The following is a 112,144-nucleotide window of genomic DNA, read 5'->3' on the forward strand; positions in this document are numbered from 1 at the left end:
GAGATCGACCCCGTCGACCACGGCGTGCCGCCCGAATCGCTTGGTGAGCCCGCGCGTACTGATCGCCGCGGTCACGCCGGGCCGATCACGGGGCCGGAGCGACCACCGGGGCCGCCGCGGCGGCGGCCTCCAGCGTGTCGCCGCCGACCGCACCGGCGAACACGCGGCCGTCGTCGGTGAGCAGCACCGACACCAGCGTGGTCTGCAGCAGGCTGCCGCCGTCGACGCGTGTGGTGAGCTGACCGAACAGCGGCGACGACGTGACGTCGCCGAGGTCGGCCGTGCCCAGCGGAACCTCGACCACCGCCCCCCAGCCCTCGCCGGTGACGACGGGCTGCGCGTGGTCGGAGGGTGCGCCCGACCCGGTGTCGTCACGGTTTGCAGAACCCGTGGGGAGCGGCTTCTCCGTGACCGTCGCGCCCTCGGGGGCCGTGAAGTCGAAGAGGTCGGCCGACGGGGTGTCGAGCGAGAGCGACGAGAAGCCCACCTCGAACGCCGGATCGCTCGCCCCGCGCGCCAGCACCTCGACCCGGAGCGGCAGGCCCGTCTCGGAGTCGACGGCGATCGAGACCGACCCCACCAGGGTTTCATCGGTGCGGGGCGTCAACACCAGGTCGTAGGCCTCGCGGCCCGCCACCGTGGTGTCGGCGCCGAGGGAGACATCGGTCGACGGGTCGACGGACTCGAGGAAGCGCTGGGCCACCTCGGCGGGCGTGGGAACGGTGCCGGGGGCGGCCGCTGAGGCTCCGTCGCCGGCGTTCGCGGGGAGCGTGGTGTGCACGGCGGAGTCGTCACTCGAGTCGTAGAGCCAGAGGTCGTCGCCGTTTCGCACCACGTCGCGCTCGGCCAGCTGATCGAGCACCTGCACGCGCAGCTTGTCGCCGCCGTCGGCATAGACCCGAGCCTCGTGGGTGCCGGTGAGCAGTTCGAGAGCGGATGCGGGCGAGAGCCCGGACTCCGCGGCCGAACCGCCGTCGGACGAATCCGCATCCGAAGCCGAACCCGATGACCCGGATCCACTCGCGCTCGACCCGGTGAACCCCGACAGATCGGGCAGGCCCAGATCGGAACTCTGCTCGACGGTGCCGGAGAACGACTGCACGTCGGCCGAGGCCGCCAGCTCGAGCACCTGCTCGGGCGACTTCTCGGGAAGATCGGCCGAGGCGGAGCCCGCGACGAGCGCACCTCCGACGACGACGGCGATCACGGCGGGGGCCGCGACCGCGGGTGCCCAGCGCTGCCAGTTTCGAGCCATCTGCATCACTTCTTTCGACCATCCGGCGGCCGCAGACTGCGGCTCGGTCGGGATGCGTTCACGCTACGCCGCTCACCCGTGAGTTGGCTCCGATCAGCCCGACCTGTGGACGGATCGGCCGCTCCTGCACCTGTGGAGACCCCGGGCCCTCCGCCGCGACCGGTGCGGTACCGCGGGAGGGGCTGGTCGAGCGCTGCGGGCGCGGTCCGCGCACGCAGAACGGCTGCCGACCCCGTGAGGCGGCCGGCGGCCGCGAGGCGTGCGCGAAGCGCACCGGGCGGCCCCGTCACGCGAGGACGGGAGCCGGCGTCGCGGCTAAGAGCCGGCCGGCTCGCCCGCATCCGGGGCGGCGGACCCCGCCTCGCGCGCGGCCAGCTGCTCGGCCGTGAGCCGGTCGCCGGGGTGGGGACGCTGGAACGGCGACTGCTCGGCGTGCAGGCGCTCGCGCGCGGCGGCCTCCTCGGCGTCGGGGTCGTCGAGAGCGGCGGCGTCGTCGGCCCCGGCGCGCTCGGAGAGGTCGGGGAGGTCGGAGAGGTCGGAGGCGGTGTCGTCCTCGGGGTCGTCGCGGAGGTCGCGGACCCTGGCGTCGTCGGCGTCGTCGGCGGGCGGTTCGCCGAAGGGGAGGAAGGGATCAGAAGTCGACATGAGCGGATGCTGTCATCGATCGGTTACCGGACGGTGAACAGATCAGATGCTCAGGCTGCCGCTGCCGGTCGACCGCCCGTGGTGCGCCGCCCCGACGGCCGCCTGCGCGTCGGAGTTGCTGCGGCCGGGCACGTCACGCGGGTCGAGCCGGTCGCTGTAGTCGCCGGCGCGACGCTGACGGATGCCGGTGAGCGCACCGAGCGTCGCGATGAGGGCTCCGAGCCCGCCGAGAATGATGAGGAACCACATGAGGTCTCCGTTCGTCGGTTTCATCAAGGCTAGCCAGGCCACGTCCGGATGCCCGGGGGTCGGAGGGTTTGCCCAGGCTCGATCGGGGCGCACGCCCCGCGAACCCTGCCGGCTCACTCGAGCAGGGTGATCAGTTTCTCGGCCGCATCCCATCGCCGCACCCCCACGACCTGCGCGGCAAGCAGACCACCCACGAGCGGGAGCGCCCGGGGGAGGTCGCCGAGCTTCAGCCGACGCGCGAGCGTGACGTGCGGGGTCCACTCCCCCTGAGCGGTGAACGGCGCATCCTCGCCCGGGCCGAGCCGCTCGTGCAGCGCGGCGTGCAGGCGCAGCAGCGGCATCCCCACCACCACCGAGCGCACGAGCACCCGTCGCTCGCCCGCTCCGAACAGCATCGGCGCGCCCAGCGTCACGGGCAGCGGCAGCATCGCGCGCACCTCGTCGCCCAGGTCGAAGCCGCCCAGCGTCTCGCGCACGGCCACCGTGAGGTGCGGCGCGTTCGAGGGTGCGGTGTGCGCCGCGAGACTCGACAGCCCCGCCTCGGCGAGCGCCACCCACTCGGCCCGCACCTGCGCCTCGGCGACCTCGTCGAGCACGAGCTCGATGCTCACCACGTCGCCCATGGCCCGAGCGTAACCCGGCGCCCCCGGCCCCGCACCACGCCCCCGCGCCGCCCGTACCCACCCGTACCCCGCCTGGGGGAGACCCGCGTGCAGGCAGCCCCCCGCATCCCCTTATTCTCGAACCATGGTCACGATCGTCATCCCGTGGAGGCCGCAGCCCTCCCGCCTGCCCGCGTTCGACGCGGTGGTCGCCTGGTACCGCGAGGCGCTCGGCGACGTGCCGGTGCTGATCGTCGACTCCGACGACGAGGCCTTCAATCTCGCCCGTTGCCGCAACCTGGGCGTGGGGCGGATGAGCGACCCGCACGAGGTGGTCGTGGTGGGCGACGCCGACACCATCCCCGAGCGCGAGCCGCTGCTCGAGGCCATCGCCGCCGCGCGCACCTCGGGGCGGGTGCATCTGCCGTACACCGAGTACCGCTGGCTCGGCGCGGCCGGAACCGCCGAGTTCACCGCGGGCACCCCGCTGAACGGATGCTCGCACGAGATCGTGCGAGGCGCCTGCTCGGGCGTGTACGTCACGACCCCCGAGACGTGGGCGAGCCACGGCGGGCAGGATGAACGGTTCCGCGGCTGGGGCTTCGAGGACGCCGCCTGGCACGTGGCCCACGAGACGCTGCTCGGCGAGCCCCCGCGCCGCCACGCCGGACGGGTCTACGCCCTGCATCACGTGGCCGAGCTCCGCGAGGGCCCGAACTACGACGCGAACGCCGCCCTGATGGAGCAGTACCGTGCGGCCTCCACCCCCGATGCCATGCGCCGCCTCGTGCACGGCGAGCCCCACCCCGAGCCCGAGCCCGCGGCCTGACCCGCCCCGCACCAGGCCCGCAGCAGGGGCCGGGCGCGTCAGCGCGCGGCGGCCGCCGCGAAGGCGCGCGCCGGGCCGGGGGTGGCCCGGAGGGACGCCGCGAGGGCCGCGAGACGGCCCGCCGGCTCGGCCGGGAGCGCCAGAACCTCCGCGACCGCCGCCGCCAGTTCGTGCGGCCCGGCCGTGTTGGGGTCCAGCGCCCGTGCGAAGCCCGCGTCAACGAGCGCCGCCGCCCCCGCGAACTGGTCGGTGGAGAAGGGCAGCACCACGAGCGGCACCCCCGCGCTCATGGCCTCGGTGACGCTGTTGTTGCCCCCGTGCGTGACCGCCGCGGCCGACGCCGCGAGCAGCGCCACCTGCGGCAGGAACTCCTGCACGAGCCACGTCGGCGGCAGCTCGCCGAGGGCGGCGCGGTCGGCCGAGCCGATGGCCAGGGCGACCCGCAGCGGGGTTCCGGATGCCGCGAGTGAGCGGAGCGCATCCGTCACCCGGGCGAGCACGTCGCCGCGCACGGACAGGAAGCTGCCGAAACTCACGTAGACGATGGGTTCGCTCGACGACTCGATCCACGCCGTGACCGGTTCGACCTGCGCCGGATCTTCGGCCCGCACCGCCGAGCCGATGAAGGCCGAGGGACCGTACAGCTCGAGGCGGCGGGCGTCGGCCAGCTCGGCCGGGTAGTTGAACAGCAGGGTGCCGCCGTGCTCCTCGAAGGCGCTCGGCGACGGCGGGAGGGCGGGGTCGAGCTCGGCGAGCGCGCTGTTCCACTCGGCGGTGAAGGTCGCGTCGACCCGCTCGCAGAGCTCCCGGAGGGCCGCGAGCGACGACTCCGACGGCGTGAACACGGCGGGCCAGGCGGGTGGGAAGCCGTAGACCTCCGAGCCCCCCACCGGCAGCGCCGACGGATGCCCCAGCACCACGTCGACGTGCTCGATCCCCGCGGCCACGAGCCCCAGCCGCGCACTGAATGCCAGATGATCCACCAGGATGCGATCGGGCGCCACCTCCCGCACCACCCGTTGCACGGCCCGGGCGGTGCGCACGGGCTCCCACATCAGGTCCGACAACCGGGCCTCGGCCTGGAACGCCAGCGCCTCCACCATGCCCCGGCGGGTGGCGTCGAAGAACCCGCGGAGCGCGTCGTCCTCCCCGGCCGGCTGGTCCTCGGCACGGATGACGCCGGGGTTCGAGCCCTTGCCCAGCTGCAGCTCGACGCGCTCGTAACCGAACGACCGCACGATCGCATCCGTCGCCGGACCCGTGGCCACCACCACCCGCTCGCCCGCCTCGCGCCAGGCCGTGCCGAGCGTGGCCAGCGGCAGCAGGTGCGAGGCGTAGTCGGGGCTGATGATGAGCAGCGTCACAGCGCGCCCACCGGGGCGTTCTCGGTGTGCACCCCGTCGTAGACGCCCACGAGGGCGGTGGCCATCGCCTCGACGGTGAAGCTGCGTTCGACCGTGCTGCGCGAGGCGTCGGGCTGGCCCGGGTTGGCGCACGACTGAGCCAGGGCGAAGGCCTCCCACATGGCGAGTCCCAGCTCCGACACGTTCCAGGTGCGGGTGAGGATGCCGGTGACCCCGCGTTCCACGTAGGTGGCCGGGCCTCCGCCGTCAGGGGCCACGACGAGCAGTCCGGAGGCCATGGCCTCCAGCAGCGCGATGCCGAACTCCTCCTTCACACTGCCGCACACGTAGACGCCGTTCGGCGCCGCCAGCCCCGGCACGCCGAAGCGCGCCGCGGCCACCCAGCGCGCCACGGTGTCGTTCGGCCGGTGGCCGGGCAGCAGCAGACCGCGTTCGAGGCGCCGGGCGGCGGGCACGCGGGCATCCATCAAAGCCAGCTGCTCGCGCTCGTCGACCGAGGGGTTCTCGAGGTCGCCGCCGATCAGCAGCAGGTTCGCCTGGTCGCGGAGCGGGCCGGTGGCCCACGCCTCGACGATGGAGGACATGCCCTTCACCCGGTGGAAGCGCCCCACGCTCACCAGCAGCGGCAGCCCGCGCCGCTCCGGCGCCAGCTGCTCGAGCAGCGCCGTCAGCTCGGCCAGGGGCGGCGTGGCGGGCTGGCCCGAGGCCTGGGCCGCCGCCTCCGCGACCCCGCGGTCGACCACGCCGAGGTCGATGCCCTCGGGCACCACGGTGTGGCGTTCGGGATGCGAGGTGACGTCGATGCCCACCAGCTCGCGCATGTCCTTCTCCAGCTGCGGCCGCGGGAACAGCACGCTGTGGTCGGCGTTCGAGGCCAGCCGCTGCACCAGCCGGGTGCGGAACCAGAAGTGCTCGTTCTCGTCGACCTCGCCGAAGTTGGCGCGGGTGAGCGAGCCTGCCAGGTCCATCGAGCGGATCACCGCGTGCGGGTCGGGCGCCACCGTGAACACCATCGGCACGTCGAGCTCGCGCGCCACGTCGGCGGCCGCCAGGCTGCCGACGTCGGCCATCCGCAGGTGCAGCAGGTCGACCCCGCCCGCCGCCCGCAGCATGCGCCGGATGCCGCGCCGGGCCGCGACCCGCAGGGGCCAGGCGGAGGCGCTGTTCACCGGCGGGCTGAGCAGCGGGATGCGCCCGTAGACGTGCCCTTCGGTACTGGCCCGGATCTCGGCCACGCTGTCGACGGCCCCTGCCACCGAGCCCCGCGACATGGTGATGACCCGCTGCACGCGCTCGACGCTGGACGGGTCGGAGAGCGCGTCGCCGAGCCGCACCAGCAGCGTGGCGATGCCGCCGTTGTCGCCCGAACCCGCGTGGCTGAGGTCGGCGTCGATGTCGGCGTGCAGGAAGAGCTGGGCCACCGTGAGGTCGTCGTGCGGCTCGCGGCGCACGGCGGCCCCGCCCGCGAAGTCGATCAGGGCCAGGCGGGCCACGTCGGCGAGGTAGGAGGTGCCGGCCGTGAGCCCGTCGAGGAAGGAGCGGATCTCGGTGGCCGCGAGGTCGTCGCGCCGCTGGCCGAGCGCCGACACGGCGGCCACGCGCACCTGCTCGGCCTCACCCTCGTCGGCGGCGATCGTGCGCAGCGGAGCCGTGGCGATGCGCCCCCGGACGAGACCGAGCGACTCCACCAGCCGGTAGCGGGCGCCGGAGTCGTGGATGCCGAGGAGCGCACCCTCGAGCCCCACCGCGATGTGCTCGGGGGTGGGGAACGCCCACTGCTCGAGGGTGCGCTGCGCCAGCATGCCGCCGAAGCCGCCCTCGGCGACCATGCCGATCAACCGGCCCACCGCATCCAGCCGCGGGATGCGCGAGCCGATGGCCCACGCTGCATGCTCGCGCAGGAATATACGGTCGCTCGACAGCAGCCGGGAGAGTGCCGCGTCGGCCTGCTCGTCGAACACCTGCGCCAGGGCGTGGGTGGCGGCGATGGCCACGAGCTGATCGGCGTCGTCGAGCGCGGCGATCAGGATGCGGATGGTGCGGGCACCCGGGTCTCGGTTGGCCTCGAAGGCCAGGTCGTCGGCGAGCCGCATGGCGTCGACGATGTGCTCCGCGCCGCGCACGGCGTCCAGCGATGTCTGGATCCCCATGGGAGCCCCCTCGGTCGTGTCTCTCCCAGCTCACGCTGAACACCGTCGATCCTAAGCCGAGGCGGCTGGGAGCGCTCCCTCGATCCGCTACCGTGAATCCGGCGTTCCCGCGCCGTTCACCCGACCCCTCTGGAGACCACATGCGCCTCGTGCTGCTCGGCGACGTCGGAGTGCTCGACGACATGATCCACATCGGCGACGAGGCGATGTTCGACGAGGCGCTGCACCAGCTGCGGCAGCGGGGTGCGACGCAGGTGACCGCGGTGTCGGCGAACCCGGCCGAGACGGCCGAGCGGTACGGCGTCGACTCCGTGGCGCGCATCGGCTTCAGCGCCGGTTCCGCCCACGACCGGGCCGCCGACGGCGAACGGATGCGCCGGGTCGTGCAGACGGCCCGCGGCGAGAGCGGCCTGCTGGCCGCCGGCGACCCGGCGTTCTCGGTGATCGAGGCGGTTCGCGCCGCCGACGGCGTGCTCGTGACCGGCGGTGGCAACATGGCCTCCACCTGGCCGTTGCACGTGTTCGAGCGGGCGACGCTCGGAGCCGTGGCCGAGGCCCTCGGACGGCCCCTCGTGGTGAGCGGGCAGACCATCGGGCCGGAGCTCGGCGACGACGACGCCCGGCTCGTGACGGAGCTGCTCTCCTCGGCGAGACGGGTGGGGTTGCGGGAGCCGGCGTCGTTCGCGCTCTGCCGGCGGCTCGGGGTGCCGGCTGAGGTGCTGCACGCGACGGTCGACGACGCGAGCTTCGTGGGCGACCGGGTGCCGGCCGCACCGGGCTCGGCGGGCCCGGCCGGTCGGGACTACTGCGCCGTCACGTTCTCCACCCACCTGAACGGGCGCGACCCCGACGCCTTCGTGCGGGCGGCAGCCGCACTGCTCGACGACATCGCCGACCGGGGGCTCGACGTGCTGTTCGTGGCGCACTTCGGATCGCTCGTGCCGGGTGCGGTGCGCGGCGACTCCGTGCTGCACGACCGGGTGGCGGCGTCGATGCGGCATCCGTCGACCGCGGTGGTGCCGGGCGACTCCGTCTCGGCGGCTGCCCTCGCCCGCGAGGCGGCGCTCGTGCTGACGAGCCGGTACCACCCGGCCGTCTTCGCCGTGTCGGGCGGCGTGCCCACCATCGGCATCTCGGTGGACGACTACACCTCGGTGAAGCTCACCGGCGCGCTCGGCAACCTCGGGCAGGACGCCGTGCTGCCGCTGGACGACCTGCTCGGGGCGCACGGCGGGGCAGGCGGGGCCGCTGCCGCTCTGCTCGACCGGGTGTGGAGCGACCGGGGGCGCATCCGGGTGGCCGGCCTCGACCGGGCCGAGGCCGCCCGGGCCGACAGCGCCCGCTGGTGGGACGACGTGGCCGCCGCCCTCGCCCCCACCCGCTGACCCCGCCTGACCCGGCCCGACCCGACCCGGCCCGACCGACGACCGGGCGTGACGGTGCATGACCGCCCGCCTCGGCCCACCCCACCACCGGCGTACCCTCGACTCATGCCCGTACCCGGAACCCCGCTGAAGCGCCTGGGATTTCTCACCATCGGCCTGTTCGACCCGGCCGATCCCGCCGCCGGCCACGAGACGACGCTGCAGGTGATCGAGCGCGGCGAGCGCCTCGGCTTCGACAGCGCCTGGCTGCGGCAGCGGCACCTGCAGTACGGCATCTCGTCGCCCACGGCCGTGCTCGCCGCGGCGTCGCAGCGCACCTCGCGCATCGCGCTGGGCACCGCCGTGATCCCGATCGGCGCCGAGAACCCGTTCCGGCTGGCCGAAGACCTCGCCACGGTCGACGTGCTCACCCATGGCCGCCTGAACCCGGGGTTCTCGGCCGGGGTGCCGATGAACCTCGACAGCTACCGCGACGCGATCTACCCGAACACCTTCGAGCAGGAGGACTTCGACTACGGCCGGCTGCTGCGCTTCCGCGACTTCGTGCGGGGCGACGTGGCGGGCACCTTCGCCGGCCGCCAGGGCATCGAGGAGTTCGCCGACACCGTGCAGCCGCACGCCGCGGGGCTCGTCGACCGCCTCTGGTACGGCGGGGGCAGCACCCGCTCGGCGGAGTGGGCCGGCGACAACGGGTTCCACTTCCTCACCTCGAGCGTGGTGCAGGGCGAGAACGGCGACGACTTCGCCACCAACCAGCTGGCGCAGATCCTGAGCTACCGCGAGCACCACACCGACGGCTCGGCGGCGCGGGTGTCGCAGGGCCTCGTGGTCATCCCCACCGACTCGGCGAGCGCCGAGCAGCGCGCCCGGTACGAGGCCTACGCGGCCTCGCGGGCCGGGCGGGTGGGTGTGCCGATGGGCCCGAAACGCATGCTGTTCGCGGCCGACCTGGTGGGCACCTCGGCCGAGATCGCCGGCGCCCTCTATGCCGACATCGCCTTCCGCGAGGTCGACGAGGTGGCGTTCGCGCTGCCCTTCTCGTTCGAGCCCGACGACTACGCGCAGATCCTCACCGACATCGCCGAGAAGCTCGGCCCGGCCCTCGGCTGGGCACCCGAGGCCTGACCCGGGCAGTTCTCCCCATCGCCTCCACGCGGGCCGAGCGGTAGCGTCGTCATCGGCGGGCGACGGATGCGCGCCGGCACGACCCCGCGAGGAGAACCATGAGCGACCCCCAGCACCCCGGTGCCTACCCGCCCCCGCCCGCCGGGCCGCCGACGTATCCGTACCCTCCGGCCGGCGGTTACCCGCCGCCGCCTCAGCCCGGCGGCACCGCGCCCGGCGACTTCCCGGGCCGCACCCTGGGCATCGTGGGCCTGATCGTCTCGATCTTCGCCAACGTGATCGGGCTGATCATCTCGATCGTCGCGCTCAACCAGTCCAAGCAGGCCGGCGTGAAGAACGGTCCGGCACTGGCCGGCGTGATCGTGGGTGCCACGCTCGGCGGTATCGGCCTGTTGATCGGGCTGATCGCCGTGGTGACGAGCTTCCTCGGCATCGCGGTGGCGGGAGCCGCGGGAGCAGCCGGAGCCGGCAGCGCCCCGTACTCGACCTCCGAGCCCGGCCCCGCATCCGGAGACGGCACCGACGTGTTCGACCTGACCGTGGGCGACTGCTTCGACGACTGGTCGGGCGACACCGTGTACGAGGTGCCCGTGGTCGACTGCGCCGCCCCGCACGACTGGGAGGTGTACGACGACTTCGAGGTGCCCGACACCGTCGACGGCGAGTTCCCGGGCGCGGAGGCCGTCGACGCGGTCGCCGACGAGACCTGCCTGGCCTCCTTCGAGACGTTCCTCGGCGCCGAGTACGCCGACACGGTCTACGACTACAACTACCTCGTGCCGACCGAGGAATCGTGGACCGAGTCCGACGACCGGCTGATCAGCTGCGTGATCGGCGACCCCGCCGGTCCGGTGACCGGAACGCTGGAGGGCGCCGGAACCGGAGCGCAGTCGGGAGCCGACAGCACCCTCGCACCGGCCCGGTAGAATCGACGCGCATCCCACCCCGCAACTCAAGGAGTCCTGGCCGCGTGAGCAATGCCGATACCGTCGATAACGCCATCGCGACCCCTGAGCGGGAGCAGCCCTACGACGCCCTCGGTCTGAAGGCCGACGAGTACGCGAAGATCCGCGAGATCCTCGGCCGCCGGCCCACGAGCGGCGAGCTCGCCATGTACTCCGTGATGTGGAGCGAGCACTGCTCCTACAAGTCGTCGAAGATCTACCTGCGCCAGTTCGGCCAGAAGGTCAGCCCGGCCATGAAGAAGAACCTCATGGTGGGCATGGGCGAGAACGCCGGAGTGGTCGACGTGGGCGAGGGCTGGGCCGTGACCTTCAAGGTCGAGAGCCACAACCACCCCTCGTACATCGAGCCGTTCCAGGGTGCCGCCACGGGTGTGGGCGGCATCGTGCGCGACATCATCTCGATGGGCGCACGCCCGGTGGCCGTGATGGACCAGCTGCGCTTCGGCGCCATCGACGAGCCGGACACGGCCCGCGTGGTGCACGGCGTCACCAGCGGCATCTCGTTCTACGGCAACTGCCTCGGTCTGCCCAACATCGGCGGCGAGACCTACTTCGACAAGGTGTACCAGGGCAACCCGCTCGTCAACGCGCTGAGCGTCGGGGTGCTGCGGCACGAAGACCTGCACCTCGCCAACGCCCGCGGGGTGGGCAACAAAGTGGTGCTGTTCGGGGCGCGCACCGGCGGCGACGGCATCGGCGGCGCATCCATTCTCGCCTCCGACACGTTCTCGGCCGGCGGGCCCACCAAGCGCCCCGCGGTGCAGGTGGGCGACCCCTTCGCCGAGAAGGTGCTGATCGAGTGCTGCCTCGAGCTGTTCGCCGGCGACCTCGTCGAGGGCATCCAAGACCTCGGGGCGGCCGGCATCTCGTGTGCCACCTCCGAGCTCGCCTCCAACGGCGACGGCGGCATGTTCATCGAGCTCGACAAGGTGCTGCTGCGCGACCCGTCGCTCACCGCCGAGGAGATCCTCATGTCGGAGAGCCAGGAGCGCATGATGGCGGTCGTGACGCCCGAGAAGCTCGAGGGCTTCCTGGCCGTCACGTCGAAGTGGGATGTCGAGACCAGCGTGCTCGGTGAAGTCACCGACACGGGCCGCCTCGTCATCCACTGGCACGGCGAGGAGATCGTGAACGTCGAGCCCCGCACCGTCGCCGTCGACGGCCCGGTGTACGAACGTCCCGTGGCCTACCCCGCGTGGATCGACGCACTGCAGGCCGACTCGGCCTCGCGCCTGCCCCGCGCCACGTCGGGCGACGACCTGCGCGAGGAGTTCCTGCGCGTGGTGGCCTCGCCCAACATGGCGTCGAAGGAGTGGATCACCAACCAGTACGACCGCTACGTGCTCGGTAACACTGCCCTGTCGTTCCCGGATGACGGCGGCATGATCCGGGTCGACGAGGAGTCGGGCCTCGGCTTCGCCCTGGCCTCCGACGCCAACGGCCGGTACTGCCAGCTCGATCCGTACCGCGGCGCCCAGCTCGCTCTCGCCGAGGCGTACCGCAACGTGGCCGTCACGGGCGCCACGCCCGTGGCCGTCAGCGACTGCCTCAACTTCGGCAGCCCCGAGAACCCCGAGGTGATGTGGCAGTTCTCGAAGGCGGTCGAGGGACTGGCCGACGGATGTCTCGAACTCGAGATCCCGGTCACCGGCGGCAACGTGTCGTTCTACAACCAGACCGGTTCGCAGCCCATCCACCCCACGCCCGTGGTGGCCGTGCTCGGCGTGATCGACGACGTGGCGCGCCGCGTCCCCTCCGGCTGGCAGGACGAGGGGTCGAACCTGTACCTGCTCGGCGTCACCCGCTCGGAGCTCGACGGCTCCGCCTGGTCGGGCGTCATCCACGACCACCTCGGCGGCCTGCCGCCCCAGGTGTCGCTCGCCGACGAGGCCGCGCTGGCCGAACTGCTGCGCGCCGGTGCGCTCGAGGGCCTGATCGACTCCGCGCACGACCTCTCCGACGGCGGGCTCGCCCAGACGCTCGCCGAGGCCGTGCTGCGGTTCGGCATCGGAGCCCGGGTGTGGCTCGACGAGATCATCGAGCGCGACGGGGTGTCGGCATCCGATGCCCTGTTCAGCGAGTCGACCGCCCGCGTGCTCGTGTCGGTGCCGCGCGAAGACGACGTGAAGTTCAAGGGCCTGTGCGCCGGCCGCGACATCCCGGTGCTGCGCATCGGTGTGACGGATGCCGAGTCGGGCTCACTCGAGGTGCAGGGCCTGTTCGAGGTGCCGATCACCGAGCTCTCGGGCGCCCATCGCGAGACGCTTCCGGCGCACTTCGGCCCCGTCGTCGGCGGCTGACGCCCCCGCCTCGACGTCGACCCGTCGCAAACAGCCCTCTGCCTGCCCAGAGAGGGCGGTTTGCGACGGTTCGGCGAAGGTGGGGAGGGTCGAGCGTGGGCTCAGGACTCTTCGGCGGCGATGCGCTCGTGGTGGTGGATGACCTCCGCCACGATGAACTGCAAGAACTTCTCGGCGAAGGCCGGGTCGAGATGCGACTCCTCGGCCAGCCCGCGCAACCGCGTGATCTGGCGCTTCTCGCGCTCGAGGTCGGCCGGCGGCAATCCGTAGTCGGCCTTCAGGCGGCCCACGGTCTGCGTGAACTTGAACCGCTCCGCGAGCATGTGGATGAGGGCCGCGTCGATGTTGTCGATCGACTGGCGGATGCTCTCCAGCCGGTCGTAGACATCCGCCGTGCTGTCGAAACCACCGGATTCGTGCTCGTTCGCCATGCAGAGAACTCTAGCCAGCTTCGGCGGGCGCTTTCTGGGGCGTTGCTGCGACGCGCCGGTGAGGCAGCCGTATGCGCCCCTGGGCCAGCAGGATGCCAGCGAACACGAGCACGGCGCCCACCGGCGCGTTCCAGCTGAGCGTCTCGCCGAGCAGCATGATGCCGAGGGCCACTCCCACCACGGGCGTGAGGTAGGTGACCGTGGAGGTGGCCGTCGGCCCCCATGCGTTCAGGATGTTCATGTACCAGAAGTAGGCCAGCCCCGTGCCGAGCACCCCGAGCAGCACCAGGCTGAGCACGATCGGCAGGTCGAGCGACACCGGGCCGAGGGCCACGAACGGCGTGAGCACCAGAAGGATGGCGGCCCCCATGCCCACCTGCAGGAACGCGGCCGTGAGCCCCGACACGGGGTGGCGGGCCGACACGAAGCGGCGGATGTAGCCGAACGTGAAGCCGTAGCAGACGGCCGCGCCGATGCAGGCGAGCTGCCCCGCCAGCTCGAGCAGCAGATCGCCGTGCGCGGCCTCGTTCGCCACGAAGCTCCACGGCCCGATGATGACGATCACGCCCAGGATGCCGGCCACGACGCCGAGCACCCGCGACCGGTCGAGCCGCTCCACCTTGAAGGCGAGGGTGACCATGAGCGCGGTGGTGATGGGCGTGACGGCGTTGTAGATGCTCGCGAGCCCCGAGGTGACGTACTGCTCGGCCCAGGCGAAGAGCAGGTAGGGGATGGCGCAGCCGAACGCGCCGATCACCACGAAGTGCAGGTAGACGATGCGCTCGCGCGGCAGCTTCGTGCGCAGCACCAGGATCACGACCCCGAGCGTGATGGCCCCGAGCACCAGTCGCGTCCACGCGACCTGGCCGAACGACACCCCGCCGAGGGCGACCTTCATGAACAGGAAGCTCGCCCCCCAGAGCAGGCCGAGCGCGGCGAACTGGAGGGTGGTGGAGAGGCGGCTCGGCGTGGTCACCCTGCGACGATAGCGCCGGGCGCCGACATCCGTCGCCCGACTGCGACCGGGGCGCACGCTTTGGCAGGCGTGCGCCCCGGATCTGGCAGTCTCACGGCGTCAGGCCGCGGAGCGGCGGCTACTCGACGACGTTGACCGTGACCTCGATGTTGCCGCGCGTGGCGTTGGAGTACGGGCAGATGGTGTGCGCTTTGTCGGCGGCCTGGCGGGCCTCCTCGGGCGACAGATTGGGCACGTAGACGTCGAGCTCGACGGCCAGGCCGAAGCCGCCCTCGCCGTTCGAGCCGATGGAGACGCTCGAGGAGACCTCGGCGTCTTTGGTGTCGAGCTTGAACTCGCGGCCCGCGGCGTGCAGGGCGCCGAGGAAACACGCGGAGTAGCCGGCGGCGAAGAGCTGCTCGGGGTTGGTGCCCTCGCCCGAGCCGCCCATCTCCTTGGGCGGGCGGGTGTCGAAGTCGAGACGGTCGTCCTCGCTGCGGACGTGGCCGTCACGGCCCCCACCGGTGGCGTGCGCGATTGCAGTGTAGATAGCTTCCATACCCACTAGTTCACCACTCCTTCGAGGCGCGGGCCAGCGCCTCGCCGCTCTGCAGTGATCATCCGGCGTTTGCTCTACAAGCGCACAGGATGCGCGGAGCCCTGCTGGTCGACCCGGTCGCGCAGAGCGGCCTGCACCGCGGGCCACTCCTCGACGATCACCGAGTACACCGCGGAGTCGCGCCAGGTGCCGTCGGCGCGCGGGCGGTCGCGGCGCACGATGCCCTCGAACGTGGCGCCGAGCTTCGCGATCGCCGCGCGCGACCGCTCGTTCCGCACGTCGGCCTGGATCTTCACGCGACCGAACCCGTGCTCGAACGCGGCGCCGAGCAGCAGCAGCTTGGCCTCGGGGTTCACCACGGTGCCCCACACGCGCGGGTCGTACGCCGTCCAGCCGAGGTGCGCGGCCTCGAAGGCCGGCTCGAAGTCGCCCAGCGTGGTGGTGCCCACCACGCTGCCGGCATCCGCACCCGCGACCAGCCGGATGACGTAGGGGTTGCCGACACCCCACTGGTAGTAGGTCTCGGCGAACGCCACGAAGCCCTCGACCGTGTCGCGGTAGCCCTGCGGCCCGCCGCCGTAGCCTCCGGCGAACACCTCCGGGTGCCCGATGGCGGCGTGCAGCTCGGGCAGAGCCTCCCGGGTGAGCGGTTCGAGCCGCACGAAGCGACCCTCGAGCAGACGGGCGGGATCGGGGCGCACAGCGGTCATGAAAAGAGCATATGGGCGCATCCGTGCCACGATGGGGGCATGGGCAGTGCCGCCGCGTTCTCACATTCCGCCACCGCGTTCCACGATCTCGTCACCCGCATCCCCGACGATGCGTGGGAGAAGATCGCACTCGGGGAGTGGACGCTGCGCTCGCTCGTGGGGCACACCACCCGGGCCATCCTCACGGTGGAGAGCTATCTGGGCCTGGACGACCCCGGGTTCGAGAACGTGCCCGACGCCGAGCACTACTACTCCCGGGTGTACCGCGAGCTCACCGACCCGGCCTCGGTGGCCGCGCGCGGGGTCGAGGCCGGTATCTGGCTGGGTGAGAATCCGGCGCAGGCCGTGGCCGACGCGCTGGCGCGGGCCACGGCCCGGGTGGATGCCGCCCCGGCCGAGCGCATCGTGTCGATCGGCGGGCTCGGCATCGCCCTGCCCGAGTACCTGCGCACCCGGGTGTTCGAGCTCGTGATCCACTCGTTCGACATCTCGCGGGCCACGGGGTTGCCGCACGGACAGCCGCCCGCGGCGATCGCGGCGTGTGTCACGCTCGCGGCGGGCGTGGCCGCGGCCCGAGGCGAGGGCGAACAGGTGCTGCTCGGGCTGACAGGCCGTGCTCCCCTGCCCAACGGCTACTCCATCGTCTGAGCCCAGCGGGGGTGTGGGCCGGGGCGGGGTTCAGGGGCGTTCGATGCTCGCGAGGGCGAGCCTGAGCGAGGCCGCCACCTGGGCGGAGTCACCGGGCGGGATGCCGTCGAGCAACGTGCCCTCGAGCTCGAGCAGCTGCGGGAAGACCTCGTCGATCAGGGCGACCCCGGCTGCGGTGAGTTCGATCAGGGCGCCGCGGCCGTCATCCGGATTCGCGGAGCGCACGATCAGCGCACGTTCGGCCAGCGACCGCAGTCGCTTCGTGGTGGCCGGGCCGGTGGCCAGCGAGACGGTGCGCAGCAACCCGGGCGACTGCGGGGCGTCGTGCCGGCGCAACGCCGACAGGATGTCGAACTCACCGCGGGTGAGCCCGAAACGCGCGAGGAACTCGTCGCCCCGGCGCGTGAGCAGCGCTGCCGCGCGGAGGATGCGGCCCGCCACCTCGATGGCGCTCGTGTCGATCTCGGGCCGGAGCACCCGCCACCCGTCGCGGATCTCATCGACGACGTCGCGCTCGCTCGGGCTGCCGCTTTCCATGCGGTCAGCCTATAGTAGTTCACGAGTAAACTAGTTTTCGGTCGACGGCGACCTCCGCCCTCGTCCGAGAGATGTCATGAGCCTCACCCAGCACCTTCCACACCCGCGCCGCCTGATCGAATTCGGTCCGCACGCCGGAGCACACCGGGTTGCCCTGCGCGCCGCGGTGGCCATCGCCATCCCGCTGCTGGCGCTCACCGCCGCCGGCCGCATCGATCTCTCGCTCTACGCCGTCTTCGGCGCGTTCACCGTGCTCTACGGGCGCTCGCACAGCTACGCGCCTCGGCTCCGGATGCAGGCGACCGCGGCGGTCGCCCTGGTCGGCTCGGTGGTGCTCGGCACGGCGATCGGCGTCTCGCCCCAGCGGGAGTGGCTCGTGGTGCCGATGGTGGCGGTGGTCGCCGCCGCACTCGCCTTCGTGGCCGACGCGCTGGCCTGGCACCCACCAGGATCGCTCTTCTTCGTGTTCGCGCTGGCGGCCTGCGCCTCGGTGCCGGCGGAACCGTCGCGGGTGCTCACCGCGCTTGCGCTCGCGGGGGCCAGCGCGGCACTCGCGATGGTCGTCTCGATGATCGGGGCTGTGGCGCCCTCGGCCCGGCGACGGTCGCGCACGACCTGGGCGGTCTCGTTCCGGGAGGCGGCCGGACGGCGTGGTGAGGCCGTGAAGATCGCGACCGTGGGAATCGCGGTGCTGGTGGCCGGCGGGATCCCGACGGTGAGCGGGCTCGGCCATCCGTATTGGGCGATGGTGGCGGCGGTGGCGGCCCTCGGAGCCGCCGACACGGCCGGGCAGCTCGTGCGGGCCGGGCAGCGGGTGCTCGGAACGTTCGTGGGCCTGGCGCTGGCGGCGCTGCTGTTGCTGGTGGCCGCGGGGGCACCGCTCGTGCTGGTGCTGTTCGTGGTGCTGCTGCAGGCCGGGGCGGAGCTGTTCGTGGGGCGCAACTACGGGGTGACGATGGTGTTCATCACGCCGCTGGCGCTGATCATGGCGCAGCTCGCCCACCCCGTCGACGAGTTCGGCATGCTGCGCGACCGGGGGCTCGAGACCGTTCTGGGTGCGGCCGTGGGGGTGGCGATCAGCCTGGCCGTCGCCGCCCTGTCGGCGCGCCGCGCCCGCGCTCGGGCTCGCGCCGACGGGCCCTCGCCCGCGTGAGCGGACCTGCGCCCGCGCGAGCTGATCTGCGCCCGCGTGAGCGCGACCCCGAGCCCGAGCCCGGACGTGAGCGGTCGGCGCGGCCCTACGACAGCAGGTCGTGCCGCACGATGATGGCGTCGCGGTCGGGGCCGACGCCGATGGCCGAGATGCGCGAGCCGCTCATCTCCTCCAGGGCGAGCACGTACCGCTGAGCCGCCGGGGGCAGGTCGTCGAAGGTGCGGGCGCCGGTGATGTCTTCGCTCCAGCCCTCGAACTCCTCGTAGATGGGCTTGGCGTGGTGGAAGTCGGTCTGCGAGACCGGCACCTCGTCGACCCGCACGCCGTCGACGTCGTAGGCCACGCACACCGGGACGCGCTCGAGGCCGGTCAGCACGTCGAGCTTGGTGAGCACGAAGTCGGTGACGCCGTTGATGCGCGACGTATACCGGGCGATGGGCGCGTCGTACCAGCCGGTGCGGCGGGGGCGGCCCGTGGTGGTGCCGAACTCGAAGCCCTTCGAGCGCAGGAACTCGCCCGACTCGTCGTGCAGCTCGGTGGGGAAGGGGCCGGCTCCCACACGGGTCGTGTACGCCTTCACCACCGCGATCACGCGGTCGATGCGGTTCGGGGCCACGCCCGAGCCCGTCGCCGCGCCGCCCGAGGTGGCGTTCGACGAGGTGACGAACGGGTAGGTGCCGTGATCGACGTCGAGCATGGTGGCCTGGCCGCCCTCGAAGAGCACCGTCTTGCCGTCGCGCAGCGCCCGGTCGAGCACCAGCGACGTGTCGGCCACCATCGGGCGCAGCCGCTCGCGGTACGACAGCAGGTCGTCGACGACCTCTTCGGCCGCGATGGCCCGCCGGTTGTACACCTTCACGAGGATGTGGTTCTTCAGGTCGAGCGCGCCCTCGACCTTCTGCCGCAGGATTCCCTCGTCGAACAGGTCTTGGATGCGGATGCCGACGCGGTTGATCTTGTCGGCGTAGGCCGGGCCGATGCCCCGGCCCGTGGTGCCGATCTGACGCTTGCCGAGGAAGCGCTCGGTGACCTTGTCGATCGTGCGGTGGTACTGGGTGATGACGTGAGCGTTGGCGCTCACCAGCAGCTTGGACACGTCGACCCCGCGGGAGCCGAGGGCCTCGAGCTCGTGGAAGAGCACCTCGACGTCGACGACGACGCCGTTGGCGATGACCGGCGTGACACCGGGGGTGAGGATGCCCGACGGCAGCAGGTGCAGAGCGTACTTCTTGTCGCCCACCACCACGGTGTGGCCGGCGTTGTTGCCGCCGTTGAACTTGACGACGTAGTCGACGCGGCTGCCGAGGAGATCGGTGGCCTTGCCCTTGCCCTCGTCGCCCCATTGGGCGCCGATCAAGACGATCGCTGGCATGTGGATTCCCTCCAGGTTGACGCTCGATTCTATCGTGGGCCGTCACGCGCATCCGTTTCGCCGGCCGCCTGGGGAACAACGTGGGGTCACGCCGAGTTGTGCAGGAGAGGAGGGACCATGCCTGAACTGAGCCTCACGCTCTACTCGTCGAGCTTCTGCGGCGCGTGCTCGAGCACCCGCAGTTCGCTCGAGCAGATCGACCGCCTGCTCGGCGGGCGCATCCGCTGGACCGAGGTGAACGTGGCCGACGACCCGGAGGGCAGCGAGCGCGCGGGCATCGTGAGCACCCCCACCGTCGTGATCACGGGCCCCGACGGCGACGAGCGGATGCGCGCCGCGGGCGTTCCCACCACCGACCAGCTCCTCACCGCGATCGCGTCCGCGCTCCCCGACCGCTGACCCCGGCGTCGACGCCGGTGTGGTCGAATTGCGTCATGTTCATCGCAGGCAACCACGACGCCCACTGGAATCTCGCCCTCTGCGTGAGCTACCGGCGCGACAAACGGGGTGTGCTGCATCTCGTCTTCCCGGTCGACGGCGGCAACGTCACCGTGGGGCCCGAGCACCCGCACTACCGTCAGGTCGAGCAGTACCTCCTGGGGGCCACTCTCGCGCCCGACTCGCGGGGGCCTCAGATCTGACCCGGAGCGGGCCGTCGTCCCGGCTCAGGCGTCCGGCGTCGACCGCTACGCCCCCGGCGCCACCGACACGAGGGCGCCCGTCTCCATCGCCACCCAGACCGTGCCGTCGGCGGCGACCGCGAGCCCGTGCGGCTCCTCGTGCCCCGTCGAGGCGAGCGACACGAACGTGAACGCGCCGTCGAGATCGACGTGCCCGAGCTCGTTCGAGCCCCAGAGCGTGAACCAGGCGCCGGCGTCGGGCCGCGGGTCGCGCACGATCGCGTGCGGCTTCGACCCCGGGTCGGGCAGGGCGAACTCGGTGAACCGACCCGACCGGTCGACCCGGCCGATGGCCCCCGCCAGGATCTCGGTGAACCACGCGGCCCCGTCGTCGCCCACCGTGATGCCCACCGGCCCCGCGGCCTCCGTGGGCAGCGCGAACAACTGCGGCTCCGCATCCCCGCCCCGCACGTAACCGACCGCGTTGGCCCGGTTGGCCGTGAACCAGAGCGAGTCACCGGATGCGGCGATCATCGACACCCCGCCGTCGAGCGTGCCGGTCGCGAACTCCGCCACCGGGCCGAGGATCCCGATCCGGCCGAGCGCGTCGCCGCCCAGCTCGGTGAACCAGGCCGTGCCGTCGTGGAGCGACACCACGCCGTAGGGCTGCGCTGCGGGCGAGGGCGCGTCGACCCGGCGCAGCACGCCCGACGGGCCCACCAGCAGCACCGCGTTCTGCGCCAGGTCGGCCACCCAGACGGCGTCGTCGCCCGCGGTGGCGACCTGCGCGGGCTGCGAGGCACCGGGCCGGCCGGCCGCGAGGTCGACCGTGGTGGTGCTTCCGTCTGGGGCCCGCCGCAACAGCGCACCGGCGTGCACGAGCGAGCACCACACGGCCCCGTCGTCGGTGACGGCGACCGCGTACGGTCCACCCTCCGTGGGAACGACGGGATGCACGCTGACGGAGCTCATGTCCCCGAGCCTAAGCGGCCCCCACCCTCCGCGGGGGGTGAGGAACCCTCGGGTTCGGGTAGGGTCGGGGGATGGACCCGATGGTGCTGCGCCGCATCCTGGGGGCCGCGGTGGCGGGGGTGCTCGTGGCGGCGGCCCTGAGCGGATGCGCGCGGCCGGGGCAGCAGGACGCCGACCGGGTGGCGACCTGGATCGGGAGCCAGGATCAGGTCGTCTCCGCCCGGGCCTCGGCGACGACCGAGACGATGTCGTCTCCCGGCGTCGAGTTCGAGATCGCGGTCGACCCCGCCGTGTCGGACGACGACCTGCGCGACCTCGCCGCGGCCTCCGAGCGTCGGGCCCAGGAGGCCGGCTGGCCCCGGCCCCGGCTGATCTGGCACGTCGGTGAGGGCCGCAGCTTCTCCAACGGCGACCGAGCCGCCTTCGAGGTGTTCACCCGGCTGCGCGACGACCCGCGATGGCTGGAGCTGAGTGCGCGCGGCGACGGAGACTGCGGCGCGTTCTACTGCGTGCGGATCGCCGACACCGATCCCGCATCGTTGCAGCGGGCTGTCGTCGAGCTGCTCGCCCTGGCCGAGGACGCGGGCGGCGTGCAGCAGAACCTCGAGTTCGACGCGGTGAGCGCGGACGGCGACTTCCGGGTGTCGGCACAACCCGCCGCCGGCAGTGAGGCGAGTGTGGCGCTCTGGCAGCGCGTCGCCGCCGACGTGCCTCTCGTGTCGGCGTGGGCCTGGGTGGTGTCGTCGGCGGAGGGGCACCCCGCCACGCTGCTGCTCGACCTCGAGGTGCCCGACGACACCGCGCGCGCCGCCGCCGAGCGCATCGCGGCGACCGAGCCCGGGGTGCAGACCACCGTCACGGTCTCCGGCAGCCCCGCCCGAGGCTGACCCGACCCCGCGGCCGGCCAGGCCCCTGGGCCGAGGCACCCGGGCCGAGGCACCCGGTGGCCGGGTACACTTGAACCCTGCCCTCTCCCCGACCCGAGGAGTCCGCGTGATAGTGGTCCTGCTGATGTTCGCAGGGCTTGCAGCGCTCACTCCGATTCTCACCAGGGCCCTCTCCACCCGCGTCTTCTACCTCGTGGCGGCCCTCCCGGCGGCGGCCTTCGTGTACACGCTCACCCAGAGCGAGACGGTGCTGGGTGGCGGCACGGTCACCCAGAGCGTGGAGTGGATTCCGCAGCTCGGCATCGCCCTGAGCTTCCGGGTCGACACCCTCGGCTGGCTTCTCGCCCTGGTGGTGACGGGAGTCGGCGCCCTCGTGCTGGTCTACTGCGCGCGCTACTTCTCGCCCGACGAGCCGCAGCTCGGGCGCTTCGCGGCCCTGCTGCTGGCGTTCGCCGGCACCATGTACGGTCTCGTCACCGCCGACGACATCTACATCATGTTCATGTTCTGGGAGATCACGAGTGTGCTCTCGTACCTCCTGATCGGCCACTACACCGAGCGCAAGGAGAGCCGCGGCGCGGCGCTCCAGGCCCTGCTCGTCACCACGTTCGGCGGCCTCGCCATGCTCGTGGGCGTCATCCTGCTGAGCACCGCCGCCGGCACCACGTCGATCGCCGGCATCGTGGCCGACCCGCCGGCCGGGGGTGCGCTGGTCACCACCTCGATCATGCTCGTCCTGGCCGGCGCCCTGTCGAAGTCGGCGCTGGTGCCGTTCCACTTCTGGCTGCCCGCGGCCATGGCCGCCCCCACCCCGGTGAGCGCCTACCTGCACGCGGCCGCCATGGTGAAGGCCGGCATCTACCTCATCGCCCGCTTCGCCCCGGGCTACGCCGACACCCCGGGCTGGACCGAGGTGCTCGTGGTGGTGGGCGTCTGGACCATGGTGCTCGGCGCCTGGCGTTCCCTGCGTCAGAACGACCTCAAGCTCCTGCTCGCCTACGGCACCGTGAGCCAGCTCGGCTTCCTCACCGTGGTGGTGGGCTTCGGCAGCCGCGACGCGGCCCTGGCCGGAGCCGCCCTGCTGCTCGCGCACGCCCTGTTCAAGTCGACCCTGTTCCTCGTGGTGGGCATCGTCGACCACGACGAGGGCACCCGCGACCTGCGGCACATCTCGGGCCTCGGGCGTCGTCGCCCGGTGCTCGCGGCCACCGCCGTCGTCGCCGCGGCGTCGATGGCCGGCATCCCGCCCCTGCTCGGCTTCGTGTCGAAGGAGGCGGTGCTCACCTCCTTCCTCGAGGCCGTCGAGCACGGTGAGCCCTGGGGCTGGGTGGCGCTGGTGGGCGTGACCGTCGGTTCGGTGCTCACGGTGGCCTACAGCGCCCGCTTCGTGTGGGGCGCCTTCGCCACCAAACGCGAACCCGCCGCCGTCACCCGCGAACCCGGCGCGTCGGGTGCCGTCAGCGGCAGAGCAGCGGATGCGCATCCCGCCCCCGAGGCCGGCGAGCACGCCCCCGACCGCCTCATCCTCATCGCCCCCGTGGTGCTCACCCTCGCCACCATCGCCGGCGGCATCCTCTCGGCCCCCCTCGGTCACGCCCTGGAGGGCTACGCCGACGAGGTGCCGGGCGGTGGCGACTACCACCTCGCGCTCTGGCACGGGTTCGAGCCGGCGCTGGGCATCTCGGCCCTGGTGATCGCGGCGGGCCTCGCCCTGTTCGCGGCCCGCACGAGCTTCTCGCGGCTGCAGAAGAAGGTGCCGCCGATGGTCGACGCCTCGCGCACCTACTGGGCCATCGTGCGCGGGGTCGACGCGGCCGCCGCCCGCATCACCCTGTTCGCCCAGAAGGGCGGCCTGCCGCAGTACCTCAGCACCATCCTGCTGGTGTTCGTGCTGTGCCTGGGCGCCACCACCGCCTTCAACCGCACCTGGCCAGGCGAGTTCGTGCTGTTCGACTACCCCGCGCAGGTGTTCGTGGCCGCCGCCATGGCCGCCGCCGCGGTGATGGCGGCCCGGGCCACCCACCGTCTGGCCGCGGTGCTGCTCGTGGGCGCCACCGGCTTCGGCCTCGTGGTGCTGTTCGCCTTCCACGGCGCCCCCGACCTGGCGCTCACCCAGGCGCTCGTCGAGACGGTCACGATCGTGGTGTTCGTGCTGGTGCTGCGCCGGCTGCCGCCGCGCATCGCCCAGCACAACACCCCGATGAAGCGCGGTCGCCGACTGCTGATCGGCGCCCTCGTGGGAGCCACTATGGGCGTGGCCGGCCTGGTGGCGCTCGGCGCCCGCCAGGCCGGCACCCTCACCGACGAGCTCGCCCGACTCTCGGTGGAGGAGGGCCACGGCAAGAACATCGTGAACGTGATGCTCGTCGACATCCGCGCCTGGGACACCATGAACGAGCTCTCCGTGCTGATCGTCGTGGCCACCGGAGTCGCGAGCCTGCTGTTCGTCACGGGCCGCAACGTGACGATGCCGCGCCTTCGCGAATCGCGGGGGCAGCGGCAGGGGCGGCGTCGCATCCGGCTCGTCGAAGACCCGCACACCTCGGCGTCGGCTCCGGATGACCGGCAGCACTCGTGGCTGCTCGGCGGGCGCACTCTCGCCCCCGAGAACCGGTCGCTCATCCTCGAGGTGCTGGTGCGCCTGATCTTCCACCCCGCCATCGTGGTGTCGGTGTATCTGCTCTTCGCCGGCCACAACGCACCGGGCGGCGGCTTCGCCGGCGGTCTCGTGGCGGGCCTCGCGCTGATCGCCCGCTACCTCGCGGGTGGTCGCTACGAGATCGGCGAGACCCTGCCGATCGGGCCGGGGGCGCTCCTGGGCGCCGGCATGCTGCTGGCCACGGGCACCGCGGTGGGGAGCCTCTTCCTCGGCACCGACGTGCTCACCTCGGCCTACTTCGAGGCCGACCTGCCGCTGCTCGGGCATCTCTCGTTCGGCACCAGCTCGATCTTCGACATCGGCGTGTACCTCGTGGTGATCGGGCTGGTGCTCGACGTGCTGCGCGCCCTCGGCGGCGAGGTCGACCGTCAGCAGGCCGAGGCCGAGGGCGGCACCGACCGCTCCGACGAGCACTCCGTGACGGCGGAGGAGGCCCGATGAGCGCGTCGATCACCCTCGTGGTGCTGATGGCCGTGATGTACGGCGCCGGCGTGTACGTGATGCTCGAGAAGAGCCTCACGCGCATCCTGATCGGCTTCCTGCTGGTGGGCAACGCCACCAACCTGCTCATCTTCATCATGTCGGGGCGGGCGGGCGACTCGCCCATCGTCGACGGCAACAACGCCGACACCGTCGACCCCGTGCCCCAGGTGCTGATGCTCACGGCCATCGTGATCAACTTCGGCGTGACGGCGTTCATCCTGGCCCTGATCTACCGCTCGTGGTGGCTGTCGAACCTCGGCGACGAGGGCGACGACGTGGCGGCCTCCGAGGAGGAGGACGAGGCGATGGAGATCGACGAGGCCGGGGTGTACCACGCGTCGCTGGAGAGCGACGACGACGCGGTGCGGTCGATCCTGGACGAGGGTGCCGACACGGGCGACCCCGACGACGATCGCGGCGGCGACGGCAGCGACGGCAGCGGCAGCGGCGACCACGACGACCGGAACAGCGACCACGGCACGGGCGACGAGCCCAGCGAACGGGACAGGGATGTGATGCGATGAGCACCCTCGTACCGCTCCTGGTGATCATCCCGCTCGTCGGAGCCGCCGTCACGCTGATCCTCGGCCGCTACCCGCGCCTGCAGATCGCCATCAGCGTGCTGGCGCTCACCGCCGTCACCGTCGCGGCGGCCGTGCTGCTCGCCGCCGTCGACAGCTCCGGCACCGCCGTGGTGGTGCAGGTGGGCGGCTGGCAGCCGCCGTTCGGCATCGTGCTGGTGGTCGACCGGCTGTCGGCCATCATGGTGGTGGTCTCGGCCCTGGTGCTGCTCGGCGTGCTCGTGTTCGCGGTGGGCCAGGGCATCGCCGACCGCGACCGCGACACCCCGGTGTCGATCTTCCACCCCACCTACCTCATCCTGGCCGCGGGGCTGTTCGACGCGTTCATCGCGGGCGACCTGTTCAACATGTACGTGGGCTTCGAGATGCTGCTCGCGGCCAGCTACGTGCTGCTGACGCTCGGCGGAACCGGCTCGCGCATCCGGGCCGGTGTGACCTACATCGTGGTGAGCCTGGTGTCGTCGCTGCTGTTCCTGGGGGCCATCGCCCTCATCTACGGGGCGACGGGCACCGTGACCATGGCGCTCCTGAGCGACCGCATCCGGGAACTGCCGCTGGACGTGCAGGTGATCCTGTGCGCGGCGCTGCTGATCGGCTTCGCGGTGAAGGCGGCCGTGTTCCCGCTGTCGTTCTGGCTGCCGGACTCGTACCCCACCGCCCCCGCGCCGGTGACGGCGGTATTCGCCGGCCTGCTCACGAAGGTGGGCGTGTACGCCATCATCCGCACCGACAAGCTGCTCTTCTTCGACGTGCCGCTGCAGGTTCCGCTGCTGATCGTGGGCGGGTTGACGATGATCGTCGGCATCCTGGGGGCGCTCGCCCAGGCCGACGTGAAGCGACTGCTGTCGTTCACCCTGGTGAGCCACATCGGCTACATGATCTTCGGGGTGGCCATCGGCACCGAGCTCGCCTCCGGCGCCACCATCTACTACATCGTGCACCACATCCTGGTGCAGACCGCCCTGTTCCTCGTGGTGGGGCTGATCGAGCGCAGGGGCGGCTCGACCAGCATCACGAAGCTCGGCGGGCTGCTGAAGAAGGCGCCGTTCGTGGCCGCGCTGTTCTTCATCGGGGCGCTCAATCTGGGCGGCATCCCACCGTTCTCGGGATTCCTCGGCAAAGTGGGACTGTTCGAGGCCGGGGCCGCGAGCCCGAGCCCGCTGGTGTACGTGATGATCGGCGCCGGCATCGTCACCTCGCTGTTGACGCTCTACGCGCTGATGAGGGTGTGGAACATGGCGTTCTGGCGCCCCAAGGCCGACGTGGAGGGCTACGAGTCACCCCTGATCGAGTCGCTGCAGGAGGGCCCCACCGGCTCGGTGGGCACCATGACCGGCACGAAGGCGGGAACCGACACCGGCACGCGCACCTCGCCGCTGATGATCGGCGCGGCCACCGGACTGATGGCGCTCACCCTCGGCCTCACCGTGTTCGCCGGGCCCTTGTTCGACCTCGCACAGCGGGCCGCCGGCAACGTGTCGACCCCCGAGCTCTACATCGAGTCGGTCTTCCCCGGCGGCTCGGTCATCCCCTCCACCGTCGACCAGCCGGGGGGTGGCGGATGATCGCCCGTGTCGTGAGCGGGCTCGTGCCCTTCCTCGGTCTCGTTCTCATCTGGATGCTCATCTGGGGCCAGTTCACGTGGCTCGCCCTGGTGTCGGGCGTGCTGCTGGCGCTGCTGGTGTCCGGCACGTTCTACCTGCCGGCCGTGCGCCTGAGCGGCCGCATCAACCCGTGGTACGCGCTCGTGTTCATCCTCCGGCTCGGCGGTGACATCGTGCTCGCGTCGCTGCAGATCGCCTGGATCGCCCTCGCCCCGGGGTACAAGGCCTCGAACGCCGTGATCACCGTGCCGCTGCGCACCCGCTCCGACCTGATCATGACGTTCACGGCCGAGGCGGTGTCGCTCGTGCCCGGCTCGATCGTGCTCGACATCGACCGCGAGTCGGCCACGCTGTCGCTGCACGCGTTCAACGTGGGCTCGACCGCCGACATCCCGGCCCTCAAGCGCACGGTGCTCGCCACCGAGCGGCGGCTCATCCTCGCGGCCGGGTCGCCCGACGACCTCAAGCGGCTCTCCTCCGACCGGAGCGGGGCGGCCGGGGGCAACGGCTCCGACGGGGGCCACACGCCGACCGAAGGGGGCAGATCGTGATCGTCGTCGTGATCGTGGCCGGACTGCTGATGGGTGCGGGGGCCATCGGGGCCATCGTGCGCATCATCCGCGGACCGTCGGCGCTGGACCGCATCATCGCCTCCGACGTGCTCGTGGCCACCGCCATCTGCGCGATCGGGGCCGAGATGGCCATCAACCGCCACACCGACACCATGCCGGTGCTGCTCGGGCTCGCCCTGTTCGGCATCGTGGGCTCCGTGTCGGTGGCGCGGTTCCTCTCGACGAGGGACGACACATGAGCGCACTGGAGTGGGGCTTCGACGGATTGGGCCTCCGCGAGGTGGTGACCGCGGTGCTGGTGCTGCTCGCCGCGCTGATGTGCTTCGCGGCGGGCGTCGGGCTGCTGCGCTTCCCCGACGTGCTCTCGCGGCTGCACGCGGCGACGAAGCCGCAGATCCTCGGTGTGATCGCGATCGTGGCCGACGTGGCGGTGTCCAACCCCTCCGCGGTCACGATCACCCTGGCGGTGGCCATCGTGTTCTTCCAGAGCCTGACGGCCCCGGTGTCGGCGCACATGGTGGGCCGGGCCGCGTACCGCACCGGGCACTACCTGCCGGAGACGCTGGTGGCCGACGAGATCGCCGAGCGTGACTCGTAGTCCGCAGCCCGTGGCTCGTGGCTCGTGGCTCGTGGCTCGTGGCTCGTAGCTGAGTGCGCGGTGTGCACGCCTTGGCAGCGCGGTGGCACCGTCGTTTGCTGAGAGGAGTCCCACCACGAAGGAGATCTCCCATGGCTCAGATCATCGAAACCGTCGACGTCGACGTTCCCGTGCGCACCGCGTACAACCAGTGGACGCAGTTCGAGTCGTTCCCGAAGTTCCTCGACTTCATCGAGTCGATCGAGCAGCGTGACGACACCCACACCCACTGGACGGTGAACATCGCCGGCCAGCACCGCGAGTTCGACACCGTCATCTCCGAGCAGCACCCCGATGAGCGCGTCGCCTGGACGAGCACGAACGGCGACGTCGACCACGCCGGCGTGGTCACCTTCCACAAGCTCAGCGACACGACCTCGCGCGTGGCCGTGCAGATCGACTGGGAGCCCGAGGGCATTCTCGAGAAGCTGGGTTCGGCCGTCGGCGTTCCGACGCACGCGGTGAAGAAGGACCTCGAGAAGTTCAAGGAGTTCATCGAGTCGCAGGGTTCGGCCGACGGCGCGTGGCGCGGAGACGTGAAGGCCTGACCCGGGCCGCATCTTTCGGGGGTCACCCCGTCACCCCCGAAAGGGGGCAGAACAGTACTCGAATGTGAACGAAAATGGCAGCCTTATATTCGGGGGAAATTCTCGGCATGATCAACGGACATTCACACGTCCGTCGCTTCTACGCCGGACGTTCCTTCGAGAAAGCAGTCCTGCGTGCGCCGAGCCTCCGCGACACCGTCGTTCCGTTCGTATCGTTCTGAGGGGTCCGGAGGCCGAGTAGGCCGACGGATGGCGGCGGTCGTCGCCGTGGCCGGGGTGGTGGCCGCCGGTGCCTTCGCCTTCTCCCCCGCCTCGGCGGCTCCGGCCGGGTCGGCCGTCAAGCCGCCCGCCGGGCCGTCGTCACCCGTGTCGTACAGCGACGGCACCTACATCGTCACCCTGAAGGGCGACCCGGCGGCCACCTACTCCGGCGGCGACCAGCGGTTCGCCCCGACGGCTCCGGAGGAGGGCCGCCAGCTCGAGGCCGGGGCCTCCGAGGTGCAGCTCTACGCCGCGCACCTCGAGAACCGTCAGGATGCGGTGGCTGCGTCGGTCGGCGCATCCGTCGACTACAGCTACACCCTCACGCTCAACGGCTTCTCGGCCCGGCTCTCGGGCGAGCAGGCGGCCGAGCTCGCGCAGAACCGCGACGTGGCCACGGTCACCAAGTCGGAGGTGCGGCACCTCGACAGCGCGGCCGCCGCCCCGGCCGTGACCGCACCGGCGCCGGCGGCACTCACCCCTTTTCCCGACACCGGCCAGGAGTCGTCGATCGACTTCCTCGGGTTGACCGGTGGTGACGGCCTGTGGTCGGAGCTCGGCGGAGCCGACGAGGCCGGCGCCGGGATCGTCGTGGGCGACCTCGACAGCGGCATCGCGCCCGAGAACCCGTCGTTCGCGGGTGACGCGCTCGGCACCACCGCGGGAGCCGAGCCGTACCGCTCGGGCGACGACATCGTGTTCGAGAAGTCCGACGGGCAGCAGTACTCCGGTACCTGCCAGGCCGGCTACGACGCCGACCAGCAGTGGACCGGCGACGAGTGCAACACGAAGCTGATCGGTGCCAGCTGGTTCTTGCCCACCGACCTCTACGGCAAGGTGGGCTCGGCCGACCGGCCGGAGTACCTCTCGCCCCGAGACGGCGACGGGCACGGATCGCACACCACCTCGACCGCGGCGGGCAACGCCGACGTCGACGCGACCATCGGCGACTACGACTTCGGCAGCATCTCGGGCGTCGCCCCGGCCGCGAAGGTGGCCGAGTACAAGGTGTGCTGGAACGGCAACGGCGCAGACGTGGACGACGGCTGCTACACCGAGTCGATCCTCGCCGCGATCGACCAGGCCGTGGCCGACGGTGTCGACGTGATCAACTTCTCGATCGGCGGCGGCTCGGCCACCTCCACCTTCGCCCTCGAAGACCAGGCCTTCTTCGGCGCAGCCGCAGCCGGCGTGTTCGTCTCGGCCTCGGCCGGCAACTCCGGCCCGGACGCCAGCACGCTCGACCACGCCTCCCCCTGGTACACCACGGTGGCCGCCTCCTCCATCCCCACCTACACGGCCACCGCCCAGCTGGGCGACGGTCAGGCCTTCACCGGCTCGTCGATCACCGTACACGACCCGGTGACCGCGCCGATCGCGCTGAGCGCCGACCTGGCCGGAGCCACCGGAGACGCGAAGATCTGCGAGGCCGACAGCCTCTCCCCGGCCCTCACGGCCGGCAAGATCGTGGTGTGCGAGGCCGGTGTCACCGCCCGCGTGTCGAAGTCGGCCGAGGTGGCCAGGGCCGGAGGCGTCGGCATGCTGCTGGTGAACCCGTTCCCGAACGCCGACCACGCCGACGACCACTCGGTGCCGTCGATCCAGATCGACTCCGACGCCTACGACGCCATCTACGCCTACGCGGCGACCCCCGGCGCCACGGCCACGCTCGTGCAGGGCAACACCACGGGTGAGGAGCGACCGGTGCCCCAGGTGGCCGGCTTCTCCTCGCGCGGCCCGGCCGAGGCCGACGGAGCCGACGTGCTGAAGCCCGACATCTCGGCGCCCGGCGTCTCGATCCTCGCCGACGGCGCGAACGCCCAGGGCGACCCGGCGACGTTCCAGTTCGAATCCGGCACCTCGATGTCGGCGCCGCACATCGCCGGCCTCGCCGCCCTGTACCTCACGAAGTACCCGAACGCCTCGGTGTCGACGATCAAGTCGTCCATGATGACCTCGGCGTACGACACCGTGGAGCAGGACGGCTCGGCCTCGGACGACGTGTTCGCCCAGGGTGCCGGTCACGTCGACCCGACCCGGATGCTCGATCCCGGACTGGTGTACGACAGCGGGGTTCCCGACTGGATCGCCTTCCTTCAGGGTGAGGGCTACGTGTTCAGCGAGCCGACGGGCATCGACGCGATCGATCCCTCCGACCTGAACCAGGCGTCGATCGCCATCGGTTCGCTGGCCGGGGCTCAGACCGTCACGCGCACCGTCACCTCGACCGCGGCCGGCGACTACACGGCCTCGCTCGACATCCCCGGTGTCGACACCACAGTGACACCCTCGACGCTGTCGTTCGACGGCCCGGGCGAGACGGCCACCTACACCGTGTCGTTCGACGTGGCCGGCGCCGAGCTCGACGAGTTCGCCACGGGCTACCTCACCTGGACGAGCACCGACGGCGACGAGGTGCGCAGCCCCGTGGCCGTGCGGCCGGTGGCCATCGCCGCTCCCTACGAGGTGAGCGGAACCGGCTTCTCGGGCAGCGTCTCGGTGCCGATCACCTCGGGCGTCGACGGCGCCCTGCCGCTGACCGTGACGGGCCTCGCGCAGGGCACCCTGCTGAAGGATCCGACCGCCGCGGACGGACACTCGGGCACCCTGCCCACCGGTTCGGAGTCGGTCACGACGACGACGGTGGCCGAGGGGGCGACGTTCGCGCGGTTCGATCTCGACTCGCTCGACGACGCAGCCGACCTCGACCTCTACGTCGACCTGCTGGGCCCTGACGGGAGCCCCGTGTCGTCGTACGTCTCGGCCACCGGGTCGGCCGACGAACGGGTCGACATCGAGAACCCCGAGGCCGGCACCTACCGGGTGCGCGTCGACATCTACGCGGTGCCCTCGGGCTCCACGGCGGCGACCTTCGACCTCGTCGACTACGTGCTCGGCGGCGTCACCGCGGGCACGCTCACGGCGCCGGCATCCCTCGACACCGTCTCGGGTGCGGCCACGAGCTACGACGTGGCCTGGAGCGGCCTCGGCGGGCCGGCGAAGTTCCTCGGCAGCGTGTCGTACGGCGACACCGGGGTGTCGACCCTGGTGTCGATCAGCACGCCGACGCCGCCCGACCCCGGTACCGCGCCCGGCCCGGGTGGCGGACCGGGAACCGACCCGCAGCCGCAGCCCCAGCCCGGAACCGTCCCGGCCGGTGACGGCACGGGAGCCCTCGCGGCGACGGGTTCGGGTGGCCTGGGCCTCGGGCTGATCGGGTTCGCCGTGCTGGCCGGCGGGCTCACGACGCTGCTCGTGCTGCGCCGCCGCACCTCCCGCGCCTGACCCCAGGCTCGCAAGACCAGATCCGTCACTTTCGGCCCCAAAAACCTTCGGGTGGGGCGGAAAGTGACGGATCTGGTCTTCGCACGCGTGCAAAAGGTCGGCTCGGCGAATGGGGAGAGCTACCCATCGACACCCGTAGAGCGCACGGCTACCGTGAATGCGACGAGGGAGGTTCGCCATGACTGCAGGCCTGTACGGCGCGGATGTCGCCCAGTTGCGCGAGTTCGCGCGTCTGGCGGCGACGGCGGCCTCCGAAGCGCGGTCGGCCGCATCCGTCGTGGCCACGCAGGTGCAGTCGAGCCCCTGGCGGGGTCCGGATGCGCAGCAGTTCCGCGCGGAGTGGAGCTCGCAGCACGGCCCCCGGCTGCACGCGATCGGCGGGGCTCTCGACGAGGTGGCCCGCGTCATCCGTGGCAATGCCGACGCGCAGGAGACGACGAGCACCGACGACGCCGGCGCGACCGGAGGCCCCGGTGCCGGCTTTCCCGCCAGTACCGCGAGCACGACCCCGGCGGCCCCCGCCGCCGGCACCCCCGACCCGCCCGCGAACGGCTCACCCGACGACGTCACGGCCTGGTGGAACGGTCTCACCGACGCCCAGCGCGCCGCCCTGATCGAGCAGCAGCCCGAGCTCGTGGGTGCGCTCGACGGCGTACCAGGAGCGGCCCGCGACGAGGCCAACCGCATCCTTTTGCAGCAGGAGATCGAGCGCGTCGAGGCGATGCCCGGACTGCCCGACCGCAACGCCGCCGCCGAGCGCGCCCGCCTCCTCGACGCCTTGAACGCCATCGACAAGGCGCTCGACGACAAGCCGGGCACGCAGCTGCTCCTGCTCGACACGCAGAGCGGCGACCAGGTGCACGCCGCCCTCGCGGTGGGCGACGTCGACACCGCCGAGAACGTGGCGGTGTTCACGCAGGGCATGAACTCGGGCACCGAGGTGGAGAACGGGGTGTCGAACTCGGTCAACGACGCTGCCCGGCTGCAGCAGGCATCCGACGCCCAGCTGCGACAGGACGGCGAGGCGGGGTCGACCGCGGTGGTGGTGTGGATGGGCTACGACGCGCCGGGCATCGGCCAGGTGGCCAACCCGATCTACGGGGCGAACGGCGCCCCCGATCTGGCGCAGTTCGCCGAGGGGCTCCGCAGCGTGAACGGCGACGCCCACCTGACGGCGCTCGGACACTCCTACGGTTCGTACGTGACCGGGTCGGCGCTCCGGCTCACCGATGCCTTCGACGACGCCGTGGTGTTCGGGTCGCCCGGGGTCACCACCGGCGACGTCGACAACCTCGAGATCGGCAGCGGCACCCTCTACGTGATCGAGGCCGATGGCGACGCGGTGGCCGACTTCGGCTACTTCGGGCCCGATCCGAACCACATCACCGGGGCCACCAACCTCAGCTCCGACGCCGAGGGTTCGCACCTGGCCTCGTCGGGTCACAGCGAGTACCTGATCGACAAGAGCACCTCGCTCTACAACATCGGAGCGGTCGTGAGCGGCAACGCCGACCGCGCCATCGAGGGCGACAACTCGGGGCTCGGCGACATCCTGCGCGGCTCGCTCGGGCTGAGCGTCGACCTCCCCACCTCGATCATCGGCAAGGTGCTGGGCGTCGAATGAGTCGAGACAGAAGCCGAACCGGTCGGCCCGGAATCCGCCGTACGCTCGGCATCGCCACCATCGTCCTCGCCACGGCAGTGCTCGTGAGCGGATGCGGAAAGGAGTACACAGTGACGCTACCCGGAGAAGGCGGAGCCCCCGCCGCGGATGGGCCCGCATCCGAGGCCGGTGCGGGCACGCCGGCCGCCGCCGACGCCGCCCCCGACGCCACAGCGGAGGAGGCCGCCGCGCGCCTGGACACCATGCTGGCCGAACTGCAGGACGCCCTCGCCTCGGCCGTCCCTGGCGGGGAGTGGACCGTCGACGGCAGCACCCAGGTGCTCGGCGGCAGCGAGCGTGACGGCGTCGAGACCGCCATCGCCGTGTCGGGCATCGCCACCTACGACCAGCCGATGCCGACCGACGACGGCGAGCGCGCGGCCGTGCTCGCCGCGCTGGATGCGGTGGCCGGACGCTATGGCTTCAGCGCCCTGCAGGTGTTCGTGCAGCGCTCCGACGAGGTGCAGGCCACGGCCGACGATGCGGCCGGCAACCAGTACAGCCTCGGGAGCCGCGTGTTCACGACCCTCTCGTACACGACCGTCGAGCTGCCCGACCCCTGAGAACCAGTCCCGCCCGGAGAACCAGTCTCGCCCTGAGAACCAGACCCGTCACTTTCGGCCCCAAAACCCCGCTGGTAGGGCGAAAAGTGACGGATCTGGTCTTCGGGGGGGGTCAGGGGAGGGTGAGCACGCCGTCGAGGCGGCGCGGGATGCCCACGGGCCCGTCGCGGAGCTCGGGCGGCAGCGCCGCCTGCGGCGCGTTCTGCCAGGCGAGCGGCCTGAGGAACCGCCGCACCGCCGTCACCCCCACCGAGGTGTGCTGCGAGTTCGTCGAGGGCCACGGCCCGCCGTGCTGCTGCGCCCATGCCACCCGCACCCCCGTGGGGTACCCGTTGAACACCACCCGGCCCGAGCTCGCCTCGAGCGTCGACGCGAGCTCGGTCACGACGTCGGTCTCGTCGTCCTCGACATGCAGGGTTGCCGTGAGCGAGCGCGGGATGCGGCCGAAGGCCTCGCGCACCTCGTCGAGCGAGTCGTACCTGGCCACCACCACGAGCGGCCCGAAAGCCTCCTCCGCCAGCTCGGCGCCGAGAGCCGCCGCGGTCGTCTCGAGCAGCCGTGGAGCGACGGCGAAACCCTCGGCCCCGTCGTCGGAACCCGACCCCGAGGCCGCGAGCCTCGCCCCGGCCGACTCGAGTCGCTCCGCGATCTCCTCGAACGAACTACGGATGCGCCCGTTCAGCAGCACCTGCGCCGTCGAGGCGGCGGTGAGCGTCTCCAGCGAGTCGACCACCGACTGTCCCTCCGGCCCCGAGGGGATGAAGGCGATGCCGGGCTTCGTGCACAGCTGCCCGGCCGAGCCGGTGAACGACGCGAACAGCCCGTCGGCGATGGCCGCACCGCGCACCGCGGCCGCTCCCGGCGACACCACGAGCGGGTTGATGCTCGACAGCTCGCCGAAGAACGGGATGGGGTCCGGCCGCTGGTCGATCGCGCGCTGGAGGGCCTCGGCCGCACCCAGCGATCCGGTGAAGCCCGCGGCCTTGATCGAGGGCTCCTGCACGAGTGCCACGCCGGCCTGCTGGCCGTAGACGATGCCGAACGTGCCCCGGGGCGCACCCACCGCATCCGCCGCCCGCTGCAGCACCTCGAACGACAGCTTCGAGGTGAGCGGATGGGAGCCGTGCGCCTTCACCACCACGGGCGAGCCGGCCGCGATGGCCGATGCCACGTCGCCGCCGAGCACCGAGAAGGCGAACGGGAAGTTGCTCGAGCCGAACACGGCCACGGGCCCGATCGACACGAGCATGCGCCGCACGTCGGGCGCCGCGCCGAGCGGGGTGTCACCCGCTCGGTCGATCGCGGCCTCGACGAAGCTGCCCTCGCGCACGGCCTCGGCGAAGAGCGAGAACTGAAAGGCGCTGCGTCCGGCCTCGCCGGTGAGGCGGGCGACACCGAGGCCCGTCTCGGCGTCGGCCGTGGCCACGAGCTCGTCGCGGGCGGCCAGCACCCCGGCCGCCATGGCGTCGAGCAGCCGGGCCCGGAACTCCCGCCCGCGCGACTGCAGTTCGTGGGCGGCCCCCTCGGCGCGCAGGGCGATCTCGTGCACGCCGGCGGGGGTGGTCTCGCTCAACTCGGTGGCAGCGCTAACACCGGTACGCGGATCGGTGGTGGTGAGCATGGTGTCTCCTTCGGGGGTGGGGTGGTGGGTCAGGCGCTCTCGCGCGCCACGACCGAGAAGCCGAGGTCGATCTCGGTGGTCTCGCGGGTTCGGCCGGTCATCCGGGCCAGCAGCACCTCGCCCGCCGTGGTGCCGATCTGGCGGTTGGGCACGGCGACGGTGGTGAGGGTGGGCACGAGGTGGCGGCCGATGTCGAAGTCGCCGAAGCCCGTGACCGCGATCTCCCCCGGCACCGAGATGCCCTGGTGCGCGCACTCGAGCACGGCTCCGGCCGCGAACACGTCGCTGGCGAACATCAGCACGTCGGTCTCCGGATGGGCGGCCCTGGCCTCCACCAGCAACCGGCGGCCGGTCTCGTAGTCGACGGTGCCGGTTCCCGAGTCGACCACCCGCACCGGCTCGCCCTCGAAGATCGACGCCACCGCCGACTCGAAGCTGGCGCGCCGCGCGAGCGCGCGGAAGTCTCCGGTCTGGAACGACCCGGCGAACGTGGGATGGCGGTAGCCCCGCTCGCGCGCGAACTCCACCAGGGCCCGGATCGCCGCGCTGTTCGAGAACCCGACCACGCTGTCGATGGGGTGGTCCGAGAGGTCCCAGGCCTCCACCACCGGTACCTTCGACTCCCGCAGCAGGTGGTCGGTGTCGGCGGAGTGGGCCGTGCCCACGATGAAGATGCCGTCGGGTCGCCGCCCGAGGAAGGCGCGCACGAGCTCCTCCTCGTGACCGGGGCGGTACGAGGTGGAGCCGATGAAGAGCTGATAGCCCTCCGGTGCCAGCACGTCCTCCAGGCCCTGCAGGGCGTCGGCGAACACCGAGGCCGACACGGCCGGCACGATGGCCGCCACAGTCATGCTTCGGTTCGACGCCAGGTTCGAGGCGGCGAGGTTGGGTACGTAGCCCGTCTCGCTGATCGACTGGCGCACGCGTTCGAGCGTGAACTCCGACACGAGCTGCGGGCTGCGGATGGAGCGCGAGACGGTCTGCGGCGACACCTGCGCGTGCCGGGCCACGTCTTCCAGCGTGACGCTGTTCGTCGATCGCCGTGACGGCCGCGTCGGCAGCGGAGCGATGATGCCGGTGTCGGCATCGTCACTCGTCGCCGCCGGGCGCTCGGCGACCACGGCGTCGCTCATAGCAGCTTCCGGCCCGCCAGGTTGCGCATCAGGGAGCCGATCCCGAACTCCCACGGTTCGCACCTCTCGCTCGCCTCGACCTGGTTGACCAGACTACCCAGTTCGCCCGCCGAGATCCGCACGATGTCGCCGCGTTTGTGGGTGAATCCCTTGTCGGCGTCGTCGCGGTCGACGATGGGCGCGAACATGGTGCCGAGCATCAGCACGGCGCCGTCCGGGTACCGGTGCTGCGGTCCGGTGAGCTGGGCCACGAGGTCGAGCGGGTCGCGACTGATCCTCGCCATCTCGGAGCGGCCGTCGAGGTGGAAGCCGTCGTCACCGTCGATCTCGAGGGTCACGCTCATCCGCCGCACCGCGTCGAGGTCGAAACCGTCGTCGAACAGGCGCACCAGCGGGCCGAGGGCGCACGAGGCGTTGTTGTCCTTGGCCTTGGGCAGCAGCAGGGCCGACCTCCCCTCGACGTCGCGCAGGTTCACGTCGTTGCCGAGGGTGGCGCCCACGATGCGGCCGGCCGAGTCGATCACGAGCACCACCTCGGGCTCGGGGTTGTTCCAGAGCGAGGTCGAGAGCACGCCCACCTGGCCGGCCGGCCCCACGGCCGCGAGGGTGGGGGCCTTGGTGAAGATCTCGGCGTCGGGGCCGATGCCCACCTCGAGGTACTGGCTCCAGAGCCCCTCGCCCACGAGGTACTCCTTCAGCGCGATCGCGGCTGCCGAGCCGGGCACGATCTCGTTCAGGTCGGCTCCGATCTGCTGCAGGATGCTCTCGCGCATGCGGGCGGCCGCCTCGACGTCGCCGCGCACCCGCTCCTCGATCACCCGCTCGATCATCGAGACCGCGAACGTGACCCCGGCCGCCTTCACGGCCTGCAGGTCGACGGGGGCGAGCAGCCACGGCGCCGAGCGGTCACGGGTGGCCGGGGGCGTGTTGGCGTAGACCTCCTCGAACGAGCCGAGCCGGTCGCCCGCGGCGTCGCGGGCGGCGCGGGCGGGGTCGGCCTGGTCGGCCAGGGCGCTCACCGTGGCGAAGGATGCGCTCAGGTCGAACACGCCGTCGTCGCGCACGAGCACGGGCGACGGGCCGTCGGCGGCCGGGTTCCACACCCGGCCCACCAGGGTGCCGGCACAGCCGTCGGCGGGCAGCGCCTGCGCGGCCGTTCCCGCCCACCCGGGGGCCGGCGCGAGAGGGGTGGTGTCGGTCATGCTCATGAGGTCTCCTGGGTGTGGGGGTGGGATGCGGGTCGCGGGCTCCGGCTCAGCGGCGACGGAAGACGCCCGCCCGCTTCTCGGCGAAGGCGGCGCGCCCCTCCGCGGCATCCTCGGTGGCGAAGGTCACGGTCTGCAGGTCGCGCTCGTAGGCGATCGCCGCATCCTGAGGCAGGTTGTACGCGGCCCGCAGGTTGGCCTTGGCGGTCTCGGCCGCGATCGGGGGGCGGGCGGCGATGGTGCGCCCGAGCTCCACGGCCCGGTCGAGCAGAGCGGATGGCTCCACCAGCTCCGACACCAGCCCCCACGCGAGCGCCCGCTCGGCGTCGATCGGGTCGCCGGTCATCAGCATCAGGGCGGCGTTCGAGGCGCCGATCGAGTGGGCGAGGAACGTGCTCATCCCGCCGCCGCCGATCCAGCCGAGCTTGATCTCGGGCGCCGCGAACGAGGCCGTGGTCGACGCGAGCCGGATGTCGCAGGTCAGCGCCGTCTCGAGCCCGCCGCCGAAGGCGTAGCCGTTGACGGCGGCGATGACGGGCTTCTGCAGCAGGCGCAGGGCGTCGCAGTAGTCGTCGCGGTTCCTGAAGTCCCACGGGGTGGCGTAGGCGTCGAGCGAGCGGATGTCGGAACCCGCGCAGAAGGCTCGCTCGCCGGCGCCCGTGAGCACCACTACGCGCACGTCGTCGCTCCGGTTGGCCCAGTCGGCGATCTCGACGAGCGCATCCGACATCTGCTGCGTGACGGAATTGAGCTTGGCGGGCCGGTTGAGGGTGACCACGGCCACCTGGTCGAGGAGTTCGAGCAGCACCTCGGGGGTGCCGAGCTGCGGAACGGCGGTCGGTTCGGTCATGAGGTGGCTCCTTCGGTGAGGGGGACGGCGCGGGTTCGATCGAACGTCGCCGCGACCGGGCCGCCGACGGCGTCGGTCGCAGCCGGACTCGATCGAACCGACGCGTGGAAGGCGGAGTCCAGGCGCGCGAGCCCCTCGGCCACCGGCAGGACGCCGGCCACCACCTCGCGCACGAGCGCCGAGGCCGCCGACTGGAAGGCGATGTAGCCGGCGTAGCGCGGCCGCACCCACGACGACTCGACGGTGGCGAGCGTGGAGCGGTAGAAACCGGCCGAGGCGCGGTCGACGGCCTCGTCGGTCCAGGCCGAGCGGGCCGAGGGCTGCCCGGCGTGCTCGGGGATGAAGCCGCGCTGCGACCCCTCCGACAGCAGCCCCACGATGTGCGCCACGAGCTGCGGCGTGATCTCGGCGCGGCGGCTCACCGCGATGCCCGTGCCGCCGATGGTCGAACCGCGACGCCCGCCGGGCAGCGCGCTCGGCGCATCCGCGAATCGCAGCACCGGCGAGGAGTAGGTGACGTAGCCGTACACCAGCGGGCAGTAGGCGATCTCGTCGGTGCCGGTCATGCGCTCGAGCAGGGCGATGGGGTTCCAGGTCTCGCTGCCGGCCGGGGCCCGCGAGCCGATCGAGCGCAGGATGTCGAGAGCGAGCGCGCCCGTGATCTCCGAGACGAGAGGCCGAGACGGGCCGGCGGCCGAGGGCTGCGGGTGGTCGGCGACCGGCTCGCCGAGCGCCACGCAGATCGAGACGAAACTGAGGAAGGCGTGCGGCCCGGCCAACGACAGCGCCACCGGGGCCTCGGTGGCGAGCCGCTCGACGTCGGCCCAGGTCTCTGGCACCCGGCCGTCGAGCAGGTCGCGGCGCAGCACGGCCACCTGGGTCGCCGCGTCCAGCGGCAGCGCCCACTGCCGGCCGCGCAGCCGGTACGACTCGAACGACGGGCCCACCGAGGCCTCGGCCCAGCGCTCGAGCAGCTCCTCGCCCACCACCTCGTGCATCGGCCGCAGCGAGCCGTGCTCGAGGGCTTCGCCGAGGTGCGGGTGGTCGAGCACGATCAGGTCGTAGTCGCGGGCGAGCTCGTCGATGGGATGCGACTCGAAGTGCTCGAGGGAGTGGGCGTTCCAGGACAGGTCGATGGCCGCATCCGCCGCCGCCGCCGCACGCAGGGCGTCGCGGCCGCGCGGGTGGTCCCACGTGATGCCGCGGTAGGCGGGCACGGCGGGCACGGCGGGCACGGCGGGCGCGGCGCTCACGCGGGCTCCACGACGGGTGCCGGGGCGCCGGGGGCGGGCCGGCCCGCCCCCGCATCCGAAACCGACTCGGCCGCCACCACGCCCGCGGCGAGCAGTGCGTCGACCCGGGCCGACCCGACGCCGAGCTCGGTGAGGATCTCGCGGGTGTGCTCGCCCGTGAGGGGCGCGCCCCGGTCGATTCGCGGCGGCGTCTCGGAGAGCCGGTACGGGAACCCCGGAGTCTTCACTAGCCCCTCGGTGGGATGCTCGTACTCGATGAAGGTGCCGTTGTGCCTGATCTGCTCGTCGTCGACGAGATCCTGGTAGCCGTACACCGGTCCCGCCCAGATGCCGGCCGCGCCGAGCGCTTCGAGCCAGTGCGCGGTCGACCGGGTGGCCAGACGCTCGGCGGTCTTGGCGTAGATCTCGTCGCGGTGGGTCCAGCTGTCGACCTCGGTGTCCATGCCGAGGAACCAGCTCTCCTCGAGCACCTCGCCGAGGGTGTTCAGGTCGGGCATGGCGAGGGCGATGTACCCGTCGGTGGTGGAGAAGGTGCCGTACGGCGCCCGGATGTAGACGTGCGCGTGCGGCTGCTCGCTGCGGTGCTGACCCACCCCGCCCACGGTGAACACCGAGAGCTCCTGCATCTGCAGTGTGGTGATGGCGTCGAGCATGTTCACCGACACCAACTGGCCCTGCCCGGTGCGCTCCCGGTGGAACAGAGCCGCCAGCACGCCCTCGAACGCCGTCGACGCGGTGACCGCGTCGACGAGGTACTGCCCGGCGGGGGCGGGCGGATGCCCCGCACTGCCCGACGAGAGCATCGCACCGCTCATGGCCTGCAGCAGCAGATCCTGTCCCGGCCGGTTGCGGTAGGGACCGTCTTCGCCGTAGCCCGAGATCGACACGTAGACGATGCCCGGGTTGATGCGGCGCAGGGTCTCGTAGTCGACGCCGAGGCGGGCCGCGACACCCGGCCGGTAGTTCTGCAGGAAGACATCGGCCGTCTTCACCAGGTCGTAGAGGATCTCGCGACCCTCCTCGGCCTTCAGATCGACCCCGATCGAGCGCTTGTTGCGGTTGAGCGACAGGAACGACACGTTGATGCGGTTGCCGGTGGCGCCGCCGGCCGCCGCGTGACGCTGCCACTCGCCGCGCGGCGGCTCGACCTTGATGACGTCGGCGCCGAGGTCGCCCAGCCGCTGGGCCGCGAAGGGCCCGGCCATGGCGATCGAGCAGTCGAGAACCCGGATGCCCGAGAGCACCTCGGGGGCGTCGGCCGCGGCGGCGGGGCTCGGGCGGGTGTCGCTCATCGTGGGCTCCTCGTGGAACGGATGCTGACGATCTGGGAAGAGACTGGCAGCGCTAACATCAGGGTACTCGGCAAGACGGCGGTGAGGGGCACGGGTTTACTCCGGCTGTCCGGCGACGGCCCGGATGGCGTCGTGCGCCGCCCGTGTCTCGGCGGCACCCTCGAGCACGCGCACCGTCGTGGAGTACTCGCGGCGGTCGCCGTGCTCGAGCCAGATCATCGAACCGTCCTCGCGCGCGGCCGCGTCGCCCCCGACGTGGTGGGTGGAGGGCTCGAGCCCCACGGCGTACTGACCGCTGCGGAGGTTCTGCCACTCGAAGAAGTTCGGCATGCCCTCGGCCCGCCAGCTCACCTCGACGCCCCGGGAGTCGTCGGCGGCCAGCAGCGCCACCCGGTGCCGCCCGTCGGGCCCGGCCACCAGCTCGTGCTCGAACACCTGCTCCACGAAGCCGGGCCGCGGGGCGGGCAGCGTGCGGTACGAGACCTGCTGCTCCCCGGCCGAGTCGGATGACCACAGCGTCGACGCGATGGGCGCCACGAACCGGGTGCCCTCGTCGACGAAGGGCCAGCCGACGTTGAGGTGGTAGAGGAACATGTGCGGGGTGGGCTCGAAACCGAGGTTGTCGACCACGTCGTGCAGCCGGATCTCGCGACCCGTGAAGTCGAGCTCGATGGTGCGGGTGAGCCGCAGGTGCTCGCCGAACGAGGTAGCCTGCACCACCTCGCCCACCACGCGCAGCACGGAGTCGCCGGTGCTCTCGTCGACGACCTCCCGGGCCTCGAGCAGCCTCGCCGGAATGGCGGTGAGCCGGCCGTGCAGCCCGTGCGTGACGCTCTGCTTGGGAGGGTAGGCGTACTGCTGCGCATCCACCTCGCCGCCGAACAGGGTGTGGTCGAGGCCGCCGGTGACGAGCAGGCCGTCGAGGGCACGGAGCCAGGAGAGGCCGCCCTCGTCGCTGTGCTCGTGCAGGCCGGGGTGCCGGAAGCCGTTGCCGGAGCGCCAGCCGAAGGGAACGCCGTTCAGTCGCGCCGAGCCGAGGTCGAAGGCGCGGTCGACCAGCACCTCGAGCTCGAGGCCGGCGGCCGTGCGCAGCTGCAGGGCGCGCACGCCGCGCTCCACCCCGTCGTCGAGCACCACGGGGCGGATGCCGGCGACGGCCGAGAGGTCGCCGGTACGTTCGGCGAGCTCGCGCCGGGAGAGCTGCTGACCGAAGATGTGCATCGAGTTCCTCATTCCATGATCCAGCCGCCGTCGACGTTGATGGTCTGGCCCGTCACGAACGACGAGTCGGGGCCCACCAGGAACGAGACCACCGCGGCGAGCTCGGCATCCGAGCCGCGGCGCTTCAGCGCCTGGTGCTCGACCACGTGCGCGGAGTATTCGGCGGCGTCGCCCTGGATCTCCTCGGCCTTGGTGGGGAAGGCGCCGGGCGACACGGCGTTCACCCGCACGCCGTGCTCGCCGAGCTCGCGGGCGAGCGCCCGGGTGAGCGCCACCGCCGCGCCCTTGGTGGAGACGTAGCTGGCCAGGTTCGACCAGCCGCCGTGCCAGGTGATGGAGCCCACGTTCACGATGGCGCCGGAGCGGCGCGCCACCATGGCCCGCGCCGCCACCTGGGCGGCGGCGAAGTAGCCGCGCTGGTTCACCGTGACGACGTCGTCGTACTCCGCGAGCGGGATCTCGAGAAAGGGTGTGCTCGGATAGATGGCAGCGTTGTTGACGAGCGCCTGCACCGGGCCGAACTGCAGCTCGGTGGAGGTGATCGCCGCCTCGATCGCCGATGCGTCGCGCAGGTCGACCTCGAGCACCCGCACGGGCACCCCGTCGGCCTCGAGCTGCGCGGCGGTCTCGGCGAGCTCGGCGCTCGCGCGGCCCAGGGCGCCGATGGCGAAGCCGTCGGCCCCCAACCGCAGCGCCGTCGCCCGCCCGAGCGCGCCGCCCGCGCCGGTGATGATGGCTACCTTCTCGTGCACGTCTCTCCCTCTCGATCCGATCCCGATGACCGCATCGTCAGATGGTGTACTTCTTGAGCGTATCGACGACGAACTGCTTGGCCCGCGGGATGTCGCTCTCGTCGAGGTGCTCGATGATGAGCGGCGCGTTCGGGTTCTGCTCGCTCAGGCGCTGCAGGTAGAGGTCGTAGTCGAGCGAGCCGAGGCCCGCCGCGGGCAGCTCGATCTCGCCCACGCCGCGGAAGGTGTGCGAGGCCAGCGCGTCGTCGTCGCCGATGTCGGCGTGCTTCTCGCTCTTGTCGTCGCCGGCGCGCTTGACGTCTTTGGCGTGGGCCACCCGCACCCGGTCGCCGAGCACGTCGAACACCTCGTTGAGCACACCGGCCTGGTCGTCGATGTTGGTCGCGTCGAAGTAGTTCGTCGGGTCCATCAGCAGCTCGAGGCCGGGGGTGCGGATGTCGTTGAACACCCGCGCGGTCTCGCGCACCGAGCCGATCACGTTGTTCACGTAGGTCTCGAGCAGGAAGGTGGCGCCGTGGTCGTAGGCCTCCTGGGCGAGCTCGGCGAGCACGGTGCGCACCTGGTCGTAGGCGTCCTCGGTGCGGTTGTGGGGGTCGTGGTCCCACTCGCTGTCGGGGTTGAACGTGCCCGACTCCGAGATGACGTACTTCGAGCCGAAGTCGCGCGCGTTGCGGATGATCTCCTTGAGGTACGCCACGTTCGCCGCCCGGTGCTCGGGGTCGGGATGCACGATGTTGGTGTAGCCCGAGATGGCCGAGATGGGCAGGTCGTGGTCACGGAAGGTGTCGCTGACCAGCTTGGCCTTCTCCTTCGTGATCTGGCCCGCGGAGAGGTCGAGGTCTTTGAAGTGCAGGTCGAGCTGCACGGTGTTGAAGCCGTGCGCGCGGATCTTCTCCGCGGTGGTCTTCAGGTCGTAGGGGTAATAGGCGGTGAAGATGCCCAGCTGGATCATGGCGTCATTGCTCCTTGGGTGATTCGGATGGGTGGGGATCGTGGATGAAGCGGGTGAAAGCAAAGAGGGTCAGAGGGCGAACTCGTCGAGCCGCACCGGGCGGCGCTCGGCGATCGAGCGGTAGCCGGCCTCGATCAACGCCATCGTCTTGACGTTGTCGGCCACGCTCAGCTCGGGGGCCGTGGCGGTCTCGACGGCGTGTTGCACCTGCTCCATCACGCCGATGAAGGCGTGCGGGAACCAGTGGGTGTCCCACCGCGGTTCCACCCACTCGCCGCCCGTGGCGATGGTGGAGGCGTAGCGGATGGTCGAGGGCACGCCGTGCGGCCAGCCGATGGTGCCCTGGGCGATGCCCTCGGTGCCCTCGACGCGCCATCTGATGAAGAAGTCGTCGTCGAAGCCCTCCTCGCGGGGGCCGCCCCAGACGTCCTCGACGCTCAGCGCCAGCACGTCGCCGGGAAACCGCAGGGTGCTGACGACGATGCCGTCCTCATGCTCGAACCGGGTGCGCGGGTCGCGGCGGGCCACGGTGCTGATCTCGCTCGGTTCGCCGAACAGGTAGCGCAGGGCGTCGAGGTGGTGCACGCTCATGTTCGCCAGGGTGAGCCGGTCGTAGCCCTCCAGGAAGCCCTGCCAGTGCGGCACGGCGTGCATGTCGATCTGGGCGAACACCGCGTCGCCCAGCACGCCGGCCTCCAGCAGCTGCTTCAGAACGCGGATGGACTGGTCGTACCGCATGTTCTGGTTGACGCTCAGGATCGTGCCGGCGGCCGCGGCCTCGTCGCGGAGCGCGACGGCCTCGTCGAGGTCGAGTGCGAGCGGCTTCTGCGCCAGCACCGCCCTGATGTGCGGCTGCGCGAGCGCGGCCCGGATGATCGCCGGCTGCAGATCGGGCGGGTACGCGATGTCGAGGATCTCGATCTCAGGGTCGGCCAGCAGCGCCTCGACGGTGGGATGCACGGTGGGGATGCCCCACCGCTCGGCCACGGCCCGGGCGTTCGACTCGGTGCGCGAGGCGATGGCGACCACGGGGAACCCGGCCTCGGCGTAGGCGGCGAGGTGCTGATCGGCCATGATGGCGCCGGCTCCGACGCACCCGATGCGGTGGGCCCGGCTGCGGATCTCGACGTCGGGCCTGAGCCGCTCGTCGACCGCGGCGGGTGCCGGTGTCGTGGATGTCACGTGGGTCTCCTATCGCGTCGTTGCGACCTGTGGTTCGTGGGTCCATTGGATCATAGTCCGAAATGCTAGCGCTACTGGTAGCGCTGCCATTTTTGCGCTACTGTGCCGAGCACCCCACTCGATTTCAAAGGAGAAATCATGCACACAGCACAGCGCACCCGCTTCTACGCTCGGGGAGCGGCCGTTCTCGCCGTGGCCTCGTCGTTCGCCCTGGTCGCCGGCTGCACCAGCGCCCCGGCCGAGGGCGGCGGCGGCTCCGACGCCGCCTCCGACGGAAAGTTCGTGATCGGCTTCGAGCAGCCCCTGGGCGGTCAGGCCTGGCGCGAGATGGGGCTGGCATCGCTGCAGGCGCTCGCGAACTCGCCCGAGTACAAAGACAAGGTCGAGCTCAAGATCGTGCGCACCAACGACAACGACGCGGCCCAGCAGAACGCGGCCATGCAGAACCTCATCGCCGACGGCGTCGACCTCATCCTGTTCGACCCCGCCTCGTCGTCGGGCGCCGACGCCGCCATCACGCAGGCCTCTGCCCAGGGCATCCCGGTGATCGCCAACGGCGGCCCGTACGACAGCGACGACGTGTACGTGGTGTCGACCGACTGGGCGAACGCCGGCACCATCGGCGCCGACTGGCTGCTGAAGAACCTCGGCTCCGACAAGAACATCGCCGTGCTGGAGGGCCTGGCCGGGGTACCGCTGAACGAGGGCACCATGCCCGGCGTGCTGGAGACGCTCGAGGGCGGCGGCGCCACCGTCGTGGCGCAGGACACCAACGGCTGGAACGAGGCCACCGCGCAGGAGGCGATGTCGAACATCCTGCGCTCGAACCCCGACGTGGGCGGCGTGTACTCCTTCCTCACCGGCGGCCAGGGCGTACCGGAGGCCTTCAAGGCGGCCGGCCTGCCCTTCGTTCCCGTGGTGGGGGGCTCGGGCTACAACGGCGAGGCGTGCACGCTGGCCAAGTACGCCCCCGAGGGCCTCACGGGCAACATGGTGTTCGGTCAGCCTGCGATCTACGCGAAGGGCCTCGAGCAGGCGGTGGCGCTCCTCGAGGGCCAGGAGATCGAGAAGGAGCAGTACTTCCCGCCGCTGGAGATCACCGAGGAGAACGCGGCCGACTACTGCCTCGACGACAAGCCGAACAACTTCCAGCTCGGCTACGACTTCCCGGGTCTCGACCTCACGCTCGACGACGTGATGACCTACTACTCGGGCTCGTAGGGGTCACCCGTGACCGACCTCCCCACGGGTGCCGCGGCCTCGGCTGCGGCACCCTCCCCCCGCCCGGGCGCGGCGTACGCACCGACCCCCGCTCCCGCCGGTGCACTGCTCGTGGCCACCGACCTGGTGAAGAGCTACGGGCCGGTGAAGGCCGTGCGCTCGGCCACCTTCCACTGCCTCCCCGGCGAGGTGCTCGCCCTCGTGGGCGAGAACGGCGCCGGCAAGAGCACCGTGGCCAAGATGCTCGCCGGTGCGGTGCCGCCCACCTCGGGCCGCATCACGGTGGGCGGCGAGCCGCTCGCCTCCGGCAGCGTGAAGCAGTCCCGACTGTCGGGCGTGCGCTGCGCCTTCCAGGAGCTCGCCCTGGTGCCCGACTGGACGGTGGCCGAGAACCTGTCGCTGCCCGACGGGGCCCCGCTGCGCGGCTTCTCGCAGAAGAAGTCGGTGGCCGCCGCCCAGGAGCTGCTCGACCGCTTCCACCTCGGCCGCATCGATCCGCGCGCCGCCGTGGGCACGCTCTCGCTGGCCGACCGTCAGCTCGTCGAGATCGCCCGCGCCCTGGCCGGAGACCCCCGGCTGCTCATCCTCGACGAGGCCTCCTCGGCGCTCACTCCCCCGGGTGTGCAGTGGCTGTTCGAGCGCATCCGCGAGCTCACCGCCCGCGGCGGCAGCGTGATCTACGTCTCGCACCGCCTGGGCGAGATCGCCGAGATCGCCGACCGCGGCACCGTGCTCCGCGACGGCGAGGTGGTGGGCGAGTTCCACCGCGGCGGCTGGACCGACGACGAACTCATCTCGATGATGGCCGGCCGCGAGGCCGAGCGCTTCTTCCCCGACCCGCCCGCACGAACCACGGATGCGACGGCCCTGTCGGTCGAGAATCTGCGGTCGGCTGGCCTCGCCGGGGTGAGCCTCACGCTGGGTGCCGGCGAGATCCTCGGGGTGGGCGGTCTGCAGGGCCACGGCCAGGCCGAGCTCCTGCGGGCGCTCTTCGGCGCCGCCCCGGCCACCGCCGACTCCTGGACGATCGGCTCCCGCCGCATCTCGCGCACCGACCCGGTGCGCTCGGTGCGCCGTGGCCTCGGCTACGTGCCGGAAGACCGCAAGAAGGAGGGGCTCGCGCTCGAGATGAGCGTGGGCGAGAACCTGCTCGCGCCCTGGTTCAGAGCCGCTCAGCTCGGCGGGCGACCCCGCCTGGCCCGCGAGCGGGGCTGGATCGACGGCATCCTGAGCGCCCTCTCGGTGCGTACCCGCGGGGCAGGCGAGCTCGCGGGCGCGCTCTCGGGCGGCAACCAGCAGAAGCTCGTGTTCGGGCGGTGGCTGAACCGCGACCGCACGATCATCCTGCTGCACGACCCCACCCGCGGCATCGACGTGCGTGCGAAGCAGGAGCTGTACGGCGCCATCGTGCAGCTCGCCCAGCAGGGGGTGGGCATCATCTGGTTCTCGACCGAGGTCGAGGAGCTCGTGCACGTGTGCCACCGCGCGATCGTGCTCTACCAGGGCTCCGTCGCCGACGAGCTCGTGGGCGACCGGCTCACCGCCGACGCCGTGGTGGGGGCCGCCGTCGGCTCCACCGGCAGCATCGCCCTCACCACCGACTCCGTTCCCACCGGGAGGACCTCGTGACCACCACCGCACCCCCGGCCGCCCCGCCCGCACGCGGCGTGCAGCCGGCATCCCGAACCCGCCCGTGGAACAGCACGGGCATCACCCGCCTTCGCCGCGAGGGCGCCATCGCTCCGATCATCGCCTTCGTGGTGTTCTTCGTGGTGTACGTGATCATCAACCCCGAGCTGCTCACCCGGTTCCAGCTGCAGACCGCCTCGAACCTCGTGGTGCCGCTCGCCCTGGTGGCGCTCGGGCAGCTGGTGGTGGTGCTCGTGGGCGGCATCGACATCTCCATCGGCGCCATCATGAGCCTGTGCAACGTGGTGTTCGCCACCCAGCTGCTCACGCTGCCCGTGCCCGTGGCCGTGCTGCTCGCACTGCTGGTGGGCCTCGCCTGCGGGCTGTTCAACGGCTTCCTGGTGGCCTACGCCGGGCTGCCGGCCATCGCGGTGACCCTGGCGAGCGCCTTCATCTTCGGCTCCATAGCCCGCGAGGTGCTCGACCGGCCGGGCGGCGGGGTGACCAAGGAGATCTACCTGGCCACGAGCGGCGAGCTGCTGCCCTTCGTGCCCGTGGCACTGGTGTGGCTCGCGGTGATCGCGGTGGGCCTGTGGCTGCTGCTGCAGCGCACCGCTCTCGGCCGGCACATCTACGGCGTCGGCTCGAACATGGAGAGTGTGCGCGCGGCGGGGCTGAACGCCCGGCTCACCAAGCTGCTCGCCTTCGGGCTGGCCGGCGTGCTCACCTCGTTCGGGGCCATGATGCTCGCCTCGTCGACCGTCACGGGCGACCCGCGCTCGGGCGACCCGTACCTGCTGTCGTCGATCGCGGCCGTGGCCTTGGCCGGCGCCGCGTTCACCGGCGGGCGCGGCAGCATCATCGGCACCATCCTGGCCGCCTGCACCCTCGGACTGATCGGCAACCTGCTGTTCTTCGCCGGCGTCAACTCGTACTGGCAGTACGTCATCAGCGCGCTCATCATCGTGGCCGTGGTGGGCCTGCCGGTGGTGTGGCGCCGGGTGGCGTTCCGCGTGAAGGGAAACCGCTCATGAGCTCCGTCACCGAATCCGACGTCGTCACCGGCCCCGAGGCGGGCCCCGACACCGGCGCCACCGGCCGGGCCTCGGTGGGCTCCGTGCTCGCCCGCGTGCCCCGGGCGGCGTGGCCGTTGCTGGCGTTCCTGGTGCTGTTCGCCGTGGGCGGGCTGATCCGGCCGAATCTCATCACGGTCGACGCGCTGATCGGCACCGCCACCTTCGCGATCATCCTGGCCATCGCCTCGTTCGGGCAGACCATCGCCGTCATCCAGGCCGGCATCGACCTCTCGGTGCCGAACACCATCGGGTTCAGCGCACTGGCCTTCCTCTCGCTGGTGGGCCCGCTCGGGCCCGGCGGCGCGTTCGTGGCCGCGCTCGGGGCGGGGGCGCTGGTCGGAGTGCTCAACGGAGTGGTGATCGCGAAGCTCGGGCTCACGCCCATCGTCACCACCATCGCCATGAACGGGCTGCTGTTCGGCGTGATCCTGCTGGCGTTCAACTTCTCGGAGCTCACCGTCACGCCCGACTTCGTGATCGCCATCACCTCGGCCAAGCTCTCGGTGCTCGGCATCACCATGCCGGCCGTGCTGCCGCTCGGGCTCGCGCTGATGGTGGTGCTGCAGCTGCTGCTGAGCTACACCGGATGGGGGCGGTCGCTCTTCGTGGTGGGTTCGGCCGCCGAGACGGCGCGGCTCGCGGGCCTGCCGGTCGACCGCATCCGCATCACCGGCTACCTGCTCAGCGGAGTGCTCGCGGCCTTCGCCGGAATCGTGATCGTGGGCTACTACCAGCAGGCCTCGGCCACCATGGGGGCGAGCTACCTGCTGGCCTCGGTGGCGGCCGTGGTGGTGGGCGGCGCGTCGATCTTCGGCGGGCGCGGCTCGGTGGTGGGCACGGTGGGTGGGGCGCTCGTGCTCGGTCAGGTGTCGACGCTGGTGACCGTGCTGAACCTCGGCGCGAACATCCAGCAGCTCATCTACGGGGCCATCATCCTGATCGTGATCTCGCTCTACGGCCGCCGCCGCACAGCCTGACACCAGATCCGTCACTTTTCGCCCCAAAATCCCGCGGGTAGGGCGAAAAGTGACGGGTCTGGTCTCCGTGGGCGGCGAGACCGTCCACGGACGGCGCGAGGTTCGAAACCCAGTTGTTCACAGGCTGTGGACAGATCTGTGGAAACTCCCGTGCACAAGCCCGCGAACCCGGCTGGCCGGGTCGTCATTGTGGGCGAGGGGCTGGGGAAACCGCGGCTCCCGGGCCTGTGAATACCGCCGGGGCGCATCGAACGAATCACACCCGTGTGGTTTCGAAGATGCGTTCGCCGGATGCCGCACGGGATGCCGCGCCGGATGCCGCAGGCCGGCGCTACCCGTCGAGCAGCGGCACCCACACGAAGCTCGTCAGCCACACCGAGGCGAACGTGACCACGAGGCTCACCAGCACCCAGACGATCAGCGCCCCCAGCGGCACCAGAACGGCGATCAGCACGCCGAGGCTCACCCCCGCCTGGGCCGCCCGCAGTCCCGGACGCTCGTCGACCTCGGTCTCGCCCTCGGCCAGCAGCCGGGCGAGCTCGTCGGGGTCGGATGCGCTCGGCTGCTCCATGGGCCTCATCCTACGGAGGAGGACCATGTCCCGCCGCAGGTCACCGCGCGAGTGCCGCCATCCACTCCTCGATGCCCTCCGGCGTGCGGGGCATGCCCTCCGAGAGGTTGATCGACGAGGTCTCGGTGACCACCAGGTCGTCCTCGATGCGGATGCCGAGCCCCCGCAGCTCCGCCGGCACCGTGAGGTCGTTCACCTGGAAGTACAGGCCAGGCTCCACCGTGAGCGTGTGCCCCGCGGCGAGCACTCCGCCGAGGTAGGACTCCTGCGGCGCGTGGTTGCAGTCGTGGATGTCCATGCCGAGCATGTGACCCGCTCTCGAGATGCTCCACCGGCGGTGGTGCAGCGCATCCGGGGCCATCGCCTCGTCGAGCGAGCACCGGATGAGCCCCAGCTCGATCAGGCCCTCGGTGAGCGAGCGGCCGCACGCGTCCTGGTAGTCCTGGAACCGCACCCCCGCCCGAAGGGTGTCGATGCCCGCCTGCTGGGCGCGCAGCACGATGGCGTACACGTCGCGCTGCAGGGGGGTGAAGGTACCGTTCACGGGCACCGTGCGCGTGATGTCGGCCGAGTAGAGCGACTGCAGCTCCACGCCCATGTCCATCAGCACGAGCGCGCCGTCGGGCAGGTTGCCGGTGTTGCGCGTCCAGTGCAGGGTGGTGGCGTGGCTGCCGGCCGCCACGATCGATCCGTAGGCCGGCCCCTCACCCTCGAGGCGGGACCGGCGGGCGAACGTTCCCTCGATGTAGCGTTCGCCGCGCGCGCTGGCGCGGGCGGCATCCCACTCGGCGAGGCAGTCGTCGAACCCGCGCGCGGTGGCGTCGACCGCGAGCTGCAGCTGGCCGATCTCCCAGTCGTTCTTGATCAGCCGCAGCTCGTCGAGCGCGGTCTTGAGCGCGAGGTGCGGGGCGAACGCCGGGCCGCACACCTGCCGCACGAGCTCGTCGACCGTCTCGTCGAGACGAGGCAGCACCCGGATGCGCCGGGCCCGGCGGGCGGCGCGTTCGAAGTCGCGGCGGAAGTCGGCGAGGGGCCGGGTCTCGATGCCGAGCGCATCCTGCGTCTCCTGCAGGGTGGGGCGGGCGCCCACCCAGAGATCGCCCAGGGCGTCGTTCTGCCAGAACTCGTCGCCGCTGCGGCCCGAGGGCCCGCGCAGGTAGAGGATCGAGCCGGCCTCGCCGCCCGTGGTGTCGACCACGAGCACGCTCTCGGCCACGTCGTTGCCGGTGAGCCAGACGTGGTCGGTGCCCGGCCGGAAGGTGTGGTCGGTGTCGTTCGAGCGCACGCGCGGCTGCCCGGCCGGGATGACCAGCAGCTCGGCGGGCAGGGCCTGCGCGAGGCGGGCACGCCGCTCGGCGGTGTAGGCGAGCACCGGGTTGTCAGGGTCGAGTACGGGCGCCGGGTCGGCCCAGCCGGCCGTCATGAAGGCGCCGTCTCCCGGCAGCGGGGAGCGGTTGGCGGCGCGCGGCATGGCCCAGGAGGTGGTGTCGTGCGCGGGGATCGCGTGGGTGTCGTGCGCGCTCATGCCGTGGTCCGCTCGAGGGCGGCGGGCACGTCGACGAGCCAGCCCGCGCGGTCGGCCTCCGCGGGGGCGACCGGCAGCCGGCCCGCGCCGTCGGGCAGCGGGATGGCGGCCAGCAGCGCCCGTGTATAGGGGTGCAGCGGGTTCTGCCAGACCGTCTCGGTGACGCCCGACTCCACCACGCGCCCGCGGTACATCACCAGCACCCGGTCGGCGATGCGCCGCACCACCGAGAGGTCGTGCGAGATGAAGAGCATGCCGGCTCCGGCCTCGACGCTGAGCGAGCGCATCAGGGCCGCCACGCTCGTCTGGGTGGAGGCGTCGAGCGCCGAGATGGGCTCGTCGGCCACGAGCATGCCGGGCCGCGCCGCCAGCGCCCGCGCAATGGCGATGCGCTGCTTCTGGCCGCCCGAGAACTCGTGCGGGTAGCGGCTCACCATCGCGGGGTCGAGTCCCACCCGGCGCAGCCAGTCCGCGGGGTCGGAGCCCTGGTCGCCGCGCGCGAGCGCCGCGCGTACGCCGTCGCCGATCTGGTCGCCGATGCGGCGGCGGGGGTTGAGCGAGGAGTTCGGGTCCTGGAAGACCATCTGCATGCCGGTCATGGCCGCCGAGCGACGGCGGAGCCCCAGCGTCGGAACGTCGTCGCCGTTCAGGCGCACCGCCCCCGCCGTGCGCTTCTCGATGCCCACGATCGCGCGGGCGAGGCTCGACTTGCCACAGCCGCTCTCGCCCACGAGAGCGACGACCTCTCCGGCGGCCACCGTGAAGCCCACGCCGTCGACGGCGCGCAGTGCCGGCCGGCGACCGTACTCCACCACGATGCCCTCGGCCTCGAGCACGGTGCGTTCGCCCGCGGCCCGCTCGGCCGGCTGGTGCTCGGTCATCGTGCGTCCTCCCCCGTGTCGACGGCTCCGGATGCGCCGGGCGTGTCTGCTGCTCCCGCGGCGTCGGCGGCCCCGGTGCCCGCTCCGGCCGCACCCGAGCCGGGCTCGCGCCCCTCGAGCAGCTCCTCGGCCAGCACCTCGGGGCTCTCCTCGAAGCTCGAGCCGGGCAGCGCCGCCAGCAGCGACCGCGTGTAGTCGTCCTGAGGTGCCGTGAACAGCTGCTGCCGCGGCGCCGACTCCACCACGAGCCCCTGCCGCATCACGGTCACCTCGTCGGCCACGGCGCTCATCACGCCGAGGTCGTGCGTCACCAGCAGGATGCTCAGGTCGCCGCCGTCCACCAGCTCCCGCAAGAGCTGCAGCACCCCCGCCTGCACCGTCACGTCGAGGGCGGTGGTGGGTTCGTCGGCCAGCAGCACGGTGGGGTCGCAGGCCAGGGCCACCGCGATGGCGATGCGCTGCCGCTGCCCGCCCGAGAACTGGTGCGGGTACTTCGAGAGCGCACCCCGCGCATCCGGAACCCGCACCCGGTCGAGCAGCGCTTCGGCCTTCTGCCGGGCCTCGGCCTTGCCGAGCCCCAGGTGGTGGCGCATGTGGTCGGTGAGCTGGCGGCCCACGGGCAGCTGCGGGTGCAGGCTCGTCGACGGGTCTTGGAACACCATCGCCACGCGTCGCCCGCGCACGCCCTGCAGCACCCCGCGCGAGGCGCCGACGAGCTCGGTCGAGCCGGAGCCCTCGGCGTCGGCCAGCCGGATGCTGCCGCTCGCGGTCATGCCGCCGGGCAGCAGCCCCAGCACGGCCAGCGCCGTCATGGTCTTGCCCGAGCCCGACTCGCCGGCGAGCCCGTGGATGCCGCCGCGCTCGAGCGCGAGGTCGATGCCGCCCACGATGGTGTGGGTGCGGGTGGCGATGCGCAGCCCTTCGATGGTCAGAGCGCTCACAGCGTGGTGCCTCCCCCTCGGATGGTGGCCGACTTCGGGTCGAGGGCGTCGCGCAGGGCGTCGCCCACGAAATTGAACGCGATCACCACGGTGAGGATGGCGAGGCCGGGGAAGACCCCGATCCACCACGAGTCGAAGTTCTGGATGGCGTCGGACACCATCGAGCCCCACTCCGCGGTGGGCGGCTTCGCGCCGAGCCCGAGGAACGACAGGCCCGACAGCAGCAGGATGGCCGTGCCGATGTCCAGGCTCGCCAGCACGAGCACCGGGCCCACGATGTTCGGCGCGATGTCGCGGCCGAGCGAGCGCAGCGGCGAGAAGCCCAGCAGCTGGCCAGACACCACGTAGTTCGACGAGCGCAGCCCGAGCACGAGGCCGCGGGTGAGCCGGGCGTACGACGGCCACGACACGATCAGCGCCGCGAGCACCGCGTTGATCAGCGAGGCGCCGAGCGCCGCCGCGATCACCATGGCCAGGATGACGGTGGGGAACGCCATCACCAGGTCGGTGATGCGCATGGCCACCTCGTCGACCGCGCGGCCGAAGAACCCGGCCACCGAGCCCACGATCGCGCCGATCAGCACCGAGAGCACCACGAGCAGCAGGGCCAGCGGGATGGTGACCCTGGCGCCCCAGAGCACGCGCGAGAACACGTCACGGCCGAGCGCATCGGTGCCCATCAGGGTGCCCTGGCCCGGCGCCTGCAGAATCGGGAGATCCTGCGCGAGCGGGTCGTGCGGCGCGATCACGGGGGCGAGAACGGCCACCACGATCCAGAGCACGGCCACGGCCGCACCGAGGATGCCGAGGGGCGCCGACCACCGGCCGAGCCGCAGGCGGGGTCGCCGCCAGCGCGGGGTTCGCGGATCGCTCACGAGGCCAACCTCACTCTCGGGTCGAGCACGCCGTAGAGCAGGTCGACGATCAGGTTCACCAGCAGGTACATCACGCCGATCAGGAGGCCCACGCCCATGATGCCGGGCAGGTCGAGGTGCGACGCGGCCTGGTAGGCGTACGAGCCGATGCCGGGCCAGGCGAAGATCGCCTCCACGAGCACCGTGCCGCTGAGCAGGCTGCCGAAGGCGAGCCCCACCACGGTGAGGATCGGGATGCTCGCGCCGCGCAGCACGTACGACCAGATCACCGTGCGGGTGGGCAGGCCCTTGGCGCGGGCGGCGCGCACGTAGTCCTGGTCGAGGATCTCGAGCACCGCGGTGCGCACGAACCGGGTGAGCAGCCCCACCGTGTAGAGGGTGAGCACCAGCACCGGGAGGAACAGGTGCGAGGCCGCGTCGAGGAAGGTGTCCAGCTGGCCGGCCAGCAGCGCATCCACCGTGTAGAGGCCGGTGATGCGCGGAGGCGTGGCGAAGTCGCTGCTCAGCCGGCCGGAGCCGGGCGCGATGTGCAGCTGGAAGTAGAAGACGTAGTAGAGCACCAGCGCGAGCCAGAAGGTGGGCACGCTGAGGCCGGCGAGCGACACCACGCGCAGCACGTGGTCGGAGGCCTTGCCGCGCCGGTAGGCCGCGACGGTGCCGAGCACCACGCCGATGACCACGCTGAGCACGATGGCGCCGAGCGCGATCTCGAGCGTGGCCGGCAGCGCCTTGGCCAGGTCGTCGGCCACCGGGTTGTGGGTGGTGGTCGAGACGCCGAGGTCGCCGTGCAGCAGGTTGCCGAGATAGGTGAAGTACTGCACCACCAGCGGCTGGTCGAGCCCGTAGGTGGCCCGGAACTGGGCGACGATGGCCGGGTCCTCCGCGGCGCGCTGGCCGAGGGCCGCGGCCACCGGGTCGCCCGGCACGAGGTTCGTCAAGACGAACGTGACGAGGGTCACACCCACCACGAGCAGCAGCGAGGTGAGCACGCGGCGCAGGGCGTAGCGGAGAAAGGGATGGGCCGTCCGGCCCCCGCGCGAACGCGGGGGCCGGACGGCCGGGGTGCTGCTGTTCACGAGGGGCTGCTCGCTACTTGGCCGACAGAGCCGCGATGTCGATGGTCCACACCGCGTTGTACACGACTCCGGTCACGTCCGTCGCCGCGGCGATGTTGTTGCCGGGCTGGAGCAGCGGGATGAACGGGCCGTCTGCGTTGAGCGCCTTCTGCAGGTCTTCGAAGCGGATCTGCCGCTCCTCGTCGCTGCCGCCGGCCGCCGCCGCGTCGGCCAGGGTCGAGATGGCGGGGTTCGCGCCCTCGGCCCAGCCGGAGCGCAGGCCCACCACGTTGCCGGGCGTGAACACGAGGTAGTCGCTCGGGTCGGGGTAGTCGGGGCCCCAGTACCACAGGCCCATGGTCTCGGTGCCGTTGCGGTAGGCGTCGAGCTCGGTGGCGACGGGCGCCGGGGCGAGGTCGACCGTGATGCCCACCTCCTTGAGCTGCGACTGGATGCGCTGCGCGATGGTTGGGAAGTCGATGCCGTTCAGGCTGATGTCGCTCGGGAAGTTCAGCGTCACCGACTCGCCGGCGTAGCCGCTCTTCGCGAGGTCGGCCTTGGCGGCGTCGAGGTCCTGCGTGAGGGCGTCGCTCGCGGGCAGGGCGCCGAGCAGCATGCTGGGCACGACGCCCGAGGCCTGCGCGGTGCCGGTTCCGGCGATCGACACGAGGTCGTCGTAGTCGATGGCCTCCTTGACGGCCTTCACGAAGTCGGGGTTCGACGTGACGGTCGAGACGCTCGGGTTCTGGTTGAGCAGCAGGAAGATCACGTTCGCCGACGGGTCGCTGGTGACGGCGACCGAGTCGCCGAGCGCCGAGGCCTGGGTGCCGGAGAGGTCGAGCGCCACATCGGCGCTGCCACCCTCGACGTTGATCTTCTGGGTGGCGCCCTCGACGTTCTGGATGACCACGCGGCCGTAGCCGGGAGCGGTGCCGTCGTAGTTCTCGTTCGCCGTGAGCACCACCTGCGAGGCGAGGTCGAGCGTGTCGAGCACGTACGGGCCCGAACCGGCCGACGTCGTGTTGAGGAACTTCTCGGCGGTGTCGGTCTCGTCGGTGGTGCCGCCGTTCTCCTTCACGACCTTGGAGTTCAGGATGCCGAGGGCCGGGTTCGCGAGGATGGCCGGCAGGGCGGGCGTCGGGGTCGCGGTGGTGAGCACGACCGTCGTGTCGTCCTTCTTCGTGACGGTGACCCCGTCGAGGAGGAACGAGGGGTTGCCCTTCAGGCCGATCACGCGCTGCAGCGAGAACACCACGTCGTCGGCGGTCATCTTCGTGCCGTCGGAGAAGGTGTGCTCGCCCTTGAGCGTGAGCGTGAAGGTCTTCGCGTCGTCGGACTGCTCGAGGCTGGCGAGACCGTCGACGACCTTCGAGACGTCGCCGCCCTCGAAGGTGAGCAGGGTCTCGTAGAGCGCCTTGTCGACCAGCTGGCCGGTGGGCTCGTACATGCGGCCCGGGTCGGCCGTCTTGAGGTCGAAGGCCTTGTTGATCGTGAGCGTCTTGGTGCCGCTGTCGGCGGTGTCGGTGCGGCCCGAGGAGCAGCCGGCGACGAGAAGGGTGAGCGAGACGGCGGCGGCCGCGATCGCGATCCGGGTTCTGGTGCGTGTGGAGCGGGCTGTGCGTGTGGAGCGGAAAACCATGGCGGCCTCCTGGCAAGGGTTCGTCTGGACGGTGTGGAGGTACTTTGGCACAATTCCGAGCACTCCTTTTTCACGAAGGCGCTATCGTGGACGAATTGCAGCCCCACCCGATGAAGGAGCCGGAAATGTCGATCATCGATCAGGCGGCGACCCCGCCCGCTGGACAAAGCGCAGCCGGTCTCGACGAGGTGAATCTGCGCATCCTGAGCATTCTGCGCGAGAACGGGCGCATCTCGATGTCGGCTCTGGCCGAGCGGGTCAACGTCTCGCGCGCGAGTGTCTACAACCGGGTCGAGCAGCTCACGGCGGCGGGGGTGATCACCGGATTCTCGGCCCAGGTCGACCCGGGCAAGGTGGGGCTCGACGTGTGCGCACTGGTGTTCGTGACCGTGCATCCGCAGTCGTGGCACCGCTTCCGCGAGGGCATCCTGCAGATGCCGGATGTCGAGTACTGCTGCATCACCACCGGCGAGCACGACGCCATGCTGCTGGTGCGCTCGCTCGACATCGGGGGCGTGCACGACTTCGTCACCGGCGTGGTGGCCGCGCGGCCCGAGGTGAAGTCGGTGGTGTCGGTGGTGGTGCTCGACGAGGTGGTACGCAAGGCCTACCTGCTGCCCTCCGACATCCCCGACCGCTCGGGATCGACCAACCGCCTGGGCATGACGCGCTTCACCACGGCGGGCAACGGCCGCGACGCGGCCCGCTGACCCGAGTCGCGGGGGTGGGTCAGACCTCGACGCAGATGCTCACGTGGTCGACGCCGTCGATCTCGAAGTCCTCCACCAAGCGCACGCGGCCCTCGCCGTCGACCTCGACGCGGCTCGCGCCGGTGCCGCCCACGACCGTGCCGTCGGCGAGCATCACGTGCACGAAGGTGACCGACAGTCGATCGCCCTCGCGCGTTCCCACGAAGCGGCCGAACGTGACCGTGTCACCCTCGTAGTCGCCCCAGATCACGCCGTCGCGCTCGGAGTACCGGAAGCGCGAGGGCGACTCGGGATCGACCGCGCTGTTGGTCGAGGACTCCATCACGAACTCGAGGCCGTCGAGCGTGGGAGCGGTGCGCAGGGCTTCAGTCACAGTCGATGAGTATGCAGTACTTCGTCACCTGTCCGGCACGACCCGTCGATTCGTCGATTCTTTCGGCTCTGAAGCGCGGCATTCTGGACGAATGCACGACTCGGAGGCACCGGGCGTGGCATCGCGTCTACGGAGCCTCCTGCCTAGAGGGCGGCGACCAGGGCCGCGAGGGCCCGGTCGGGGGTGCCGAAGCGGTGGGCCGTGATCGACACCGCCTGCTCGCGCAGGAACGGCAGCAGCTCGAGCCGTCCGGCCTCGGTGACCGGGCCGCCCCACACGGCCACGTCGGGGCGGCCGCCGGTGGCTGAGACGATCTCCGCCGCCTCCGGCGAGGCGCCGGGCGCGCCGGCGGCGACGAGCCGGATGCGCGCGGGCGGGTTCTGCGCGAGCGACGAGCGCCACTCCTCAGGCGTCTCGACCCGCACCGGCAGCGGCACACCGTCGAGCAGCCCGGCGAGCTCCGGTGTCGCCACGCTCACCTCGGCGGCCGAGCCGCTCCGCAGTGCCGCGGCCAGCACGCGCAGCAACTCCGCCGGCACTGCCGACGCCGCGGCACGCACCACGACGCCGTCGAACGCCCGGTACCGGAACACGTTGTGCTCGGCCGCCACCTGCGACACGTCGACGGCCACGCCGAAGCGCTCGGCCCAGGCCCGGGCGTCGCTCTGCACCGCGCGGGCGAGCGATGCGCGCTCGGCCTCGCCGACCAGGGCGGAGCCGGCGGCCGCCCGCAGCAGCCCGGCCACTGCGGGCTGCAGCGCATCCGTCGCCACCGGCTGCGACCCGGCGTGCTGCGACACGGCCGGCCGCCACGACCCCAGGTTCACCAGGTAGTTCGGCCCACCGGCCTTCGCCCCGGCCCCCACCGACGACTTCTTCCAGCCGCCGAACGGCTGGCGCTCGACGATGGCTCCGGTGATGCCGCGGTTGACGTAGAGGTTGCCCGCCTCGATGGTGTCGAGCCAGGTGGAGATCTCGGTGCGGTCGAGGGCGTGCAGGCCCGAGGTGAGGCCGTAGTCGACCTCGTTCACGATGGCGATCGCCTCCTCGAGCGTGCCGGCGGTCATGATGCCGAGCACCGGGCCGAAGTACTCGGTGCGGTGGAAGGCCGAGCCGCGGACCACGTGGTCGCGCAGGCCCGGGCTCCACAGCCGGTCGGTGTCGTCGAGGGGCTTCGGCTCGATCAGCCAGCGCTCGCCCGCGCCGAGGGTGGTCAGGCCCTCGCGCAGCTTCGCGCCCGGCGCCTCGATCAGCGGGCCCATGCGGGTCGACGCGTCGTCGGGATAGCCGACCGTGAGCGACGTGATCGCATCCATCAGCTGCGACCGGAAGCGCGGCGACGAGGCCACCGAACCCACCAGCACCACCAGCGACGCGGCCGAGCACTTCTGGCCCGCGTGCCCGAAGGCCGAGGCCACGACGTCTTTCACCGCGAGGTCGAGGTCGGCCGACGGGGTGACGATCACGGCGTTCTTGCCGCTGGTCTCGGCGAGCAGCGGCAGGTCGGGGCGGAAGGAGCGGAACAGCTCGGCCGTCTCGAAGGCCCCCGTGAGGATGACGCGCTCGACGGCGGGGTGCGACACGAGCTGGCGGCCGAGCGCCTGCTCGTCGACGTCGACCAGCCTCAGCACGTCGGCGGGAACGCCGGCCTGCCAGAGCGCCTCGGCCACGAGCGCGCCGCTGCGGGCGGTGAGGCCGGCGGGCTTGAACACCACGGCCGAGCCGGCGGCGAGTGCCGCGAGCGCCGAGCCGGCGGGGATGGCGACCGGAAAGTTCCACGGCGGTGTCACCAGCGTGAGGCCGGCCGGCACGAACCGGGCACCGTCGACGGCTTCGAGCTCGAGGCCGAGCTCGGCGTAGTAGTGCGCGAAGTCCACGGCCTCCGACACCTCGGGGTCGGCCTGGTCGACGGTCTTGCCCGCCTCGGCGGCCATCACCTCGATCAGCTCCGCACGGCGCGCCTCGAGGGTGTCGCCCGCCCGGTGCAGGATGGCGCCGCGCTCGGCGGCTCCCCGCTCGGCCCAGGCGCGGCCGGCTTCGATGGTGGCCGCCATGAGGGCTTCGAGCTCGGCCTCGTCGCGCACCGCCGCCGCCCGCACCGACGACTCGCCGAGCGTGGAGGACGGCACGCGCTTCAGGATGCCGGCGGCCCAGGCGCGGTTCGACTCCACCGACGGGTCGGTGTCGGGCGTGTTCTCGAACCGTCCGGGCTCCGACCGCGGCACGGCCGTGTACCGGTCGGCCACCCGGCGAGCCGGCGGAACGGCCTCGTCGAGCGCCTCCAGCGACGCCAGGAACCGGTTCTTCTCCCGCTCGAACAGCTCCGGCCGGTCGTTCAGTTCGAACACGGCCGACATGAAGTTGTCCTGCGACGCCCCCTCCTCCAGCCGGCGGATGAGGTAGGCGATCGCCACGTCGAACTCCTTCGGCGACACCACGGGCGTGTAGAGCAGCAGCGAGCCCACCTCGCGCTTCACGGCTTCGGCCTGGCCCTGCGCCATGCCGAGCAGCATCTCGAACTCGAGCCCCTCGCGCACGCCTCGACGGCCCGCGACGATCCAGGCGTAGGCGAGGTCGAAGAGGTTGTGGCCCGCGACCCCGAGCCGCACGTTTCCGATGCGATCGGGGTGCAGGGCGTAGTCGAGCACCCGCTTGTAGTTGGTGTCGGAGTCCTGCTTGGTGCCCCAGGTGGCGAGCGGCCAGCCGTGCAGCGAGGCCTCCACCTGCTCCATCGGCAGGTTCGCGCCCTTCACCAGGCGCACCTTCACCCCGGCGCCGCCCGAGGCCCGGCGGGCGGCCGCCCAGGCCTGCAGCCGCATCATGGCGCCCAGGGCGTCGGGCAGGTAGGCCTGCAGCACGATGCCCGCCTCCAGCCGGTGGAACTCCGGCCGGTCGAGGATGCGCATGAACACCGCGAGCGTGAGGTCGAGGTCTTTGTACTCCTCCATGTCGAGGTTGATGAACTTGGCGGGCTGGCCGCTGAGCGTCGGCTTCACGGCCGCGCTGAACAGCGGGATGAGCTTCGCCACCACGTCGGCCACCGAGTCGTCGAAGGCCCAGGGGGCGTGCGGCGCCACGGTCGACGACACCTTGATCGACACGTAGTCGACGTCGTCGCGCCCGAGCAGGCGCACGGTTCCGCCGAGCCGCCGGCCCGCCTCCTGCTCGCCCAGCACGGCCTCGCCCAGCAGGTTGACGTTGAGCCGGGTGCCCGGCCGGCGGATCTTCGCGATCGCGGGCCCGAGCTTGCGGTCGGTGGCGTCGATGACGAGGTGACCCACCATCTGCCGCAGCACCCGCCGGGCGATCGGAACCACGACCCCCGGGAGCACCGGTGCCAGCACGCCGCCCAGCCGCACCGCCGCCCGCAGCGGCAGCGGCAGGAAGGCCGGCACGTCGGGCGCGATGCGCGCCAGGGTGGCCGCGGCCACCGTGAGGTCTTCGGGGCGCACCACGCCGTCGACGAAGCCCACCGTGAAGTCCAGCCCCTTCGGGTCGGCCAGCACGCCCGCGAGGCGTGTGGCCGAGGCGTCGGCCTCGTGGCTGGCGGCCTCGGTGAGCCAGCGGCGAACCAGGGCGACGACCTCGTCGGCGAGGCCCGCGCCGTCGCCGGCGCCGGAGTCGATGCGGTCGAGGTGGGTGAGATCGGTCATATGCCCATCGTCAGGCTCCACAACACCTCAGCAAAAGCAATGCTTTCTGACGCATACTGCTAAGACGAACTGACGAAAGCGAGAAACAGCGGATGCTCGATGTGCGAAAGCTCGTGCTGCTGCGTGAGCTCGCCATCCGAGGCACCATCGCCGCCGTGGCCGAGGCGCTCAGCTTCAGCCCCTCCGCAGTGTCGCAGCAGCTGAGCGCACTGGAGCGCGAGACCGGCGTAGAACTCCTCCGCAAGGCCGGCCGCCGGGTGCAGCTCACGCCGCAGGCCGAGGTGCTCGTGGCGTCGGCCGGCGAGCTGCTCGACACGCTCGAGCGCGCCGACGTGGCACTGCAGGCCTCGCTCAGCACGGTGAGCGGAACCGTGCGGGTGGCGGTGTTCCAGTCGGCGGCGCTCACCCTCATGCCCGCCGCGCTCCGCTCGATGACCGACGAGCATCCTGCCGTTCGCATCGAGATGGCCCAGCAGGAGCCGGGGCAGGCGCTGCACGACACCTGGGCGCGGGAGTTCGACCTCGTGGTGGGCGAGGAGTACCCGGCGCACTCCGCGCCGTGGCTCGACGGCCTGGAGCGGCACGACCTCACCAGCGACGCGATCGAGCTGGCGCTGCCGGGCGACCGCGAGAGCCCGCATCCGCTCACCGGGTTCGCCGACGCGCGCAGCATGCCCTGGGTGATGGAGCCGCGCGGCACCGCGAGCCGGCACTTCGCCGAACAGCTCTGCCGCACCGCGGGGTTCGAGCCCGACGTGCGCTACGAGACGGCCGACCTGCAGACCCAGATCAGGCTGATCGAGACGGGCAACGCGGTGGCGTTCATGCCCGAACTGGTGTGGGCGGGTCGGCCCACCACCTGCCGGCTCGTGGTGCCGCCAGGCGCGCCCCGGCGCACGATCTTCACCGCGCACCGGGCCTCGGCATCCGGATCGGCGGCCATCACCGCGGTGCGCGCCGCCCTCGCGGCGTCGGCGGCCGCGTGGCGGGCTGGGGGTTCCCCGAACTAACTTGCACAGTGGTGTGCAAGTTCGTAGAATCGGGGGCGTGACATCCACTCTCTCCTCCCGCGCCCCCCGGCGCGACGCCCTCGAGAACCGCGAGGCCATCGTGCTCGCGGCCTCCGCCGTCTTCCGCCGCGACCCCGAGGCGTCGCTCGACGCCGTCGCCGGCGAGGCCGGCCTCTCGCGCCGCGCCCTCTACGGCCACTTCTCCTCGCGCGACGAGCTGCTCGCCGAGCTGCTCACCCGCGGCGGCGCCCGCATCTCCACCGCCCTGGCCGACGTGCAGCACGCCGACCCGCGCATCCACCTCGCTCTCATCGGCGCCGCCATCTGGGCCGAGGTGCAGCAGGTGCGCGTGCTCGCCCAGCTGGCGCTGCACGGCCCGCTCGAGAAGACGGTGGCGGATGCGCTGTCGCCGGTTCGCGCCTCGGTTCGCCGGGCGACCCGCGCAGGGGTGGAGCAGGGCTGGTTCCGGGCGAGCGTGCCCGTGGAGACGCTGGCGCACCTGATCGAAGACGCGGCCATCGGGGTGCTCGACGAGGCGGTGCGCGGCGACCTCGGCTACGACGAGGGGCGCCGGCTCGTGATGACCGTGGGGTTGTCGGTGGCCGGGCTGTCGTGGCGGGACGCGGATGCGCTCGTGGAGTCGATTCCCGCCGAGCTGCTGCGGCAGCCGGAAGCGGCCGAGGGCAGCTCCGTCGAGCGCACCGGGGAGGTCTCGTCATGAGGGTCGTCGTCGACCGCGTGAGCAAGGGCAGCGCCGGAGTGCCGCTCGGCGAGACCTCGCTCGAGTACGAGACCGGCGACATCACCGTGGTGGAGGGCGAGGTGGGCGACCAGCCCACCGTGCTCGCCCTCATCGCGAGCGGGCGCATGGTGCCCGACAGCGGTTCGGTCACCATCGACGGGGCGGATGACGCGGCGCTCATCCGCGAGTCGGTTGCCCTGGTCGACGCGCCCGACGTGAGTTCGCCCGCCGCCGACCTGCGGCTGCGCGACGTGGTGCGCGAAGAGCTGATGTACGCCGACCGCTCGACCTCTCGGGCCACCGTGGCCCAGACGCTGGCCGACGCCGGGGCCGGCGACTACGCGAACGTGCGGATGGCCGACGTGCCCGCCGCGCTGCGCGTGCGGCTGCTGGCCGAGCTGGCCGCCTTCCGACGCGGGGTGCGGGCCGTGGTGCTCGCGTCGCCCGACCGGCACGGCGGCGACCCCCGCGAGTGGTTCGACGTGGCGGCCGACCTCGCGGCACGCGACTTCGCGGTGCTCGTGGTGTGCGGGGCGCCGTCGGCGCTGCTCGTGCAGCCGCTGCTCGACGAGCGGGCCGAGGCCACTGCGGCCGTTGCGCCCGCCGCACTCCCGGCGCCCGCCGCGCCCGCTGCCGCTGCGGCGCCCGCTGCACCTGCGTCCACGGAGGCCGCCCCCGCGCATCCCGCGCACGCCCGGCCCACCGAGGCCACCGACCCGGCCGACGCCGGGGCCGCCCCCACCGCTTCCTCTGACGACCTGAACCCGGAGCCTCTCGCGTGAAGATCTACCACCTCGTCGCATCCGAGCTGAAACGGCTCACGGCGACCGGCATGGCCAAGCTCGCCCTCGTGGCGCTGATGCTCGTGCCCGTGCTCTACGCCGGCCTCTACCTCTGGGCCAACAACGACCCCTACGGCAACCTCAAAGACGTGCCCGTGGCACTCGTGGTCGAGGACACCGGCGCCACCCTCGACGGCGAGGAGGTCGACTACGGCACCCAGGTGCGCGACCAGCTGCTCGAGGACGACTCGGTGGGCTGGATCGTCACCGACGCCGACACCGCCGAACGCGGCGTGCGCGACGGCACCTTCGACTTCATCCTGCGGCTCGGCCCGGACTTCTCCCAGGCCCTCACCTCGGCCAGCGGCAACGAGCCGCAGCAGGCCGTGGTGGAGCTCACCACGAACGACACCAACAGCTTCCTCGCCACCACGATCGCCGGGCAGGTGGCCGAGAAGGTGCGCGCCAGCATCACCGAGCAGGTGGGCAAGGAGGCCGCGCTGAAGCTGCTGGACGGCTTCGCCACCGTGCGCAGCAACCTCAGCACCGCCGTCGACGGCGCCACCACGCTCGCCGACGGCACCTCGACGGCAGCGTCCGGCGCCGGTGACCTGGCCTCGGGGGCGGGAACCGCCAACGTCGGCGCCGCACAGCTGGCCGACGGGCTGCAGCAGCTGCAGGCCGGTTCGGCCGACCTGCCCGCCCAGGCGAGCACGCTGAACGACGGCGCCCAGCAGCTGTCGAGCGGTCTCGGCCAGCTGCAGGCCGGTTCGGCCGACCTGCCCGCGCAGGCGAACGCGCTGAACGACGGCGCCCAGAAGGTGGCGGCGGGCAATGCCGCGCTCTCGGAGAAGGCCACCGGTCTCGCATCGACCGTTCAGGACGCGGTGAACCAGGCCGCCGCCGCCCGCGCCCAGGCCGAGAAGGACATCACCGACAGCGCACTGCTGACCCCCGAGCAGAAGCAGGCGCTGCTCGCCGACATCGCGCAGATCGCCACGGCCGTCGACGACGGCAATGCCCAGGTGCAGCAGGCGAACACCGACATCGCCACCCTCGCCGCCGGGAGCGCGGAGCTCGCGGCCGGAACCCAGAAGCTGGCCGACTCGGCGCCGACGCTGTCGAACGGGATCGCCTCCGCCGCATCCGGAGCCGCCCAGGTGGCCGCCGGAACGCAGCAGCTCGCCGACAACGCCCCCACGCTCGCGAACGGCATCGCCTCGGCGGCGTCGGGCGCCACGACGCTCGCGGGCGGCACCCGGCAGCTCGCCGAGGGCTCGCTCAGCCTCGCCGACGGCGTGCAGAAGCTCGACAGCGGAGCCGACCAGCTGCGCGACGGGCTCGCATCCGGGCTCGACGACGTGCCGAACCAGACCGCCGACCAGCGTGAGGCGGCCGCCCAGACCATCAGCGACCCGGTGGCGGTGGACACCAGCGCGGTCACCAAGGCGAGCAACTACGGGGCCGGGATGGCGCCGTTCTTCATCAGCCTGGCCGCGTGGATCGGCATCTACGCACTGTTCCTGATCGTGAAGCCGCTGTCACGGCGGGCCCTCACCGCCATGAAGAAGCCGTTCGTGGCCACCACCGCGGGCTGGGCGGCGCCGGCGGTTCTCGGGGCGCTGCAGATGGCGGCCGTGTTCGGCATCGTCACGCTCGCGCTCGGCTACCAGGTGGAGCACCCGTGGGGCATGTTCGGGTTCATGGTGCTCACCTCGGCGACGTTCGCCACCATCATCCTGGCGCTGAACATCCTGCTGGGCAGTGTGGGGCAGTTCCTCGGGCTCGTGCTGATGGTGCTGCAGCTCGTGACGGCGGGCGGCACGTTCCCGTGGCAGACGCTGCCGGGGCCGCTTCAGGTGCTGCACCAGGTGCTGCCGATGAGTCATGCCGTCGACGGCATACGACAGCTGATGTACGGCGGTGACGTCACGCTCGCCGGCGGCGACGCCGGGGCGCTGTTCTTCTGGCTGGTGGGCGCCCTGCTGGTGTCGTACCTCGGCGCACGACGGATGACGCGTCACCGCACCCTGCGCGACCTGCGCCCCTCCCTCATCGGCTGACCCGCCGCGCGCCCGCCCTCGGACTTCGCCGAGTTGCGCCAAATCGCCCTCTCCCGCGCCGGGAAGGGGCGATTTGGCGCAACCCCCCCCCCCCCCCCCCCCCCCCCCCCCCCCCCCCCCCCCCCCCCCCCCCCCCCCCCCCCCCCCCCAACTCGGCGGGATACGGGCGGGCGGGATCCGGGTCAGGAGACCGTGATGGTGCGGGTGTGCCAGCCCGTGGCCCCGTCGGGGGCGGGGGGCGCCTCGTCGGAGGTCTGCGTGTAGCCCGAGAGGTCGGTGGCACGCACCGCGATCGTGTGATCGCCGGAGGTGGCCTGCCACTCGTAGACCCACTGCACCCACGTGTCGATGCCGGCCGTGTCGGCGAGCCGGGCATCCGCCCACGCCCCGCCGTCGACCTGCACCTCCACCTTGGCGATGCCGGTGTGCTGGGCCCAGGCCACGCCTGCCACGGCGACGGTTCCGGATGCGACGGCGGCACCCCGCCGCGGCACGTCGATGCGCGACTCGGTCTTCACTGGGCCGAGGGCCGTCCAGCCGCGCGGGGTCCAGTAGCCCTGGGAGTCGGCGAACGTGGTGACCTCGAGCTCGGTGACCCACTTCGTCGCCGACACGTAGCCGAAGAGCCCCGCCACCACCACGCGCACCGGGAAGCCGTGCTCCACCGGCAGCGGCTCGCCGTTCATGCCCACGGCCAGGATGCCGACGCGGTCGGCGTCCTGCAGCACGTCGAGCGGGGTTCCGGCGGTGAAGCCGTCGATGCTGCGGCCGAGCACCATGTCGGCGCCCGCGGTGGGCTTGGCCCGGGCGAGCAGCTCACGGATGGGGTAGCCGAGCCAGCGGGCGTTGCCGATGAGATCGCCGCCCACCTCGTTCGAGACGCAGGCGAGGGTGACGAGGTGCTCCTCGAGGGGCAGGGCGAGCAGCTCGTCCCAGGTGATCTCGACCTCCTGCTCGACCATGCCCGTGATCTTCAGCGACCAGGTGGCGGCGTCGACGTTGGGCACCTGCAGGGCGGTGTCGATGCGGTAGAAGTCGGCGTTGGGGGTGATGTAGGGGGCGAGGCCGTCGAGCCCGAGGTCGGCGCCGGCCGGAACCGGGGCGGCGGGCGCGGCGGCCGCGGGCAGCGTGATGGCGGCGCGCGCGGCGCTCACGGCCGAGGCGGCGGCGTTCATCGAGCGGGCCACGACGCCGGCCACCACGGCCACCACGGCGGTGACACCGGTGGCGACGAGGAAGCTGCGGCGCTCGACGGCGCCGCGCGCGCGGGCGCCCGGGGCGGGCACGGGAGTGAGGGGGTCGGATGCGCGGGGGCGGGTTGTGGCGGGGGCCGCGGCGGGGGCGGGGGCCGAGGCGTCTCGCCAGGCGCGGAGGCGGGTCACCAGCATCCGGAGCAGCACGGCGCCGACGATCATGCCCACCACCGTCGGCAGGCCCGAGAGCCCGCCCGCGCCCGAACGGGTCGTGACCGCCACGACGGCGACGCCCGAGACGAGCACCAGCACAGCCACGCCGAACGGGGTGCGGCGCAGCTCGAGCAGGCCGGCCACCGCGGCGAGCGCCACCACGAGCACCCCGAGGATGGTGAGCAGCGCGGCCTTGTCGCCGGTTCCGAAGAGCTGGATGGTGAGGTCTTTCACGCCCGGCGGAGCGAGGTCGATCACGAGCGAACCCACGGCGAAGAGCGGGCTCGTGGAGGCGCCGGCGAACACGGCGATCACCTCGGCCGTGGCGAGCACGGCGGCGGCCGAGGCGATTCCGGCGGCGGCGGCCCAGAGTTTCCAGCGCATGTGCTCAGCGTAGGCACGCGGGGCTGGCAGCGGGGTGTCAGTCGGGGGATGGCGCGGGGCCCCGGGTGGTGGCCAGGGCCAGAGCGTGTCGGTGCGGGACCCGGGTCGTCAGGTGCCGGACGGTCGGTCGCTCACGCCCGGTGCGCGCGGGCGCGGGCCCGGCGGCGCACGACCAGCGCCGCGATGGCGCGCCAGCCCAGGAGGAACGCGGCGAGCACGAGGGTCGTCACGATCACGAAACTGAGCTGCACACCCTGACCGCTCGCCGCGCGCAGCAGCATGCCCAGCACCACCGACGCGATCCACACCACGACTCCCGTGGGCCATACCCGGAGGGGTCGGCGCCACGCGCGGGAGGCGAGCCAGCCCACGAGCGCGCCCGTGAGGAACGGCCAGGCGGTGGTGGCGAAGCCGAGGAGCGCGCTGTCCTCGTCGTGGCTGCGGCGGCCGATCGCCACGAACAGCAGCACGAGGGCGGTGTCGGCCGCAGCGGCGAGAACGGTGGAACGTGTGGTCACCTGTCCCACCCTATGCGGGGGTACCCCCTCCTCCTCCCCTCCCCCCTCCCCCCGGCGACGCCCCAACCGTCGCAGATCGCCCTCCGACCGCCGCGAGAGGGCGGTTTGCGACGGATGGCGGGGCCTGGCGGGGCCGCGCGGGGTGGGGCGCATCCGGATAGCGTGGCCGGCATGAGCGCAGACACAGGCCGGAGCCAGGGGCCGCCCCAGAACGAGACCAGCCCACGTGGCGGGTGGGTCGAGGTGGGTGACGGCGTGTTCCAGCGGCGGTACGAGCCGCTCGACGTGTCGGTCGGCGCCGTCGTGGGGCCCACCGGCGTCACCATCGTCGACACCCGCACCAATCCTGCCGAGGCCGACGAGATCCTGCGTGACGCCGTGGCCGAGTTCCGCCGCCCCGTGATCGCGGCCGTCAACACCCATGCCCACTACGACCACACCTTCGGCAACGAGCGCTTCGCCGCCAACCACGTGGCGATCTACGGCCACACGCTGCTCCCCCGGCACTTCGACGAGCACGAGGCGCCGCGCCTCGCCGCCGCGCAGGCCGACCCCTCGCGCGAACCCGACAGGCAGTGGGCCGACGTGCACCTCACCCCGCCCTCGGTGCTCGTCGACGCGCCGCTCACGCTCGAGCTGGGCGGGCGCACCGTCGAGCTCATCCCGATCGAGCGCGGCCACACCGACACCGACCTGGCCGTGTTCGTTCCGGATGCGCGGGTGTGGTTCCTCGGCGACGTCGTCGAGCAGTCGGGGCCGCCGATGTTCGGTTCCGGCTCGTTCCCGCTCGACTGGCCGGCAGCCCTGCGCACGGTGCTCGGTCGCGTGGACCCCTCCGACGTGATCGTGCCCGGACACGGCGCGCCCGTCGACCGCGCGTTCGCCGAGCGTCAGGCCGACCAGCTCGAGTCGGTGGCCGCTCTCGTTCGCGAGTCGTACGCTGCGGGCGCATCCGCCGACGCCGCGGTGCTGCCGGCCGAACTGCTCGCCCTGTGGCCCGAGGCGTACCTGCGCTCGGCCCTGCGGGCGGGCCACGCCCAGCTCACCGCCCCCTGACACACCAGATCCGTCACTTTTCGCCCTACCCGAGGGTTTTTAGGGCGGAAAGTGACGGATCTGGTCTGCGCGGCGGGGGTGCCCGTTACTCGGGCAGGAACTCGCCCGCGACAATGGCGTCGGCATACTTGCGCACGTCAGGCCCCGGCTCATAGTCGATGAAGCGGTCTTTCAGGCGGCTGTTGAGCTCGGCGTAGGCCTCGTCGGAGGTGGCGTCGGCGTGCGAGCGGGCGACGTCCTCGACGGCCTCCCGCAGCACCGCGTCGGCGTCGTCGAGGATCTTGGCGCGGGCTTCGTCGTTCCAGCGGATGTCGGATTTCTGCATACGCCTCACGCTAGGCCGGTCATCGGAAGCCGCAAGGGGCCTGGGGCCGCCGCATCCGCTCTGTCACACCTCTATCGCACCGCTGCCCGCTGAGCGAGGATGGACGGGTGACCCACACCGAAATCACCGTGCTGAACTACACCGTCAACGCCGATGTCTACGCCCGCTACGGCGCCGACTTCGACCCCGAGGCGGTGAACGACGAGATCCTGCGCATCGTCAACGCCGAAGCGCCCGCGGGCGTGACCGTGTCGCGCAACGGCAAGGTGCTCGCCGAAGACGACGCCATCGAGGCGGCCCGCGCGTTCGACTGGGCCGGGCTGCTGAAGCGCATCGACCTCGACACCATCCTCGCCGAGCACGGGCGCTGACCCGGGGCGAGCACCCAAGGGCGAGCACCCGCCCGCAGTCTGCCCCCCCCCCCCCGAACGCCGCTTCACGGGGCCGCCGCAAAGCGTTCGGGGGGCAGAAGCGGGGGCGCCGTGAGCGCGCCCAGGCCTCAGCTCGCCGCGAGAAGCTCGAGGGTGTCGATCACCCGGTTCGAGAACCCCCACTCGTTGTCGTACCAGGCCACCACCTTCACGTGCCGCCCCTCGACCCGCGTGAGCGCCGAGTCGAAGATCGACGACGCCGGGTTGCCCGTGATGTCCGACGACACGAGCGCGTCGTCGCTGTACTCCAGGATGCCCGCGAGCGGCCCCTCGGCAGCGGTCCGGTAGGCCTCGAGCACCGCCTCACGGGTGACCTCGCGCGCCACGGTCGCGTTCAGCTCGACGATCGAGCCCACCGGCACCGGCACACGGATCGAGTCGCCCGAGAGCTTGCCGTCGAGCTGCGGCAGCACGAGCCCGATCGCCTTGGCCGCCCCGGTGGTGGTGGGCACGATGTTCACGGCGGCCGCGCGGGCGCGCCGGGCGTCGCGGTGCGGGGCGTCCTGCAGGTTCTGCTCCTGCGTGTAGGCGTGCACCGTGGTCATGAACGCGTGCTCGATGCCCGCCAGGGCGTCGAGCACCGCCGCCAGCGGGGCGAGGGCGTTCGTGGTGCACGAGGCGTTCGACACGATGCGGTGCAGAGCCGGGTCGTAGGCGTCGGTGTTCACCCCGAGGGCGAGCGTGACGTCGGCCCCGTCGGAGGGAGCACTGACGAGCACCCGGCCGGCCCCGGCGTCGAGGTGCGCACGGGCGGCCGACGCCGCGGTGAAGCGGCCGGTGGCCTCGAGTACGAGGTCGATGCCGAGTTCGGCCCAGGGCAGCTCGGCGGGGTCGCGCTCGGCGAGCACCCGGATGCGCCGCCCGTCGACCACGAGCACGTCACCCTCGACCGAGACGGGCCGGCCGAGCCGCCCGGCGGTGGTGTCGAAGGCGAGCAGCCGCGCGAGGGCGGCGGGCTCGGTGAGGTCGTTCACGGCGACCACCTCGAGGTCGGAGTCGCGCTCGAGCAGGGCGCGGAGGGCGTTGCGGCCGATGCGGCCGAATCCGTTGATGGCGATGCGGGTCATGGGGTTTCCTTTCGTCGACCCCAGATTCGCCGAGCCGACGGATGCGCGACAGCGGCGCCGAAGACACGGTGCGCAAGGATCGTGCCAGCCGTGCGGGCGTACCCCGCGCATCCGAACGGGCGCGCCCACCGCCCACTCCCCGGGCGCCCCGCGCCCACCGCCCGCTCCCTGGGCGCCCCTACGTGCCGCGCGAGAAGGTGCGCCGGTACTCGCTCGGTGTCGTGCCGAGGATGCGCTGGAAGTGCATCCTCAGGTTCGCCCCGGTGCCGAGCCCGACGTCGCCCGCGATCTGCTCGACGCTGCGCTCCGAGCGCTCGAGCAGTTCGCGCGCCACGTCGATGCGCGCCCGCAGAACCCACTGCATCGGTGTGTACCCGGTGTCGTCGGCGAACCGCCGCGAGAAGGTGCGAGGCGACACCGCCGCGTGCCGCGCGAGCGCCTCGAGACCGAGCGGCTCGTGCAGCCGCCGCAGCGCCCACTCCCGGGTGGCGGCGAAGCGTTCGCCGAGCGGCTCGGGAACGCTCCGCGGCACGTACTGCGCCTGCCCGCCACTGCGGTACGGCGCGGCCACCAGCCTCCTGGCCGCGTGGTTCGACGCCGCCACCCCCAGGTCGCCCCGCAGCACGTGCAGGCAGAGATCGAGGCCCGAGGCGGCGCCCGCCGAGGTGAGCACGCTGCCCTCGTCGACGAACAGCACGTTCTCGTCGACCTCGATGAGCGGATGCCGGGCGGCCAGCGCCCGGGTGTAGTGCCAGTGGGTGGTGGCCCGCCGCCCGTCGAGCAGCCCGGTCGCCGCCAGGGCGAAGGCGCCCGTGGAGATGGCAGCCAGCCGGGCACCGCGCGCATGGGCCGCCTGCAGCGCCTCGACCACGGCGGGCGGCGGGTCGTCGCGGTCGGGGTGCCGGTACCCCGGGATGAACACGATCTCGGCCCACTCCAGCGCCTCGAGCCCGTGCTGGACGTGCCACGACAGCCCGTCGCCTCCGGTCACGAGCCCCGGAGCCGCCCCGCACACGCGCACCTCGTAGGGCATGCTCGCCCGCGTCGTGAACACCTGCGCCGGAATGCCGACGTCGAGCGGTTTGGCCCCCTCGAGCACGAGCACGGCGACGCGGTGAAGAGCGGATGCGGCCACGTCACCCAGGCTACAAGCGGCGGGCGGAGCATCCGGAGCATTGTGAACCGCTGCCACCGCCTGGGTGAAGCGATGCTCGCTTGTGCGCGCGGCGGCGCGGCGCGAGGCTGAGCAGGTGCCCACCCGCGACCGCCTCCTCGCCGCCCTCGTGGCCGTGCTGTGGGGTGTGAACTTCGTGGCCATCCACTTCTCGCTCGAGCACTTCCCGCCGTTCTTCCTGGTGGCGCTGCGCTTTCTCGTGCTCGCCGTGCCGACGGTGCTGTTCGTGAAGTGGCCGGGCGTGAAGGTGCGCTGGCTGCTCGGCTACGGGCTGGGGTTCGGCATCCTGCAGTTCGCATTCCTCTACGCGGGCATGGCAGCCGGGATGCCGCCGGGCCTCGCCTCGCTCGTGCTGCAGGCGTCGGCGCCGTTCACCGTGGTGCTGGCCGCGGTGTGGCTGCGCGAGAAGCTCACGCTCGTGCAAGGGGTCGGCATCCTGATCGCGGTGGCGGGGCTCGGGGTGATCGCGGCGGAACGGGCCGGGGTGTCGGCGCTGCTGCCCGTCATCCTCACGCTCTGCGGGGCACTCGGCTGGGCGTTCGGCAACATCTGCAGCCGGCAGGCGAAGCCCGTGAGCCCGCTGGGCCTGACGATGTGGATGTCGGTGGTGCCGCCCATCCCGTTGCTGGCCCTCTCGCTCGCGGTCGAGGGCCCGGAGCGCATCGGCGAGTCGCTCGCCACCGCCTTCACCCTCGAGGCGCTGCCCGCCCTGCTCGGACTCGTGTACACGGTGCTGCTGGGCACCGTGGTGGGCTCGGGCATCTGGGTGACGCTGATGAAGCGCAACCCGTCGAGCCGCGTGGCGCCGTTCTCGATGCTCGTGCCGGTGGCGGGGTTCACGAGTGCGTGGCTGGTGCTGGGCGAGGTGCCGAACGTGGGCGACCTCGTGGGGGGCGCGATCGTGATCGTGGGAGTGTTCGTCGCGACGGCGGGATGGCCGCGGCGCCGGAGTCGTCGGTCACCGGCCAACCCGGTCGGGGCGCCCGACCGTGCGGCGGCGGCGCCGGTACCGGCAACGACGGAGATTCGGGCCGAAACCCGGTAACGACGGAGAACCTGCGGCGTGTCGCCGGGAGACTCCGTCGTTCGCCACGGGGCCGGTCCGGCCCGGCCCGACGGGTCAGAACGTGACGTGCTGGGTGATCCAGGCGTGCATCGCCACGGCCGCCGCCGCCGAGGCGTTGATCGAGCGGGTCGAGCCGAACTGCGAGATCTCCACCACCGCATCCGCCGCCGCGAGCGCCTCGGGCGAGAGTCCCGGCCCCTCCTGCCCGAATAGCAGCACGCAGCGCTCCGGGAACGCGAAGGTCTCGATGATCACCGACCCCGGCACGTTGTCGATGGCGATCACCGCCAGCGACGCGGCCCGCGCGAAATCGACGAAGCTCGCGACATCCGGATGATTCTGCACGTGCTGGTAGCGGTCGGTCACCATCGCGCCGCGCTTGTTCCAGCGGCGGCGGCCGATGATGTGCACGGTGTCGGCCGCGAAGGCGTTGGCGCTGCGCACGATCGAGCCGATGTTCATGTCGTGCTGCCAGTTCTCGATGGCCACGTGGAACGGATGCCGGTGCTCGTCGAGATCGGCCACGATCGCCGACATGCTCCAGTACCGGTAGCGGTCGATCACGTTGCGGGTGTCGCCCGCGGCGAGCAGCTCCGGGTCGTACCAGGGCGCATCCGGATGCTCGCCCACCCACGGCCCCACGCCGCCCGCGCTCAGCTCGTGGCTGGGGTTTCCGGATGCCGGTGCCGGCGCCTCACCGCCCGCCATCGCCTCCGCATCCGTCACCCGCCAAGGCTACCGTCGCCGCGAGCACTGCACCGGAGACCTACAGCCACCGGTTGCGCTTGAACACCCCGTACAGGATGCCGCCCATCGCCAGCATGCCCAGGATGGCGAGCGGGTAGCCGAACTCCCAGTGCAACTCGGGCATGTCGTCGAAGTTCATGCCGTAGATGGTGCCGATGAGGGTGGGAGCGAACAGGATGGCGGCCCACGCGGAGATCTTCTTCACCTCGTCGCCCTGCTTGATGCTCGTCTCCGAGAGCTTCCGGGTGTCGTCGGCGAGGGCGAGGCTCGCCTCGGAGATGCGGCGCATCTCGTCGTTCTGCTTCTGCGTGGTGAGCGTCGAGTGCACCGTGAGCGCGTTCTGCAACGTCGCCCGGAAGGCGTCGGCCTGGCCCGCCACGGAGAGCACGTGGTCGAGCACGTCGCGGAGCCCCCGCTGCACCTCGAGGTCGACCCCGTACTTGTCGGCACCGCGCAGCAAGGCCTCGAGCATCACGATCAGCGGATGCACGGCGCGCTGGAAGTCCATCACCTCGCCGAGCAGGTCGTAGATGCGGCGCGACACGTCGGGGTCGCCGCCGAAGAGCTGCTTCTCGATCTCGTCGATGTCGTTCTGCAGCCCGTGCACCACGGGGGTGTACTCGTCCACCACCTCGTCGACGATGGCGTACAGCACCGCCTCGGGGCCGAGCGCCAGCAGCTGGGGGTTCGTCTCGAGCCGGTGCCGCACAGCGGCGAGGTTCGGCGACTCGGCGTGCCGCACCGTCACCACGAAGCCGGGGCCGATGAACACGTGCACCTCGCCGAACTCGACCTCCTCGCTCTTGTCGACGTAGCGGGCGGGGCGCAGCACCACGAACAGGGTGTCACCGTAGCGTTCGAGCTTGGCGCGCTGGTGCCCGGTGAGCGCGTCTTCGACGGCGAGGTGGTGCAGACCGAACTCGGTCTCGAGCGAGTGCACCTCCTGCTCGTCGGGCCGGTAGAGGCCGATCCACGCCATGCCACCCGATTCGCGCATCAGCGCGTAGGTGTCGTCGAGGCTCTTCGGGGCGCGGGCACGCCGGCCGTCGACGTAGACGGCGTTGTCGATCAGGGGCATGGGTGAACCCTACGACGGCCGGGTGAACGTTCGTGGCGGGGCGGGGCGACGGATGCGCGGGGGCGGGGCCGCGGGGCCCGGCCGACAGCGGGCACCCCGCATCCCTCGGCGAACCGCCCCGCACCCGTCAGTGCAGCACCTTCAGCCCGATCACGCACCCCACGATCCCGAGCACCAGCAGCACGCGCGCGAGCGAGAACCCCTCGCCCCCGAACGCCATGCCGTAGATCACGGTGAGCGACGCGCCGATGCCCACCCACACGGCGTACGCGGTGCCCGTGGGCAGCTCACGCATGGCGAAGGCGAGCCCCGCCATGCTGGCCACGAGCCCGGCGCCGAACACCACCGTGGGCCAGAGCCTCGTGAGGCCCTCCGACTTGCCGAGTGCGGTGGCCCACACGGCTTCGAGCACTCCGGATGCGATCAGAACGATCCATGACATGACTGCAGACTCCTTCGAGTCAGTCTTGTCGCTGTCCGGGTACTGCTCCCTCGTCCGGGTGCCTTCGCTGGCCCTGCCATCCTGTCAGCCGCCCCTGCGCACCCCCTGTGCACCCGCCCCTCGGCCCGCGGTTGGGTCGCAAAAAGACGTGTTCAGCGCCGCATCAGCACGACTTTTCGCGACGCACCGGCGGGGTCAGGCGCCCGTGATGGTCAGCGCGATGAGCAGCACGTTGAGGGCCACGATGAGGGCGGCGACCGTCCACGAGACGATTCGCACCGGCATCCGATCGGCGAAGTCGCCCATCACGCGTGCATCGCCGGTGAGACGGATGAGGGGGATCAACGCGAACGGGATGCCGACCGACAGCAGCACCTGACTCAGCACCAGGGCCCAGGTGGGGTCGATGCCGGCCGCCAGCACGGCGAGCGCGGGGATGAGCGTGACCACGCGGCGCACCAGGATGGGCACCCGGACGGTGAGCAGCCCCTTCATGATCACCGAGCCGGCGTAGGCGCCCACGCTGGTCGACGCGAGTCCGGATGCGAGCAGCCCGATGGCGAAGATCGTCGCGATCACGGGGCCGAGGGCGGCGTCGATGGCGGTGTACGCGCCGGGGATGGTGTCGGTTCCGGCGACTCCGCGCAGGCTCGCGGCGGCCAGCAGCAGCATGGCGATGTTCACCACCCCCGCGATGAACAGGGCGATCAGCACGTCACCCCGGGTGGCCCGCAGCAGCGTGCGCAGCCGAGACGGCGACGGCGCGAACGTGCCGGAACCGACGTCGGGTACCGACGGGGTTTCGGGGCCGATCACGGGAACGACGGAGGCCCGATCCGCCATCGCCCAGAACATCCGTCGTTGCCGGGGCGACGGCGGGGTCGGGTGGGGGCCGGTCGTGAAGTCCGTGAGCTCCGCCACTCGGGCGTAGGCCGCGTGGTGGCGGTCTCGGGCGAGCGCCGAGTGCAGGTAGATGGCGTGCGGCATCACGGTCGCCCCGAGCATGCTCGCCGCCAGCAGCACGGTCGGCGCGCCCTCGAACCGCGGCACCAGCCCGCCCGCGGCCTCGGGCCAGTCGATCGGCGACACCACCGTTCCCGCGAGGAAGCCGATCGCGATCACCGCCAACAGCCCCATGATCACGAACTCGAAGGTGCGCTGCCGCCGCGACGACTGCACCAGCAGCAGCCCCATCGACACCACGCCCACGATCAGCCCGCCCACCACCAGCGGCAGCCCGAACAGCAGGTTCAGCGCGAGCGCCCCGCCGATCACCTCGGCGATGTCGGTGGCCGCCGCCACCACCTCGGCCTGCACCCAGTACGCCCGCCGCGTGGCCGGCCGCGCCCGGGCCCCCACGTGCTCGGGCAGCGTGCGCCCGGTGACGATGCCGAGCTTCGCCGACTGGAACTGGATCAGCATGGCCATCAGGTTGGCCAGCACCAGCACCCAGACCAGCAGGTACCCGTACTGGGCGCCCGAGGTGAGGTTCGCGGCGACGTTTCCCGGATCGACGTAGGCGATCGACGCCACGAACGCCGGCCCGAGCATGGCCGCCGCGTGCCACCACCGGGGCCGGGCGACGGATGCGCCCGCGCCGTCGGCCGGCCGGTTCCCCGAAGCGGCCCCCGCACTCCCCGCGCGTCCTCGCACCTGATTTTTAGGCATGCCTAAAAATTAGCACGATCGTCGAACCTGTCCAGGGGTTGCGCGGATGACGTGCGCAACCCCGTTCGCTCAGGTCGGCCGGAAGCGACAATGGAGCATGACCACTGCCCCGACATCCGTGCTTCCACCCCTGCTCTGGGCCGGCGGCTACACGCCCGAGTTCGGCGGGCGCGGGCGGGGGCTGACGCCGCTCGCACCGGTTCCGCCGGCCACCGCTGCCACGCCCGGCACCGATGCGGGAGGTGGGCTGCGGGTGGCGGCAGACGCTCTGCAGGTGCCGTCGCCGAGCTTCGTGGTGGCGCATCCGTCGTCGCCCGTGCTATACACCGCCGACGAGTCGCGCGCGACGGTGTCGGCGTTCGCGGTCACCCCGGGTCGCCCGACCGGGCTCGCCGCCCTCGGACCGTCGCGGGACGCCGGTCCGGCGGTGTGCCACGTGGCGGTCGATCCGGAGGGGCGGTTCGTCACCGCCGCCTGCTGGGGCGACGGGAGCGTGCTGCTGTACCCCGTGGCATCCGACGGCTCGCTGATCGAGCCCCGGCGGGCGCCCGCCGCCGCCGACCCGCACGCCGCGACCCGCCCGCCGTTCGATGCCCGCACCGACGGCCCGCCCTCCAGCCGCGCCCATCTGACGCTCGCGCTCGGCCGCACCGCCGGCGGCGACCGCCTCGTGGTGTCGACCGACCTCGGCTACGACCTGCTGCGCTTCTGGACGGTGGCCGACGGCCGGCTCGAGCTCGTGCCGGCCGGCGAGGTGGTGCTGCCGCTCGGCTGCGGTCCGCGGCATCTGGTGCGGCTGCCCGACGAGCGGCTGCTCGTGGTCACCGAGTACTCCGTGCAGGTGCTGGTGCTCGAACCGGTTCCGGCGGGCGACCGCGACCGCGCATCCGCCCCCTATCGCCTCGCGGGCGCGGTGCCCGTGCTCGCCGCGGGGCCCGCCGAGGGCGACACCGGCGCCGAGATCGCCCTGTCGACGGATGCGCGCCACGCCTACGTGGGCATTCGCGGCAGCGACCGCATCGTGACCCTGGGTGTCGACGGCCCCGAGCCCCGGCTGCTCGGTGACGTCGCGAGCGGCGGACGCACCCCCCGCCACCATCTCGTCGTGGGCGACCGCCTGCACGTGGCGCACCAGGACTCCGACGAGATCACCACCCACCACCTGGGCCCCGACGGCCTGCCCGCCGGCATCGTCGCCCGCCTGCCGCTGGGCTCGCCCACCGTGCTGGCGGTGGCTCCCACCCCCTGACCGCCCGTGCAGCCTGCAGGCACCGCGCAGCCCGCGGCTACGCCCGCGTCGGCACCGCCTCGACCACCCGCCCGTCGACGATCGTCACCACCCCGTGCATGCGCGGCAGGTGCGCCCGGTCGTGCGTCACCAGCAGCGTCGACGTGCTCCGCTCCGCCGTGAGCCGCAGGATGAGCTCCATGATCTCCGCGCCCCGCTCCTGATCGAGCGCGCTCGTGGGCTCATCGATCAGCAGCACGCTCGGGTCGTTCATCAGGGCCCGCGCGATGTTCACGCGCTGGCGCTGGCCGCCCGAGAGCTGGTGGGGCCGCTTGCCGGCGTGGTCGGCGAGACCGACAGCCTCCAGCAGCTCTCCGGCCCGTGCCGATGCCACCCTCCGGCCCCGACGGCCGCCCCCGCCGAGCTCCCGCATCACGGCAAGCTGCTCCTCCGCGGTGAGCGACGGGATGAGGTTCGGCTGCTGGAAGACGATCCCCACGCTGCGCCGCCGCAGCTCGGTCGCCTCGCCCGCGCTGAGAGCCGTCGCATCCGTGCCGTCGATGAGCACCCGCCCGGAGTCGGGCCGGATGAGCGTGGCGGCGACGGCCAGCAGGCTCGACTTGCCCGAGCCGCTCGGCCCCACGATGCCGGTGACGGTGCCCGGCCGTGCCGTGAGGGTGACGTGGTCGACGGCGGTGAGCCGCGCATCCCCGTCGGGAAAGGTGAGGGTGACGTCGTCGAGTCGGATCATCGGGTGCTCCCCAGAGCGGTCAGCGGGTCGGCGGAGGTGACGGAACGAAGAGCGGATGCGGCGCCGATCAGCCCGAGCAGCACCATCAGCCCGCCCGGCAGCAGCGTGGTGAGCGGGCTGAGCAAGAAGGGCAGCGCCGTGCCGGCGAGCGCCCCGAAGAGCACTACCAGCCCGAGCCCCGCGCCGATGCCGGCGAGAAGAACGACGAGGGCCTGCCCGAGCGCGTCGCGCACGAGCCAGCCCGTGCCGGCCCCGAGCGCCTTGAGCACGGCGATGTCGCCCTTGCGCTGCATGGTCCACACGGTGAAGAAGGCACCGATCACGAGCCCGGAGATGCCGAAGAGCAGCGTCACCATGAGCAGCAGCGATCCGATCTCCGACCGGAAGGCGCTCAACGCGGTGAGCGAGCCGAGCTGCGTCTCGGAGACGGTTGCGTTCGCGGCGTCAGCGGCCGCCCAGTCGGCGCTGCCGGTGACGGCGAGCACGGTGGCGTAGGCGTCGGGCGTGCCGGTGGCCGCGGCGGAGGCCTGCCAGTCGTGCAGCGTCATCTCGACGACGGGGGTGTGGCTGTACCAGGCCTCGCCGCCGACGCTCTCGACGGTGTAGGCGGTACCGGCGATGGTGACGCTGTCGCCCACCCCCACCGCGAGTTCGAAGGCTGCCGTGGCCGAGAGTCCGAGGCGGCCGTTCCGGGTGGGGGCGCCGGCGTCGAAGCCGGGCTCGACGCCGAACACGGCCACCGCGGTGCGGGCGGCGCGGCCGGTTCCGGCGTCGGCACCGGCGGCACCCTCGGCCTCGGTGTCGTCTCCGGCCTGAGCTCCATCACCGGCCTGGGCCCGGGTCTGGCTGATGCCGACGGGCCGCACCGCGGTGATGCCCGCGGTCGACGCCCATCCGGCCGCCTGCTGCGGGCTGATCGACGAGTCGGAGAAGCTCGCGCTGCCGCCCTCGGTGGGGGCCGAGAACACGATCCGGTCGCCCGGGATCGCCAGCACGGCCGAGATGTTCTGCGTGGCGAGCCCGCCGGTGAGGCCGCTGAGAAAGCCGACGAGCACGGTGATCAGCGCCACCACCGAGCCGATCAGGATGAAGCGCCCCCGGGCGAAGCGCAGGTCGCGGAGTGCGACGAACATGAGTGGTCCTCTCCCGCCACCTGGTCGGCGGCAGGTTCCACTCTTCCGGCGTGAGCGACGGACATCATCGGCCGCCCGGACGGCGTTCGGCGGCCGGATGGCGGGTGACCGATTCGTTCTTTCGGACGATGCCTCCCGCGGGGCGGCGCGTAAAATTCCGACCATGGCCCATACCCCGCTGACCCCGGTGTTCGTGGGGTTGCGCACGGGGTTGCACGTGCTGTTCGTGGGGCTCGCGGGGCTCGCGATCGTGCGGGGAGCGCTCGCCCCCGGCGGGTCGGGCGGGGTGGTGGTGGGGCTCGGCGTGCTGCTGCTCGTCACCTACGCGGCCGGCGGGATGCTCGCCCGACGGGGCGCGGCGCCGACCCAGCGCGAAGCGGCGGTCCCCGGGCGTCCAAGCGCGGCGCCTGCCAGGCGCAGCGGCACGGCGCGCCTGCGGAGCCTCCTCTGGCTCGGCGCCATCACGCTCGAGTGGATGGCGCTCGTCTGGCTCACGCCCGAGGCGGCCTACCTCGTCTTCCCCCTGTTCTTCCTCTACCTGCACCTGCTCGGCCGGTGGTGGGGCCCGGCGGCCATCGTCGCGTCGACCGCGGTCGCCATCGTGGCCCTCGGACTGCACGGCGGGTGGAGCGTGGGCGGGGTGGTCGGCCCGCTCGTGGGAGCCGGCGTCGCCCTCCTCATCGGACTGGGCTACCAGGCGCTCGCCCGCGAGGCCGAACAGCGCGAGGCCCTGATGCAGACCCTCCTGCTCACCCAGAGCCGGCTCGCCGCCACCGAGCACGAGTCGGGCGTGCTCGCCGAACGCGCGCGGCTGGCCCGCGAGATCCACGACACCCTGGCCCAGGGCCTGTCCAGCATCCAGATGCTGCTGCACGCGGCCGAACGCGCCGACCCCGAGCGGCCGGGGGTCGAGCACATCCGACTGGCCCGCGAGACGGCGGCCGCCAATCTGGCCGACGCCCGCCGCTTCATCCGCGAGCTCACGCCGCCCGACCTCGACGACCGGGGGCTCGGCGGCGCCCTCCGGCAGCTCGCCGCCGAGCAGTGGGCCGCGCAGAACCTGCGCGTCGAGGTGCGGGTCTCCGACACCCTCGATCTGCCGATGCCCGTGCAGACCGCCCTGCTGCGCATCGCCCAGGGCGCGATCGCCAACGTCATCCAGCACGCCGACGCCTCGGGCGCCACCATCACCCTCACCACCGATCCCGCGGGCCTGCGCTTCACCGTCGCCGACGACGGCCGCGGTTTCGACCCCCGGGAGGCGTCAGGGCCACGCAGCACCTCCGACTCGTTCGGGCTGCGCGCCACCCGAGAGCGCGTCGACCAGCTCGGCGGCACACTCACCGTGGAGTCGTCGCCCGGCCACGGAACCTCGCTCGTCGTCGACCTCGCTGCCGAGAGGGTCTCATGATCCGGCTCGTGATCGCCGACGACCACCCCATCGTGCGGGCCGGCCTCGTGGCCCTGTTCGCCCTCGAGCACGACTTCGAGGTCGTGGGCCAGGCCGCGACGCCCGACGAGGCGGTGGCCGTGGTCGAGCGTGAGAACCCCGACGTGGTGCTGATGGACCTGCAGTTCGGGGCCTCGGTCTCGGCGACCGGGGCCGACGCCACCCGCCGCATCCGGGCCCTGGATGCCGCGCCCTACGTGCTGGTGCTCACCAACTACGACTCCGACGCCGACATCCTGAGCGCCGTGGGCGCCGGTGCGAGCGGGTATCTGCTGAAGGATGCGCCGCCGCACGAGCTCAGCGCCGCCGTGCGCGCGGCCGCCGGTGGCGAGAGCGCGCTCGCCCCCGTGATCGCCTCGCGCCTGCTCGACCGGATGCGGGCACCGCAGGCGAGCCTCAGCGCCCGCGAGACCGAGGTGCTCGAGCTGGTGGCGGCCGGCCGCTCGAACACCGAGGCGGCCGCCGACCTGTTCGTGAGCGAGACGACGGTGAAATCGCACCTGGCCCACATCTTCACCAAGCTCGGGGTGTCCTCGCGCACGGCCGCGGTGTCGGCGGCGCGGCGACGCGGCATCCTGCGCTGACGCGGCGCACGGCGAGCCCGCTTAGGGTTGAGGCGTGACCTCTGCCGCCCCGCTGAACGCCGCCTCGCTCGAATTCGTGACCGTGCGCCACCTGGCCACGCTGACCACGCTGCTCGCCGACGGGTTCCCGCACGTGGTGCCGGTGGGCTTCACGTTCGAACCCGCCCCGGCCACCGACGGCGACCGGGGCGCCGACGCTCCGACGGCGGGCGGCATCGGCACGGTGCGCATCATCACGAACGGCCCGTCGCAGAAGGTGCTCAACGTGCGCCGCGACGGCCGCGCGAGCGTCTGCCAGGTCGACGGTGCGCGCTGGATCACCCTTGCCGGCACCGCCCGCATCCTCGACGACCCGGCCGATGTGGCCGACGCCGTCGCCCGCTACGCCGAGCGGTACCGCACCCCGCGCGAGAACCCCGAGCGCGTCGTGATCGCCATCGACGTCGACCGCGTGATGACCTCGAGCCTCCTCACCGCCTGACCCGCCCGGCAGCCGACCCGCCCGGAAGTCGACCCACCCGAGGTCGACCCGCCCCGAGGTCGACCCGCCCCACGCCCACGGAGCGCGAACGCGCCCCCGGGCGCGCACGCACCACCCGATCGCGCTACCCGGCCGGGCGCGGGGCGCCCGCCACACCCTCGAGCAGCCCGCGCACGCGGTGCGGCATCGCCTCGACCAGTGACAGCGCCGTGTTCGTGCGCATCACCCCCTCCACCCGCAGCATGCGGCTGGTGAGACTGTGCAGGTGCTGCGGGTCGCGCGCCACCACCTTCGCGAGCAGGTCGGCGTCGCCGGTGGTGGCGTGCATCTCCACGATCTCGGGGATCTCGGCCAGACTCGCCATCGCCTCATGGTCCGACGCCTGGCTGATGGCGATCCACACGAACGCCACCAGCGGGTACCCGAGTGCTGCCGGCGCCACCCGCTTGCTGAACGAGCCGAGGGCCCCGCTCGTGGTCATCCGTCGCAGCCGCGCGTGAACGGTGTTGCGCGCCACTCCGAGGGTCTGCGCCAGGTGCAGCACCGAGGCGTCGGGGTTCTCGTCGAGGGCGAGCAGGATGCGGGCGTCGAGATCGTCGAGCTGGGTCACGCTGGTCATTCTGCCAGCTCAGCGCCCCGGATGACGCAATCTGCTCAATGGGAGCGAGGCGATTTGTGCGCGTGCACATCCGTTCGCACACTGGCATCATGCCCACCCACGACCTGCCCCGCCCGCGCGCCTCGGTTCTCGACCTGCCCGCCTACGTCGCCGGCCGCCGAGCCGAGTCGGAGCTCACCGCCGCCCTCGCCTCGAACGAGAGCCACCACCCGCCCCTGCCCGCCGTGCTCGACGTGCTCGCGCACTCGAGCGCGAGCGTGAACCGCTACCCCGATCCGTCCGCGACCGCCCTGCGGGAACGCCTCGCCGAGACCCTCGGGGTGTCGGTCGACGAGACGGTGGTGGGGCCGGGCAGCACGGGGGTGCTGCAGCAGATCGTCACCTCGCTCTGCGACCCGGGCGACGAGGTGGTGTTCGCCTGGCGCTCGTTCGAGGCCTACCCGATTCTCACGCGGCTGGCCGGCGCGGTGCCGGTGCCCGTGCCGCTGCTCGCCGACGAGGGGCACGACCTCGACGCCATGGCCGCCGCCGTCACCGAGCGCACCCGCGTGGTGCTGCTGTGCAGCCCGAACAACCCCACGGGGGTGTCGCTCGGCGCGAAGGCCGTGGAGTGGTTCCTGCAGCGGGTTCCGTCGTCGGTGCTCGTGGTGATCGACGAGGCGTACGTGGAGTACTCCGAGGGCGGTGCCGCGGGCCGGGTCGACTCGATCGCGCTCTTCCACCGCCATCCCAACGTGTGCGTGCTGCGCACCTTCTCGAAGGCCTACGGTCTGGCCGGCCTGCGCGTGGGCTACGCCGTCGCGGCACCCCTCGTCGCCGACGGACTCCGCCGCTCCGGCATGCCCTTCGCCGTCAGCGCGCTCGCCCAGCGGGCGGCCCTCGTCTCGCTCACCGCCGAGGCCTCGGCCCAGATGCGCGCCCGCGTGGCCGAGGTGGTCGCCGAGCGCGGCCGCGTGGTGGCCGTGCTGCGCGACCGCGGGTGGCGCGTGCCCGACAGCAGTGCCAACTTCGTCTGGCTGCGCATGCCCGACGCCGCTCGCGAGGCCCTCGTCGAGCTGCTCGCCGCCCACCACATCCTCGTGCGCGGCTACCCGGGCGACGGCGTGCGCATCTCGCTGGCCGACCGCGCCTCGAACGACCGGGTGCTGGCGGTGCTCGCCGGTCTCGATCCGCACGCCACCCAGACGACGGATGCGCCCGCAGCCGTGCCGGCCGCCGGCGAACCCTCGGCGGCGGAGGTTCTGGCGTGACGACGTCGGGGCCCACCACGGGTGCCGACCCGCACGGCCCCGCCGCGGCATCCGCCCCCGTCGCGAAGCGCGGCCCCCTGGCGCACTCCCCCGCCGAAGACGTGCTCGGCGTGCTGACCGGAACGTTCACGGCCTCGCTCGGCCTGTTCCTGCTCAAGTCGAGCGGGGCCGTCACCGGCGGCACCGCCGGCTTCGCCCTGCTGCTCAGCTACGTGCTGCCGCTGCCCTTCGGCGTCGTGTTCTTCGCCGTGAACGTGCCCTTCTTCGCCCTCGCCGCCTGGAAGAAGGGCTGGAGCTTCACCCTCCGCACCGCCGCCAGCGTGGCGCTGCTGTCGGTGTTCTCGCTGGTGAACCCGCTCGCCATCGGACTCGACCGGCTCGACCCGGTGTTCGCAGTGCTGGCCGGAAACCTGCTCGCAGGCATCGGGCTGCTGGTGCTGTTCCGGCACCGATCGAGTCTCGGCGGGTTCAACATCCTCGCGCTGATCGCGCAGGAGAAGCTCGGCTGGCGCGCGGGCTACGTGCAGATGGCGCTCGATCTCGCGGTGGTGCTGTGCGCCTTCGCGGTGGTTCCGCCGCTGACGGTGCTGCTGTCGGCCGCGGGCGCGGTGCTGCTCAACCTCGTGCTCGCCCTCAACCACCGCCCCGGCCGGTACACGGGCGCCTGATCCGATCCCGCAACGCCCGCCCGAGGTCGCCGCTGACCGCGGCGCGCGCATCCGGAGCCCCCGTCACGACCAGCAGGTAGGTCTGCTCGCCGGCTTCGGCCGGGCCGGGCCCCGTGCCGGCCGCCGAGCCGGGCGTCACCTTCCACCCCAGGCGCGCCTCCTCGACCTCCGGATGCCCGCCGAACACGTCGGCGAGCGCCTGCTCCATGCCCGGCGGAACGTGCGCGGGGCGACCCACCAGAACCTGCGTCTCCTTCTCGATGACGATGGGGTCGAGCGTCGCGGCGCCGTCGAGCAGCTGGCCGATCTCGCCGGGGAGGAACATCTTGCCGTGCGCGGAGTGCGGGTTGAGCACGAGGGTGGCGCCGCGGGTCATCTGCCACAGGATGCGGCACGGCAGGGCGATGAACCGCGCCTGGAAGCCGGGCACGGCGGCGATGGTCTCCTGCAGGCGGGCTTCCGAGGTGTAGAACGGCTGGGCGCGGGATCCGTCGGCGTCGAGCAGATCGGCGAGATCGGCCACCTGACCCGATCCGTCGGGGCCGGGGGCGATCGTGCCGGGCACCAGCACCGTCGACTCGAGCAGCTCGGTGACGAAACGGGGCGCGGCCGTCGGGTCGTTCGCGGCGGCGGCCAGCAGGGCCTCGATCTCGGCGGCGTCGGCCGCTGCCCGGCCCGGGTCTCCAGTGGCATCGTCCATCCCCCGACCCTACCCAGGCCCTCGCCGAGCGCTCCCGCACAACCCGCGCCGCGCCCACGCACGACCCGCCGAGTTGCGCCAAATCGCCATCACAACGCGCCCGAGCGGGCATTTCGGCGCAACTCGGCGAGACCCCACCCCTCGCTAGGCTGGTGCATCATGAGCCAGGACACGGCCACCGAGAACTATCTCAAGGCCATCTACGCCCACACCGAGTGGCAGCCCGTGCCCATCAGCCCCTCGGTTCTCGCGGGGCGGCTCGGGGTGGCACCCTCGTCGGTGACCGAGATGGTGAAGAAGCTGGCGGCGGGCGGGCTGCTCACGCACGTGCCCTACGGTCCGCTCACGCTGACCCCCGAAGGGCGCCGCCGCGCGGTGGGCGTGGTGCGCCGGCACCGGCTGATCGAGACCTGGCTCGTGCGCGAGATGGGCTACGACTGGGACGAGGTGCACGACGAGGCCGAGGTGCTCGAGCACGCCCTCAGCGACCGCCTGCTCGACGCCATCGACGACCGCCTCGGTCACCCGGCGCAAGACCCGCACGGCGACCCCATTCCCTCTGCGCTCGGCGTGGTCCCCTCGTTCGACGCGCTGCTGCTCGCCGATGCCCGGCCCGGCCACGAGGGCCGCGTCGTGCGCATCAGCGATCGCGACCCGGCGCTCCTTCGGGCCCTGGCGGCCGACGGCATCGGTCCGGGGTCGGCGGTGCGGGTGGTCTCGGGTGAGCGTCCCGCCACAGCTCCGGATGCGCCGGAGCCCGTGCGCCTCGCCCTGGTCGAGCGGCCCCCGTCGGCCGCCCCCGGCTCCGCCGGGGCGTCCACCACCGCCACAGCGGCCGCCCCCGGCAGCGTCGTGCCGCCTGAGGCGCTCGACGCCATCTGGCTCACGCCCTGACCGTGACCGGAGTCCCGTCCGGCTTGTCGCCATCGGGGGAGCGCAGTGCGCGGCGGCCCGGCCGGATGCGCAGCACGTCGCGCTGCCCCGACCGACCAGGGACGCGGCATCCGTCGACCTGCGCCGGAGACGAGCGGCGTCAGCGGCGTCAGCGGCGCACGGCCGCCTCGACCACCGACAACCGGCCGAGGTTCGCCGCGTACTCGGCCGCCGCGTGCCCGACGATCTCGTCGACCCGGTCGATCTGGCCGGCCACGAAGTACAGCCCCCGGCCCGGAACGATCGCGCCGAGCTCCACGAGCAGCGGCGCCAGGGTGACGGTGGGCGCGAGCGAGTGCGTGAGGTCGCCGCCGGTGTGCACGGGGATGGCGGTGACCCCGGCCAAGCCGTTCGCCGGGTACCGGTCGAGGAACGCCTTGAGCAGGCCGGTGTACGACGCCTTGTAGGTGGGGGTCGCGAACACGGCGAGATCGCTCGCCGCCACGCGATCGTTGAGGGCCCGAACCTCGGCCGACGCCCAATCGAACACCGATCCGCTGTGGTCGGCGAGCTCGACGACCTCGAGCTCGTACCCGCCCGGCTCGAGCAGCTTCTGCACGAGGGTCTCGGCCACGGTCCGCGTGCGCGACCCCGCTCGCGGATTGCCGACCACGATCGTCACCTGCAGCACCATCCCGCACTCCCTCTGGCGCCCTTGCGCCGCTCGCCCGCCCAGTATCCCCGCCCGACCCCGGGCCCACGGGGGTTGAGTCGCAAAAAGTCGTGCTCACGCCCCCGTGAAGACGACTCTGCGCGACGCAACACGCGCGTCAGCGTGGGGAGGGGCGTCAGCGCAGGGAGGTGAGGGCTGTCACGCTGGCTTCCAGGGCGTCGGCCGCCGCTGCCAGGTCGGCCGGGGACGTGTCGGCAGAGAACGTGAAGCGCACCGCGGTCTGCGCCACGGCCGGGGGCAGCCCGATCGCGAGCAGCACCGGAGAGGGCTCGTCGTCGCCCGCCGCGCACGCCGAGCCGCTCGACACGGTCACGCCGCGCTCCTCGAGCCCCAGCAGCACCGCCTCCCCGGCCGTCCCCGGAAACACGAACGACGCGTGCGACGGCAGCCGCCGCTCGGGGTGCCCGGTCAGTCGCGCGCCCTCGACGCGGGTCAGCACGTCCCGGATGAACGCGTCGCGACGAGCCGCGACCCGTTCGATCCCCCGGGCATCCGGCGTCGGGGCCGCGCCCGCCCCCGCCTCTGCCGCAGCCGCGCGCACATCGGCACCCGACGCCGCGCCTGCAGCCGAACCCGACGCCGCGCCTGCATCCGGGCCGGCCCTCGAACCGGCCACCGACGCCAGCTCCACCGCCCGCGCCAGCCCCACCGCGAACGCCACGTTCTCGGTGCCCGACCGCCGCCCGCGCTCCTGACCGCCCCCGTGCAGCACCGGCTCCAACGGATGACGCTGCCGCACGACGAGCGCCCCCACCCCCTTCGGGGCCCCGAGCTTGTGCCCCGAGATGCTCACCGCGTCGACGCCGAGCGAGCCCGGCCGCACGTCGAGCCAGCCCGCGGCCTGCACCGCATCCGTGTGCACGGGGATGCCGTGCAGATGCGCGAGTCCGGCCAGCTCGCCGACAGGCTGCACCACGCCGATCTCGTTGTTGGCGAGCATCACGCTGGCGAGGGTGGTGTCGGGGCGGAGGGCCGCGGCGAACGCGTCGGGCTGCACGAGCCCGTCACCGTCGACGGGCACCACCGAGAGCTCGAAGCCGTGCACGCGGTGCAGATACTCGGCCGACTCGACCACCGCCGGATGCTCGATGGCGCTCAGCACGAGGTGCCGGCCCCGGGGGTTCCCGAGCGCGAGCCCCTTCACGGCGAGGTTGGCGGCCTCGGTTCCGCCCGAGGTGAAGATCACCTCCGCGGGGCGGCAGTCGAACCATTCCGCCACCGTGCTGCGGGCGGCGGCGAGCGCCCGCGCGGCCGAGCGACCGGCGGCGTGCTGGCTCGAGGGGTTGCCGAACTCGCCCGTGAGGTAGGGCCACATGGCCTCGAGCACCTCGCGGCGCACGGGGGTGGTGGAGGCGGCGTCGAGGTAGATCACGGGCGGCCCACGCGGCCCGGGGGGGTGTCGGGGCCGGTGTCGGGGCCGGGGCCTGCCGGGCCGTCCGCCGCATCCCCGAACCGAGCGTCGAACCGCACGTCGAGCCCCAGGTCCAGCGCCCGGACGCTGTGCGTCAGCGCTCCCACTGAGATCAGATCAACCCCGGTGCGCGCGATGTCCCCCACCGTCGCGAGGTTCACCCCGCCGCTCGCGTCGACGAGCGCCCGGCCGCCCACCAGCGCCACCCCGGCCCGCAGCTCGTCGATCGAGAAGTTGTCGAGCAGCACCGTGTCCACCCCGCCGGCGAGCACGGGCTCGATCTGGTCGAGGCGGTCCACCTCCACCTCGAGGTGCGTGGTGTGCGACAGCTGCGCCCGCACCGCACGGATGGCGGCCCCCAGATCACCCCGGTGCCGTCGGGCCAGCACGGCGAGGTGGTTGTCCTTCGCCAGCACCGCATCCGACAACGAGAACCGGTGGTTGTGTCCGCCCCCCGCCCGCACGGCCGCACGGTCGAACGCCCGCAGCCCGGGAACCGTCTTGCGCGTGTCGACGATGCGCGCCGACGTGCCGGCCACGGCGGCCACGTATCGGGCGGTCTCGGTGGCGATGCCGCACATCCGCTGCACGAAGTTCAGGGCCACCCGCTCGGCCCGCAGCACCCCGCGCGCCGGCCCCGACACCTCGGCGAGCACGTCTCCGGCGTCGAACCGAGCGCCCTCGGGCACCAGAACCGACGAACGGATGCGCGGGTCGACCAGCCGCATCGTCGCCTGCCACACCTCGCCCCCGCTGAACACGCCGGGCTCACGCGCCACCAGCACCGCGTCGACGCCGGCATCGTCGGGGATGAGCAGCTCCGAGGTGAGGTCGCCCCACGGCGCGTCCTCGGCAAGCGCGCGGGTGACGACGTCGTCGATGATCTGGGTGGTGAGCATCAGGCGTGCACCTCGTGTTCTCTCTGATGGGTGGTGCCGGTCGAGTCGATGGCGGATGCCGTCACCGCGCCCGCGGTCGCGCCGCCGGACCTCTCCGGGTGGCCTGACTCCCGGGCCACCGCCCCACCGGTCGCGCTCGCCGCGCTCTCGGGGGAGGCAGCGCTCCGGGCGGCGACCACCGCGGCGACGGTCGGATGGCGGGACACCGTCAGCTCGCCGTCCGCACCCGCCGTCACGGCGAGGTGCTCGGCGAAGAGCGGCGACGTCTCCGGGAAGTCGAGGCGCGAGTGCGCCCCGCGCGACTCCTCTCGGGCCAAGGCGGCCTCCACGATCGCCCGCGCGACGAGCACCATCCCGGCCGTCTCGAGCCGCTCGACGTCGGTGATCCCCGCCGTGGGAACCTCATAGGCCGCCAGCCGCTCCCGCGCCGCGCGCAGCCCCTCGGCACTGCGCACCAGCCCCACCTGCCGCCAGAGCAGCTCCTGCAGAGCCTGCCGCGTCGGCACGTCCGGCGCCGCCTCCGACCGCACCTCCGACCGCGTCGTCTCCGACCTCCGGCCCGCCCGTTGCGCCCCTGCCCTGGGATGCCGGACCGCACCCGTTCCCGCTCCCATACCGGAAGTCGACGCGCCCTCCCCGGCGGCCGCCGCATCCGCCTCTGGGCCTGCGCCCGCCACACCCGTCTCGGGCTCCTCGCCCGCCGCCGCATCCGCCCACGCCACGCCGCCCGCCGCCCCGGCCACCGGCGCGAGCGCGAGCTCACCCCGCAACACCACCTCACCCCGCAACGCCACCTCACCCCGCAGCGCCGCCGCGCACCGGTGCGCGAACACCGCGGCCTCGAGCAGCGAGTTCGACGCGAGCCGGTTCGCCCCGTGCGCGCCCGTGCACGCCGTCTCCCCCACCGCGAACAGGCCCGGCAGCGACGTGCGGCCGTCGAGGTCGGTGGCCACGCCGCCCATCCAGTAGTGCGCGGCCGGGGTCACGGGAACGGGTTCGCGGGTCCAGTCGTAACCCGCCTCCCGGCACGCCGCCGTGATGGTCGGGAACCGCTCCGCGAGCCCCTCGATCCCCGTCGCGTCGAGCTCGACCGGCGCCCCGGTGGCGAGCATCTCGGCGGCGATCGCCCGGGCCAGCACGTCACGGGGCGCGAGCTCGGCGAGCGGATGCACGCCCACCATGAACCGCTCCCCGCGGCTGTTGCGCAGCACGGCCCCCTCGCCGCGCACCGCCTCCGACACCAGGAACGCCCCCGGCGCCGCCAACGCCGTCGGGTGGAACTGCACGAACTCCGCGTCGGCCAACGCGGCCCCCGCCCGCAGCGCCGCCGCCGCTCCGTCGCCGGTGCTCACGGCCGGGTTCGTCGTCATCGGGTACACCTGACCCAGGCCCCCGCTCGCCAGCACGACGGCGGCGGCCTCGATCTCCTCGACGCCCCCCGCCCGCAGCACCCGAACCCCCACCACCCCGGCCGCTGAGTCGCGCCGGACTGCGACATCACGGCGCGACTCAGCGCCCAGACCAGCACCACGGCGCGACTCAGCGGCACCGCTCGACGAGGGCGAACCGAGCAGCAGGTCGAGCAGCATCGTGTTCTCGAGCACCCGCACCCTGGTGCGCCGCACCGCGCGCACGAGCGCGGTCTCCACCGCGAGCCCCGTGGCGTCGCCGCCCGCGTGCAGGATGCGCCGGAACGAGTGCGCCCCCTCGAGCCCCGCATCGAGCCCGCCCTCCGCGTCGCGATCGAACTCCACGCCGCGGGCGATCAGCTCGCGGATGCGGTCGGGCCCCTCCGCACAGAGCACCTCCACCGCCGCGGGATCGGAGAGACCCGCGCCCGCGTCGAGCGTGTCCCGGATGTGCGCGGCCACCGAGTCACCCGGCATCACCGCCGCAGCGATCCCGCCCTGCGCCCACGGTGTGCTCCCCTGGTCGATGCGCCCTTTGGTCACCATCACGACCTCGAACTCCTCGGCCAGCTCCAGCGCCAGGCTCAACCCGGCGATGCCGCTCCCCACCACCACGACCCGCGCCCGCGCCCCCGCGCCCCGAACCCCCGAGGACTCCCAGCCCGGAGAAGCCGCAGAGCCTCGCGCCGGCGAAGCGCCCCTCTCGCCCGACGGCCTCATGGCCGGGCCGCGAGCATCCGCTCGAGGGCCACCCGCGCCGGAACCGCCACCGCGTCGTCGACCGTGATCTGGTTGAGCACCACCCCGTCCACCAGCGATTCGAGCACCCAGGCCAGGTACCCGGGGTGGATGCGGTACATGGTCGAGCACGGGCAGATCACGTCGTCGAGGCAGAAGATGGTGTGCTGCGGGTACTCGTTGGCCAGTCGCTGCACGAGGTTGATCTCAGTGCCGATGGCGAAGGTCGAGCCGGCCGGAGCCGCCGCGATGGCCTTCACGATGTAGTCGGTCGAGCCGGCGCCGTCGGCCGCGTCGACGACGGGCATCGGGCACTCGGGGTGCACGATCACGCGCACGTCGGGGTGGGCCGCCCGGGCGCGCTCGATCTGGGCGACCGTGAACCGCTTGTGCACCGAGCAGAACCCGTGCCACAGGATGACCTGCGCCTCCCGCAGCGCGTCCGCGGTGTTGCCGCCGAGCGCCTTCCGCGGGTTCCACATCGGCATCCGCTCCAGCGGCACCCCCATGGCCTTCGCGGTGTTGCGCCCGAGGTGCTGATCGGGAAAGAAGAGCACCCGCTGCCCGCGCTCGAACGCCCACTCGAGCACCGTCGCCGCGTTCGACGAGGTGCACACGATGCCGCCGTTGCGCCCGCAGAAGCCCTTGAGCGCCGCCGAGGAGTTCATGTACGTGACCGGGATGACGGGCACGCGACCGGATGCGTCGGGCTCGGTTCCGTAGAGCTCGCCCAGCTGCGCCCAGGCCTCCTCCACCGAGTCGATGTCGGCCATGTCGGCCATCGAGCAGCCCGCGGCGAGGTTGGGCAGGATGACGGACTGCCCCGGCCGCGCCAGGATGTCGGCCGTCTCGGCCATGAAATGCACCCCGCAGAACACGATCGCCTCCGCCTCGGGCACGGTGAGCGCGGCGTTCGCGAGCTGGAAGGAGTCGCCCACGAAGTCGGCGTACTGCACCACCTCGTCGCGCTGGTAGAAGTGGCCGAGCACCACCACCCGGTCGCCGAGGGTGGCCTTCGCGGCCCGGATGCGCGCATCCAGCTCGCTCTTCGAGGCGCGCGTGTACTGCTCGGGCAAGGTGCCCTGGCGGGGTGCGTCGGCCGGGATCGGGTCGGCCATCGACGCACCCGGGCCGTACGACGGCGCCTGCGGGTCGAACACCCAGGGGCCGTCGGCCAGCTCGGGGGCGCACACGGCGCCGGATGCCGCAGCCGGGTCGCCGGCCGGCACCGCGGCCGTGCCCGCCGCGATCAGCTGGATCTCGTCGTCGACGGAGAGGAGGGCCGGGGTGGCGGAGCCGACAACGGGCAGGGAGGGGTTGGTGACGGTCATGGGCGCGGCTTTCTGCTGAGTCGGTCGAGCGGCCCGCGATCGACCGGAGCGACGGAGGTGTTGTAGCGGTAGAGCTTGGGCGGCCGGTAGCTCGTGCCGAGCACGCGCTTGCCGGTGGGCACCACCGAGTTCGACGACTCGATCTGGCGCCGGAAGTTGGCCGGGTCGAGCAACCGCCCGAGCACCGCCTCGTGCACCTCGCGCAGTTCGGCGAGGGTGAACGTGTCGCCGAGGAAGGCGTGCGCGATGCGGCTGTACTCCACCTTGTTGCGCAGCCGCCACAGGGCGTACTCGATGATCACGTCGTGGTCGAAGGCGAGGTCGGGCAGGTCGTCCACCGAGAACCAGCTCACGTTCTCGGGGTTGGCGCCCACGCTCGTGGCCACCTCGTCGGAGCTCACCAGCGCCCAGTACACGATCGAGACCACCCGGTTCTTGGCCCCCTCGGGCGAGCGGTCGAGGGTGCCGAAGGCGTAGAGCTGCTCGAGGTAGCCGGGTTCGAGGGCGGTGGTGGTGGCGAGGGTGCGCGCAGCGGCGGCCTCGAGGTCTTCATCGAGCTGCAGGGGCCCGCCCGGCAGCGCCCAGTCACCCTCGTACGGCGGCCGGATGCGCCGTACCAGCGGCAACCACAGCCCGGGAGGCGCATCCGGCTCATCGGGTCGCAGCGCGAAGATCACGGTCGACACCGCCAGGGCGATCCCGGGCCGATGGCCCTCGGTCTGCTCGCTCATCGCCGTCTCCGCTCGCCGCCGGCGGGTGCCGGACCAAAAGGTGATGTTGACTATAACCCTTAAGGTTCGAACTACCTAAACCCGGTTCCGTGCAGGCGGCGGCAAGGCGTGTTCGCTAGCCTGGGGCTGACGCACGAAGGAAGGTACCGCATGCCCGGCCGCGACGACATCGAATGCTGGCTCACCGACATGGACGGCGTGCTGGTGCACGAGAACCACCCCATCCCCGGCGCCGCCGAGCTGCTGCAGCAGTGGCGCGACCAGGGCAAGCCCTACCTGGTGCTCACGAACAACTCCATCTTCACGCCGCGCGACCTCAGCGCCCGCCTCAGGGCGAGCGGCCTCGAGGTGCCCGAGGAGTTCATCTGGACGAGCGCGCTCGCGACCGCCGCCTTCCTGAAAGACCAGATGCCGGGCGGCAGCGCCTTCGTCATCGGCGAGGCCGGCATCACCACGGCCCTGCACGAGGCCGGCTTCATCATGACCGAGACCGCACCCGACTACGTGGTGATCGGCGAGACCCGCAACTACTCCTTCGAGGCCATCACGAAGGCGGTGCGGCTCATCGGCGCCGGGTCGCGCTTCATCGTCACGAATCCGGATGCGACGGGGCCGAGTGCCGAGGGTCCGCTCCCGGCCACGGGCGCCATCGCCGCCATGATCACCAAGGCCACCGGCAAGGAGCCCTACGTGGTGGGCAAGCCGAACCCGATGATGTTCCGCTCGGCCATGAACCGCATCGGCGCCCACTCCGAGAACACCGGCATGATCGGCGACCGCATGGACACCGACGTGGTGGCCGGCATCGAGGCGGGCCTGCACACCATCCTGGTGATGACGGGCATCAGCGACGAGTCCGAGATCGCGAAGTACCCGTTCCGGCCCGACGAGATCCTCTCCTCCGTGGCCGAGCTGCTCGTCACCGAGCCCTTCGAGACCGAGCTCTAGCCGGTGCCCGCGCGCACCTGGGCCCTCTCGGGCGTACTCCTGGCCGGTCTCGTGCTCCTGACGATGAGCGGATGCTCGCCCACCGGCGACGAGACCCTCTTCACCAAGAGTCCCTCCCCCAGCGCCGCTCCTCCCGCCTCGGCGGCGCCGGCTCCTGAGGTTCCCGAAGCCGCGCCGACCGTGGCGGCCCCCACCGAGATCGCGGTGCCCACCGGTCTCGCGCTCGTGGTGGTGCTGCCCGGCGCCGGAACCGCGGGCGCCGACCAGGCCGACGCGGCGCGCGACGCGCTGACGGTGTTCGCGAGCGCGAATGCCGCATCCGTCACCCTGCTGGATGTGGGGCAGACCACCGATGCGAACGTGGTCTACCAGCGCGCGCTCGACTCCGACCCCGACGTGGTGGTGACCGTGGGGCCGGCCGGGCTCGACGGCCTGCAGAAGGTGGCGGCCGACCACCCGGAGCGCGAGTTCCTGGTGCTGGGTGCGAAGCCCAACGCCCCCACGGCGAACATCACCGCGGTGGTGTGGCCGGGGTCGGACGCGTCACCGGTGGCGGCCGACCTCGCGGCCCGCGTGCCGTCGGCCGTGGCCGCGGGCATCAGCGAGATCACGGCGGCCCGCACGGGCCTCGTGATCGCCCTCCCCTAGCCCCTCAGGCCCGCCCGGCTCAGGCGATGCGGATGAGCTTCTTGTTCACGAACTCCTCCACCGCGAACCGGCCCATCTCGCGGCCCGAGCCCGAGCGCTTCACGCCACCGAAGGGCAGCTCGGCCGCGTCGCCGAGCACGAGGTTCACCCACACCATGCCCGCGTCGATGCCGTCGGCCACCCGCAGGGCCTGCTCCTGGTCGGTGGTGTACACGTACGAGCCGAGGCCGAACGGGGTGTCGTTGGCCAGCAGCACGGCCTCCTCTTCCGAGCCCACCTTGTAGAGCGCGGCGACGGGGCCGAAGAACTCCTCGCGGTACGCATCCATCTCGTCGGTGACGTCGGCGAGCACGGCGGGCGGGAAGAAATTGCCCGAGGGGGTGCCCGACGCGAGCACTGTCGCGCCCTGCCGACGGGCCCGGTGCAGCTGCTCCTCGAGCCGCTCGGTGGCGGCCTTCGACGAGAGCGGGCCGAGCAGGGTGCCCTCGGCCAGCGGGTCGGCCGGCTGGGCCGCCGTGAACACCTCGACGAACTTCGACGCGAACTCCTCGTAGAGGTCGTCGATCACGATGAAGCGCTTGGCCGCGTTGCAGGACTGGCCGTTGTTGTCCAGGCGGGCGTTCACGGCGTCCTGCACCGCGGCATCCAGGTCGTCGGTCGAGAGCAGGATGAACGGGTCGGAGCCGCCGAGCTCGAGCACCACCTTCTTGAGGTGCTTGCCGGCGAGCTGCGCCACCGCTGCGCCCGCGCGCTCGGAGCCGGTGACCGAGACGCCCTGCACCCTCGGGTCGGCGATCACGGTCTCGATCTGCTCGTTGCTGGCGTAGATGTTCACGTACACCGAGTCGTGAGCGCCCAGCGAGGCCTCCGCGTCGTCGAAGATCTGCGCGATGGCCGCGGCCGACTCGGGGCACTGCGGCGCGTGCTTGAGCAGGATGGTGTTGCCCACCACGATGTTCGGGCCGGCGAACCGGGCCACCTGGTAGTACGGGAAGTTCCACGGCATGATGCCCAGCAGCACGCCGAGGCCGGCGCGGCGCACGAAGGCCTGGCCGGTGCCGTCGGTGAGGGCGATCGGCTCGTCGGCGAGGAACTCCTCGGCGTGGTCGGCGTAGTACTGGTAGATCGCCGCGGCGAACTCCACCTCGCCCACCGCCTGGTCCAGCGGCTTGCCCATCTCGCGCACGGCGATCTCGGCGAGCGCCTCCTTGCGCTCGGTGTGCAGCGCGGCCACGCGGGCGATCAGCGCGGCGCGGTCGGCGACGGATGCGCGTCGTGACCAGCCTTCGAACGCATCGGAAGCGGCGTCGATCGCATCCTGCAGCGCGCCGTCGGTGATGGTGGGGTACTCGGCGAGGGTCTCGCCCGTGGCGGGGTTCACGACGGCGTAGTGGGTGCTCATGCTGAGGCTCCTTCGATGGGGGCGGTGACGGATGCGGGGGAGGCGGCGGAGACCGGGGCCTGGTCGCCCGACTCGGCGAGGATCTCGGCCGCGAGGCGCCGGCCCACGCGGATGGCGCCGTCGACGTGCTGGTACCCCTCCGCCGCGAGGTCGCTCGATCCGAAGCGGATCGGCCCGACCGGCTCGAGCTGCAGCGCGCCGTAGCGGGTGAGCCCACCGAGGTCGAAACTCGCGGCGTACGCGCCCTGGGTCCACTCCTCGGCAGCCCAGTCGCTCTCGTAGTACACGACGGGTTCGAGGGCCTTCGGGCCGTAGTACGCAGCCAGCGACTCGAGCACGGCACGGCGCCGCTCGTCCGCCGACAGGCGGAAGAGCGCATCCGCCTTCTCGTCGGAGACGAAACCCACGAGGGTGCCGCGGGTCTCGCCGTGGTTGGAGTTGTCGTAGGCCTCGTGCACCACCTGGTACGGGCTGAAGGCGGTGCCCGAGAGCCCGTCTTCGCGCCAGAACGGCGTCTCGTAGCTGGCGTGCACCTTGATCACGAGGCCGAGCGACTGGTGCTGCTGCAGCTGCTGGCGCAGGCGCGGCAGGGCGGGCACGTAGTCGATGCGCTCGTACAGGTTCGGTGGAACCGCCACGATCACGTGCCGGGCGGACACGGTGAGCGCATCCGTCGACACCCTGACGCCGGTGTCGCCCCACTGGATGGTGCGCACCGGCTGCCCGAGCACCACGTCGTCGCCGAGCGCCTCCGCCAGGCGCAGGGGAACCTGCTGCAGGCCGCCCACCACCCGGCGGTCGAGGATGAAGTCGGCGTCGACGAGGTTGCTGAAGCTGCCCGCGCTCGCGGCCATGAGCAGCGCCTGCAGCAGCGAGAAGGCGTGGGCCGGTTTGGTGAGCATGGCGTCGGCGATGAAGAGGGCGATGTTCTCGATGGCCTCGGAGTCGTCGGTCTGCTGCTCGAGCCAGGCGCGGAACGAGATGCGGTCGAACTCGGCGGCGCGCGGGTGCTCCCAGGGCGCGGCGGGGTCGGTCTGGGCCACGAGCTCGTCGAGCACGCCGATGAGGCGCTCGAGCTCGGCCTGGGTGGCGTCGGAGGCGGGGAAGATGTCGCCCGTGAAGCGCGCGGAGACTCCGCCGGGGCCGACGTAGACGCTCTCGCCGTCGCGGTAGCGCTCGTAGGTGTCCAGGCCCAGGGTGTCGAGGGTCTCGAGCAGGGCGGTCTGGTCGGGCGAGACCCATTGGCCGCCGACCTCGTACATCTGCCCCTCGATGTGGTCGGTGTGCAGGCGCCCGCCGACCCGGTCGCGGGCCTCGAGCACGACCACCGAACGGCCGGCCTTCGCCAGCTCGGTGGCGGCGGTGAGGCCGGTGGCGCCGGCTCCCACGATGACGACGTCTCTCTCGAGGTGGTGCATACGACTCTTTCCGCAGTGAATCCGGCCCTCTGATGAGGTTTCACGAACCATCGTGCCACGTCGGCAGTCGATCTCGATAGCTCTTCGGCGCAGTTCCCACCTGCCATGCCGCCGCGCGCACCATGGGGGCAGGATGGGGGGATGAGCTATGTCGCCGATCCCGCCCGTTACGAGTCGTTCCCCTACCGGCGGGTGGGGCGGAGCGGATTGCAGCTGCCGGCCGTGTCGCTCGGGCTCTGGCAGAACTTCGGCGACGACAAGCCCATCGAGACCCAACGCGCCATCCTGCGCCGCGCCTTCGACACGGGTGTGACGCACTTCGACCTCGCCAACAACTACGGCCCGCCCTACGGCAGCGCCGAGACGAACTTCGGCCGCATCTTCGCCGAGGACTTCGCCTCCCACCGCGACGAGATCGTGCTCTCGACCAAGGCCGGTTACGACATGTGGCCCGGCCCCTACGGCAACTGGGGCTCGCGCAAGTACCTGCTGGCCTCGCTCGACCAGTCGCTCGAACGGATGGGGGTCGACTACGTCGACGTGTTCTACTCGCATCGGGCCGACCCCGACACCCCGCTCGAGGAGACGATGGGGGCGCTGCACACCGCGGTGCAGTCCGGCCGCGCGCTGTACGCCGGCATCTCGAGCTACTCGCCGGAGCGCACCCGGGAGGCGGCACGCATCCTGAGCGACCTGGGCACGCCGCTGCTCATCCATCAGCCCTCGTACTCGATGTTCAACCGCTGGATCGAGGACGGGTTGCTCGACACGCTCGGCGAGCTCGGCGTGGGGTGCATCGCTTTCTCGCCGCTCGCCCAGGGCCTGCTCACCTCGCGCTACCTCGACGGGGTGCCGGCCGACTCGCGGGCGGCCCGGGAGGGGTCGATGTCGGAGGACATGCTCACGAACGACACGCTGGCGCGCGTACGCGGCCTGAACGCCATCGCGGCCTCGCGCGGGCAGACCCTGGCGCAGCTGGCGCTCTCGTGGGCGTTGCGCGACGGCCGGGTGAGCTCGGTGCTGATCGGGGCGTCGTCGGTGCAGCAGCTCGACGACAACCTGGCCGCCGTGAACCACCTCGGCTTCACGGCCGAGGAGCTCGAACGCATCGACGGCTTCGCGGGCGACCGCGACCTCAACCTCTGGGCCTCCTCCTCCGCGGTGGCCTGACGCCCCGCGACCCCGGGGGCCGGGTCAGGCGGGGGTGGCGTCGGTGTCGTGGGCGGGCACGAGGGGCAGTGCCGCCAGGGGTGTGAGCGCCACCAGCGCGAACGCGAGGGGGTAGCCCACGAGGCCGATCAGGGCTCCCACGGCAGGGCCCACCGCCGAGGCCGCGAGGAACTGGCCCGTGTTCTGGATGCCGAGCGCCCGCCCCGACCACGCCGGCCCCGCGGCCTCGGCCACCGAGGTGAAGGCCAGCCCGTTGTCGGCGACGCTGACGGATGTGGCCAGCACGAACACCACCACGGCCGCCACGGCCCAGTGCGCCGCCGCCAGCCCGGCGGTCGCCAGCAGCAGCACCACGCCCGCGACGCAGACCATCCGGAGCACGCCCACCCGGGTGCCGACGCGATCGCTCACCGCCCCGATCACGATGCGCCCGCCGGCGCCGACGAACTGCGACACCGACACCACGAGCCCGGCCAGCACCGCGTCGAGCCCGAGGCCGGCGATCAGCCACACCAGCCCGAAGGTCGACAGTGTGAACTGCGGCACCACCAGCAGCAGCGACACCGCGTGGATGCGCGCGAGGAAGCGGTCGCGCCGGTAGGGGTTGGCGTGCGGGGTCGCCGACCCGGCGGCCGGCACGGATGCAGCGGCAGCGGGAGTCGCCGCGGGCGCGGGCGCACCGAGCGGGGGCGCACCGTGCTGGGGCACCGACGTCGACGGTACCGGCGCCGACGGCCGCGGCGGGTTGCGGATGCCGAGCGCGCAGCCCACCGCCAGCACCCCCGTGACCACCGCCGACACGACGAGCGGCGCCCCCACGCCCGATCCCGCGGCGAGCGCCGGCACCACCAACGCCGCCACCGCGACGCCGAGCGGCTGCGACATCTGGCGGATGCCCATGGCGAGCCCCCGCCGCGACCGCGGGAACCAGCCCACCACCACCCGGCCGCTCGCCGCATTGGTGCTGGCCGCGGCGGCTCCCGCGAGCACCAGGCCGATCGTGAGCAGCACGGGGTCGGCGGCCACGGCGGCCGCACTCGCGCCGAACAGGGCGGTGAGGGCCAGTCCGCCGGCGATCACCCAGCGCTCGCCCACCCGGTCGGCCAGAGCGCCCCAGGCCACCAGGGTGAGCACCATGCCGATCGTCGGGGCGGCCGCGAGCCAGCCGGCGGTGGCGAGGTCGACGCCGCGATCGACGTGCAGGAACGGGATGAGGAACGCCGGGGTGCTCACCAGGAACGTACCGGCCGCCTGCGCGGCCACGCCGAGCCCGAGCATCCGCCACGCGGCGCGCGGAACGGAGGTGCGAGGCGGGGCGGTGGTCATGGACGTCTCCGATCGAAAGGGATACCATGCTGGTATACCACGAAGGAGCACCAATGACGAAAGGCGTCGAGAGCCCGTACGAGCTGCTGCGCGGAGGCATCCTGCGACTCGATTTCGTTCCGGGGGAGCGCTTGAGCGAGCGGGGCCTCGAGCAGGTGCTCGGCGCATCCCGCACCCCCATCCGGGCCGCTCTGATGCGCTTGGAGACCGAGGGGCTCACCCGGCGCACCGACCGCGGCTGGCAGGTGACGCCGATCGACCTCGCCGAGGTGCGCGCGGTGGCCGAGTACCGCGAGGCGGTGGAGGGCGCGGTCGCGGCCCTCGCCGTGCAACGGGCGAGCGACGACGAGCTGGCCGCCCTCGCCGAGCTCGCCCGGCGCCACGACGAGCGCGACGACGAGGAGGCCGGCGTGCGCGGGGGCGACGAGTTCCACCTGGCACTGGCGGCGCTCAGCGGCAACGCCTTCCTGGTGCAGGGGATGCGCGACGTGCTGACGAGGCTCAGCCGCACCCGCTGGCTCGACGTGCGCACCGCGGCCTCGCGCGAGTCGGCCCGCGACGAGCACCTCGCCATCGTGGCGGCCCTGCGCTCGCGCGACGCCGACCACGCCCGCGCCCTCGTGCTGGCTCACGGGCGCGGCACCCGCGACCGCATCCTCACCCACCTCACCGAGGAGCACCGCCGCCTGCGCGGCCGGGGCTTCGCGATCGTGGAGACGGCCCCCTGAACCCCTCGTGGCTGGCGTGACCCCTCTCGCCGCTACCCGCCCGCCCGAACCGCCAGCACGAACGCCGTCGCGTGCTGCCGGAGAGCCGCGATGCGCTGCAGCCGAGCCGCCTCGCGGTCGAAACCCGGATAGGCCAGCGGCGGGAGCTTCCGCACGTTGGCCGAGCACTCGAACTCCGAGCACACCAGCGCGCCCACGGTGTCGCCGTTGCGGCCCGCCTGCCCGGCACGCTTGGCGCCGAAGAACACCACGTCGTTGGGCAGGGTGACGTCGTCGCACCAGGAGCACTGCGGGCGGCTGCGCGCCCGGGCCTCGGTCTGCCGCAGCATCACCCCGACGAACCCACCGCCGCCGTCCGCGTCCGCAGCGCCATCGCCCCCGCCCAGCTCCACGACGACGTACCCCACGTTCGGCTGCCGCCGGTCGCGCCAGCCCAGGTAGTCCAGCTCGCTCCATCGGAGCGCATCCAGCCCGGCCGGCGGCACGATGGCGGCCCGCTCGCGCTGGGAGGTGTTGATGAAGGCAGCCCGCAGCTGCTTCTCGGTCAGAGGTCGCATGTCGATCCACTCGTTCGTGCCCCGCGCGGATGCGCGCCGGGGCGGTTCTCAGAAGGCGACCGGCGCCGGCAGACTGCGGGCAGATCGGTCGCGAGCGCGCACGGGGCGCGAGACATCATCGAGCGAGAACGGCTCTATCTACCGCCGGCTGAGGCGCCGACGACCTCCGACCGGCCGACGGCCATCGAGAGCGAGAAGAACGGATGCACGCGAGCAGTTTACGCCGTACCGCTCCACTTCCGGTCGGGGCAGGTGTCGCGCGCCGGCCGGCGGGGCACCTGACGGTAGCCGTCACGAGCCATCACGAGCACCGAGCCGACCACGGCGAGAAGGGCGAGAACGAGCAGGGACACGAGGAAAAGGGTCATGGCAGTAAATGTAGGGATGGGGCAATCCCGCCACGAGTGGCAGGACTGCCCCATCCCATCGACTTACTGCCAACGACAGCGCGGTGCCGGCGTCAGCGCGGCGTCGGCGGCAGCGCGGCGTCGGCGGCAGCGCGGTGCCGGCGTCAGCGCGGTGCCGGCGTCAACCCAGCGCCAGCGCGAACCCTCCCGCCGGCACCGACACACTCGTCGGCCCGTCGATCGACCGGCTGCCCACCAGCGCACCCCCGCCGTCGTACACGCTCAGGGTCTGAGCCGACCCGGCCGAGCCGAGCGTCGCATCCTGAGCGCAGTCGAGCGAGTTCTGCACGAGCTGCGCGGTCGCCGCCTCGGGCCCGGAGGCCGTCAGGGTCGACAGCACCGGCCGCACCAGCAGCGCGTCGATCTTCGTCTCCCCGGCGACGCCGCGAACCGTCACGCCGGAGGCACCCGCCGGCACGACCCGGTCGAGACTCTGCGGCAGCAGGGCGCCGGGCACCGCGGTGATGCCCTGCTCCCCCACCTCCGACTTCAGCACGCCGAGGGGAGTGCGGCCGGCCTTCCACTGCGTCTTCGGCGTGGTCTCTGAGCCCTTCTGCACCTGCCAGACCACCGGTTCCACGATGCGGTCGGCGGATGCCGCGTCCCCACCCGGGAGGGCGAGCGACGCGGTCTGGCCCTTGCCCACCGAGAGGTACGAGCCGCTCCACGACGACTCGCCCGTCCAGCTCGACTCCGGCGTCACCACCGTGCCCTCACCCGTGAACGCGGACTCCGCCTCCACCACGGTGAGGCCGTCGCGCCCGTCGAGGGTGGTGAGCGAGGTCGCGATCCGGGCGACGTCGGGATGCGCATCCAGCGCCAGCATCGACAGCAGCCCGTGGATGGTCGACTCGGCCCCCGAGTTGCGGTTGATCGAACCGTCGGGCTGGATGCCGTCGTAGGTCACGCCGGTGGCCGGGTCGTACATCGGCTCGGCTGCCGGGTTGAGGCCGAAGAACCAGGCCGCCTGCAGCCCCGCGAGGTCGGCGAGGCCCGGCAGCCCGGCCGCATCGGCGGTGGCGAGCAGGTTCTGCACCCGGGAGTCGGCGCCGTAGGCGATCTGCACCCGCTCGGTGGGCGAGGGGTACCAGCCGTTGTCGGGCCCGCCCGCCGTGAGCAGGGTGGGGGCGAATCGTGCGCCCTCCACCACGGCGGGGCCGCGCAGGCTCTCGTCGTCGAGGGCGACGGATGCGCGGGCGAGCGCTCCCGACATCTGTGACGACCACGCGTGCCACATCGACCGCGACTCGGCCCACGGCAGGATGGCGCCGTACGGCCACGAGGCCGCCGCGTCGGAGCCCGAGCCGGAGCCCCCGGTGGTCGTCGCCGCGAACTCCGCGATCCCGTCCGCGAGCTTCGCGGTCGACGCCCGCACCGCGTCGTCATCCGGCGCGGCCTCGACGTAGGCCGAGAGACCGAGCACGGCCTCGGCCGTCGCATCCGCCCCGTTCACGATCAGCCAGGCCGGCACCTGCACGCCGTCGGCCTGCTCGTACTCGCCGTAGCGGTCGAGCACCTCGCGATCGACCGCCGCGACCCCGAGCCGCAACCTCTCCTGCAGGAAGGCGGCGAACGCCGGATCGCTGTCGCGGAACGCCGCGTACCCCTCACCGAACGCCCAGAGCGATCGCGCCAGCCAGTAGCTCTCGGCCGAGTCGCTCGGGTCGGGCAGCTCCACGGGTTCGGCGCTCGGGTTGAGCTCGCCGTCGGGCTGCATCCACAGCACCACGTTGCCGGCGTCGTCGCCCGTGGTGGTCTGGAAGTAGGCAAGAGCCCGCAGCACCTCGTAGGCCTTGCTGCGGCTGGCCTCGTCTCCGGTCTGCTGCCAGTGCCGCAGGTACACCACGGCGGTGCGCGACACGTCGTCGCTGTTGAAGGCGCCCTGGCCGTAGTCGCCGGTGGCGGGGTCGAGCGGGCCGCCGCCCACGCGCTCGAACGTGCCGCCGTCGCGCGCATCCGCGTAGGTCCAGGGCAGCGTGAGCTCCGGCTCGGTGTCGAGCCGGTAGCTCGTGTGCCCGGCGACCGCTGCCGGTGTCACCTCGTCGAGCAGGAAGTCGAGGTGCGCGAGGTTCGTCAACGCCTCCCCGTCGGGTTGCTGCGGCGCCGGGGCGGCGAAGGCGGGCGCCGCGACGCCCGCACCCCCCGACACCAGGGCCAGGGCCGCCAGCAGGGCGACCGTCCGTCTCGTTCTCAGCGTGCTCGTCATCGAACTCACCTTTCGCATCGGGGGTTTAGGTGTGCACCAGGCGGGCCACGCCGATCTTGGAGTCGGCCATGCCGTAGAACACGTAGTGCGTGCCGTCGATCTCCTCGATGGCCGTGGGGAACACCACGTTGGGCACGATGCCGCTGCGCTCCTCCTCGGTCTCCGGGGCGAGCAGCGGCACGGCCGTGCGGGCGATCACCCGCGACGGGTCGTCTCCGTCGAGCAGGATGGCGCCGGCCGCGTAGTTCACCCGCTGCTGCTGCGCGAACGCGTTGTCGATCACCCCGGTCACCCCGTGGTGGATGAGCAGCCAGCCCTCCGGCACCCGCAGGGGTGCCGGGCCGCCGCCGATCTTCACGGCCTCGAAGTCGAACTCCGGGCCCGCGAGGAAGCGGTGGCGCGTCCAGCGGGTGAGGTTCGCGAGGTCGCGCTCGACCTCGGCCACCGGCACGTAGCTGATCCAGATGCTCTGACGTGCATCCGTCACGCCCGCCGGCAGGCGCACGCCCTCGCCGGGACGGGTCTCACTGAGATCCCACATCGGCCGGTGCAGCACCGCGTACGACGGCGTGCCGTCGGGTGCCCGCACCTGCTCGGGGAAGAACACCGTGTCCTTGTTGTGGAAGAGCCCGAGGTCGATGTCGAGCGCGTCGTCGTAGGCGAAGGTCACGGGCCCGAGCCGACGCCACTCGCGCAGGTCGTCGCTCACGGCGAGCGCCGTGCGCGGCCCGAGCGGCCCGTAGGCCACGTAGGTCATCACGTGCAGGCCGTGCTCGCCGAGCGAGGGGATGAACGTGACCCGCGGGTCCTCCACTCCCGCATTGTGGGCCCCGCGTTCGAAGCCGCGGTCGGGGGCCAGCACCACGCCCTCCCGCTCGACCCCGATCGGCACGCCGTCATCCGACAGCACCACGCGGGCGAGCCCCACGCGCGACACGTTGCCGGTGGCCACGAGCCGGGGCAGCAGGTAGAGCGCCCCGTCGGGGGTGTGCCCCGAACCGGGGTTGAGCACCCCCTCGGCCTCGAGGTCGTTGCCGGGCTCCGGCTCCATCACGATGCCGGCGCGCTCGAGGCGGTACGGCACCTCCGTGCTGACGGTGGGGCTGGTGTTCTCGTTGCTGGGCATGGTCATCCTTTCACTCCCGATCCGAGGTCGCTCGACACGAAGTACCGCTGGAACACGATGAACAGCACGACCACCGGGGCCGCGAGCACCACTGCACCGGCGAGGATCGCGCCGAAGGGGTTGTCGGTCGACGCTGCGACCGTGGAGATGTAGTTGGCGAGGGACACGGCGAGCGGCTGCAACGACGCGTCTTTGGTGATGAGGAACGGCCAGAGGAACTCGTTCCACGGGCCGATGAAGGTCAGCAGCACCGCGGTGACGAGGGCCGGCCGCACGAGCGGCAGCGCCACGCTCCAGAGCAGACGCAACTCGCCCGCCCCGTCGATGCGGGCCGCCTCGAAGAGCTCTTTCGGCAGCTGCAGGAAGTACTGCCGGAAGATGATCACCGCCGTGGAGTTGATGGCGAACGGCAGGATCATGCCCACGTGCGTGTCGGCGAGACCGTAGTCGCGGGCGATCAGCACGTAGAGCGGGATCTGCAGCAGCTGGAACGGGATGACCTGCACCAGCAGCACCAGGGCGAACGTCGCCGATCGCCCGCGCCACTGCAGCATGGCGAGCGCGTAGCCCACCAGCACCCCGAACACCACGGTGCACAGCAGCACGCCGCCGGTGAAGATGCCCGAGTTGATCAGCCCGCTGGCCAGGTTGATGCGCTCGTTCACGTTCACGAAGTTGTCCAGCGAGAGGTTCGCCGGGTTCGGGAACGCCCCCGCCAGGGTGGGGTCGGGCTTGGTCTGCAGTGCCCCCACCACCATGTAGTAGAAGGGGAACAGGAACACGACGGCACCGACCGCGAGCACCACCCCGCGCAGGATGGACTGGAAGCGGCTGAGACCGCTCACCCGGTGGCGGCGTTCGACCCGCTTCGCGGGCGCTCCGGCCGGCTTCTCGATGGTGCTCATGATTCCCTCTCCCCGACGAAGCGGTTCTGAATGAACGCGATGATCAGCACGCCGATCACCAGCACGATGCCGATGGCCGAGGCCACGTCGGGCTGGCCCTGCTGGATGCCGAGCTGGTACATCATCAGCACCGGCGACGCGGAGGCGCCGTTCGGCCCCCCACCCGCGGTGAGCAGGTAGGGCTCGGTGAACAGGTTCGCTCCCGTGACGGTGGAGATCAGCAGCACCAGCAGGGTGGCGGGCCGCACCCCCGGCACGGTGACCGAGAAGAACTGCCGCACCTTGCCTGCGCCGTCGGTGGCCGCCGACTCGTAGAGCTCCTTCGGCACGTTCTGCAGCGCCGCGAGGTAGAGCAGGATGTAGAACCCCAGCTGCTTCCAGGTGACGTACAGGGCGATGATGGGCATCGCCAGCCGCTCGTTGATGAGCCACGACGGATCGGGCGCGAGCTGCCCGAGCAGGCTGTTCACCAGCCCGTTGCCGTTGAACAGGAACAGCCACACGGCCACCACCGCCACGCTCGCCGACACGTACGGCACGTAGTAGCTCACCCGCAGGAAGGTGCGGGCGTGCACCGCCTTGTTGAGTGCTGTCGCCAGGATCAGCGACAGCACCACGGTGAGCGGGACGTTGATGATCAAGAAGATGCCCACGTTGCCGAACGACCGGATGACCGCGGGGTTCGAGAAGGCAGCGATGTAGTTGTCGAACCCCACGAAGGGCCGGGGCGGGTTCGCCCCGGGAGCGGCGAAGAAGAAGTCGTGGAACGAGATCCACACCGCGTACACGATGGGGAAGGCGAACACGACCAGCACGAACGCCAGGTAGGGCGAGCTGAACAGGAGGCCGAGCGGCTGCCGGCCGAAGATGCGCTTCACGAGCGCCTCCTACGGCTGGGTGGCGAGGCCGTCGATGGTGGAGGCCGCGCCGTCCAGAGCCTCCTGCACGTCACCCTCGCCGAAGATGACCGACTTGCTCCACGCGTCGCGGAAGGTCTGCATCATCTGCACGGTGTTGGGGCCAGAGGGCACCTCGACGGTGCGGCTGGCCTGGTCGCCGAAGGCGACGTAGGCCGGGTTGGCGGCGAAGTAGTCGGCGTAGACGGTCGGCAGGTCCTGGCGCAGCGGCATCTGGCCGGTCGCCTCGAGGAACTTCCCGTCCTGCTCCTGGCTGGTGGCGAACTTCAGCACCTCCCAGGCCGTGCCCTTGTTCTCGCAGGCCGAGAACAGGCCCACGTTCTTGGCGTCGCTGAACGTCCAGGTCTGGTCGGCGGGGGTTCCGTCGGGAGTGGGCACGGGCACCGAACCGAAGTTCAGGCCCTTGTACACCGAGATGGCCCACGGGCCCACGATGGCCATGGCGGCCTGCCCGTCGGCGAAGGCGTCGCCCTGGTACTGCTCCTGGCCGGCGAGCTTCTGCGCGTACAGGTCACGCCAGAACTGCGCCACCTCCACGCCCTTGTCGTCGGCGAAGGTGGCCTTGCCGTCTTCGACCAGCTGGGTCCCCCCGGTGGCCGCCGCGTAGAGCGGGTAGAAGTCGAACTGCATCTGGTAGAACTCGCTCGTCGGCGCGGGCTGGATGGCGTAGGGCGAGACGCCCGCATCCACCAGCTTCTTCGAGGTGGCGAGGAAGTCGTCGTAGGTCGACAGCGGCGGGTTCTCGGCGTCGATGCCGGCCTTGGCGAAGAGGTCTTTGTTGTAGAAGATCACCACCGGGTTCGACTTCCACGGCAGCTGGAAGTACTGGCCGTCGGCGTTCTGGTACTGCTTGGCGAGATCGCCGGAGCGCTCCTCGATGTACGAGGCCCCGTCGGGGAACGACGACAGGTCGACGAGGCCCCCCTGCTTCTCGAACTGACCCACGGCACTGGGAGCGGTGTTGAACACCAGGCAGGGGGCGTTGCCGGCGGTGATGGCGGCGCCGATCACCTCTTCGCTGGACTTGCCGGCGGGGATCTCCTGCGCGGTGACCTGCTCATCCGGATGCTCGGCGTTCCACGCCTCGACCATCTGCTTCCCCCAGCCCACCTCGGCCTCGTTGTTGGAGTACCAGATGGTGATGGGGCCGGTGGCGGTGAGGTCGGTGGAGGCGGCGCCCCCGCCCGAACAGGCGGCAAGGCCCAGGCCCGCCACGACGGTGATGGCGAGGGCTGCGATTCGGCGGCCCGCCCTGACGGGCGCTCGGCCGGGCTGCCTCGACACTGAGGTGATCTTCACGATGTGCTCCTTTCGGTGGCGGCGTCGTCGCCGCGGTCGTTCGGTTCGGTGCTGCGGATGGGTCAGTGGGCCCGCACGGGGCCGGTGGAGGCCCGCTCGACGAGTCGGGCGGGCGGGAGTTCGAGGTCGTCGGCGGAGCCGGTGGCGATCAGCTCGAGCAGCGTGCGCGCGGCCTGCTCACCCCAGACCAGCGGGTCGGAGCGCACCGACGTGACCGAGGGGAACACGTACCGGGCGAGCTCGGAGTCGTCGAAGCCGGCGATCGACAGATCGCGGGGCACCTGGAGGCCCCGCTCGTGCGCCACCCCGATGCCGGCGATGGCCATCGGGTCGTTGCTGAACACGATGGCGGTGGGCGGCTCGGCCAGGGCGAGCAACCGGTCGGTGGCCGCGGCCCCCTCGGCGGCGGTGAAGTCGGTCTCCACCACGAGGGGAGCCGGCACGCCGGAGGCGTCCAGCGTGGCCGCGAACGCCGCGTCGCGCCGGGTGGCGTGCATCATGCGGCGCGGGCCGATCACGTGGGCGATGCGGCGGTGGCCGAGGCCCACGAGGTGGTGCGCCAGCGCGACGACGCCGGGGGTGTCGTCGAGGACGACCGACGGATACGGGTGGCCGTCGCGCGCGGGGCCGCCCGCATCGGGGTCGCCCGCAGCCGGGTCGCCGAGCGTGACGGCGGGCATGCCGAGCGACTGCAGCAACGGGATGCGCGGGTCGTCGTGCCGCAGGTCGGTGAGGAACATGCCGTCGACCCGGGAGTCGGAGGCGAAGGTGCGGTACACCGTCTCCTCGTGGGCGTCGTCGCCCACCACGCTCAGCACGAGCGCGCGGCCCTCGGCGGAGAGCACCCGCTCCACCCCGGCGATGAACGACGGGAAGAAGGGGTCGGCGCCGAGGATCTCGGGGTCGCGGGCGATCACGAGGCCGAGCGCGTAGGAGGTGCGGGTCGACAGCGAACGGGCGCTGAGGCTGGGGCGGTAGTCGAG

Annotated in this window: 106 protein-coding genes and 1 riboswitch (2 of these 107 running past the window's edge); of the genes, 43 read left to right on the forward strand and 63 right to left on the reverse strand. The window is 72.2% G+C overall.

From position 1 onward, the window contains the following. The 5 genes from ACEXOR_RS08230 to ACEXOR_RS08250 form a co-directional block, all read right to left on the reverse strand. Positions 1-75, reverse strand: partial view of an ABC transporter ATP-binding protein gene (locus ACEXOR_RS08230; RefSeq protein ID WP_374849064.1) — the start only. 996 nt of this gene lie to the left of the window's left edge; the window shows 75 of its 1,071 coding nt (coding positions 1-75); its start codon is at positions 73-75; the stop codon falls past the left edge of the window. A gap of 10 nt (positions 76-85) precedes the next feature. Continuing rightward, on the reverse strand, positions 86-1,255 hold the full coding sequence (locus ACEXOR_RS08235; RefSeq protein ID WP_374849065.1) for a LolA family protein: 1,170 nt from the start codon (positions 1,253-1,255) through the stop codon (positions 86-88). A gap of 315 nt (positions 1,256-1,570) precedes the next feature. After that, positions 1,571-1,900 (reverse strand): hypothetical protein, encoded by a 330-nt coding sequence (locus ACEXOR_RS08240; protein ID WP_374849066.1) that lies wholly within the window; start codon positions 1,898-1,900, stop codon positions 1,571-1,573. Between the two features lie 42 nt (positions 1,901-1,942). After that, entirely contained in the window at positions 1,943-2,173 is a 231-nt protein-coding gene (locus tag ACEXOR_RS08245) for a hypothetical protein (protein ID WP_374849067.1), read from the reverse strand. Positions 2,174-2,262: 89 nt separating this feature from the next. Further along, positions 2,263-2,772, reverse strand: a complete 510-nt coding sequence (locus ACEXOR_RS08250; protein WP_374849068.1) for a 2'-5' RNA ligase family protein — start codon at positions 2,770-2,772, stop codon at positions 2,263-2,265. Positions 2,773-2,896: 124 nt separating this feature from the next. Between ACEXOR_RS08250 and ACEXOR_RS08255 the strand changes: the two genes are divergently transcribed. Further along, complete coding sequence (locus tag ACEXOR_RS08255; protein WP_374849069.1) at positions 2,897-3,580, forward strand: hypothetical protein; 684 nt, start codon at positions 2,897-2,899, stop codon at positions 3,578-3,580. 38 nt (positions 3,581-3,618) lie between these two features. On the opposite strand, the gene ACEXOR_RS08260 is transcribed toward ACEXOR_RS08255, so the two are convergent. Together ACEXOR_RS08260 and ACEXOR_RS08265 are read right to left on the reverse strand one after the other, a co-directional pair. After that, complete coding sequence (locus ACEXOR_RS08260; protein ID WP_374849070.1) at positions 3,619-4,944, reverse strand: glycosyltransferase; 1,326 nt, start codon at positions 4,942-4,944, stop codon at positions 3,619-3,621. Further along, entirely contained in the window at positions 4,941-7,094 is a 2,154-nt protein-coding gene (locus ACEXOR_RS08265; protein ID WP_374849071.1) for a glycosyltransferase, read from the reverse strand. Before ACEXOR_RS08265 ends, ACEXOR_RS08260 begins: the two co-directional genes overlap by 4 nt. 140 nt (positions 7,095-7,234) lie before the next feature. Here ACEXOR_RS08265 and ACEXOR_RS08270 point away from each other — a divergent pair, with 140 nt between their 5' ends. The 4 genes from ACEXOR_RS08270 (at position 7,235) to purL (ending at position 12,869) form a co-directional block, all read left to right on the forward strand. Continuing rightward, positions 7,235-8,479, forward strand: a complete 1,245-nt coding sequence (locus ACEXOR_RS08270) for a polysaccharide pyruvyl transferase family protein (RefSeq protein ID WP_374849072.1) — start codon at positions 7,235-7,237, stop codon at positions 8,477-8,479. Between the two features lie 105 nt (positions 8,480-8,584). Then, the gene (locus tag ACEXOR_RS08275) at positions 8,585-9,604 is read left to right on the forward strand and encodes an LLM class flavin-dependent oxidoreductase (protein ID WP_374849073.1); all 1,020 of its coding nucleotides are present in this window, start codon (positions 8,585-8,587) and stop codon (positions 9,602-9,604) included. A gap of 98 nt (positions 9,605-9,702) precedes the next feature. Further along, positions 9,703-10,530 (forward strand): DUF4190 domain-containing protein, encoded by an 828-nt coding sequence (locus ACEXOR_RS08280; protein ID WP_374849074.1) that lies wholly within the window; start codon positions 9,703-9,705, stop codon positions 10,528-10,530. Positions 10,531-10,574: 44 nt separating this feature from the next. Then, positions 10,575-12,869 carry a phosphoribosylformylglycinamidine synthase subunit PurL gene (gene purL / locus ACEXOR_RS08285; RefSeq protein ID WP_374849075.1) on the forward strand — a complete coding sequence of 765 codons (2,295 nt, stop codon included), beginning with the start codon at positions 10,575-10,577 and terminating at the stop codon, positions 12,867-12,869. Positions 12,870-12,970: 101 nt separating this feature from the next. On the opposite strand, the gene ACEXOR_RS08290 is transcribed toward purL, so the two are convergent. The 4 genes from ACEXOR_RS08290 to ACEXOR_RS08305 form a co-directional block, all read right to left on the reverse strand. Continuing rightward, positions 12,971-13,300, reverse strand: a complete 330-nt coding sequence (locus ACEXOR_RS08290) for a chorismate mutase (protein ID WP_374849076.1) — start codon at positions 13,298-13,300, stop codon at positions 12,971-12,973. A 10-nt stretch (positions 13,301-13,310) separates the two neighbouring features. Next, complete coding sequence (locus tag ACEXOR_RS08295; RefSeq protein ID WP_374849077.1) at positions 13,311-14,276, reverse strand: DMT family transporter; 966 nt, start codon at positions 14,274-14,276, stop codon at positions 13,311-13,313. A 118-nt stretch (positions 14,277-14,394) separates the two neighbouring features. Further along, positions 14,395-14,814 carry an organic hydroperoxide resistance protein gene (locus tag ACEXOR_RS08300; RefSeq protein ID WP_374849078.1) on the reverse strand — a complete coding sequence of 140 codons (420 nt, stop codon included), beginning with the start codon at positions 14,812-14,814 and terminating at the stop codon, positions 14,395-14,397. A 74-nt stretch (positions 14,815-14,888) separates the two neighbouring features. Beyond that, positions 14,889-15,524 carry a GNAT family N-acetyltransferase gene (locus ACEXOR_RS08305; RefSeq protein WP_374849079.1) on the reverse strand — a complete coding sequence of 212 codons (636 nt, stop codon included), beginning with the start codon at positions 15,522-15,524 and terminating at the stop codon, positions 14,889-14,891. 39 nt (positions 15,525-15,563) lie between these two features. Between ACEXOR_RS08305 and ACEXOR_RS08310 the strand changes: the two genes are divergently transcribed. Next, positions 15,564-16,172, forward strand: a complete 609-nt coding sequence (locus ACEXOR_RS08310) for a maleylpyruvate isomerase family mycothiol-dependent enzyme (protein ID WP_374849080.1) — start codon at positions 15,564-15,566, stop codon at positions 16,170-16,172. A gap of 30 nt (positions 16,173-16,202) precedes the next feature. Here the strand turns inward: ACEXOR_RS08310 and ACEXOR_RS08315 are convergent, their stop codons facing one another. Then, entirely contained in the window at positions 16,203-16,709 is a 507-nt protein-coding gene (locus ACEXOR_RS08315) for a MarR family winged helix-turn-helix transcriptional regulator (RefSeq protein ID WP_374849082.1), read from the reverse strand. A gap of 76 nt (positions 16,710-16,785) precedes the next feature. Here ACEXOR_RS08315 and ACEXOR_RS08320 point away from each other — a divergent pair, with 76 nt between their 5' ends. Further along, a complete protein-coding gene (locus ACEXOR_RS08320; protein WP_374849084.1) occupies positions 16,786-17,862 on the forward strand; it encodes an FUSC family protein in 1,077 nt (358 codons plus the stop codon). 85 nt (positions 17,863-17,947) lie between these two features. On the opposite strand, the gene ACEXOR_RS08325 is transcribed toward ACEXOR_RS08320, so the two are convergent. After that, positions 17,948-19,234: an adenylosuccinate synthase gene (locus ACEXOR_RS08325; protein ID WP_374849086.1), complete on the reverse strand. Its 1,287-nt coding sequence runs from the start codon at positions 19,232-19,234 to the stop codon at positions 17,948-17,950. A gap of 117 nt (positions 19,235-19,351) precedes the next feature. Between ACEXOR_RS08325 and ACEXOR_RS08330 the strand changes: the two genes are divergently transcribed. Beyond that, a complete protein-coding gene (locus tag ACEXOR_RS08330) occupies positions 19,352-19,633 on the forward strand; it encodes a thioredoxin family protein (RefSeq protein ID WP_374849087.1) in 282 nt (93 codons plus the stop codon). A gap of 35 nt (positions 19,634-19,668) precedes the next feature. Further along, complete coding sequence (locus tag ACEXOR_RS08335; RefSeq protein WP_374849088.1) at positions 19,669-19,875, forward strand: hypothetical protein; 207 nt, start codon at positions 19,669-19,671, stop codon at positions 19,873-19,875. A 45-nt stretch (positions 19,876-19,920) separates the two neighbouring features. Here the strand turns inward: ACEXOR_RS08335 and ACEXOR_RS08340 are convergent, their stop codons facing one another. Further along, entirely contained in the window at positions 19,921-20,826 is a 906-nt protein-coding gene (locus tag ACEXOR_RS08340) for a Vgb family protein (protein ID WP_374849089.1), read from the reverse strand. A 71-nt stretch (positions 20,827-20,897) separates the two neighbouring features. Between ACEXOR_RS08340 and ACEXOR_RS08345 the strand changes: the two genes are divergently transcribed. The 11 genes from ACEXOR_RS08345 (at position 20,898) to ACEXOR_RS08395 (ending at position 34,569) form a co-directional block, all read left to right on the forward strand. Next, complete coding sequence (locus tag ACEXOR_RS08345) at positions 20,898-21,713, forward strand: hypothetical protein (protein ID WP_374849090.1); 816 nt, start codon at positions 20,898-20,900, stop codon at positions 21,711-21,713. A gap of 106 nt (positions 21,714-21,819) precedes the next feature. Beyond that, entirely contained in the window at positions 21,820-24,813 is a 2,994-nt protein-coding gene (locus ACEXOR_RS08350) for a Na+/H+ antiporter subunit A (protein ID WP_374849092.1), read from the forward strand. Next, positions 24,810-25,379 (forward strand): NADH-quinone oxidoreductase subunit K, encoded by a 570-nt coding sequence (locus tag ACEXOR_RS08355; protein ID WP_374849093.1) that lies wholly within the window; start codon positions 24,810-24,812, stop codon positions 25,377-25,379. Before ACEXOR_RS08350 ends, ACEXOR_RS08355 begins: the two co-directional genes overlap by 4 nt. Further along, positions 25,376-27,001: a Na+/H+ antiporter subunit D gene (locus ACEXOR_RS08360; RefSeq protein ID WP_374849094.1), complete on the forward strand. Its 1,626-nt coding sequence runs from the start codon at positions 25,376-25,378 to the stop codon at positions 26,999-27,001. The genes ACEXOR_RS08355 and ACEXOR_RS08360 overlap by 4 nt, the downstream gene beginning before the upstream one ends. Continuing rightward, positions 26,998-27,591 (forward strand): Na+/H+ antiporter subunit E, encoded by a 594-nt coding sequence (locus tag ACEXOR_RS08365; protein ID WP_374849095.1) that lies wholly within the window; start codon positions 26,998-27,000, stop codon positions 27,589-27,591. The genes ACEXOR_RS08360 and ACEXOR_RS08365 overlap by 4 nt, the downstream gene beginning before the upstream one ends. Then, positions 27,588-27,851, forward strand: coding sequence for an MrpF/PhaF family protein (locus ACEXOR_RS08370; protein ID WP_374849096.1), 264 nt, complete (start codon positions 27,588-27,590; stop codon positions 27,849-27,851). The genes ACEXOR_RS08365 and ACEXOR_RS08370 overlap by 4 nt, the downstream gene beginning before the upstream one ends. Beyond that, positions 27,848-28,210, forward strand: a complete 363-nt coding sequence (gene mnhG / locus ACEXOR_RS08375; RefSeq protein ID WP_374849097.1) for a monovalent cation/H(+) antiporter subunit G — start codon at positions 27,848-27,850, stop codon at positions 28,208-28,210. Before ACEXOR_RS08370 ends, mnhG begins: the two co-directional genes overlap by 4 nt. A 131-nt stretch (positions 28,211-28,341) precedes the next feature. Further along, positions 28,342-28,797: an SRPBCC family protein gene (locus ACEXOR_RS08380; RefSeq protein WP_374849098.1), complete on the forward strand. Its 456-nt coding sequence runs from the start codon at positions 28,342-28,344 to the stop codon at positions 28,795-28,797. A gap of 249 nt (positions 28,798-29,046) precedes the next feature. Beyond that, complete coding sequence (locus tag ACEXOR_RS08385; protein ID WP_374849099.1) at positions 29,047-32,343, forward strand: S8 family serine peptidase; 3,297 nt, start codon at positions 29,047-29,049, stop codon at positions 32,341-32,343. Positions 32,344-32,521: 178 nt separating this feature from the next. Beyond that, entirely contained in the window at positions 32,522-33,967 is a 1,446-nt protein-coding gene (locus tag ACEXOR_RS08390) for an alpha/beta hydrolase (RefSeq protein WP_374849100.1), read from the forward strand. Between the two features lie 110 nt (positions 33,968-34,077). After that, entirely contained in the window at positions 34,078-34,569 is a 492-nt protein-coding gene (locus ACEXOR_RS08395; protein WP_374849101.1) for an LppA family lipoprotein, read from the forward strand. Between the two features lie 112 nt (positions 34,570-34,681). On the opposite strand, the gene ACEXOR_RS08400 is transcribed toward ACEXOR_RS08395, so the two are convergent. The 10 genes from ACEXOR_RS08400 to ACEXOR_RS08445 all read right to left on the reverse strand — a co-directional run bounded on the left by ACEXOR_RS08400 (position 34,682) and on the right by ACEXOR_RS08445 (position 46,030). Beyond that, a complete protein-coding gene (locus tag ACEXOR_RS08400) occupies positions 34,682-36,190 on the reverse strand; it encodes an aldehyde dehydrogenase family protein (protein ID WP_374849102.1) in 1,509 nt (502 codons plus the stop codon). A 29-nt stretch (positions 36,191-36,219) separates the two neighbouring features. Further along, positions 36,220-37,323, reverse strand: coding sequence for a LacI family DNA-binding transcriptional regulator (locus ACEXOR_RS08405; protein WP_374849103.1), 1,104 nt, complete (start codon positions 37,321-37,323; stop codon positions 36,220-36,222). Next, positions 37,320-38,531 carry a fumarylacetoacetate hydrolase family protein gene (locus tag ACEXOR_RS08410; protein WP_374849104.1) on the reverse strand — a complete coding sequence of 404 codons (1,212 nt, stop codon included), beginning with the start codon at positions 38,529-38,531 and terminating at the stop codon, positions 37,320-37,322. The genes ACEXOR_RS08405 and ACEXOR_RS08410 overlap by 4 nt, the downstream gene beginning before the upstream one ends. 46 nt (positions 38,532-38,577) lie before the next feature. Continuing rightward, the gene (locus ACEXOR_RS08415; RefSeq protein ID WP_374849105.1) at positions 38,578-39,378 is read right to left on the reverse strand and encodes an enoyl-CoA hydratase/isomerase family protein; all 801 of its coding nucleotides are present in this window, start codon (positions 39,376-39,378) and stop codon (positions 38,578-38,580) included. After that, positions 39,375-40,631: a type 2 periplasmic-binding domain-containing protein gene (locus ACEXOR_RS08420; RefSeq protein ID WP_374849106.1), complete on the reverse strand. Its 1,257-nt coding sequence runs from the start codon at positions 40,629-40,631 to the stop codon at positions 39,375-39,377. The genes ACEXOR_RS08415 and ACEXOR_RS08420 overlap by 4 nt, the downstream gene beginning before the upstream one ends. After that, positions 40,628-41,923, reverse strand: coding sequence for a CaiB/BaiF CoA transferase family protein (locus ACEXOR_RS08425; RefSeq protein WP_374849107.1), 1,296 nt, complete (start codon positions 41,921-41,923; stop codon positions 40,628-40,630). Before ACEXOR_RS08425 ends, ACEXOR_RS08420 begins: the two co-directional genes overlap by 4 nt. Positions 41,924-42,019: 96 nt before the next feature. Next, on the reverse strand, positions 42,020-43,156 hold the full coding sequence (locus tag ACEXOR_RS08430) for an aldose 1-epimerase family protein (protein WP_374849109.1): 1,137 nt from the start codon (positions 43,154-43,156) through the stop codon (positions 42,020-42,022). Next, positions 43,153-43,896: an SDR family NAD(P)-dependent oxidoreductase gene (locus ACEXOR_RS08435; protein ID WP_374849110.1), complete on the reverse strand. Its 744-nt coding sequence runs from the start codon at positions 43,894-43,896 to the stop codon at positions 43,153-43,155. The genes ACEXOR_RS08430 and ACEXOR_RS08435 overlap by 4 nt, the downstream gene beginning before the upstream one ends. A gap of 37 nt (positions 43,897-43,933) precedes the next feature. Then, positions 43,934-44,848 (reverse strand): sugar phosphate isomerase/epimerase family protein, encoded by a 915-nt coding sequence (locus ACEXOR_RS08440; RefSeq protein WP_374849111.1) that lies wholly within the window; start codon positions 44,846-44,848, stop codon positions 43,934-43,936. Between the two features lie 69 nt (positions 44,849-44,917). Then, positions 44,918-46,030: a Gfo/Idh/MocA family protein gene (locus ACEXOR_RS08445; RefSeq protein ID WP_374849112.1), complete on the reverse strand. Its 1,113-nt coding sequence runs from the start codon at positions 46,028-46,030 to the stop codon at positions 44,918-44,920. A gap of 138 nt (positions 46,031-46,168) precedes the next feature. Between ACEXOR_RS08445 and ACEXOR_RS08450 the strand changes: the two genes are divergently transcribed. From ACEXOR_RS08450 to ACEXOR_RS08465, 4 genes are read left to right on the forward strand one after another with little or no spacing between them, the layout of a single operon-like run. Further along, positions 46,169-47,251, forward strand: coding sequence for an ABC transporter substrate-binding protein (locus tag ACEXOR_RS08450; RefSeq protein ID WP_374849114.1), 1,083 nt, complete (start codon positions 46,169-46,171; stop codon positions 47,249-47,251). A 9-nt stretch (positions 47,252-47,260) separates the two neighbouring features. Beyond that, positions 47,261-48,880, forward strand: a complete 1,620-nt coding sequence (locus tag ACEXOR_RS08455) for a sugar ABC transporter ATP-binding protein (RefSeq protein WP_374849115.1) — start codon at positions 47,261-47,263, stop codon at positions 48,878-48,880. Further along, positions 48,877-49,914, forward strand: a complete 1,038-nt coding sequence (locus tag ACEXOR_RS08460) for an ABC transporter permease (protein ID WP_374849117.1) — start codon at positions 48,877-48,879, stop codon at positions 49,912-49,914. Before ACEXOR_RS08455 ends, ACEXOR_RS08460 begins: the two co-directional genes overlap by 4 nt. Beyond that, the gene (locus tag ACEXOR_RS08465) at positions 49,911-50,933 is read left to right on the forward strand and encodes an ABC transporter permease (RefSeq protein ID WP_374849118.1); all 1,023 of its coding nucleotides are present in this window, start codon (positions 49,911-49,913) and stop codon (positions 50,931-50,933) included. The genes ACEXOR_RS08460 and ACEXOR_RS08465 overlap by 4 nt, the downstream gene beginning before the upstream one ends. 331 nt (positions 50,934-51,264) lie before the next feature. On the opposite strand, the gene ACEXOR_RS08470 is transcribed toward ACEXOR_RS08465, so the two are convergent. The 7 genes from ACEXOR_RS08470 to ACEXOR_RS08500 are packed head-to-tail and all read right to left on the reverse strand — an operon-like array spanning position 51,265 to position 58,420. Further along, positions 51,265-51,504, reverse strand: a complete 240-nt coding sequence (locus ACEXOR_RS08470; protein WP_374849119.1) for a hypothetical protein — start codon at positions 51,502-51,504, stop codon at positions 51,265-51,267. 40 nt (positions 51,505-51,544) lie between these two features. Continuing rightward, positions 51,545-53,029 (reverse strand): aminopeptidase P family protein, encoded by a 1,485-nt coding sequence (locus ACEXOR_RS08475; protein WP_374849120.1) that lies wholly within the window; start codon positions 53,027-53,029, stop codon positions 51,545-51,547. Further along, entirely contained in the window at positions 53,026-53,910 is an 885-nt protein-coding gene (locus ACEXOR_RS08480; protein WP_374849121.1) for an ATP-binding cassette domain-containing protein, read from the reverse strand. The genes ACEXOR_RS08475 and ACEXOR_RS08480 overlap by 4 nt, the downstream gene beginning before the upstream one ends. Beyond that, positions 53,907-54,851, reverse strand: coding sequence for an ATP-binding cassette domain-containing protein (locus tag ACEXOR_RS08485; protein WP_374849122.1), 945 nt, complete (start codon positions 54,849-54,851; stop codon positions 53,907-53,909). The genes ACEXOR_RS08480 and ACEXOR_RS08485 overlap by 4 nt, the downstream gene beginning before the upstream one ends. After that, positions 54,848-55,726: an ABC transporter permease gene (locus ACEXOR_RS08490; RefSeq protein ID WP_374849123.1), complete on the reverse strand. Its 879-nt coding sequence runs from the start codon at positions 55,724-55,726 to the stop codon at positions 54,848-54,850. Before ACEXOR_RS08490 ends, ACEXOR_RS08485 begins: the two co-directional genes overlap by 4 nt. Beyond that, entirely contained in the window at positions 55,723-56,802 is a 1,080-nt protein-coding gene (locus ACEXOR_RS08495) for an ABC transporter permease (RefSeq protein WP_374849124.1), read from the reverse strand. The genes ACEXOR_RS08490 and ACEXOR_RS08495 overlap by 4 nt, the downstream gene beginning before the upstream one ends. 13 nt (positions 56,803-56,815) lie before the next feature. Beyond that, on the reverse strand, positions 56,816-58,420 hold the full coding sequence (locus ACEXOR_RS08500; protein ID WP_374849125.1) for an ABC transporter substrate-binding protein: 1,605 nt from the start codon (positions 58,418-58,420) through the stop codon (positions 56,816-56,818). A gap of 125 nt (positions 58,421-58,545) precedes the next feature. Between ACEXOR_RS08500 and ACEXOR_RS08505 the strand changes: the two genes are divergently transcribed. Further along, positions 58,546-59,130: an Lrp/AsnC family transcriptional regulator gene (locus ACEXOR_RS08505; RefSeq protein WP_374849126.1), complete on the forward strand. Its 585-nt coding sequence runs from the start codon at positions 58,546-58,548 to the stop codon at positions 59,128-59,130. A 19-nt stretch (positions 59,131-59,149) separates the two neighbouring features. On the opposite strand, the gene ACEXOR_RS08510 is transcribed toward ACEXOR_RS08505, so the two are convergent. Both ACEXOR_RS08510 and ACEXOR_RS08515 read right to left on the reverse strand, forming a co-directional pair. Beyond that, the gene (locus tag ACEXOR_RS08510; protein ID WP_374849127.1) at positions 59,150-59,503 is read right to left on the reverse strand and encodes an avidin-fold protein; all 354 of its coding nucleotides are present in this window, start codon (positions 59,501-59,503) and stop codon (positions 59,150-59,152) included. A 143-nt stretch (positions 59,504-59,646) separates the two neighbouring features. Further along, on the reverse strand, positions 59,647-63,156 hold the full coding sequence (locus tag ACEXOR_RS08515) for a bifunctional proline dehydrogenase/L-glutamate gamma-semialdehyde dehydrogenase (RefSeq protein WP_374849128.1): 3,510 nt from the start codon (positions 63,154-63,156) through the stop codon (positions 59,647-59,649). A gap of 92 nt (positions 63,157-63,248) precedes the next feature. Between ACEXOR_RS08515 and ACEXOR_RS08520 the strand changes: the two genes are divergently transcribed. The 4 genes from ACEXOR_RS08520 to ACEXOR_RS08535 are packed head-to-tail and all read left to right on the forward strand — an operon-like array spanning position 63,249 to position 67,753. After that, positions 63,249-64,166 (forward strand): LysR family transcriptional regulator, encoded by a 918-nt coding sequence (locus ACEXOR_RS08520; protein ID WP_374849129.1) that lies wholly within the window; start codon positions 63,249-63,251, stop codon positions 64,164-64,166. Positions 64,167-64,203: 37 nt separating this feature from the next. After that, positions 64,204-64,887 carry a TetR/AcrR family transcriptional regulator gene (locus ACEXOR_RS08525; protein WP_374849130.1) on the forward strand — a complete coding sequence of 228 codons (684 nt, stop codon included), beginning with the start codon at positions 64,204-64,206 and terminating at the stop codon, positions 64,885-64,887. Then, positions 64,884-65,690 carry a hypothetical protein gene (locus ACEXOR_RS08530; protein WP_374849131.1) on the forward strand — a complete coding sequence of 269 codons (807 nt, stop codon included), beginning with the start codon at positions 64,884-64,886 and terminating at the stop codon, positions 65,688-65,690. Before ACEXOR_RS08525 ends, ACEXOR_RS08530 begins: the two co-directional genes overlap by 4 nt. Continuing rightward, complete coding sequence (locus ACEXOR_RS08535) at positions 65,687-67,753, forward strand: YhgE/Pip family protein (protein ID WP_374849132.1); 2,067 nt, start codon at positions 65,687-65,689, stop codon at positions 67,751-67,753. The genes ACEXOR_RS08530 and ACEXOR_RS08535 overlap by 4 nt, the downstream gene beginning before the upstream one ends. 182 nt (positions 67,754-67,935) lie before the next feature. Here the strand turns inward: ACEXOR_RS08535 and ACEXOR_RS08540 are convergent, their stop codons facing one another. Both ACEXOR_RS08540 and ACEXOR_RS08545 read right to left on the reverse strand, forming a co-directional pair. Continuing rightward, the gene (locus ACEXOR_RS08540) at positions 67,936-69,543 is read right to left on the reverse strand and encodes a molybdopterin-dependent oxidoreductase (RefSeq protein ID WP_374849133.1); all 1,608 of its coding nucleotides are present in this window, start codon (positions 69,541-69,543) and stop codon (positions 67,936-67,938) included. 131 nt (positions 69,544-69,674) lie between these two features. Next, entirely contained in the window at positions 69,675-70,061 is a 387-nt protein-coding gene (locus ACEXOR_RS08545) for a DUF3054 domain-containing protein (protein WP_374849134.1), read from the reverse strand. A gap of 171 nt (positions 70,062-70,232) precedes the next feature. Between ACEXOR_RS08545 and ACEXOR_RS08550 the strand changes: the two genes are divergently transcribed. Beyond that, positions 70,233-71,117 carry an MBL fold metallo-hydrolase gene (locus tag ACEXOR_RS08550; protein ID WP_374849136.1) on the forward strand — a complete coding sequence of 295 codons (885 nt, stop codon included), beginning with the start codon at positions 70,233-70,235 and terminating at the stop codon, positions 71,115-71,117. A gap of 85 nt (positions 71,118-71,202) precedes the next feature. Here the strand turns inward: ACEXOR_RS08550 and ACEXOR_RS08555 are convergent, their stop codons facing one another. Continuing rightward, positions 71,203-71,442, reverse strand: a complete 240-nt coding sequence (locus tag ACEXOR_RS08555; RefSeq protein WP_374849137.1) for a hypothetical protein — start codon at positions 71,440-71,442, stop codon at positions 71,203-71,205. 107 nt (positions 71,443-71,549) lie between these two features. On the opposite strand from ACEXOR_RS08555, the gene ACEXOR_RS08560 reads away from it, so the two are divergent. Continuing rightward, positions 71,550-71,813, forward strand: coding sequence for a hypothetical protein (locus tag ACEXOR_RS08560; protein WP_374849138.1), 264 nt, complete (start codon positions 71,550-71,552; stop codon positions 71,811-71,813). Between the two features lie 128 nt (positions 71,814-71,941). On the opposite strand, the gene gap is transcribed toward ACEXOR_RS08560, so the two are convergent. Further along, positions 71,942-72,940, reverse strand: a complete 999-nt coding sequence (gap, locus tag ACEXOR_RS08565) for a type I glyceraldehyde-3-phosphate dehydrogenase (protein WP_374849139.1) — start codon at positions 72,938-72,940, stop codon at positions 71,942-71,944. A 178-nt stretch (positions 72,941-73,118) separates the two neighbouring features. After that, positions 73,119-74,045, reverse strand: a complete 927-nt coding sequence (locus ACEXOR_RS08570; protein ID WP_374849215.1) for a GlxA family transcriptional regulator — start codon at positions 74,043-74,045, stop codon at positions 73,119-73,121. Between the two features lie 145 nt (positions 74,046-74,190). Between ACEXOR_RS08570 and ACEXOR_RS08575 the strand changes: the two genes are divergently transcribed. Continuing rightward, positions 74,191-75,159 (forward strand): EamA family transporter, encoded by a 969-nt coding sequence (locus tag ACEXOR_RS08575; protein ID WP_374849140.1) that lies wholly within the window; start codon positions 74,191-74,193, stop codon positions 75,157-75,159. A gap of 75 nt (positions 75,160-75,234) precedes the next feature. Here ACEXOR_RS08575 and ACEXOR_RS08580 read toward each other — a convergent pair whose 3' ends face one another. The 4 genes from ACEXOR_RS08580 to ACEXOR_RS08595 form a co-directional block, all read right to left on the reverse strand. Next, positions 75,235-75,888 carry a TrmH family RNA methyltransferase gene (locus tag ACEXOR_RS08580; RefSeq protein ID WP_374849216.1) on the reverse strand — a complete coding sequence of 218 codons (654 nt, stop codon included), beginning with the start codon at positions 75,886-75,888 and terminating at the stop codon, positions 75,235-75,237. A 58-nt stretch (positions 75,889-75,946) separates the two neighbouring features. Further along, a complete protein-coding gene (locus tag ACEXOR_RS08585; protein ID WP_374849142.1) occupies positions 75,947-77,005 on the reverse strand; it encodes a magnesium and cobalt transport protein CorA in 1,059 nt (352 codons plus the stop codon). Positions 77,006-77,132: 127 nt separating this feature from the next. Next, a complete protein-coding gene (locus ACEXOR_RS08590; protein WP_374849144.1) occupies positions 77,133-77,447 on the reverse strand; it encodes a DMT family transporter in 315 nt (104 codons plus the stop codon). A gap of 13 nt (positions 77,448-77,460) precedes the next feature. After that, positions 77,461-77,524: riboswitch (guanidine-III (ykkC-III) riboswitch) on the reverse strand. A gap of 118 nt (positions 77,525-77,642) precedes the next feature. Then, positions 77,643-78,998, reverse strand: coding sequence for an Nramp family divalent metal transporter (locus tag ACEXOR_RS08595; RefSeq protein ID WP_374849218.1), 1,356 nt, complete (start codon positions 78,996-78,998; stop codon positions 77,643-77,645). 214 nt (positions 78,999-79,212) lie between these two features. Here ACEXOR_RS08595 and ACEXOR_RS08600 point away from each other — a divergent pair, with 214 nt between their 5' ends. Continuing rightward, entirely contained in the window at positions 79,213-80,364 is a 1,152-nt protein-coding gene (locus ACEXOR_RS08600; protein WP_374849145.1) for a lactonase family protein, read from the forward strand. A 37-nt stretch (positions 80,365-80,401) separates the two neighbouring features. On the opposite strand, the gene ACEXOR_RS08605 is transcribed toward ACEXOR_RS08600, so the two are convergent. Further along, entirely contained in the window at positions 80,402-81,094 is a 693-nt protein-coding gene (locus ACEXOR_RS08605; RefSeq protein ID WP_374849146.1) for an ABC transporter ATP-binding protein, read from the reverse strand. Beyond that, positions 81,091-82,227, reverse strand: coding sequence for an ABC transporter permease (locus ACEXOR_RS08610; protein ID WP_374849147.1), 1,137 nt, complete (start codon positions 82,225-82,227; stop codon positions 81,091-81,093). The genes ACEXOR_RS08605 and ACEXOR_RS08610 overlap by 4 nt, the downstream gene beginning before the upstream one ends. 163 nt (positions 82,228-82,390) lie before the next feature. Here ACEXOR_RS08610 and ACEXOR_RS08615 point away from each other — a divergent pair, with 163 nt between their 5' ends. From ACEXOR_RS08615 to ACEXOR_RS08625, 3 genes are read left to right on the forward strand one after another with little or no spacing between them, the layout of a single operon-like run. After that, a complete protein-coding gene (locus ACEXOR_RS08615; RefSeq protein WP_374849148.1) occupies positions 82,391-83,638 on the forward strand; it encodes a sensor histidine kinase in 1,248 nt (415 codons plus the stop codon). After that, positions 83,635-84,261, forward strand: coding sequence for a response regulator (locus ACEXOR_RS08620; protein WP_374849150.1), 627 nt, complete (start codon positions 83,635-83,637; stop codon positions 84,259-84,261). The genes ACEXOR_RS08615 and ACEXOR_RS08620 overlap by 4 nt, the downstream gene beginning before the upstream one ends. Before the next feature lie 34 nt (positions 84,262-84,295). After that, positions 84,296-84,742 (forward strand): pyridoxamine 5'-phosphate oxidase family protein, encoded by a 447-nt coding sequence (locus ACEXOR_RS08625; RefSeq protein ID WP_374849151.1) that lies wholly within the window; start codon positions 84,296-84,298, stop codon positions 84,740-84,742. A gap of 124 nt (positions 84,743-84,866) precedes the next feature. Here the strand turns inward: ACEXOR_RS08625 and ACEXOR_RS08630 are convergent, their stop codons facing one another. Next, entirely contained in the window at positions 84,867-85,361 is a 495-nt protein-coding gene (locus ACEXOR_RS08630; protein ID WP_374849152.1) for an Lrp/AsnC family transcriptional regulator, read from the reverse strand. Positions 85,362-85,450: 89 nt separating this feature from the next. Between ACEXOR_RS08630 and hisC the strand changes: the two genes are divergently transcribed. Beyond that, positions 85,451-86,611: a histidinol-phosphate transaminase gene (gene hisC, locus ACEXOR_RS08635; protein WP_374849153.1), complete on the forward strand. Its 1,161-nt coding sequence runs from the start codon at positions 85,451-85,453 to the stop codon at positions 86,609-86,611. After that, the gene (locus ACEXOR_RS08640) at positions 86,608-87,279 is read left to right on the forward strand and encodes a YitT family protein (RefSeq protein ID WP_374849154.1); all 672 of its coding nucleotides are present in this window, start codon (positions 86,608-86,610) and stop codon (positions 87,277-87,279) included. The genes hisC and ACEXOR_RS08640 overlap by 4 nt, the downstream gene beginning before the upstream one ends. Here ACEXOR_RS08640 and ACEXOR_RS08645 read toward each other — a convergent pair. Further along, positions 87,245-87,979 (reverse strand): SseB family protein, encoded by a 735-nt coding sequence (locus tag ACEXOR_RS08645; RefSeq protein ID WP_374849155.1) that lies wholly within the window; start codon positions 87,977-87,979, stop codon positions 87,245-87,247. The genes ACEXOR_RS08640 and ACEXOR_RS08645 overlap by 35 nt on opposite strands. A gap of 159 nt (positions 87,980-88,138) precedes the next feature. On the opposite strand from ACEXOR_RS08645, the gene ACEXOR_RS08650 reads away from it, so the two are divergent. After that, positions 88,139-88,873 carry a metal-dependent transcriptional regulator gene (locus ACEXOR_RS08650; protein WP_374849156.1) on the forward strand — a complete coding sequence of 245 codons (735 nt, stop codon included), beginning with the start codon at positions 88,139-88,141 and terminating at the stop codon, positions 88,871-88,873. Positions 88,874-89,021: 148 nt separating this feature from the next. On the opposite strand, the gene ACEXOR_RS08655 is transcribed toward ACEXOR_RS08650, so the two are convergent. From ACEXOR_RS08655 to ACEXOR_RS08680, 6 genes are all read right to left on the reverse strand, one after another. Beyond that, on the reverse strand, positions 89,022-89,546 hold the full coding sequence (locus ACEXOR_RS08655; RefSeq protein WP_374849157.1) for an NADPH-dependent FMN reductase: 525 nt from the start codon (positions 89,544-89,546) through the stop codon (positions 89,022-89,024). Between the two features lie 154 nt (positions 89,547-89,700). Continuing rightward, entirely contained in the window at positions 89,701-90,957 is a 1,257-nt protein-coding gene (locus ACEXOR_RS08660; RefSeq protein ID WP_374849158.1) for a cysteine desulfurase family protein, read from the reverse strand. After that, the gene (nadC, locus tag ACEXOR_RS08665; RefSeq protein WP_374849159.1) at positions 90,954-91,895 is read right to left on the reverse strand and encodes a carboxylating nicotinate-nucleotide diphosphorylase; all 942 of its coding nucleotides are present in this window, start codon (positions 91,893-91,895) and stop codon (positions 90,954-90,956) included. The genes ACEXOR_RS08660 and nadC overlap by 4 nt, the downstream gene beginning before the upstream one ends. Then, positions 91,895-93,919 (reverse strand): L-aspartate oxidase, encoded by a 2,025-nt coding sequence (gene nadB, locus ACEXOR_RS08670; protein ID WP_374849161.1) that lies wholly within the window; start codon positions 93,917-93,919, stop codon positions 91,895-91,897. Before nadB ends, nadC begins: the two co-directional genes overlap by 1 nt. A 101-nt stretch (positions 93,920-94,020) precedes the next feature. Further along, positions 94,021-95,373 carry a quinolinate synthase NadA gene (nadA, locus tag ACEXOR_RS08675; RefSeq protein WP_374849162.1) on the reverse strand — a complete coding sequence of 451 codons (1,353 nt, stop codon included), beginning with the start codon at positions 95,371-95,373 and terminating at the stop codon, positions 94,021-94,023. Next, positions 95,370-96,104 (reverse strand): NUDIX hydrolase, encoded by a 735-nt coding sequence (locus ACEXOR_RS08680; RefSeq protein ID WP_374849163.1) that lies wholly within the window; start codon positions 96,102-96,104, stop codon positions 95,370-95,372. The genes nadA and ACEXOR_RS08680 overlap by 4 nt, the downstream gene beginning before the upstream one ends. Positions 96,105-96,254: 150 nt before the next feature. Here ACEXOR_RS08680 and ACEXOR_RS08685 point away from each other — a divergent pair, with 150 nt between their 5' ends. Both ACEXOR_RS08685 and ACEXOR_RS08690 read left to right on the forward strand, forming a co-directional pair. Then, positions 96,255-97,052, forward strand: a complete 798-nt coding sequence (locus tag ACEXOR_RS08685; RefSeq protein ID WP_374849165.1) for an HAD-IIA family hydrolase — start codon at positions 96,255-96,257, stop codon at positions 97,050-97,052. A 3-nt stretch (positions 97,053-97,055) separates the two neighbouring features. Continuing rightward, positions 97,056-97,700, forward strand: a complete 645-nt coding sequence (locus ACEXOR_RS08690; protein ID WP_374849166.1) for a type 1 periplasmic-binding domain-containing protein — start codon at positions 97,056-97,058, stop codon at positions 97,698-97,700. A gap of 19 nt (positions 97,701-97,719) precedes the next feature. On the opposite strand, the gene ACEXOR_RS08695 is transcribed toward ACEXOR_RS08690, so the two are convergent. Both ACEXOR_RS08695 and ACEXOR_RS08700 read right to left on the reverse strand, forming a co-directional pair. Beyond that, on the reverse strand, positions 97,720-99,102 hold the full coding sequence (locus tag ACEXOR_RS08695; protein ID WP_374849168.1) for an NAD-dependent succinate-semialdehyde dehydrogenase: 1,383 nt from the start codon (positions 99,100-99,102) through the stop codon (positions 97,720-97,722). Further along, the gene (locus ACEXOR_RS08700) at positions 99,099-100,571 is read right to left on the reverse strand and encodes a flavin monoamine oxidase family protein (protein WP_374849169.1); all 1,473 of its coding nucleotides are present in this window, start codon (positions 100,569-100,571) and stop codon (positions 99,099-99,101) included. Before ACEXOR_RS08700 ends, ACEXOR_RS08695 begins: the two co-directional genes overlap by 4 nt. Positions 100,572-100,661: 90 nt before the next feature. Between ACEXOR_RS08700 and mgrA the strand changes: the two genes are divergently transcribed. Next, entirely contained in the window at positions 100,662-101,690 is a 1,029-nt protein-coding gene (gene mgrA, locus ACEXOR_RS08705) for an L-glyceraldehyde 3-phosphate reductase (RefSeq protein ID WP_374849170.1), read from the forward strand. Between the two features lie 24 nt (positions 101,691-101,714). Here the strand turns inward: mgrA and ACEXOR_RS08710 are convergent, their stop codons facing one another. After that, entirely contained in the window at positions 101,715-103,016 is a 1,302-nt protein-coding gene (locus ACEXOR_RS08710) for an MFS transporter (RefSeq protein WP_374849171.1), read from the reverse strand. Positions 103,017-103,069: 53 nt separating this feature from the next. On the opposite strand from ACEXOR_RS08710, the gene ACEXOR_RS08715 reads away from it, so the two are divergent. Then, positions 103,070-103,744 (forward strand): GntR family transcriptional regulator, encoded by a 675-nt coding sequence (locus ACEXOR_RS08715; RefSeq protein ID WP_374849172.1) that lies wholly within the window; start codon positions 103,070-103,072, stop codon positions 103,742-103,744. A gap of 32 nt (positions 103,745-103,776) precedes the next feature. Here ACEXOR_RS08715 and ACEXOR_RS08720 read toward each other — a convergent pair whose 3' ends face one another. The 8 genes from ACEXOR_RS08720 to ACEXOR_RS08755 all read right to left on the reverse strand — a co-directional run. Continuing rightward, positions 103,777-104,301: an FBP domain-containing protein gene (locus tag ACEXOR_RS08720; RefSeq protein ID WP_374849173.1), complete on the reverse strand. Its 525-nt coding sequence runs from the start codon at positions 104,299-104,301 to the stop codon at positions 103,777-103,779. Between the two features lie 218 nt (positions 104,302-104,519). Beyond that, complete coding sequence (locus tag ACEXOR_RS08725; RefSeq protein WP_374849174.1) at positions 104,520-104,669, reverse strand: hypothetical protein; 150 nt, start codon at positions 104,667-104,669, stop codon at positions 104,520-104,522. A 160-nt stretch (positions 104,670-104,829) separates the two neighbouring features. Then, a complete protein-coding gene (locus ACEXOR_RS08730) occupies positions 104,830-106,914 on the reverse strand; it encodes a hypothetical protein (RefSeq protein WP_374849175.1) in 2,085 nt (694 codons plus the stop codon). Positions 106,915-106,939: 25 nt separating this feature from the next. Further along, positions 106,940-108,040, reverse strand: coding sequence for a glycoside hydrolase family 130 protein (locus tag ACEXOR_RS08735; protein ID WP_374849176.1), 1,101 nt, complete (start codon positions 108,038-108,040; stop codon positions 106,940-106,942). A 2-nt stretch (positions 108,041-108,042) separates the two neighbouring features. Beyond that, on the reverse strand, positions 108,043-108,945 hold the full coding sequence (locus ACEXOR_RS08740; RefSeq protein ID WP_374849178.1) for a carbohydrate ABC transporter permease: 903 nt from the start codon (positions 108,943-108,945) through the stop codon (positions 108,043-108,045). Then, the gene (locus tag ACEXOR_RS08745; RefSeq protein WP_374849179.1) at positions 108,942-109,823 is read right to left on the reverse strand and encodes a carbohydrate ABC transporter permease; all 882 of its coding nucleotides are present in this window, start codon (positions 109,821-109,823) and stop codon (positions 108,942-108,944) included. The genes ACEXOR_RS08740 and ACEXOR_RS08745 overlap by 4 nt, the downstream gene beginning before the upstream one ends. A 9-nt stretch (positions 109,824-109,832) precedes the next feature. After that, positions 109,833-111,155: an extracellular solute-binding protein gene (locus ACEXOR_RS08750; protein WP_374849219.1), complete on the reverse strand. Its 1,323-nt coding sequence runs from the start codon at positions 111,153-111,155 to the stop codon at positions 109,833-109,835. 68 nt (positions 111,156-111,223) lie between these two features. Beyond that, positions 111,224-112,144, reverse strand: the 3' portion of a protein-coding gene (locus ACEXOR_RS08755; protein WP_374849180.1) for a LacI family DNA-binding transcriptional regulator. 135 nt of this gene lie beyond the right edge of the window; the window shows 921 of its 1,056 coding nt (coding positions 136-1,056); its start codon lies off the right edge, out of view; its stop codon occupies positions 111,224-111,226.

It is taken from the genome of Herbiconiux liangxiaofengii (assembly GCF_041927335.1).
GTDB lineage: Bacteria > Actinomycetota > Actinomycetes > Actinomycetales > Microbacteriaceae > Herbiconiux > Herbiconiux liangxiaofengii.

What these genes read in the sequence shown, in the direction of transcription:
- ACEXOR_RS08585 (WP_374849142.1), bottom strand. Translation starts at nt 77,005, where the DNA reads ATGCCCCTGATCGACAACGCCGTCTACGTCGACGGCCGGCGTGCCCGC.
- ACEXOR_RS08390 (WP_374849100.1), top strand. Translation starts at nt 32,522, where the DNA reads ATGACTGCAGGCCTGTACGGCGCGGATGTCGCCCAGTTGCGCGAGTTC.
- ACEXOR_RS08480 (WP_374849121.1), bottom strand. Translation starts at nt 53,910, where the DNA reads ATGACCGAGCACCAGCCGGCCGAGCGGGCCGCGGGCGAACGCACCGTG.
- ACEXOR_RS08450 (WP_374849114.1), top strand. Translation starts at nt 46,169, where the DNA reads ATGCACACAGCACAGCGCACCCGCTTCTACGCTCGGGGAGCGGCCGTT.
- hisC (WP_374849153.1), top strand. Translation starts at nt 85,451, where the DNA reads ATGCCCACCCACGACCTGCCCCGCCCGCGCGCCTCGGTTCTCGACCTG.
- ACEXOR_RS08710 (WP_374849171.1), bottom strand. Translation starts at nt 103,016, where the DNA reads ATGACCACCGCCCCGCCTCGCACCTCCGTTCCGCGCGCCGCGTGGCGG.
- ACEXOR_RS08725 (WP_374849174.1), bottom strand. Translation starts at nt 104,669, where the DNA reads ATGACCCTTTTCCTCGTGTCCCTGCTCGTTCTCGCCCTTCTCGCCGTG.
- nadC (WP_374849159.1), bottom strand. Translation starts at nt 91,895, where the DNA reads ATGCTCACCACCCAGATCATCGACGACGTCGTCACCCGCGCGCTTGCC.
- ACEXOR_RS08265 (WP_374849071.1), bottom strand. Translation starts at nt 7,094, where the DNA reads ATGGGGATCCAGACATCGCTGGACGCCGTGCGCGGCGCGGAGCACATC.
- ACEXOR_RS08380 (WP_374849098.1), top strand. Translation starts at nt 28,342, where the DNA reads ATGGCTCAGATCATCGAAACCGTCGACGTCGACGTTCCCGTGCGCACC.
- ACEXOR_RS08685 (WP_374849165.1), top strand. Translation starts at nt 96,255, where the DNA reads ATGCCCGGCCGCGACGACATCGAATGCTGGCTCACCGACATGGACGGC.
- ACEXOR_RS08630 (WP_374849152.1), bottom strand. Translation starts at nt 85,361, where the DNA reads ATGACCAGCGTGACCCAGCTCGACGATCTCGACGCCCGCATCCTGCTC.
- ACEXOR_RS08235 (WP_374849065.1), bottom strand. Translation starts at nt 1,255, where the DNA reads ATGGCTCGAAACTGGCAGCGCTGGGCACCCGCGGTCGCGGCCCCCGCC.
- ACEXOR_RS08465 (WP_374849118.1), top strand. Translation starts at nt 49,911, where the DNA reads ATGAGCTCCGTCACCGAATCCGACGTCGTCACCGGCCCCGAGGCGGGC.
- ACEXOR_RS08410 (WP_374849104.1), bottom strand. Translation starts at nt 38,531, where the DNA reads ATGAGCATGACCGACACCACCCCTCTCGCGCCGGCCCCCGGGTGGGCG.
- mgrA (WP_374849170.1), top strand. Translation starts at nt 100,662, where the DNA reads ATGAGCTATGTCGCCGATCCCGCCCGTTACGAGTCGTTCCCCTACCGG.
- ACEXOR_RS08655 (WP_374849157.1), bottom strand. Translation starts at nt 89,546, where the DNA reads ATGGTGCTGCAGGTGACGATCGTGGTCGGCAATCCGCGAGCGGGGTCG.
- ACEXOR_RS08425 (WP_374849107.1), bottom strand. Translation starts at nt 41,923, where the DNA reads ATGAGCGACACCCGCCCGAGCCCCGCCGCCGCGGCCGACGCCCCCGAG.
- ACEXOR_RS08240 (WP_374849066.1), bottom strand. Translation starts at nt 1,900, where the DNA reads ATGTCGACTTCTGATCCCTTCCTCCCCTTCGGCGAACCGCCCGCCGAC.
- ACEXOR_RS08550 (WP_374849136.1), top strand. Translation starts at nt 70,233, where the DNA reads ATGAGCGCAGACACAGGCCGGAGCCAGGGGCCGCCCCAGAACGAGACC.
- ACEXOR_RS08300 (WP_374849078.1), bottom strand. Translation starts at nt 14,814, where the DNA reads ATGGAAGCTATCTACACTGCAATCGCGCACGCCACCGGTGGGGGCCGT.
- ACEXOR_RS08720 (WP_374849173.1), bottom strand. Translation starts at nt 104,301, where the DNA reads ATGCGACCTCTGACCGAGAAGCAGCTGCGGGCTGCCTTCATCAACACC.
- ACEXOR_RS08430 (WP_374849109.1), bottom strand. Translation starts at nt 43,156, where the DNA reads ATGAGGAACTCGATGCACATCTTCGGTCAGCAGCTCTCCCGGCGCGAG.
- ACEXOR_RS08740 (WP_374849178.1), bottom strand. Translation starts at nt 108,945, where the DNA reads ATGAGCACCATCGAGAAGCCGGCCGGAGCGCCCGCGAAGCGGGTCGAA.
- ACEXOR_RS08520 (WP_374849129.1), top strand. Translation starts at nt 63,249, where the DNA reads ATGCTCGATGTGCGAAAGCTCGTGCTGCTGCGTGAGCTCGCCATCCGA.
- ACEXOR_RS08365 (WP_374849095.1), top strand. Translation starts at nt 26,998, where the DNA reads ATGATCGCCCGTGTCGTGAGCGGGCTCGTGCCCTTCCTCGGTCTCGTT.
- ACEXOR_RS08345 (WP_374849090.1), top strand. Translation starts at nt 20,898, where the DNA reads ATGGACCCGATGGTGCTGCGCCGCATCCTGGGGGCCGCGGTGGCGGGG.
- ACEXOR_RS08320 (WP_374849084.1), top strand. Translation starts at nt 16,786, where the DNA reads ATGAGCCTCACCCAGCACCTTCCACACCCGCGCCGCCTGATCGAATTC.
- ACEXOR_RS08275 (WP_374849073.1), top strand. Translation starts at nt 8,585, where the DNA reads ATGCCCGTACCCGGAACCCCGCTGAAGCGCCTGGGATTTCTCACCATC.
- ACEXOR_RS08470 (WP_374849119.1), bottom strand. Translation starts at nt 51,504, where the DNA reads ATGGAGCAGCCGAGCGCATCCGACCCCGACGAGCTCGCCCGGCTGCTG.
- ACEXOR_RS08250 (WP_374849068.1), bottom strand. Translation starts at nt 2,772, where the DNA reads ATGGGCGACGTGGTGAGCATCGAGCTCGTGCTCGACGAGGTCGCCGAG.
- ACEXOR_RS08305 (WP_374849079.1), bottom strand. Translation starts at nt 15,524, where the DNA reads ATGACCGCTGTGCGCCCCGATCCCGCCCGTCTGCTCGAGGGTCGCTTC.
- ACEXOR_RS08255 (WP_374849069.1), top strand. Translation starts at nt 2,897, where the DNA reads ATGGTCACGATCGTCATCCCGTGGAGGCCGCAGCCCTCCCGCCTGCCC.
- ACEXOR_RS08620 (WP_374849150.1), top strand. Translation starts at nt 83,635, where the DNA reads ATGATCCGGCTCGTGATCGCCGACGACCACCCCATCGTGCGGGCCGGC.
- ACEXOR_RS08540 (WP_374849133.1), bottom strand. Translation starts at nt 69,543, where the DNA reads ATGCGCTGGAAACTCTGGGCCGCCGCCGCCGGAATCGCCTCGGCCGCC.
- ACEXOR_RS08500 (WP_374849125.1), bottom strand. Translation starts at nt 58,420, where the DNA reads ATGGTTTTCCGCTCCACACGCACAGCCCGCTCCACACGCACCAGAACC.
- ACEXOR_RS08340 (WP_374849089.1), bottom strand. Translation starts at nt 20,826, where the DNA reads ATGAGCTCCGTCAGCGTGCATCCCGTCGTTCCCACGGAGGGTGGACCG.
- ACEXOR_RS08735 (WP_374849176.1), bottom strand. Translation starts at nt 108,040, where the DNA reads ATGCCCAGCAACGAGAACACCAGCCCCACCGTCAGCACGGAGGTGCCG.
- ACEXOR_RS08590 (WP_374849144.1), bottom strand. Translation starts at nt 77,447, where the DNA reads ATGTCATGGATCGTTCTGATCGCATCCGGAGTGCTCGAAGCCGTGTGG.
- nadA (WP_374849162.1), bottom strand. Translation starts at nt 95,373, where the DNA reads ATGACCGTCACCAACCCCTCCCTGCCCGTTGTCGGCTCCGCCACCCCG.
- ACEXOR_RS08515 (WP_374849128.1), bottom strand. Translation starts at nt 63,156, where the DNA reads ATGACCGATCTCACCCACCTCGACCGCATCGACTCCGGCGCCGGCGAC.
- ACEXOR_RS08400 (WP_374849102.1), bottom strand. Translation starts at nt 36,190, where the DNA reads ATGCTCACCACCACCGATCCGCGTACCGGTGTTAGCGCTGCCACCGAG.
- ACEXOR_RS08650 (WP_374849156.1), top strand. Translation starts at nt 88,139, where the DNA reads ATGAGCCAGGACACGGCCACCGAGAACTATCTCAAGGCCATCTACGCC.
- ACEXOR_RS08580 (WP_374849216.1), bottom strand. Translation starts at nt 75,888, where the DNA reads ATGGCGGGCGGTGAGGCGCCGGCACCGGCATCCGGAAACCCCAGCCAC.
- ACEXOR_RS08290 (WP_374849076.1), bottom strand. Translation starts at nt 13,300, where the DNA reads ATGGCGAACGAGCACGAATCCGGTGGTTTCGACAGCACGGCGGATGTC.
- ACEXOR_RS08615 (WP_374849148.1), top strand. Translation starts at nt 82,391, where the DNA reads ATGGCCCATACCCCGCTGACCCCGGTGTTCGTGGGGTTGCGCACGGGG.
- ACEXOR_RS08680 (WP_374849163.1), bottom strand. Translation starts at nt 96,104, where the DNA reads ATGAGCGAGCAGACCGAGGGCCATCGGCCCGGGATCGCCCTGGCGGTG.
- ACEXOR_RS08385 (WP_374849099.1), top strand. Translation starts at nt 29,047, where the DNA reads ATGGCGGCGGTCGTCGCCGTGGCCGGGGTGGTGGCCGCCGGTGCCTTC.
- ACEXOR_RS08330 (WP_374849087.1), top strand. Translation starts at nt 19,352, where the DNA reads ATGCCTGAACTGAGCCTCACGCTCTACTCGTCGAGCTTCTGCGGCGCG.
- ACEXOR_RS08270 (WP_374849072.1), top strand. Translation starts at nt 7,235, where the DNA reads ATGCGCCTCGTGCTGCTCGGCGACGTCGGAGTGCTCGACGACATGATC.
- ACEXOR_RS08600 (WP_374849145.1), top strand. Translation starts at nt 79,213, where the DNA reads ATGACCACTGCCCCGACATCCGTGCTTCCACCCCTGCTCTGGGCCGGC.
- ACEXOR_RS08325 (WP_374849086.1), bottom strand. Translation starts at nt 19,234, where the DNA reads ATGCCAGCGATCGTCTTGATCGGCGCCCAATGGGGCGACGAGGGCAAG.
- ACEXOR_RS08335 (WP_374849088.1), top strand. Translation starts at nt 19,669, where the DNA reads ATGTTCATCGCAGGCAACCACGACGCCCACTGGAATCTCGCCCTCTGC.
- ACEXOR_RS08315 (WP_374849082.1), bottom strand. Translation starts at nt 16,709, where the DNA reads ATGGAAAGCGGCAGCCCGAGCGAGCGCGACGTCGTCGATGAGATCCGC.
- gap (WP_374849139.1), bottom strand. Translation starts at nt 72,940, where the DNA reads ATGACCCGCATCGCCATCAACGGATTCGGCCGCATCGGCCGCAACGCC.
- ACEXOR_RS08280 (WP_374849074.1), top strand. Translation starts at nt 9,703, where the DNA reads ATGAGCGACCCCCAGCACCCCGGTGCCTACCCGCCCCCGCCCGCCGGG.
- ACEXOR_RS08700 (WP_374849169.1), bottom strand. Translation starts at nt 100,571, where the DNA reads ATGGTTCGTGAAACCTCATCAGAGGGCCGGATTCACTGCGGAAAGAGT.
- ACEXOR_RS08605 (WP_374849146.1), bottom strand. Translation starts at nt 81,094, where the DNA reads ATGATCCGACTCGACGACGTCACCCTCACCTTTCCCGACGGGGATGCG.
- ACEXOR_RS08475 (WP_374849120.1), bottom strand. Translation starts at nt 53,029, where the DNA reads ATGAGCGCGCACGACACCCACGCGATCCCCGCGCACGACACCACCTCC.
- ACEXOR_RS08405 (WP_374849103.1), bottom strand. Translation starts at nt 37,323, where the DNA reads ATGAGCGACGCCGTGGTCGCCGAGCGCCCGGCGGCGACGAGTGACGAT.
- ACEXOR_RS08245 (WP_374849067.1), bottom strand. Translation starts at nt 2,173, where the DNA reads ATGAAACCGACGAACGGAGACCTCATGTGGTTCCTCATCATTCTCGGC.
- mnhG (WP_374849097.1), top strand. Translation starts at nt 27,848, where the DNA reads ATGAGCGCACTGGAGTGGGGCTTCGACGGATTGGGCCTCCGCGAGGTG.
- ACEXOR_RS08730 (WP_374849175.1), bottom strand. Translation starts at nt 106,914, where the DNA reads ATGACGAGCACGCTGAGAACGAGACGGACGGTCGCCCTGCTGGCGGCC.
- ACEXOR_RS08355 (WP_374849093.1), top strand. Translation starts at nt 24,810, where the DNA reads ATGAGCGCGTCGATCACCCTCGTGGTGCTGATGGCCGTGATGTACGGC.
- ACEXOR_RS08555 (WP_374849137.1), bottom strand. Translation starts at nt 71,442, where the DNA reads ATGCAGAAATCCGACATCCGCTGGAACGACGAAGCCCGCGCCAAGATC.
- ACEXOR_RS08415 (WP_374849105.1), bottom strand. Translation starts at nt 39,378, where the DNA reads ATGACCGAACCGACCGCCGTTCCGCAGCTCGGCACCCCCGAGGTGCTG.
- ACEXOR_RS08505 (WP_374849126.1), top strand. Translation starts at nt 58,546, where the DNA reads ATGTCGATCATCGATCAGGCGGCGACCCCGCCCGCTGGACAAAGCGCA.
- ACEXOR_RS08530 (WP_374849131.1), top strand. Translation starts at nt 64,884, where the DNA reads ATGAGGGTCGTCGTCGACCGCGTGAGCAAGGGCAGCGCCGGAGTGCCG.
- ACEXOR_RS08595 (WP_374849218.1), bottom strand. Translation starts at nt 78,998, where the DNA reads ATGCTCGGGCCGGCGTTCGTGGCGTCGATCGCCTACGTCGATCCGGGA.
- ACEXOR_RS08715 (WP_374849172.1), top strand. Translation starts at nt 103,070, where the DNA reads ATGACGAAAGGCGTCGAGAGCCCGTACGAGCTGCTGCGCGGAGGCATC.
- ACEXOR_RS08695 (WP_374849168.1), bottom strand. Translation starts at nt 99,102, where the DNA reads ATGAGCACCCACTACGCCGTCGTGAACCCCGCCACGGGCGAGACCCTC.
- ACEXOR_RS08645 (WP_374849155.1), bottom strand. Translation starts at nt 87,979, where the DNA reads ATGGACGATGCCACTGGAGACCCGGGCCGGGCAGCGGCCGACGCCGCC.
- ACEXOR_RS08440 (WP_374849111.1), bottom strand. Translation starts at nt 44,848, where the DNA reads ATGATCCAGCTGGGCATCTTCACCGCCTATTACCCCTACGACCTGAAG.
- ACEXOR_RS08310 (WP_374849080.1), top strand. Translation starts at nt 15,564, where the DNA reads ATGGGCAGTGCCGCCGCGTTCTCACATTCCGCCACCGCGTTCCACGAT.
- ACEXOR_RS08360 (WP_374849094.1), top strand. Translation starts at nt 25,376, where the DNA reads ATGAGCACCCTCGTACCGCTCCTGGTGATCATCCCGCTCGTCGGAGCC.
- ACEXOR_RS08610 (WP_374849147.1), bottom strand. Translation starts at nt 82,227, where the DNA reads ATGTTCGTCGCACTCCGCGACCTGCGCTTCGCCCGGGGGCGCTTCATC.